Annotated in this window: 104 protein-coding genes, 1 other RNA gene, 1 pseudogene and 1 riboswitch (2 of these 107 only partly in view); of the genes and pseudogenes, 64 read left to right on the top strand and 42 right to left on the bottom strand. The window is 65.5% G+C overall.

Annotated elements, in window-relative coordinates; genetic code table 11:
* Positions 1-959, bottom strand: the 5' portion of a protein-coding gene (locus tag U1E26_03920) for a hypothetical protein (protein MDZ4168788.1). The gene continues 154 nt to the left of window position 1, outside the view; only the first 959 of its 1,113 coding nucleotides appear in the window; it begins with the start codon at positions 957-959; its stop codon lies off the left edge, out of view.
* A gap of 117 nt (positions 960-1,076) precedes the next feature.
* On the opposite strand from U1E26_03920, the gene U1E26_03915 reads away from it, so the two are divergent.
* The 4 genes from U1E26_03915 (at position 1,077) to purL (ending at position 8,488) form a co-directional block, all read left to right on the top strand.
* Entirely contained in the window at positions 1,077-1,388 is a 312-nt protein-coding gene (locus U1E26_03915; protein MDZ4168787.1) for a ribbon-helix-helix domain-containing protein, read from the top strand.
* Positions 1,385-1,789 carry a type II toxin-antitoxin system VapC family toxin gene (locus U1E26_03910; GenBank protein MDZ4168786.1) on the top strand — a complete coding sequence of 135 codons (405 nt, stop codon included), beginning with the start codon at positions 1,385-1,387 and terminating at the stop codon, positions 1,787-1,789. The genes U1E26_03915 and U1E26_03910 overlap by 4 nt, the downstream gene beginning before the upstream one ends.
* Positions 1,790-2,013: 224 nt before the next feature.
* Entirely contained in the window at positions 2,014-6,096 is a 4,083-nt protein-coding gene (locus U1E26_03905; protein MDZ4168785.1) for a right-handed parallel beta-helix repeat-containing protein, read from the top strand.
* Positions 6,097-6,208: 112 nt separating this feature from the next.
* Entirely contained in the window at positions 6,209-8,488 is a 2,280-nt protein-coding gene (gene purL, locus U1E26_03900; GenBank protein ID MDZ4168784.1) for a phosphoribosylformylglycinamidine synthase subunit PurL, read from the top strand.
* 25 nt (positions 8,489-8,513) lie between these two features.
* Here the strand turns inward: purL and U1E26_03895 are convergent, their stop codons facing one another.
* Positions 8,514-8,936: a type II toxin-antitoxin system VapC family toxin gene (locus tag U1E26_03895; protein MDZ4168783.1), complete on the bottom strand. Its 423-nt coding sequence runs from the start codon at positions 8,934-8,936 to the stop codon at positions 8,514-8,516.
* Positions 8,926-9,207, bottom strand: a complete 282-nt coding sequence (locus U1E26_03890; GenBank protein ID MDZ4168782.1) for a ribbon-helix-helix protein, CopG family — start codon at positions 9,205-9,207, stop codon at positions 8,926-8,928. Before U1E26_03890 ends, U1E26_03895 begins: the two co-directional genes overlap by 11 nt.
* A gap of 172 nt (positions 9,208-9,379) precedes the next feature.
* On the opposite strand from U1E26_03890, the gene U1E26_03885 reads away from it, so the two are divergent.
* From U1E26_03885 to U1E26_03875, 3 genes are read left to right on the top strand one after another with little or no spacing between them, the layout of a single operon-like run.
* Complete coding sequence (locus tag U1E26_03885) at positions 9,380-10,819, top strand: hypothetical protein (protein ID MDZ4168781.1); 1,440 nt, start codon at positions 9,380-9,382, stop codon at positions 10,817-10,819.
* Between the two features lie 35 nt (positions 10,820-10,854).
* A complete protein-coding gene (locus U1E26_03880) occupies positions 10,855-11,166 on the top strand; it encodes a CopG family transcriptional regulator (protein ID MDZ4168780.1) in 312 nt (103 codons plus the stop codon).
* The gene (locus tag U1E26_03875; GenBank protein MDZ4168779.1) at positions 11,150-11,563 is read left to right on the top strand and encodes a PIN domain-containing protein; all 414 of its coding nucleotides are present in this window, start codon (positions 11,150-11,152) and stop codon (positions 11,561-11,563) included. The genes U1E26_03880 and U1E26_03875 overlap by 17 nt, the downstream gene beginning before the upstream one ends.
* A 73-nt stretch (positions 11,564-11,636) precedes the next feature.
* Here the strand turns inward: U1E26_03875 and U1E26_03870 are convergent, their stop codons facing one another.
* Positions 11,637-13,613, bottom strand: a complete 1,977-nt coding sequence (locus U1E26_03870) for a hypothetical protein (protein MDZ4168778.1) — start codon at positions 13,611-13,613, stop codon at positions 11,637-11,639.
* 107 nt (positions 13,614-13,720) lie between these two features.
* Entirely contained in the window at positions 13,721-14,176 is a 456-nt protein-coding gene (locus tag U1E26_03865; GenBank protein MDZ4168777.1) for a hypothetical protein, read from the bottom strand.
* Positions 14,177-14,288: 112 nt separating this feature from the next.
* On the opposite strand from U1E26_03865, the gene U1E26_03860 reads away from it, so the two are divergent.
* From U1E26_03860 to U1E26_03850, 3 genes are read left to right on the top strand one after another with little or no spacing between them, the layout of a single operon-like run.
* Complete coding sequence (locus U1E26_03860; protein ID MDZ4168776.1) at positions 14,289-14,654, top strand: PadR family transcriptional regulator; 366 nt, start codon at positions 14,289-14,291, stop codon at positions 14,652-14,654.
* Positions 14,626-15,567, top strand: coding sequence for a sensor domain-containing protein (locus U1E26_03855; protein ID MDZ4168775.1), 942 nt, complete (start codon positions 14,626-14,628; stop codon positions 15,565-15,567). Before U1E26_03860 ends, U1E26_03855 begins: the two co-directional genes overlap by 29 nt.
* On the top strand, positions 15,564-16,379 hold the full coding sequence (locus U1E26_03850; protein ID MDZ4168774.1) for a toast rack family protein: 816 nt from the start codon (positions 15,564-15,566) through the stop codon (positions 16,377-16,379). The genes U1E26_03855 and U1E26_03850 overlap by 4 nt, the downstream gene beginning before the upstream one ends.
* Before the next feature lie 86 nt (positions 16,380-16,465).
* Here U1E26_03850 and U1E26_03845 read toward each other — a convergent pair whose 3' ends face one another.
* The 5 genes from U1E26_03845 to U1E26_03825 form a co-directional block, all read right to left on the bottom strand.
* Positions 16,466-17,551 carry a hypothetical protein gene (locus U1E26_03845; protein MDZ4168773.1) on the bottom strand — a complete coding sequence of 362 codons (1,086 nt, stop codon included), beginning with the start codon at positions 17,549-17,551 and terminating at the stop codon, positions 16,466-16,468.
* 112 nt (positions 17,552-17,663) lie between these two features.
* The gene (locus U1E26_03840) at positions 17,664-19,037 is read right to left on the bottom strand and encodes a carboxypeptidase regulatory-like domain-containing protein (protein MDZ4168772.1); all 1,374 of its coding nucleotides are present in this window, start codon (positions 19,035-19,037) and stop codon (positions 17,664-17,666) included.
* Positions 19,038-19,096: 59 nt separating this feature from the next.
* Entirely contained in the window at positions 19,097-20,116 is a 1,020-nt protein-coding gene (locus U1E26_03835) for a carboxypeptidase-like regulatory domain-containing protein (protein ID MDZ4168771.1), read from the bottom strand.
* 63 nt (positions 20,117-20,179) lie between these two features.
* Complete coding sequence (locus U1E26_03830) at positions 20,180-20,602, bottom strand: TipAS antibiotic-recognition domain-containing protein (protein ID MDZ4168770.1); 423 nt, start codon at positions 20,600-20,602, stop codon at positions 20,180-20,182.
* Between the two features lie 23 nt (positions 20,603-20,625).
* Positions 20,626-20,835 carry a MerR family transcriptional regulator gene (locus U1E26_03825; GenBank protein MDZ4168769.1) on the bottom strand — a complete coding sequence of 70 codons (210 nt, stop codon included), beginning with the start codon at positions 20,833-20,835 and terminating at the stop codon, positions 20,626-20,628.
* Positions 20,836-21,007: 172 nt separating this feature from the next.
* Here U1E26_03825 and ppk1 point away from each other — a divergent pair, with 172 nt between their 5' ends.
* The 3 genes from ppk1 to U1E26_03810 are packed head-to-tail and all read left to right on the top strand — an operon-like array spanning position 21,008 to position 24,241.
* Positions 21,008-23,146 carry a polyphosphate kinase 1 gene (ppk1, locus tag U1E26_03820; GenBank protein ID MDZ4168768.1) on the top strand — a complete coding sequence of 713 codons (2,139 nt, stop codon included), beginning with the start codon at positions 21,008-21,010 and terminating at the stop codon, positions 23,144-23,146.
* A 46-nt stretch (positions 23,147-23,192) separates the two neighbouring features.
* Positions 23,193-23,435 (top strand): hypothetical protein, encoded by a 243-nt coding sequence (locus U1E26_03815; protein MDZ4168767.1) that lies wholly within the window; start codon positions 23,193-23,195, stop codon positions 23,433-23,435.
* A complete protein-coding gene (locus tag U1E26_03810; GenBank protein ID MDZ4168766.1) occupies positions 23,432-24,241 on the top strand; it encodes a hypothetical protein in 810 nt (269 codons plus the stop codon). The genes U1E26_03815 and U1E26_03810 overlap by 4 nt, the downstream gene beginning before the upstream one ends.
* 4 nt (positions 24,242-24,245) lie before the next feature.
* Here the strand turns inward: U1E26_03810 and U1E26_03805 are convergent, their stop codons facing one another.
* Positions 24,246-24,476: a hypothetical protein gene (locus tag U1E26_03805; GenBank protein MDZ4168765.1), complete on the bottom strand. Its 231-nt coding sequence runs from the start codon at positions 24,474-24,476 to the stop codon at positions 24,246-24,248.
* 121 nt (positions 24,477-24,597) lie between these two features.
* Here U1E26_03805 and U1E26_03800 point away from each other — a divergent pair, with 121 nt between their 5' ends.
* The 5 genes from U1E26_03800 (at position 24,598) to U1E26_03780 (ending at position 29,349) form a co-directional block, all read left to right on the top strand.
* On the top strand, positions 24,598-25,008 hold the full coding sequence (locus U1E26_03800; GenBank protein MDZ4168764.1) for a hypothetical protein: 411 nt from the start codon (positions 24,598-24,600) through the stop codon (positions 25,006-25,008).
* Positions 25,009-25,168: 160 nt separating this feature from the next.
* Positions 25,169-25,537, top strand: coding sequence for a DUF1622 domain-containing protein (locus U1E26_03795; GenBank protein ID MDZ4168763.1), 369 nt, complete (start codon positions 25,169-25,171; stop codon positions 25,535-25,537).
* The gene (locus U1E26_03790) at positions 25,534-26,007 is read left to right on the top strand and encodes a hypothetical protein (GenBank protein ID MDZ4168762.1); all 474 of its coding nucleotides are present in this window, start codon (positions 25,534-25,536) and stop codon (positions 26,005-26,007) included. Before U1E26_03795 ends, U1E26_03790 begins: the two co-directional genes overlap by 4 nt.
* Positions 26,008-26,073: 66 nt before the next feature.
* A complete protein-coding gene (locus U1E26_03785) occupies positions 26,074-27,174 on the top strand; it encodes a hypothetical protein (protein MDZ4168761.1) in 1,101 nt (366 codons plus the stop codon).
* Entirely contained in the window at positions 27,175-29,349 is a 2,175-nt protein-coding gene (locus U1E26_03780) for a S8 family peptidase (protein MDZ4168760.1), read from the top strand. It begins immediately after the preceding gene.
* A 13-nt stretch (positions 29,350-29,362) separates the two neighbouring features.
* Here the strand turns inward: U1E26_03780 and U1E26_03775 are convergent, their stop codons facing one another.
* Positions 29,363-30,580 (bottom strand): DEAD/DEAH box helicase, encoded by a 1,218-nt coding sequence (locus U1E26_03775; GenBank protein ID MDZ4168759.1) that lies wholly within the window; start codon positions 30,578-30,580, stop codon positions 29,363-29,365.
* Between the two features lie 44 nt (positions 30,581-30,624).
* On the opposite strand from U1E26_03775, the gene cls reads away from it, so the two are divergent.
* The gene (gene cls, locus U1E26_03770; protein ID MDZ4168758.1) at positions 30,625-32,073 is read left to right on the top strand and encodes a cardiolipin synthase; all 1,449 of its coding nucleotides are present in this window, start codon (positions 30,625-30,627) and stop codon (positions 32,071-32,073) included.
* A 46-nt stretch (positions 32,074-32,119) separates the two neighbouring features.
* Here cls and U1E26_03765 read toward each other — a convergent pair whose 3' ends face one another.
* Positions 32,120-33,037, bottom strand: a complete 918-nt coding sequence (locus tag U1E26_03765; GenBank protein ID MDZ4168757.1) for a TIGR01777 family oxidoreductase — start codon at positions 33,035-33,037, stop codon at positions 32,120-32,122.
* Positions 33,034-33,930 carry a nitroreductase family protein gene (locus U1E26_03760; GenBank protein ID MDZ4168756.1) on the bottom strand — a complete coding sequence of 299 codons (897 nt, stop codon included), beginning with the start codon at positions 33,928-33,930 and terminating at the stop codon, positions 33,034-33,036. Before U1E26_03760 ends, U1E26_03765 begins: the two co-directional genes overlap by 4 nt.
* Here U1E26_03760 and U1E26_03755 point away from each other — a divergent pair.
* The 25 genes from U1E26_03755 (at position 33,908) to U1E26_03635 (ending at position 59,964) form a co-directional block, all read left to right on the top strand.
* Positions 33,908-34,582 (top strand): DedA family protein, encoded by a 675-nt coding sequence (locus U1E26_03755; protein ID MDZ4168755.1) that lies wholly within the window; start codon positions 33,908-33,910, stop codon positions 34,580-34,582. The two genes, U1E26_03760 and U1E26_03755, sit on opposite strands and share 23 nt — an antisense overlap.
* A gap of 59 nt (positions 34,583-34,641) precedes the next feature.
* The gene (locus tag U1E26_03750) at positions 34,642-35,508 is read left to right on the top strand and encodes a 4Fe-4S binding protein (protein MDZ4168754.1); all 867 of its coding nucleotides are present in this window, start codon (positions 34,642-34,644) and stop codon (positions 35,506-35,508) included.
* 76 nt (positions 35,509-35,584) lie between these two features.
* Positions 35,585-35,680: signal recognition particle sRNA small type (gene ffs / locus U1E26_03745), an RNA gene on the top strand.
* 63 nt (positions 35,681-35,743) lie between these two features.
* Positions 35,744-37,699 carry a DNA polymerase III subunit gamma/tau gene (gene dnaX / locus U1E26_03740; GenBank protein MDZ4168753.1) on the top strand — a complete coding sequence of 652 codons (1,956 nt, stop codon included), beginning with the start codon at positions 35,744-35,746 and terminating at the stop codon, positions 37,697-37,699.
* Positions 37,699-38,007 (top strand): YbaB/EbfC family nucleoid-associated protein, encoded by a 309-nt coding sequence (locus U1E26_03735; GenBank protein MDZ4168752.1) that lies wholly within the window; start codon positions 37,699-37,701, stop codon positions 38,005-38,007. Before dnaX ends, U1E26_03735 begins: the two co-directional genes overlap by 1 nt.
* Position 38,008: 1 nt before the next feature.
* On the top strand, positions 38,009-38,605 hold the full coding sequence (recR, locus tag U1E26_03730; GenBank protein MDZ4168751.1) for a recombination mediator RecR: 597 nt from the start codon (positions 38,009-38,011) through the stop codon (positions 38,603-38,605).
* Between the two features lie 204 nt (positions 38,606-38,809).
* Positions 38,810-39,385 (top strand): 2-oxoacid:acceptor oxidoreductase family protein, encoded by a 576-nt coding sequence (locus U1E26_03725; protein ID MDZ4168750.1) that lies wholly within the window; start codon positions 38,810-38,812, stop codon positions 39,383-39,385.
* Positions 39,382-39,720 carry a 4Fe-4S dicluster-binding protein gene (locus U1E26_03720; protein ID MDZ4168749.1) on the top strand — a complete coding sequence of 113 codons (339 nt, stop codon included), beginning with the start codon at positions 39,382-39,384 and terminating at the stop codon, positions 39,718-39,720. Before U1E26_03725 ends, U1E26_03720 begins: the two co-directional genes overlap by 4 nt.
* A 2-nt stretch (positions 39,721-39,722) precedes the next feature.
* Positions 39,723-40,910 carry a transketolase C-terminal domain-containing protein gene (locus U1E26_03715; GenBank protein MDZ4168748.1) on the top strand — a complete coding sequence of 396 codons (1,188 nt, stop codon included), beginning with the start codon at positions 39,723-39,725 and terminating at the stop codon, positions 40,908-40,910.
* A 12-nt stretch (positions 40,911-40,922) separates the two neighbouring features.
* Complete coding sequence (locus U1E26_03710; GenBank protein ID MDZ4168747.1) at positions 40,923-41,858, top strand: thiamine pyrophosphate-dependent enzyme; 936 nt, start codon at positions 40,923-40,925, stop codon at positions 41,856-41,858.
* A 215-nt stretch (positions 41,859-42,073) separates the two neighbouring features.
* Positions 42,074-44,635 (top strand): HD domain-containing protein, encoded by a 2,562-nt coding sequence (locus tag U1E26_03705; protein MDZ4168746.1) that lies wholly within the window; start codon positions 42,074-42,076, stop codon positions 44,633-44,635.
* 121 nt (positions 44,636-44,756) lie between these two features.
* Positions 44,757-46,022: an aspartate kinase gene (locus U1E26_03700; protein MDZ4168745.1), complete on the top strand. Its 1,266-nt coding sequence runs from the start codon at positions 44,757-44,759 to the stop codon at positions 46,020-46,022.
* A complete protein-coding gene (locus tag U1E26_03695; GenBank protein ID MDZ4168744.1) occupies positions 46,019-47,044 on the top strand; it encodes an aspartate-semialdehyde dehydrogenase in 1,026 nt (341 codons plus the stop codon). Before U1E26_03700 ends, U1E26_03695 begins: the two co-directional genes overlap by 4 nt.
* A 31-nt stretch (positions 47,045-47,075) precedes the next feature.
* Positions 47,076-47,762, top strand: a complete 687-nt coding sequence (locus U1E26_03690; GenBank protein ID MDZ4168743.1) for a response regulator transcription factor — start codon at positions 47,076-47,078, stop codon at positions 47,760-47,762.
* Entirely contained in the window at positions 47,763-49,247 is a 1,485-nt protein-coding gene (locus U1E26_03685) for a HAMP domain-containing sensor histidine kinase (GenBank protein MDZ4168742.1), read from the top strand.
* 111 nt (positions 49,248-49,358) lie between these two features.
* On the top strand, positions 49,359-51,440 hold the full coding sequence (locus U1E26_03680) for an HD domain-containing protein (GenBank protein MDZ4168741.1): 2,082 nt from the start codon (positions 49,359-49,361) through the stop codon (positions 51,438-51,440).
* 90 nt (positions 51,441-51,530) lie between these two features.
* A complete protein-coding gene (locus U1E26_03675; protein ID MDZ4168740.1) occupies positions 51,531-52,094 on the top strand; it encodes a QueT transporter family protein in 564 nt (187 codons plus the stop codon).
* A gap of 15 nt (positions 52,095-52,109) precedes the next feature.
* Positions 52,110-53,900 (top strand): diguanylate cyclase, encoded by a 1,791-nt coding sequence (locus U1E26_03670; GenBank protein ID MDZ4168739.1) that lies wholly within the window; start codon positions 52,110-52,112, stop codon positions 53,898-53,900.
* A gap of 39 nt (positions 53,901-53,939) precedes the next feature.
* Positions 53,940-54,959, top strand: a complete 1,020-nt coding sequence (gene amrS / locus U1E26_03665) for an AmmeMemoRadiSam system radical SAM enzyme (GenBank protein MDZ4168738.1) — start codon at positions 53,940-53,942, stop codon at positions 54,957-54,959.
* Positions 54,960-55,001: 42 nt separating this feature from the next.
* Complete coding sequence (locus U1E26_03660) at positions 55,002-55,688, top strand: DsbA family protein (protein ID MDZ4168737.1); 687 nt, start codon at positions 55,002-55,004, stop codon at positions 55,686-55,688.
* 57 nt (positions 55,689-55,745) lie between these two features.
* The gene (locus U1E26_03655; GenBank protein MDZ4168736.1) at positions 55,746-57,005 is read left to right on the top strand and encodes a hypothetical protein; all 1,260 of its coding nucleotides are present in this window, start codon (positions 55,746-55,748) and stop codon (positions 57,003-57,005) included.
* 5 nt (positions 57,006-57,010) lie between these two features.
* Positions 57,011-57,790 carry a sulfite exporter TauE/SafE family protein gene (locus tag U1E26_03650; GenBank protein ID MDZ4168735.1) on the top strand — a complete coding sequence of 260 codons (780 nt, stop codon included), beginning with the start codon at positions 57,011-57,013 and terminating at the stop codon, positions 57,788-57,790.
* 5 nt (positions 57,791-57,795) lie between these two features.
* Positions 57,796-58,605, top strand: a complete 810-nt coding sequence (locus tag U1E26_03645; protein ID MDZ4168734.1) for a GNAT family N-acetyltransferase — start codon at positions 57,796-57,798, stop codon at positions 58,603-58,605.
* Positions 58,606-58,760: 155 nt separating this feature from the next.
* Entirely contained in the window at positions 58,761-59,471 is a 711-nt protein-coding gene (locus U1E26_03640; GenBank protein ID MDZ4168733.1) for a LytTR family DNA-binding domain-containing protein, read from the top strand.
* A gap of 1 nt (position 59,472) precedes the next feature.
* Complete coding sequence (locus U1E26_03635; protein MDZ4168732.1) at positions 59,473-59,964, top strand: metallophosphoesterase family protein; 492 nt, start codon at positions 59,473-59,475, stop codon at positions 59,962-59,964.
* Here the strand turns inward: U1E26_03635 and U1E26_03630 are convergent.
* Both U1E26_03630 and U1E26_03625 read right to left on the bottom strand, forming a co-directional pair.
* Positions 59,939-61,570 (bottom strand): hypothetical protein, encoded by a 1,632-nt coding sequence (locus tag U1E26_03630; protein MDZ4168731.1) that lies wholly within the window; start codon positions 61,568-61,570, stop codon positions 59,939-59,941. The two genes, U1E26_03635 and U1E26_03630, sit on opposite strands and share 26 nt — an antisense overlap.
* A 46-nt stretch (positions 61,571-61,616) precedes the next feature.
* Positions 61,617-62,606 carry an EamA family transporter gene (locus tag U1E26_03625; GenBank protein MDZ4168730.1) on the bottom strand — a complete coding sequence of 330 codons (990 nt, stop codon included), beginning with the start codon at positions 62,604-62,606 and terminating at the stop codon, positions 61,617-61,619.
* Positions 62,607-62,972: 366 nt separating this feature from the next.
* Here U1E26_03625 and U1E26_03620 point away from each other — a divergent pair.
* Positions 62,973-63,569 (top strand): annotated as a pseudogene (locus U1E26_03620) (peptide-methionine (S)-S-oxide reductase).
* Positions 63,570-63,575: 6 nt separating this feature from the next.
* Here U1E26_03620 and U1E26_03615 read toward each other — a convergent pair.
* Positions 63,576-64,208 (bottom strand): GyrI-like domain-containing protein, encoded by a 633-nt coding sequence (locus U1E26_03615; protein ID MDZ4168729.1) that lies wholly within the window; start codon positions 64,206-64,208, stop codon positions 63,576-63,578.
* Between the two features lie 390 nt (positions 64,209-64,598).
* Between U1E26_03615 and U1E26_03610 the strand changes: the two genes are divergently transcribed.
* A complete protein-coding gene (locus U1E26_03610) occupies positions 64,599-65,075 on the top strand; it encodes a thermonuclease family protein (protein MDZ4168728.1) in 477 nt (158 codons plus the stop codon).
* On the opposite strand, the gene U1E26_03605 is transcribed toward U1E26_03610, so the two are convergent.
* The 19 genes from U1E26_03605 to U1E26_03515 form a co-directional block, all read right to left on the bottom strand.
* Positions 65,072-65,734 (bottom strand): hypothetical protein, encoded by a 663-nt coding sequence (locus U1E26_03605; protein MDZ4168727.1) that lies wholly within the window; start codon positions 65,732-65,734, stop codon positions 65,072-65,074. The genes U1E26_03610 and U1E26_03605 overlap by 4 nt on opposite strands.
* 47 nt (positions 65,735-65,781) lie before the next feature.
* Positions 65,782-66,831 carry an alpha/beta hydrolase gene (locus tag U1E26_03600; GenBank protein ID MDZ4168726.1) on the bottom strand — a complete coding sequence of 350 codons (1,050 nt, stop codon included), beginning with the start codon at positions 66,829-66,831 and terminating at the stop codon, positions 65,782-65,784.
* Complete coding sequence (locus U1E26_03595; GenBank protein ID MDZ4168725.1) at positions 66,831-67,190, bottom strand: DUF1801 domain-containing protein; 360 nt, start codon at positions 67,188-67,190, stop codon at positions 66,831-66,833. The genes U1E26_03600 and U1E26_03595 overlap by 1 nt, the downstream gene beginning before the upstream one ends.
* A gap of 75 nt (positions 67,191-67,265) precedes the next feature.
* Positions 67,266-67,949: a GAP family protein gene (locus tag U1E26_03590; protein ID MDZ4168724.1), complete on the bottom strand. Its 684-nt coding sequence runs from the start codon at positions 67,947-67,949 to the stop codon at positions 67,266-67,268.
* 109 nt (positions 67,950-68,058) lie between these two features.
* Complete coding sequence (locus U1E26_03585) at positions 68,059-68,391, bottom strand: hypothetical protein (protein MDZ4168723.1); 333 nt, start codon at positions 68,389-68,391, stop codon at positions 68,059-68,061.
* A gap of 253 nt (positions 68,392-68,644) precedes the next feature.
* On the bottom strand, positions 68,645-69,256 hold the full coding sequence (locus tag U1E26_03580) for a DUF3267 domain-containing protein (protein ID MDZ4168722.1): 612 nt from the start codon (positions 69,254-69,256) through the stop codon (positions 68,645-68,647).
* Positions 69,257-69,446: 190 nt separating this feature from the next.
* Positions 69,447-70,457, bottom strand: a complete 1,011-nt coding sequence (hypE, locus tag U1E26_03575; GenBank protein MDZ4168721.1) for a hydrogenase expression/formation protein HypE — start codon at positions 70,455-70,457, stop codon at positions 69,447-69,449.
* Positions 70,458-70,493: 36 nt separating this feature from the next.
* Positions 70,494-71,600 carry a hydrogenase formation protein HypD gene (hypD, locus tag U1E26_03570; GenBank protein MDZ4168720.1) on the bottom strand — a complete coding sequence of 369 codons (1,107 nt, stop codon included), beginning with the start codon at positions 71,598-71,600 and terminating at the stop codon, positions 70,494-70,496.
* A 6-nt stretch (positions 71,601-71,606) separates the two neighbouring features.
* Positions 71,607-71,858 (bottom strand): HypC/HybG/HupF family hydrogenase formation chaperone, encoded by a 252-nt coding sequence (locus tag U1E26_03565; GenBank protein MDZ4168719.1) that lies wholly within the window; start codon positions 71,856-71,858, stop codon positions 71,607-71,609.
* A 40-nt stretch (positions 71,859-71,898) separates the two neighbouring features.
* Positions 71,899-74,247 (bottom strand): carbamoyltransferase HypF, encoded by a 2,349-nt coding sequence (gene hypF / locus U1E26_03560; GenBank protein MDZ4168718.1) that lies wholly within the window; start codon positions 74,245-74,247, stop codon positions 71,899-71,901.
* A complete protein-coding gene (locus U1E26_03555; protein ID MDZ4168717.1) occupies positions 74,244-74,888 on the bottom strand; it encodes a hypothetical protein in 645 nt (214 codons plus the stop codon). The genes hypF and U1E26_03555 overlap by 4 nt, the downstream gene beginning before the upstream one ends.
* 39 nt (positions 74,889-74,927) lie before the next feature.
* The gene (locus tag U1E26_03550) at positions 74,928-76,883 is read right to left on the bottom strand and encodes an aldehyde ferredoxin oxidoreductase family protein (protein ID MDZ4168716.1); all 1,956 of its coding nucleotides are present in this window, start codon (positions 76,881-76,883) and stop codon (positions 74,928-74,930) included.
* On the bottom strand, positions 76,880-78,061 hold the full coding sequence (locus tag U1E26_03545) for an iron-containing alcohol dehydrogenase (GenBank protein MDZ4168715.1): 1,182 nt from the start codon (positions 78,059-78,061) through the stop codon (positions 76,880-76,882). The genes U1E26_03550 and U1E26_03545 overlap by 4 nt, the downstream gene beginning before the upstream one ends.
* Positions 78,058-78,723, bottom strand: a complete 666-nt coding sequence (locus U1E26_03540) for a hypothetical protein (GenBank protein MDZ4168714.1) — start codon at positions 78,721-78,723, stop codon at positions 78,058-78,060. The genes U1E26_03545 and U1E26_03540 overlap by 4 nt, the downstream gene beginning before the upstream one ends.
* An 81-nt stretch (positions 78,724-78,804) precedes the next feature.
* Positions 78,805-79,056: a hypothetical protein gene (locus tag U1E26_03535; GenBank protein MDZ4168713.1), complete on the bottom strand. Its 252-nt coding sequence runs from the start codon at positions 79,054-79,056 to the stop codon at positions 78,805-78,807.
* A gap of 7 nt (positions 79,057-79,063) precedes the next feature.
* Positions 79,064-79,384, bottom strand: a complete 321-nt coding sequence (trxA, locus tag U1E26_03530) for a thioredoxin (protein ID MDZ4168712.1) — start codon at positions 79,382-79,384, stop codon at positions 79,064-79,066.
* 25 nt (positions 79,385-79,409) lie between these two features.
* Positions 79,410-80,357 (bottom strand): thioredoxin-disulfide reductase, encoded by a 948-nt coding sequence (trxB, locus tag U1E26_03525; GenBank protein ID MDZ4168711.1) that lies wholly within the window; start codon positions 80,355-80,357, stop codon positions 79,410-79,412.
* Positions 80,354-81,487: a PIN domain-containing protein gene (locus U1E26_03520; protein ID MDZ4168710.1), complete on the bottom strand. Its 1,134-nt coding sequence runs from the start codon at positions 81,485-81,487 to the stop codon at positions 80,354-80,356. The genes trxB and U1E26_03520 overlap by 4 nt, the downstream gene beginning before the upstream one ends.
* A gap of 94 nt (positions 81,488-81,581) precedes the next feature.
* Positions 81,582-83,531 (bottom strand): DUF6049 family protein, encoded by a 1,950-nt coding sequence (locus U1E26_03515; GenBank protein ID MDZ4168709.1) that lies wholly within the window; start codon positions 83,529-83,531, stop codon positions 81,582-81,584.
* Positions 83,532-83,724: 193 nt separating this feature from the next.
* On the opposite strand from U1E26_03515, the gene lon reads away from it, so the two are divergent.
* From lon to U1E26_03500, 3 genes are read left to right on the top strand one after another with little or no spacing between them, the layout of a single operon-like run.
* The gene (gene lon / locus U1E26_03510) at positions 83,725-86,127 is read left to right on the top strand and encodes an endopeptidase La (protein ID MDZ4168708.1); all 2,403 of its coding nucleotides are present in this window, start codon (positions 83,725-83,727) and stop codon (positions 86,125-86,127) included.
* Between the two features lie 36 nt (positions 86,128-86,163).
* Positions 86,164-87,105 (top strand): NAD-dependent epimerase/dehydratase family protein, encoded by a 942-nt coding sequence (locus tag U1E26_03505; GenBank protein MDZ4168707.1) that lies wholly within the window; start codon positions 86,164-86,166, stop codon positions 87,103-87,105.
* Positions 87,078-87,659 carry a uracil-DNA glycosylase family protein gene (locus U1E26_03500; protein ID MDZ4168706.1) on the top strand — a complete coding sequence of 194 codons (582 nt, stop codon included), beginning with the start codon at positions 87,078-87,080 and terminating at the stop codon, positions 87,657-87,659. The genes U1E26_03505 and U1E26_03500 overlap by 28 nt, the downstream gene beginning before the upstream one ends.
* 78 nt (positions 87,660-87,737) lie before the next feature.
* On the opposite strand, the gene U1E26_03495 is transcribed toward U1E26_03500, so the two are convergent.
* A complete protein-coding gene (locus U1E26_03495; GenBank protein MDZ4168705.1) occupies positions 87,738-87,926 on the bottom strand; it encodes a 4Fe-4S binding protein in 189 nt (62 codons plus the stop codon).
* 318 nt (positions 87,927-88,244) lie between these two features.
* Between U1E26_03495 and dnaK the strand changes: the two genes are divergently transcribed.
* The 12 genes from dnaK to U1E26_03435 all read left to right on the top strand — a co-directional run bounded on the left by dnaK (position 88,245) and on the right by U1E26_03435 (position 103,898).
* Positions 88,245-90,152, top strand: a complete 1,908-nt coding sequence (gene dnaK, locus U1E26_03490; protein ID MDZ4168704.1) for a molecular chaperone DnaK — start codon at positions 88,245-88,247, stop codon at positions 90,150-90,152.
* Between the two features lie 2 nt (positions 90,153-90,154).
* Positions 90,155-90,721: a nucleotide exchange factor GrpE gene (locus U1E26_03485; protein ID MDZ4168703.1), complete on the top strand. Its 567-nt coding sequence runs from the start codon at positions 90,155-90,157 to the stop codon at positions 90,719-90,721.
* 6 nt (positions 90,722-90,727) lie between these two features.
* Entirely contained in the window at positions 90,728-91,819 is a 1,092-nt protein-coding gene (dnaJ, locus tag U1E26_03480) for a molecular chaperone DnaJ (protein MDZ4168702.1), read from the top strand.
* Between the two features lie 48 nt (positions 91,820-91,867).
* Positions 91,868-92,266, top strand: coding sequence for a MerR family transcriptional regulator (locus U1E26_03475; protein MDZ4168701.1), 399 nt, complete (start codon positions 91,868-91,870; stop codon positions 92,264-92,266).
* A gap of 1 nt (position 92,267) precedes the next feature.
* On the top strand, positions 92,268-92,417 hold the full coding sequence (locus U1E26_03470; GenBank protein MDZ4168700.1) for a hypothetical protein: 150 nt from the start codon (positions 92,268-92,270) through the stop codon (positions 92,415-92,417).
* Between the two features lie 176 nt (positions 92,418-92,593).
* Positions 92,594-93,973 (top strand): sugar transferase, encoded by a 1,380-nt coding sequence (locus U1E26_03465; GenBank protein ID MDZ4168699.1) that lies wholly within the window; start codon positions 92,594-92,596, stop codon positions 93,971-93,973.
* A 1-nt stretch (position 93,974) separates the two neighbouring features.
* On the top strand, positions 93,975-96,824 hold the full coding sequence (locus U1E26_03460; protein ID MDZ4168698.1) for a VanW family protein: 2,850 nt from the start codon (positions 93,975-93,977) through the stop codon (positions 96,822-96,824).
* A 25-nt stretch (positions 96,825-96,849) separates the two neighbouring features.
* Positions 96,850-97,614 carry a Wzz/FepE/Etk N-terminal domain-containing protein gene (locus U1E26_03455; protein MDZ4168697.1) on the top strand — a complete coding sequence of 255 codons (765 nt, stop codon included), beginning with the start codon at positions 96,850-96,852 and terminating at the stop codon, positions 97,612-97,614.
* A 1-nt stretch (position 97,615) separates the two neighbouring features.
* A complete protein-coding gene (locus tag U1E26_03450) occupies positions 97,616-99,034 on the top strand; it encodes an O-antigen ligase family protein (GenBank protein MDZ4168696.1) in 1,419 nt (472 codons plus the stop codon).
* Entirely contained in the window at positions 99,031-100,161 is a 1,131-nt protein-coding gene (locus U1E26_03445; GenBank protein MDZ4168695.1) for a glycosyltransferase family 4 protein, read from the top strand. The genes U1E26_03450 and U1E26_03445 overlap by 4 nt, the downstream gene beginning before the upstream one ends.
* Positions 100,158-101,726, top strand: a complete 1,569-nt coding sequence (murJ, locus tag U1E26_03440; GenBank protein ID MDZ4168694.1) for a murein biosynthesis integral membrane protein MurJ — start codon at positions 100,158-100,160, stop codon at positions 101,724-101,726. The genes U1E26_03445 and murJ overlap by 4 nt, the downstream gene beginning before the upstream one ends.
* Before the next feature lie 89 nt (positions 101,727-101,815).
* Positions 101,816-101,899: riboswitch (cyclic di-GMP riboswitch) on the top strand.
* 73 nt (positions 101,900-101,972) lie between these two features.
* Entirely contained in the window at positions 101,973-103,898 is a 1,926-nt protein-coding gene (locus U1E26_03435) for a cellulase family glycosylhydrolase (GenBank protein MDZ4168693.1), read from the top strand.
* 26 nt (positions 103,899-103,924) lie between these two features.
* Here the strand turns inward: U1E26_03435 and U1E26_03430 are convergent, their stop codons facing one another.
* Together U1E26_03430 and U1E26_03425 are read right to left on the bottom strand one after the other, a co-directional pair.
* Positions 103,925-105,283, bottom strand: coding sequence for a hypothetical protein (locus U1E26_03430; GenBank protein MDZ4168692.1), 1,359 nt, complete (start codon positions 105,281-105,283; stop codon positions 103,925-103,927).
* The gene (locus tag U1E26_03425) at positions 105,280-106,644 is read right to left on the bottom strand and encodes a glycosyltransferase (GenBank protein ID MDZ4168691.1); all 1,365 of its coding nucleotides are present in this window, start codon (positions 106,642-106,644) and stop codon (positions 105,280-105,282) included. Before U1E26_03425 ends, U1E26_03430 begins: the two co-directional genes overlap by 4 nt.
* Before the next feature lie 57 nt (positions 106,645-106,701).
* Here U1E26_03425 and U1E26_03420 point away from each other — a divergent pair, with 57 nt between their 5' ends.
* On the top strand, positions 106,702-107,442 hold the full coding sequence (locus U1E26_03420) for a polysaccharide deacetylase family protein (GenBank protein MDZ4168690.1): 741 nt from the start codon (positions 106,702-106,704) through the stop codon (positions 107,440-107,442).
* On the opposite strand, the gene U1E26_03415 is transcribed toward U1E26_03420, so the two are convergent.
* Entirely contained in the window at positions 107,420-108,784 is a 1,365-nt protein-coding gene (locus U1E26_03415; protein MDZ4168689.1) for a hypothetical protein, read from the bottom strand. The genes U1E26_03420 and U1E26_03415 overlap by 23 nt on opposite strands.
* The gene (locus tag U1E26_03410; protein ID MDZ4168688.1) at positions 108,781-110,133 is read right to left on the bottom strand and encodes a hypothetical protein; all 1,353 of its coding nucleotides are present in this window, start codon (positions 110,131-110,133) and stop codon (positions 108,781-108,783) included. The genes U1E26_03415 and U1E26_03410 overlap by 4 nt, the downstream gene beginning before the upstream one ends.
* A 188-nt stretch (positions 110,134-110,321) precedes the next feature.
* On the opposite strand from U1E26_03410, the gene clpB reads away from it, so the two are divergent.
* The gene (gene clpB / locus U1E26_03405; GenBank protein MDZ4168687.1) at positions 110,322-112,904 is read left to right on the top strand and encodes an ATP-dependent chaperone ClpB; all 2,583 of its coding nucleotides are present in this window, start codon (positions 110,322-110,324) and stop codon (positions 112,902-112,904) included.
* Between the two features lie 390 nt (positions 112,905-113,294).
* On the opposite strand, the gene U1E26_03400 is transcribed toward clpB, so the two are convergent.
* Positions 113,295-113,909 (bottom strand): hypothetical protein, encoded by a 615-nt coding sequence (locus tag U1E26_03400; GenBank protein MDZ4168686.1) that lies wholly within the window; start codon positions 113,907-113,909, stop codon positions 113,295-113,297.
* A gap of 136 nt (positions 113,910-114,045) precedes the next feature.
* On the opposite strand from U1E26_03400, the gene U1E26_03395 reads away from it, so the two are divergent.
* Positions 114,046-115,343, top strand: partial view of a carboxypeptidase regulatory-like domain-containing protein gene (locus tag U1E26_03395; protein MDZ4168685.1) — the 5' portion only. 76 nt of this gene lie beyond the right edge of the window; 1,298 of the gene's 1,374 nt are visible here — the first part of the coding sequence; it begins with the start codon at positions 114,046-114,048; its stop codon lies off the right edge, out of view.

Here is a 115,343-nt window from a genome sequence, read left to right as displayed (position 1 = left end):
CCTGCCGGGGCAACAAGGCAGGCGGTTCCGCTCGCCTCCCACGTGGCATCGGGGAGAGCCAGAAGGCGATCGCGCTCGGCGGGATCGACGGTGTAGCGCCATGCGCCGGTCGAACGGTCATGAAGTCGCATCAGCGGCAGCCGGTTCGCGGAGGCCGAGCGGGTGAGTGCGAAGGCGACGCCGTCGTAGCGCCAGCGCAGGGGGTCGCGCGTGGTGAGAGCGAAGCGTTCGGTGGTGCTCCACGTGTAGAAGAACGCGCCCGACTCGACGTCGACCAGGCGGTGCACCGCGCGCGTCGGTGGCGTGCGGCGTGGATCGCCGAAGTAGCGGACGTACACGTCCCAGAACAGGCGCTGGGGGTAGAACGGCGTGTAGGTGTACAGCGCGTACGTGCACGCGTTGCGAGGCGTTATCGTCGCGAGCCGGCCGCCACCGGCACCGCGCACGGTGACTTCCTTCTTCAGCCCCGGACGCCAGGCGAAGTCGGTCTCGTAGGTCGACAGCTTCCGCGTGCCGTGCCACACCTGATTGCCGAAGCCCGGGAAGCGCTCGGTGCTGCCCGGGAAGATGCCGCACCCCATCGCCTCGTTGAGCCGCTTCGACCCCGGCGAGCGCATCGCGAGCAGACTCTGCTCCTTCTGGAGCGTGGCGAGGATGACCTTCGGGTTGAGGTCCCACGCCTGAGCCGCCTCGTAGATGATGCGCGAGGCGCGTTTGCGGACGCCCTGATGGTCGGCGGCGACGTAGGTGTCGAGCACCCCCGGCTGCCTTGCGAGGAAGCGCTGGATCTGCGCCTCGGACATCGAGTCGACATCGCGCCACACCTCGTAGCTGATGATGTCGAGCGGGTTGAACCGGGGGGCCGCGTTGGCGGTCGCGGGTGTCGCGAGTGCGCCGGCCACGAGCGCCACCGCGAGGGTGATTCGTGCAAGGCGATGGATGAGCGGTGAGGAGGACATGCCCGCATCATACTCTCGTCAGATGCCGTCAGCGTTTGACGGCGCGAGGGTGCGGGAATCATACTGATAGTATGAACCTGAGTATGAACCGTTCTGCCGTGCGAACGAGGAGGCGTCGTGACCGCCCGTGTGACCATATCGCTGCCCGACGAGTTGCTGGCGCGTCTCGACGCTGAGGCCGATGCTGCCGGCGTGCCCCGCAGCGAACTCGTGCAGGAGTCGCTCGCGACGTACCTGGGCAAGACCGCAGACGAGCGTGAGCGCGATGCGCGCAGGGCCCGGGGACTCGCCGCGCTCGAAAGCATGCGGACGTTCCACCTGCGCTATCCGATCAACGACGACCGCCCGAGCCTCGAGATTCTCAGGGAGATCAGAGAGACGGACGACTCCGCCCCGCTCAGGTACGCGCACGACGGGGAGCGGGAGTGAGTTCGCGGGAAGCCTTCGCACTCGATGCGTCCATCGGGGTGAAGTGGTTCATGGACGAACCCGGCTCGGACGCCTCGCGTGTCCTGTATCGCAGGGCAATGGACGGAGAGATTCTGCTCGTTGCGCCGACGCATTTCGTGCACGAGGTGCTGTCCGTCGTGCGGCGCGAATTCACCCATCGGGCGATTCCCGAGGCGTGGGAGGATATGAAAGCGTCGGGCATCACGATCGTTCCGCTCGAAGACCAAGTCATCGCCGAGGCCGCCACCCAGTGCGCCGCCCTGGGCTGCTCGTTCTACGACGCGCTCGCGCCGGCGTGCGCGAGTCTGCTCGGTGCGACGCTCGTGAGCGCGGACGCCTGTGCACACGGTGCGTATCCCGGCGCGCTGATCATCACGTGACACACGCCGCTCGCCCACGTGTTCGCGTGGCATGGGCGCATTCCTACAAGTCAACCTCGCCTTTCGACAGGGGTCGCCGTCGCAGCCCAGGGAGGCGGGCGTCTGTGCCGTCTCGGCGTCCGCTCGTGCGCTCGCGTTGGGTTATGCTGGCTGCGCGGCGATGTCGCACCGCATCAGCATCAGGTGCCGGATGGCATGCAACCATGGTTTCGGAGGGGAATCCCATGCGCCGCTTCGTGCTCGTAGCGCTCGTTCTGTTCGCATCCGTACTCGCGTTCCCGTTGACCGCGCAGGCGGCACCTGTCTTTGTGTCGCAGTTCGGGAGCGACACGCTTGGGGACGGCTCGCCGCTCATGCCGTTCGCCACCGTCCAGCACGCTATCGATTCCGCGGCGGCAGGCGATGACGTCAACGTGGGGCCGGGGACCTTCTGCGGAAACATCACGATGAAGGACGGTGTGTCGATCCACGGCGCCGGCGCCGCGTCGACGACGCTCAAGGGCACCGGCACAGGCTCGGTCGTGACGGTGAGCAGCACCGGCACCGGTGAGAGCATCGACGGATTCACGATCACAGGCGGTTCCGCCACCTACGGCGGCGGCATCTACTGTCGCTCCTCCTCGCCAGCGATCACGAACAACACCATCTCCGGCAACTCCGCCACCAACGGCGGCGGCGGCATCTACTGCTTCGACTCCTCGCCGACGATCTCTGAGAACAACATCTCCGGCAACTCCACCGACTACGGCGGCGGCATTTACTGTCTCTCCTCCTCGCCAGCGATCACGAACAACACCATCTCCGGCAACTCCGCCTCCGGCTTCGCCTTCGGCGACGGCGGCGGCGGCGGCGGCATTTACTGTCTCTCCTCCTCGCCAGCGATCACGAACAACACCATCTCCGGCAACTCCGTCTCCGGCATCCCCGCCAACGGCGGCGGCATTTACTGTCTCTCCTCCTCGCCGGCGATCACGAACAACATCATCACCCGCAACTCCGCCAACTTCGGCGGCGGCATCTCCTGCGACCCCGGCTCGCCGGCGATCACGAACAACATCATCACCAGCAACTCCGCCAGCTACGGCGGCGGCATCTACTGTCTCTCCTCCTCGCCGGCGATCACAAACAACACCATGTCCGGCAACTCCGCCACACAATACGGCGCCGGCATCTGGTGCGGCGGCCTCCTCTCCTCGCCAGCGATCACGAACAACACCATCTCCGGCAACTCCGCCTTCAACTCCAAGAACTTCCGCTTCGGCGCAGGCGGCGGCATCTACTGCTGCGAATCCTCCTCGCCGGCGATCACGAACAACACCATCACCGACAACTTCAGCGCCACCTACGGCGGCGGCATCTACTCCTCCTACTCCTCGCCAGCGATCACGAACAACACCATCTCCGGCAACTCCGCCCCCGGCTACTCCGGCGGCAACGGCGGCGGCGGCGGCATTTTCATCTTTGGCGACGGGTCCGCTCCGACCATCACGAACAGCACCATCACGGGCAACTCCGCGACCACCGGCGGCGGCATCTACTGCGCCCTTTCCGTGCCGGCCATCACGAACAGCATCGTGTGGGGCAACGGAGACGACCTCCTCGGCTGTTCGGCGACCTACTCGGACATCGAGGACGGGGACGCGGGTACCGGCAACATCTCGGTCGCACCGAGCTTCGTCGCGACCTCGGCGGGCGACTTCCGACTGAAGGCCGGCTCTCCGTGCATTGATGTGGCGACCTCCACGGCCGCGCCGGCAGCAGACAAGCTCGGCGTCTGGCGGCCACGGGGAGCGGGCTTTGACATGGGAGCCCACGAGTACGTGGACTTGGCCGGTCCGGTCGCGCCGGTGGACCCGACGCTGACGAGTTTGACCCACACGCAGGGCGTCTGGTCCAAGAGCGCCACGGTCACGGTGGACATCAGCAGTGCGACGGGCACCGTCGCGCCCGTCGCCGGCTTCGCGATCTCGGTCTCGACCGGCACGACCGGGTACCCGCTGCCCATCGTCACGCATTCGGCCGGCACCTCGGCGTTCACGTTTGCCGCCACTCCGGGTGTGCCGCTCTACGTCAACGTCGCTACAGCCGATGCGGTCGGCTTGTGGTCTGCCGGCACCCACTTCGGGCCGATCCTCGTCGACACCGGTCTGCCGGCTGTCTCAGACGACGCTCCGGGCGGCTGGCGTGCGCATGACGTCACGGTGACGGTGGAGGCGACCGACGCGCTCTCCGGCGTCGCGGGTACCGACGTCCTCGTCACCGGCGGGGGCACACCCACCGTGACGCATCCTTCTGCCGGCATCGCGACCGTCGCACTCACCGACGAGGGCACCACCACCATCGAGTACTCGGCCGCTGATGTGGCCGGCAACCGCTGCGCGACCGAGACCGCGACCGTGCGGCTCGACAAGAGCGCGCCGGGGCTCGCGATCACCGCCTCGCCCTCCTCGGTCTCGATCGAGGCATCGGATGCGGTATCCGGTGTCGGTCCGGTCTTCTACACCGTCGACGGAGGCGCGCCCCAGCTCTATACCGGCGGCTCGTTCTCGCCAGGCGCTTCAGGCGATCACCTCATCATGGCGTGGTGCAGCGACCTGGCCGGTAACCCGACTGCCAAGTCCGCCTTCGTGACCGTGGACACCGATGCCCCCACCGTCTCAGACGACGCGCCGGGCGGCTGGCAGACGGGCGACGTCACCGTGACCATCACCGCCTCTGATGCGCGCAGTGGCATCGCGAGCATCGACTGGGCCCTCTCAGGTGCGAGCGCAGGTGCGGGTTCCTCGGCGAGCAGCCCCGCGAAGGTCGCGATCAGCGCCGAGGGCACCACCACCATCGAGTACTCGGCCATCGACGTCGCCGGCAACCGCTGCGCGACCGAGACCGCTGTAGTGCGCATCGACAAGAGCGCGCCACACACGACAGCCGCACACGTTCCCGGCGCCCCCGGCGCCCCGGTCCTCGTGACCCTCACACCTTCCGACACGCGCTCTGGTGTCGCGAGCACGTGGTTCCGCATCGGGACCGGCCCCGCCTCGATCTACGGCGGCCCGTTCGCCGTGAGCACCGTGGGCACCACGACCGTGAGCTTCTGGTCGGTCGACACGGCCGGCAACACCGAGGATCCGCACTCCACCACCGTCCACATCGCCGCCCCGGTCGTCCCCGACACCACCGCACCGAGCGTCTCAGACGACGCCCCGGGCGTGTGGCGGGCGGCGCCTGTGACGGTGCGCCTGCGCGCCACGGACGACGGTTCGGGCATCGCCCGCATCGAGTGGCTGGTCACCGGGCCGTCCGGGCCCCCGCTCGCCGGGCAGTCCGCGGGATCGGCGAGTACCGTGATCATCTCCGAGCAGGGCACCTCGACGCTCGCCTACAGTGCGATTGACGGTGCGGGCAACCGCTGTGCGACCGAGACCGCCATCGTGCGCATCGACCTGACAGCGCCGACCCTCACCATCGCCGACTCGAGCACGGTGAGCTACCTGGCGCGCCTGCGCCTTTGGGGAGCCGACACCCTCTCGGGCGTCTCGGCGGTCGGGTGGCGCATCGGCCAAGAGCCCACAGCCACGCTGCCGGTGTCAGAGGCGCTCGTGGCCTACGAGGTTCCCGGCCCGCACACCATCACCGCGTGGGCGATCGACGTGGCCGGTAACCGGAGCGCCTCGGTGGTCCACACCTTCACCGTCACCGGCCCGGCCTGGATCGAGATGCTCACGACATCACGCGTACTGCCGGCCTGGGGTGATCCGTTCGTGCTCGAAGGCCGCCTGAGCGCCGAGGCGGGCCCGATAGCGGGCGCACGCGTCGTGGCGCAGTCCTCCTCTGACGGCGTGGGTTTCTCTGATTGCTCGGCTCCGGTCGCGACCGCGGCTGACGGAGGGTTCAGTATCACCGTAGTTCCGGGTGTTCGCGCCATCTATCGCGTGCGTTCGCTGCCCGGCGAAGGGGTGCCGGGCGTCGTGGGCCCGGGCGCATGGGTGTTGCCGCGCGCGTTCGTGGGCACCCCGGTCGCGCCGCCCAAGGCCAAGGTGGGCAAGCCGATCACGGTGAGCGGCACGCTCAAGCCGCGTCACGCGGTCGGCTCCAAGCCCGTGCGCGTCTACCTGTGGCGCTTGGAGAAGGGCCGCTGGAAGGCTTATGGCTACAAGAACGCTACCTGTGCGAACCATGCCACCTACTCGAGGTACCGCGTTTCGCTGCGGCTCACCAAGGCCGGCCGCTGGCGCATGCGCGCTTACCACGCCGATTCAGGACACGCCGCGAGCTGGTCGAAGAACTACGACTACCTGCAGGTGAAGTAGCGGGATACCGGCGCGCTCATCATCCAGTGACGCCCGTCGCTCGCGCCAGGTATTCGCTTACAATGGGCGCGTTCGTTCACGCTCTCCTCACCGTTCGAAAGGGGTCACCGCTGTGACCGTCGTCGCCGATCTCTCGCCCGAACTCGCGCCGAAGCTCGCCGTGGAGCTGGGTCTCAAGCCCTCTGAGTACGACCACGTCGTCGAGATTCTGGGCCGCACACCGACGATCACCGAGCTCTACATGTACTCGCTCATGTGGAGCGAGCACTGCAGCTACAAGCACTCGCGCAAGGCGCTTCGCATGTTCCCGACCGAGGGTCCGCACGTCTTGCAGGGCCCCGGCGAGAACGCCGGCGTCATCGGCGTCGGCGACGGCTGGGCGGTCGCGTTCAAGATGGAGAGCCACAACCACCCGAGCGCCATCGAGCCGTACCAGGGCGCGGCGACCGGCGTCGGCGGTATCATCCGCGACATCTTCACGATGGGCGCGCGGCCCATCGGCAGCCTCGACTCCTTGCGCTTCGGCACGCTGGACAAGGCGCGCCAGCGCTACCTGTTCGAGGGCGCGGTGGCCGGCATCGGCGGCTACGGCAACTGTTTGGGCGTGCCGACGGTCGGTGGCGAGGTCTACTTCGAGGAGGCCTACGAAGGCAACTGCCTCATCAATGCGATGTCGATCGGCCTCATGCGCGAGGAAGACCTCATGCGCGCGGTGGCCACGGGGCCTGGCAACCTCGTCGTGCTCATCGGGTCGACGACCGGCCGCGATGGCATTGGTGGCGCGAGCGTGCTGGCCAGCCAGGAGTTCGACGAGCGAGCCGAAGACAAGCGCCCGGCAGTCCAGGTGGGCGACCCGTTCGAGGAGAAGCTGCTCATCGAGGCGTGCCTCGAGCTGCTGCGCGCCGGGCTGCTCGTCGCGCTGGGCGACCTCGGCGCGGCCGGGCTCACCTCGAGCGCGAGCGAGATGGCCAGCCGCGGCGGAGTCGGTCTCGACATCGACGTCACAAAGATCCCCGCGCGCGAACTGGAGATGAAGCCGTTCGAGTTCATGGTCTCCGAGTCGCAGGAGCGCATGCTCGCCGTGGTCGAGCCGGAGAAGCTCGACGCTGCGATGGCGGTGTGTGCGAAGTGGGGACTGCGCTCGACCGTCATCGGTACGGTCACCGATACCGGCCGCTTCGTGATCCGCGAGGGGGAGACGATCGTCGGCGACATGCCGGCCGCCACGCTCGCCCACGACGCGCCGATCTACGACCCGGCGATGTCGAGACCCGCGTACCTCGACGAGGTGCAGGCGTTCGACCCCCATACGCTCACGCATCCGGAGACCGAAGAGGCGCTCGCAGAGACGCTGCTCGGGCTGCTCGCCAGTCCCAACATCTGCTCCCGGCACTGGATTTGGGAGCAGTACGACCACCAGGTCATGACGAACACCGTCGTGCTGCCCGGTGGCGATGCGGCCGTCATCCGCATCGGCGACACCGGACGGGGCGAGATGACCGACCGCGCCATCGCCGTCTCGAGCGACTGCAACGGCCGCTACTGCTACCTCGATCCGTACACGGGCGCGCAGATCGCGCTGGCCGAGGCCGCGCGCAACGTGACGTGCGCGGGCGGCGAGCCGGCGGCGATCACCGACTGCCTGAACTTCGGCAATCCGGAAAAGCCCGAGGTATTCTACACGTTCCACGAGGCCATCCGCGGCCTGTCCGACGCGTGCAAGGCGTGGACGGTCCCCGTCATCAGCGGCAACGTGAGCTTCTACAACGAGAGCTTCGGCAACCCGATCTACCCGACGCCGACCGTGGGCCTTGTCGGCGTGCTCGACCACGTCGACCAGCACTGCACCATGGACTTCAAGGACGAGGGCGACGTGATCGTGCTCGTGGGCGAGTCCTACGACGAGCTGGGCGGCAGCGAGTACCTGAAGGTCGAGCATGGCCTCGTCACCGGCGCCCCGCCCGCACTCGATCTGGAGCTCGAGGCCGCAGTGCAGGCCGCCGTGCGCGCGGGTATCCGCAACGGGCTCGTGAAGAGCGCGCACGACTGCTCGGAAGGTGGCATAGCCGTCGCGCTCGCCGAGAGCTGCATGGCCGGAGACCTCGGCGCCGACGTCCACCTGCACGACGAGCTGCCGGCCGTCTCTTCGCTGTTCGGCGAGAGCCAGAGCCGCATCATCGTGACGTGTGCCGAGGAAGACGCCGACGCGCTGGTCGAAGCGCTCGTCGCGGCCGACGTGCCCTACAGCGTCATCGGCACCGTGGCCGGCGACCGCCTCGCCATCTGCGAGCGGCTGAGCCTCTCGCTCGACGACCTGCGCGACGCATTCGAGCCCACGCTCGAGGCGCTCGTGCATGGCGAGGTGCAGACCGAGGAGTTGTTCGAGGGGTAGGGGCGCGCGATCTCACGGGTTCCCCTCAGGCCCTGCGCACCCGGACCGCTCCGCTGACTGCTCGCGCGAGCTTGCGGTCCGCCGTAGCGAGCTCGCAGTCGAGCGTCTTCGCGAGACCAGCGTACGCCGAGTCGAGCGCGGAGACCCCGTGGCTTCGCATGAGATCGGCTGCCGTCAGCATCAGTTCGCGCGTCGGCGCGATCAGCACCACACCGACATCGCAGAATGCCTCGATCGCCTCGTCGGCGGAGCCCGCTGTCCGCCCGCCTCGCGTGAGGACACCGAAGACTTCCTGAGCAAGCAACGTGGGTGCAACGAGACGGACTGCACCATCGGCGTGCTCGGTCAGCAACTCGGCCGCCGTGTCGGTGCCGGACTCGCCCGCCGATACGAACCACTTCACGACAACGCTCGCGTCCACCACGAGGGGCCGGGGGCTATCGGGCACGAGTGACCTCGTCCGCCGCACGGGCTTGCGAGAGGAGCTCCACCGGGTCTTGGCCGGCGAGCCCCAGCCTCACCCCAGCCTCATGCATCCGCCGCGCGGCAGACAGCGTCGTGAGCCGACGGCGCTCCGCCGCCCGGTCCTCCCGGGCCTGCACGATGTAGCGAGCCGAGGCTTCCTGGATGAGGCCGCTTCGCGAAAGCCCCAGTTCGCGGGCTTCTGCATCCAGCTCGATCAAGAGCTCCTCGGGCATCGAGATGTTGAGTTTCGTCATGCCGGCGTCCGTTCGATGGTGGAGAACCTCGATAACCACTATCAGTGTATACCCATGAAACGAGGCGGCGAAGTGGCAGGCGCCCCGGGAACTGCCCGTCCCTCACGGGTACACTCTCCTCGTGGCGTCGGCAATTCGCGCCGACGCGCTTTCGCCTTGGGGGGCGGTATCCATGTTGCACAGGTATCTCGGCCGCACACTCGCACTCGCGATGCTCGTCGCACTTGTCGTCTCGCCGACCGTCGCCGGCGCCGTCTCGCCGCCCGGCAAGGGGAAAGAGATCAAGTCCCTGGCCGTCTCGCCTGCGTTCGCCACCGACAAGACGATCTTCGTGGGCGGCCAGTACGACGCCACCTTCTGGAAGAGCACGAACGGTGGCTCATCGTTCTCACTGATCGCCGGCGCTCCGCAGGACATCGAGGACATCGCAGTCTCGCCCGCGTACGCCACTGACCGCACACTGTTCGTTGCGTCGCGGGGCAACCGCTTCGGCGTCGGCGCCGCAATCTACCGCTCGGTTGACGGGGGGGCGACGTGGACGAAGCTCTCCACGGGCCTGCCGTTCGACGGCCAGCCGTACCGCCTGCGGATCTCGCCGGGGTTCGCGGCCGACCGGACCATCGTCGCGATGGTGAACACGAACCTCTACAAGTCAGCCGACGCCGGCGAATCCTGGACGCTCATCACGCCGAGCGGTGCTTACGGCGAGCTGGCGATGGACAACTTCGCGATGTCGCCCGGGTTTGCCACGGACGGCGGACTCGTTGCGGTCGAGGGCTTCCGCGACACTATCCGCGTGTCCACCACCGGCGGGTCAGCGTGGAGTCCAGCCGCCGTGTCCCCCTCGTGGAATCAGGGATTCAACGATGCGTGCTACTCGTCGGACTTCGCCAACGACCACACCGTCTTCGCCACCCACGGCAACGGGCACATCTTCCGTTCCACGGATGGAGGCGCGCAGTTCACGCGGATAGCCGAGGGCTTCGGGGTCATCCCCGCGCGATCGATCGTGACCTCGCCGCGTTTCGCGATCGACAACACCGTACTCGCGGGAGGAGCGCGGTCGGTGAGCGCCGGAATCGATCCGGGGCCGCTGTTCGGCCGTTCGACCGACCGCGGGGTCACCTGGGTGCGCGCTGAGACCGGGCTGACCGGGAGCTGGATCGAGGACATCGACTACTCGCCGAACTTCGCCAACGACAACACCGTGTTCGTGGTGACCGGCGGATCGTACACGGGGGGAGAGGGCGGCGCGTTCGTCTCGCGCAACGGCGGCCTCACGTGGGCGCGTCTCGGAGGCACGATCGCGAAGCTTGGGACGCCGAGTTTGTCTCCGTCGAGTCCTCGCAAGAAGGCGCGGTTCTACGTGTCGGGGACGCTGCCGGCTCATGTGTACTCGACGAGCGTCGCGCTCAAGTTCTACCTGCGCAACTCGAAGGGGAAGTACGTCTACAAGACCGGCACGAACGTCGGTGTGCTCGGCGGCGTCGGGACCTATCGCAAGGCTGTCACGCTGCCCACTGCAGGCAAGTGGTACGTGCGTTCGTACCACGCGGACCTCGGGCACGATCCGAGCTGGAGCTCGATCAGGTACTTCACGGTGCGCAACTGAGAATCAGCACTGAGTGACATATATGGTTGACATATATGTCATCGGGCGCTAAGCTCGTGGGCATGAAGAAGACGATGATGTACCTGCCTGAGGAGCTGCATGCCTTCCTCGCCGAAGAGGCGCAGAGGCGGGGTTCCTCCATGGCCGAGATCGCGCGCGAGGCCATTGCGGAGTACCGCGCGCACACCGAGAAGCCGGCGACGACCAACTACCTCGCGATCGTGGGAGTCATCGAGGATGACGACCCCGCGACCGACCTGTCGATGCGCGTGGATGAGATTCTCGCGGACTACTTCAGGCCAGGCGGCGAATGGGATCAGGAGCACGGTCTTGCTGATTCTGACTGACACGAGCTTCCTGATAGCTGCCGCTCGGCAGAACGAGTCGAACCACTCCCGAGCGCGCGCCGCCCTCGTAGCGCACGCACGTGACGGCCTTGCGGTCCCAGCCGCCATTCTCGCCGAAACGATGGGACTCCTGAAGTCACACTGGGGGCTGCACGTCCAGCGCCACTTCTGGGACTCGCTTGAAGCGTCTGGCATCACGATCCTGGGCACGGACGCCGACCTGATCGCCAACGCTCACGCCATTGACCTCGCCTACGCCGACGCCGGGTTCGGGTTCGCCGACTGCACGCTGCTGGCGACCTGCGAGCGCGAAGGCACCGCGCGGATCATGTCGTTCGACCGGCGGCTTGCGGCCTACAAGCCCACGTTCGCCGGCTCGCTCGAGCTCATCCCCTGACGCGAGGAGGGCGCCCCGATGGTTCGGGACGCCCTCGCAAGACTCTCTGTGTGCGCTGGCTGCGCCTCGTGTGCTACCTCACGCGGAACTGACGCCAGGGAGAGCTTGCCGCCTCGTGGAACTCGTTCGCCGGCACCGTCACACGCACCCGGTACACGCCCGGTTCGGTGATGCGGAGGTTGCTCGCTGTGTAGATCGGGTTGGTGCCGCCGGTGCTGTTGCCTTGGTAGAGGGGGTTGCGCTTGCCGCTTCCCTTGACGGTGCCGTCCCAGCCCTTGCGGGTCAGGCGCTGCAGGGAGACTGTCGCCGTGCCGCTGACAGAGCCGTCGTCGGGCTGCGGGGTCCTGACCTCGCCGCGCACGGTGAACGCCCGCCCGCGCAGTGGTGACGACGGGCTGATGCCTGCGGTCACAACCGGCGTGGGAGCGAACTCGAACAGCACGCTCTCGCCCGAGCCGAACGTGCCATCACCGGGATAGCGGAACTGGAACAGGGTCCGCCGGCCGACTTCATCGAACGTGGCTGAGTAGATCGGGCCAAGGGGGCTGGTCGTAGGAGTCACTGATGTCCGGAAGTGGAAGTCCTGGAACGAGGCCTTGCCTGCACCTCCTCCGCTGGTCGTGCCGGTGGACACGACCGATACCGGCAGCGGCAGGCTGCCTCCTCCGGGCGCTGAAACGGAGAGGGTGACGCCGCGCTTGTTGGCCGTCGGGAGGATACGAGCGCCCGTGAAGACCGGGAGCTGCTCGCCTCGGTGGATGGCGTGCACCCAGCGGGCCCCATCACTCTGCACGGTGTAGATGCCGTGGGAGCGTCGACCTGTCGCCAGTCCGCTGCCGCGCTCCCGCCAGACACTGATCGGGCTCGGGTCCAGCCCGAGAGTAGCCACGGTGGACGAGCTGCGGTCGGTTGCGCGGAAGCCCGTTCTCTCAAGGACGTGGGGAAGGATGAACGTGCGTGACGTGCCTCCAACCGGCTTGAGGGTCGCCTCGCCCGCATCGCGTACCCAGTAGACGAAGTCGTCGTTGAGCACCGGGCTCGGTGCATCGAGCGCCGCTTCGCCTACGCCGATCGCTGAGACCTGTCCCGAGTTCATGTCTACGAGTATCACCGAGCCGCTCGTGCGCGCATCGTCGGCCTCAAGGTAGGCGAGCGTGTCATCGAAGAGCGCCGGCGAGCCGACGACGCGGCCTGAACCCAAGCGGCCGCCAAATCCGCCCTGCTGGCTCAGACCCCAGCTGAAGCTGTACTCGGTCGCGATCTTCGATGCGAGCACGTAGCCAATCGAGCCTCCAGCGTTGTACGCGATCCGGCCGCGGTGCAGAGACAGACCGCTGACAGGCTTGTCTAGGGCGATCTCGCGGGGATGGAACTGGGCGAGTGGCGCGTCAGGTCCGACTGAGTCAGGGGCGAGGGACGAGTAGAAGATCGACGCGTCCACGTCCACGGGCGTCGACGTTGTCACCTGATACAGAATCTCCGGACGCTTGCGAAGCTTGAGAAACGCCACACCATCGCCGTCGGAGTCGGCATCGAGGTGGCCGACAGACCACCCGTCGATGTCCGGCCCGATGCTCGCGGTAAGCGAACGCCCGCCCGTCGTCGAGTCAAACACATGGAGACTCGCCTGCTCCACGAAGCCGGGCTGGTCCAGGTCCGGAACCCCCTCAAGCACGACCAGCTTGTCTACAGTGAAGACGACGTGGGGGATGTGAACGCCCTTGGTGGTGGTCATGACGATGCTGCGCGAGGCCGGATCGCCGTCTCTTTCCCAAACGACCTCCCCGGCCTCGGTCACGTAGGCCAGCACGTTCCCGCCAGGGATGACCTGCCCTGCGGTGCCGATTCCGCCCTGCGCAACGCCAACGGCGACATCGCTCATGCTCTTGTAGTAGTCGTAGCCGCGCTTCCCCGCCCACTGACTGACCAATTGGGTCCGCGTAGACAAATCCTGGTGGACGATCGTTTGTTCGCTGGGTGCGCCAAAGGCCGTAGGAGATACCGCGACGAACATCGCCAGCGCCATGCCCAGAGAAAGCACCTTCTTCATCTCAAACACCTCCGAAAGACGGCGCTCCCCTCACGGATCGCGCACCACATTCTCCGAAGGCTATATACCCTATGGGGTATCAGAATCAGACGTCCGGAAGGCATTCTTCACAACTCGGGGAGTACCCGCGCCCTGATCTCGCCGCTCAGCTCAAGGATGGCGTCACAGATCTCGACGATCTCCTTGTTGCGCGAGCCCTTGCGGCCGAGCCGAGCGAGTCGCTCGCTCATCTCGCAGATGGCCTCGAGATCGTGTTCGTTGTCGCACAGGACGAGTTCACACGCGGGCTCCGGGTTCTGCTCCCACAGGACCACCGTGCGCTTGAGCACTCCGCGTATGGCGTCGTACACCGAGTCCAGACGGCTGTCGTCGACCTTGCCGAACAGCGCCCCGTTGCTCGCCTCGAACAGCATCAGGTCGCTCACATCGGACAGCAACTGGCGGAACAGCGAGAAGAACGTCGCACCAGGCGTGTCGCGGCGGAAGGTCGTCGTCAGCCCGGGGTCTATCTCGCCCGCCACCAGCATCTGCGAGGTGATGCGGTACAGGTTGCGCCTCGGCAAAGAAGCCCTTGACTAGTCGGAACTTAGTAGTAGTATGCATCGTGACTAGTCCGAAGTTCCGAATACCAGCGAGTTGATACAACCGCTGGACGACACGTGAGGGAGGTGGGCAGTGACCGCGGACGAAGCCATGCTTCGAAAGATCCAGAAGGAGCTCAACGCAGGCACCGTCTCACTCGTTCTCCTAGCGATTCTGGACCGCTCTTCTGAGCCGCTGTACGGCTACCAGATCGCGAAGCGCATCGAGTCCGGGTGGGCCGGCGGACTGCCGGTGAAGCAGGGAACGTTGTACCCGGTTCTGCGCATGATGGAGGAGAACGGACTGCTTGAGAGCCGGGTGGAGCCGAGTGTCTCGGGCCCACCGCGGAAGTACTACGCGATCACCGAGCGCGGGAGTGCGGTGCTAGACGACTGGAAGGCGGCGTGGTCACGGACACGTGACTTCGTCGATGCGACGTTGGAGGGTAACGTTGGCTGAGACAATCGAGGGCTATCTGGCCCAACTGAGGGGCGCACTCGCCGGGGCGGATCCCGCGCTTGTGCAAGATGCGCTCTACGATGCGGAGGAGTACCTGCGTTCGGCTGCGGCCGAGGACGGGACGACTCCCGAGTCCATCGCCACGGCGATCGATGCATACGGGACTCCGGAAGAGATCGCCGACGCGTATCGCGAGCGTGAGATCACGGTGGCAGAGGCGCTCCGCAAGCCGGCGCCGCAGCGTCGCTCCACGATACTCGGCCGATTCTTCGGCGTACTGGCCGATCCCGGAGCGTGGGGCGCGCTGTTCTACATGCTTCTGGCGTTGGTGACGGGCATCATGTACTTCACGGTCGTGGTGACGGGGCTGTCGCTCACCTTCGGTCTGTCGGTACTGATCGTTGGCATCCCGTTGGCGCTGCTGTTCATCGCCATCGTCCGGGCGGTTTCACTGGCCGAAGGACGAATGGTCGAGGGGCTGCTCGGTCTGCGCATGCCACGGCGTCCGCGCACCGTCGGTCAGACAGGCAACCTGTGGGAGCGCATCAAGAGCTGGTTCACCGACTACCGCACGTGGACGACGATGCTCTACATGGTGCTGCAGCTCATGTTCGGCATCATCTACTTCACGGTCGTGGTGACGGGGCTGTCGCTTGCGCTGTCGTTCATCGCGCTGCCGTTCGCCCAGTGGATCTTCGATCTGCCGCTGTTCGTGTTCGGCGACTACCACTATCAGATGAACTGGTGGGCCGCGCCCTTCGTGATCCTGATCGGCGTGCTCACGTTCGTGGCCACCATGTGGGTGGCGAAGGGTGTCGGCGTGCTCCACGGCGCCTACGCCAAGGTGATGCTCGTGGGGCGTTTCGACAGCGATGCAGCTGCGGGCGTAGCCGGTCAGGAGGTGCAGTCATGAAGGACCGTTCGATACCGATCATCATCGCGGTGGTACTCATCGGCATGATCGCGTTGGGGACCGGTTTCCGTCGCGTCGAGAACACCGGCGACGAGTGGTACGCGAATCTACACATCGGGGACCGCATCGAGGCCGATGAGCCACAGGCCCCCGAAGAGCCGGACTCGCCGGTCGTCGGTCGCACTGCCACCGAGGTGGTCGAGCTCGGCACCGCGACGCGAGCGGAGGTGCGACTGGCACAGCCCGTGGGTGAGTTGAAGGTTCGCGGTGCGAGCGGGCCGCTCATGGACGCCCAGTTCGACACCAAGCCCAAGCGCTGGACGCCCGAGGTGGACTACCGAGTGGACGGCGAGGTCGGCGAGCTGACCGTCAGGCAGTCCGAGTTCGACCCGTTCGCCGAGGGAGACACGCGCAACAACTGGGACGTCGCTCTCGATACCGGCACGCCGATGGATCTCGTGATCGAGCGTGGCGCGGGCGAGGCAGATCTCCTCATCGGAGACCTCCTGCTGTTGTCGGCACGAATCGTCAACGGCGCGGGTGAGACGACGATCGACCTCACAGGCGGGCGTGAACTGGATGACGACGTCGAGATCGATGTCATCGGCGGCGTCGGGGCGATGCGGTTGGCGCTTCCGAACGGAGTGCCCGTTCGGGTCACAATCGACCAGGGCATCGGAGAGGTGACCGTCGACGGCCTGTCAGAGGATGGCGGCGCCTGGGTCAACGATGCATACGACGACGACCGTCCGGCCTACGAGATTCGGGTGAAGCAGGGTATCGGTGAGGTCTCGATCGAACTGGGCGAGTAGCCGAGACCTGATGCTGAGCGTAACGAGGCCCGACCACATCCACGTGGTCGGGCCTCGGAAACGTTCGGAGCCAGTGCTCTCGACGGCTACCTCTTCGTGATCTTCACCGACGGCGAAGGGACGCCGTAGAACTTGGACGATGAGGTCGGCAAGGCTCGGAAGAAGGTCGTACGGGTGACCAAGATGGACGAGGTGTAGCGGCCGGTGATGCCGGTCTTGAGTTCGCCACCTACGTTCGTCCACGTGCGATTGTTGTACGAGCGCTGAAGCCGGAAGCCGGTGCGAGCCATCGCGCCACTCGTAGAACGACCATCACGAAGAACCGTCGTGAATCGCACCGCACCGCGTCCGCGCACCGTGCGCACCGAGGGCGTCACAGAGGCGGTGATGCGTGCGCGTAGCCAGCCGCCGAGCCCTTCCCACGAGTCGGCGCTTCGGCGTTGGGTGTCCTCGAGGCGAGTCCGGTCGTCGTAGAACTCCGTGACGTAGCCCGACTTGGCGAATCGCAGACTGAATGAGTTCTCATCCCCTCTGGGCACGTAGATCGAGTACTCGCCGAACCGATCCGTGAGCACGGTATCGGTGCGATACGCCCCGGCTCCCGAGAACCAGTACAACGTCACTGCCGCATCCTTCAGAGGGGCGCCGTCCACTGCAGACTGGAGTGTGCCCGAGACGCGCGAGTTCTCAAAGATCGCGATGGGTGCGAGCTCCGTGTCGCCGACGACTCGAACCGATGTGGCCGATTCGACGGTTGAGGCGTAGTTGTTCCAGAAGACCGGGAGGGGATAGCGCCACAGCGGGCTCGACGCGTTCGCCAGTGGCTCGAAACCGACCCGATAGTCGCCTGCGGGGACGTCGTTGAACTGGAACGCACCGCCGGACGGCACTGTCGAGCGGATGCGATTCCACCCGCCCGCACCGTTCGACTGGTGAAGGGCCACCGCGACCTCGTTGAGCGGCCTGATCGGGGGCATGGCGTACACGCTGCCTGAGATCGTGTAGCCGGCTGAGGCACGAACGGGTTCGGCGCTCGCGGTCCCGACGGCTCCTACCAGCGCTCCGAAGCCGAGCGTCAGTGTGAGCAGGATTCGGATCGTGTGGCGCATCGGACCTCCTGTGGGCGTGAACGGCTGGGCGCGCATCAGGGTACTCGTCCAGACCCGTGGCACGCTACTCCTTCCGACGACGCTACTGCGGATGGACCCTTACACAAGACTACAGCGGGCCGACCGGGACACCGTGTCGGCGAACGGCATCTTCACTTCGGACGAGGCTCTCGTCTCAGCGGACTCGCACGCGAACGCGAGATGAGGTCGCCCCGTAGTACGTCGGCGTGGCCGCGGGCACGGCTCGGAAGTAGGTGGTGCGGGAGATTCCGAGGCTCGTCGCGTACGTCCCGGCGCTGCCCGTGCGGCGAACGCCGCCGATCGTCGTCCACCTTCGTCCGTCATACGACCTCTGCAGACGGAACGGCGCGCTGGGCAGAGCGAACGGTGTGCGTCCGGTGATTGACGCGTCACGAATCGTCACGGTGAGGCGCGCACGCCCATTGCGCCGCACACTCGCAACCGACGAACGGATGCTCGTTGAAGCCTTGGTGCGGCCGAGGAAGCGGGCGTCGGCAACCATGTTGCGGGCCGAGGGATCCGCGGTCATCGGCGTAGCTGCTTCCGGTGTGGCCACGTGCGCGTGCCACGCTGAGCGGTAGGTTCCGGTGGGCGCGACGAAGCGCACGCGATACTGCCCATACGGGAGAAAGTCCGGCCACTGAGAGCGGGTTCGAGCCGGCATGATCCAGAACGGCTCCCACTGGGCAGGGTCAGCTGCAGGCAGATCCAAGCGCCGTTCGAGTTCGATGCCATACGGCAGTCCCGCCTCGATCGCCGTCCAGGCAGAGGGCATCCTGGTACCAAAGGGACTGAGCGCCCGGTCCACGCGAAACGTCGCTCCCGGGCTGAGCGACTCGTCGATGACCATGCCGCCTGAGGTCCGGGGCTCGGCTTCGTTGAACCGAGCCTTGTTCGGGTAGTACTCCATAGCCCACCCGTTGCCCGCGAACTCGATCAGTATCGTGCCGGTGTCCGGCACGCTGATGGCGTAGCGCCCTTGCGCGTCGGTCGTCGTGCTCGCCGTCTCGACCGTCAGGTCCGTCGCGTCCTCGTACCAGTAGACGCGCACGGTCACGCCTTCAATGGGCAGGCCGCTCTGCTCAGAAGTCAGCGTTCCCGTGAGCTGGGGGTTGACCCTGAGGCGGAGATTGACAGCCTCGCCATCGACGAGGTCGATATCTGTGGCGTATTCGAGGGAGTACGCATCCTCCCAGAACATCGGCGAATACTTCCATTGTTCCGAGGCGGGTGCGTCAGGATGGGGCCTGATGCCGACCCGGTAGGTCCCCGTGGGTACTTCGCCAAAGTCGAAGGTGCCGCCCATGGGTTCGACGAAGGTCACGACGGCCCAGTCGGTGGCGCTGGCCGGATTGTAGCGGTAGAGCACGACCTGAACGTCATCGATCGGGTTGTCGCTTGCGTCCCACACTCCACCGAGCAGCGGGGCGGTGGTGGCGTTCGCAGGCTCTGTCGCACAGAGCCCGGCGCCGATGATCACCCCTGTTGCCACAGCGAGGGCCAGTAGTACGTTGAGTGTGCGGCGCATCGTTCCTCCCCGTTCGCGGTGGATAGGCAGCCGGCCACGAGCGACTCGGGCCGCTCTCTCTACAGCTTGCTCACCTTCACCGAAGACGAGGTCACGCCGAGGTACTTCGACGAAGACAACGGCACGCAGCGGAAGTACGTCGTGCGGGTCACCGTCGTGGACGCGACATGCCGTCCGGTGCTACCGGTCTTCAGCACGCCTCCGATGTTGCTCCACGTGCGGTTGTTGTACGAGCGCTGGAGACGGAACTGCGCGTTGGGCTTCGGCGCACCGGTGGGACCGTCACGCAAGGTCGTCGTGACTCGCACCGTGCCGCGTCCGCGCACCGTGCGCACCGAGGGTGCGACAGCGCCCGTGATGCGCGCGCGCAACCAACCGCCCAGTCCTTCCCATGTGTCGGCGCTTCGTCGTTCGGTATCTTCGAGGCGGGTCCGGTCGTCGTAGAACTCCGTGACGTAGCCCGGCTTGGCGAACCGCAGGCTGAACGAGTTCGCATCACCCCTCGGTACGTAGATGGAGTACTCGCCGAACCGATCCGTGAGCACGGTGTCGGTGCGAGGCGCTTCAGCGCCCGCGAACCAGTACAGTGTCACGGCCGCACCAGACAGGGGAGCGCCGTTCACCTCTGACCGGAGCGTGCCCGAGACGCGCGAGTTCTCGAAGGCCGCCACGGACGAGAGCTGCACATCGCCGACGACACGGAGTGTCGTGGCCGATTCGACCGTCGAGGCGTAGTTGCTCCAGAAGAGTGGCAGGGGATAGCGCCACAGCGGGCTGGATGCGTTTGCGGGCCGTTCGACCCCGACCCGATACTCGCCCGCTGGGACGTCGTTGAACTGGTACTCGCCGTTGAGCGGCACCGTCCAGTTCACGCGACTCCACCCTCCCGCGCCGTTCGACTGGTAGAGGGCCACCTCGACCTCGTCGAGCGGCCTGACCGGGGGCACGGCATACACACTGCCGGAGATCGTGTAGCCGGCCGAGGCACGGACGGGTTCGGCGCTCGCCGTCCCGACGCTGCCTACCATCGCCCCGCAGGCGAAAGCTAGAGATAGCAGGATGCGGATCGTGTGACGCATCGGACCTCCTGGCAGTTGCAGTTGCGGCGGGCCTGAAGCCACTCGCCTCTTGTGCGTCGCATTCTACTCCTCGCCGCGTACCGCGTTGGCAAGAATCGCATCGTGGAACCAGACCGCGAGTCCCTGCCGGTGGTCTTCGTAGTGCGCCGTAAGGCGTGCGTCGGCGATGTACATCTCTGCCAGGCCGCAGTGCATCTCACGCGAACACGGGTAGAACCACGCGTCGATCTGCAGTCGGGCGGCCTCGGCGGCGTCCATCGCCTCGGGCGAGTCGGGCGAAGCGCCGGCGTCGAACAGCTCGATCATCCTCGCCATCTGATGCTCGCCCTCGGCCTTGAAGCGTGCCCAGTCATCCTTGGTGTAGCGCCCGGTGCGGCGCGCGGACTCGCGATACGCGTCCGTGTCGCCCCAGCGCTCTCTGGTCTCGTCCTCGTACTCGGACGGGTCGAAGTCGCCGAACACCTCGAACATCTCTTCATTCGTCATGCGGATACCTCCTTCGTTTGCTGCTATCGATCGGTCGATGAGTGCGAGCAGCGCCTCCAGCCGAAGTGCCTGCTCGGCGATGAGGTCCCGTTGCCGGAGCAGTGCAACGTATACAGCCGATAGCCCGCATCGCTGCGCGCCGAAGGCTTGAGCAGTCCAATCTCGTCGTAGTGGTGGAGCGTCCTCACGCTGACGTGCGCGAGCCTGGCCACCTGTCCTACCGTGTGCGTCATGTCGCACTCACCTCCGGTGCATCAGCCTAGACCCTCACGTTACGTGAGAGTCAACACGTTGAGCGTGGTTCTTGCGGGCGCACTCGTGTCAGGTATGTGAAATCGTGCCTGAGCTGCCGAAAGTGAGTACCATGCGAGGGGCCTGTTCGGTTGCCGGACCTGCGGGGAGCCAATGAAGATAGACAGCCCTGAGAGCGGCCTGCCTGAGCCTGAGGCGGTTCGACTTGATGACCCGTCACTGTTCCTGAATCGCGAGTTGTCGCTGCTCGCCTTCCAAGAGCGCGTACTCGAGGAAGCCGAGGACGAGCGCAACCCCTTGCTGGAGAGGGTCAAGTTCCTCGCGATCATGTCGAGCAACCTCGGCGAGTTCTACATGGTGCGCATCGGGGGGCTGAAGCAGCAGGTCAAGGCGGGCGTAGGCGGTACTTCGGCTGACGGCATGACTCCGGCCGAACAACTGGCGGCGTCACGTGAGCGCGCGGTAGAGCTCATGCGGCGGGGGCGTGTGCTGTACCGCTCACTGCGGACTGAGCTCGCTGCACAGAACATCCACGTCGTCGGCTACCGCGACCTAGACGCGGTTCAGCGAGGTGCTGCCGACGAGTACTTTCGCGACACCGCGTTCCCCACGCTCACGCCGCTTGCGTTCGATCCCGGCCGACCGTTCCCGCACATCTCGAACATGTCTCTGAACCTGGCCATCGTCGTGCGTTCACCCGAGGGTGAAGAACGCTTTGCGCGCCTCAAGCTTCCCAGGTCCTTGCCTCGACTTGTGCCCATGCCGGGCCGGCAGGGCGGCCGCCCCGGGCGGGCTCACGGACACTGGTTCATCTGGATCGACGATCTCGTCTGCACACATCTGGCTTCGCTCTTCCCGGGCTACGAAGTCGTTGAAGCGCACGCGTTTCGAATCACGCGTGACGCCGAGATCGAGATCCAGGAGATTGAGGCGGACGATCTGCTCGAGAGTATCGAAGAAGGCATTCGGAAACGACGTTTCGGTAGCGTAGTCCGAGTGACCGTCGACGAGGACATGCCTGAGCCCGTCCGCCAGATTCTGTCCGAGAACCTCGAACTCGAACCGGATGAGATGGTGGTCGTCGACCCGCCGCTCGGATTCTCAGACCTCTTCGCGCTCTACCGTGTCGATCGGCCTGATCTCAAGGAGAAGCCCTTCGTGCCCGCCCTTCCGCCAGGGTGCGACGAGGCCGCGACCACCGACTGGTTCGAAGCGATCCGCGAGCACGACATAATGCTCCATCGACCGTTTGAATCGTTCGAGCCTGTCGTGGCCTTGCTGCGCCAGGCCGCCAACGACCCCGATGTTCTGGCCATAAAGATGACGCTGTATCGGGTGGGGCGCGACGCGCCGGTCGTGCAGGCGCTTCTCGAGGCGGCCGAGAACGGCAAGGAGGTCGCAGCGCTCGTCGAACTCAAGGCGCGCTTCGATGAGGAGAGCAACATCGGATGGGCGAGAATGCTCGAGGCTGCGGGCGTGCACGTCGTGTACGGGCTCCTCGGACTCAAGACGCACAGCAAGGTCACGCTCATCGTGCGCAAAGAGGGGCGGCGGATCAGGCGCTACGTGCACGTGGGAACCGGCAACTACAACGCGGTCACCTCTTCGCAATACACGGATCTGGACCTGCTCACCTGCCGCGAGGATGTCGGGCACGACGCTACTCAGCTCTTCAATTCGCTCACCGGGTGGGCCGCCGATACACAGTTCGAGCGGTTCCTCGTTGCGCCGAACACACTGCGTAGCGGAATGGAGAGCAGGATCCGTCGCGAGATGGCCAACGCCGCTGCGGGGAAGCCGGCGCACATCATCTTCAAGATGAACTCGCTCGTTGACCGGCGCATGGTTCCGCTGCTCTACGAGGCCTCTCAGGCGGGTGTCAGAATCGACCTGCTCGTGCGGGGGGTGTGCACCCTCAAGCCCGGGGTCGAGGGTGTCTCGGAGAACATCACGGTCACGAGCCTCGTCAGCCGATTCCTCGAGCACACTAGGATCTACTGGTTCCGCAACAACGGCAGACCGGAGGTGCTCATCGGGAGCGGGGACCTCATGACTCGCAACATGGACCGTCGGGTCGAGGTGCTGGCACCGATCATCGACCGCGCGCTCGTTCGCCGGCTGAAGTCGATTCTTGACGTCTATCTGGCCGACAACGCTCACACGAGGGAGCTGGCTGCCGACGGTACCTACGCACTCCGTCAGCCGAACGATGGCGAGGCGCCCGTTGACGCGCAGGTCGCCTTCCTGTCGGTTGCCGAGCGCAGGTTAGCGGATGGTGCTGCGAGGCGGTAGACTAGCGGCGGGTGATCAGGGTGAATCCAGGTTCCGGGGGGGACAGATGGGAATTGCTGATGAGGTCCGGGCCGCGCTTGAGCCCCACGTTGGGTGCACGGTCGCGGACACATGCGTGCGCGCAACCGCGCTCAAACTGGGCAAGACCTCTGACGATCTGTGCGCGCAGGATCTACCCGAACTCGAGGTGAACATCCGCCGACTTCTGGAACCGGTGGCCCCATTGGCCGCCATCGAAGACGCGATCGGGGCGCTCAGAAGCAGCCGCTGGGATGGCGGTGTGAGATGAGCCAACGGATCATCTCCCGAAGCACGTGGGTGCTGTTCGGGTCGACCATCGCGTTCATCGCGCTGGCAGCGATCTTGGTGACGCTGAAGGTGGGTGGAGAGGCCGGGATCGTCGCAGTCAGCGACATCCATGAGACGCTCGTGGTGGGGTTGGCTGCTGCCGTCATTCTACGCGCGGCCGTGCGTCTCGGCCCGCTGGGAAGCGTGGGTAAGCCGTGGTTGCTCATCGGCCTTGGCACGTTCAGCTATTTCGTCGGAGACTTCATCTGGACCGTCATCGAAGTCGGAATGCAGCAAGAAGTTCCCTATCCCGGCTGGCCGGATGTGTTCTACCTGCTTGAGTATCCGTTTGTGGCGTGGGGTCTTCTGACCGCCGGCCTGGCATTCCGCGGCCTCGTGCCCCTGCGGCGCCCGGCCACCATCGCGATCGTTACCGGCGGGGGGCTCGCAGCGATCGTGTACTTCGCCCTGCTCAAGCCGTTCGTCCTGAACGAGCCGGGCGTGTCCACCGCAGAGATGCTGTTCTCTTCGCTCTATCCGCTGGGCGACGTGCTGCTCATGATCGCGCCTGCGGTCTTCGTACTTTCGGTGATGGCCTCGCTTGGGGGAGGTCGACTGGTCTGGCCCTGGAGGGCGGTCGCTGCTGGCACGGTCGTCATCGCGATCACGGACGTCGCATACTCGTGGCTGTCGACGTACGACCTGTACTCCTCGGGTTCGGTCATCGACTACGGCTGGGGCATCGGGCACGCCCTGCTGATGCTCGGAGCACTCATCGCGAGCGACTTGGCGACTGAGCGCAGCTAGGTGCTCAGCGCTCGCTTCGGAGCCCTCCGACGCAGCGCGGCGAGGCGCAACTCGAGCACGAGCGCGCGCAGGTTTCGAGCCACTGGCCGCACGTGCGGCACTGGGCCTGTCCGCCGGAGATCGGCTGGCCGCACCCCGGACACTGATCGGGCTTCTCGCCCCACGTGTCCTCCCGAAGGATGTCGGCACCGGGTACGCGATGGTGCTCAGGAGTGAGTGGGTCGTCGTCGGGCATGCGCAGCTCCGAATCTCGGTGACTGCACACAGCATAGCGCCCGCATCCACGTGGGTGAGTCGTGCGGTTTGGGGCGGGGGATGAACTTCAGTGGAGGACTCAACCTTTGGAGGTGATCGTGATGGTCTCGCGTGAGGACATCATGACAGCACGAGATGATCTGTTCGCCCGACGCGAGGCGCTCCTTGCCCGCGCCAATGAGATTCGCGAGGAGTTCGGCGATCGAGTGGACGGAGACGCCGTGACCATGGCGGCCGGATTGACCCTTGTGAGCGGGGGGGTGGCGTGGGGCATGACTCAGGTGATTCGAGGACACAAGGGACTGACCTCACTGCTGGCGCCTCTTGCGCTTGTCGCCCTCGGGCTTGTCATCGTGAGCCGGAGCGCAGTGCACCAGAGGGGTTCACGCATCTTGGCCGCCGAGGGCCGGATGCGCGACGAACTGGCCGCACTGGACCCGCTCGCGAGGATTCAGGTCCTGAAGGATATGGCCGGCGAGCAGATGACCTTCGTCCGCCACGCGCAGAACTGAGCGAAGCCTCGTTCCGAGGAGTTGGACGACCGAGAGGTTGCTCCTGTGCCGGCTGCTGCCGTCACGTGCTCGGGCGGTAAGCGCTCCAGACGGTCCTGTCAGTTGCCTTCGATGAGCCCACTGCGGGGCTTGACGGCCTTGTGGGGGTAGACTGGTGCGCATGCATGATCAAGTACAGGCAGTGATGTCGCAGGTATCCGTCTTGTTTGAGGTCACGGGAGTGCTCGTGATCCTCGCGGGCTTCTTCTACGCACTCGTGCGAGCGTACCGTGTCCGCGGATCGGCGATCACGCCCTACGAAGCATTCCGCGCTACCTTCGGGCGCAGCGTGCTCCTGGGGCTGGAGATTCTCGTCGCTGCCGACCTGATTCGCACGATCGCCGTGGAGCCCACACTTGAGAACCTGGCCGTCCTCGGTGCGCTCGTCATCATTCGGACCTTCCTCTCGTGGTCGCTTGAGGTCGAGATCGAGGGCCGTTGGCCGTGGCAACGTGCGGCAGCGGAGCGTAGGTGCGAGGAGAAACCATGAGGCTTCTGAGGTACGCAGCCGTCGCGGCTCTGGCGCTGCTGTGCGCGGTTGGCGTCGCATGTGTCCCTGAGAACCCGGTTCCGGCGGGCTCGTCCGCACCGTTGGCAATCGAGCCGATGACGCCGTCTGCGAAGCGCGCGACGATAGCGACGAGCTTCCCGGCCGAGGTGCCCGTTCCCGTGGGAGACTTCACGCGCGCACAAGCACAGGGAGACGACGCGTGGGATTACGTCGTGGAAGTGCCTAACGGGTTCGAGGATCTTGTCCAGTGGTACCGCGCTGCCTACCTAGGGCGGCAATGGGAGCAGGTAGGCGAAGAAGCCCAGGATTCTACGGGCCGCAAGACCGTCCTGATGTTCCGTAAGGGAAACGCCGAATCGAGCGTCACAGTGACTGAGGGCGAATCCGGAGGACCGGTTTCTGCTTCAGTGACGCTTGGTATTGGCGCGCCGGTGCTGCTGACCCAGTAGCGTTGGCAAGGGGCGACTCGAATGTCGCTCGTGCGATCGGTCCCCGTTGAGGAAGGCTGCGTTTTGATGAGGCGAAGAGGCGTTTTCACAAGCCGCGTTGTCGTGCTTGCTATCGTGTTCATCGTGTTGAGCGTCGGCGCGGCGTTCGCGCGCGCGGCTGACGATGACATCCCCGGAGTCGCGCTACAGGGCTCGGGGGGGACGGTGCGTGACTCCCTCACCGAGACCACCGCGGTCGGCCCGGGCAATGTGCCACTGTGGGACATCGACGACGTGTACCAGTTCCGGCTGGCCTACAACGAGCGTTTTGAGGCGACGATGACGCCGCCCCCCGATGCGGATTTCGATCTGTATCTCATCGCGCCCGGCACCCGCCGTCTGTCCGTCGCGTTCACCAGGCCGTTCACACCGATCCTGCGCGCTTCCGAGGGGGCGACCGGGGCGGTTGAGCGCATCTCCTACGTCTCCGATCGATCGTCGACGGCCACGTTCTACGTACACGTTGCGCAGCAGTTCGATGGATCCGGTCCCTACACGTTGGTGTGGCGCCGGACTCAGCTGCCGACGCCCGACATCATGTCCACGGCTCCGGTGATCGTCCGGTTCGGCGGCAGCGCGTCAGCCACCGGCACCGCCCTTGTCGCCGGTCGTCCGATGGTCGGGTTCGCGGTCCAGATCAGGCAGCGACCGTACGGCTCCACCACATGGACCAGGGTCGCCTCGACCAAGACCGCCGCCGACGGCTCATTCACGTTGCAGGCCAAGCCGGCTAAGCGGACCGACTACCGCATTCAGAGCACATGGAGCGTGACGCAGGACGGCAGTGCGGTCGGTTACGGAATCGGCCCCGTCATGACCGTGTGGCCGCGCGCATACCTGCCCGCGCCGAAGGCGCCGTCGCGTGCGACGTTCGGAAAGGCATTCACGGTGAGCGGTGCGCTCAAGCCCGCACACAGCCGGGGCTCCGGGCATGTCCGTGTGCTCGTCGCTCGCAAGTCTGGTTCCGGGTGGCGCGTCTATCGCGCTGTGCCGGCACGGCACTCGTCGACGGGGTGGAGTGCTTCACTGAAACTCCCTAAGGGGACGTTCCAACTGCGGGCGTCCGTGCCGACCGACACGCTTCATGCCGCGACCGTTTCGTCTCCGCGCACGGTGACGGTGAAGTAGGTGTTCACTCGCCCGACATCCGAGTTCCTCCGACTTATCCTCGCAGTGTCGCTGGCGTTCGGGCTCGCCGTGCCCACCGCGGGAGCCAAGGTCGCCTCTTCGACTCGCATCGCCGAGAAGGCGTGGACCGGCTCGGTCGTTGTGGGCGTGGCCGCAGGAACCATTGAGGCCGTGGAGAATCGGGTCGTGAGGGCCGGCGGCACGGTGATCCGGCGCAGCGGGCCCGGAGCCTTCCTCGTTGCGGATGCTCCTGAGGGCGAGGACCCCGCCGCATTCGCGGCTTCCGTCTCACGCTTGCCCGGAGTCGAGTACGCCGAGCCGGAGAGCAGGGTGACAGCGGCGTTCGTGCCTGACGACCCTGACTTCGGCCTTCAATGGAACCTTGAGCGCATCGGCGCACCCGATGCGTGGGATATCACCCAGGGTTCCCGCGAGGTGAGGATAGCGGTGGTGGACTCCGGCGTGGACCTGGATCACCCCGACCTCGAGGGACGAATCGATACGTCGCGTGGTTACGATTTCATCGGCCGCGACGCGGTCGCCGATGACGGCTTCGGCCACGGCACGCATGTGGCGGGGGTGTTGGCGGCGGCGACGGACAACGGAAGTCACGTGGCGGGCATCGCCGGCGAGTGCGTGCTGATTCCCGTCCGGGTGCTGGACAGATGGGGCAACGGAGAAACCTCCACCATGGCGGAGGGCATTCGCTACGCCGCCGATCAAGGTGCCGATGTCATCAACGTGAGCGCCGGCGGACCCGACGATGCGCGCGTGCTGAGCGACGCCGTCGACTACGCGGTCTCCAAGGGTTGTGTCGTAGTGGCGGCTGCGGGCAACCGCGGCATCGCGGGGCTCGACTATCCAGCTGCGTATCCGGATGTCGTGTCCGTGGGCGCAGTCGACGAGACGGATGCGTCCGCTTCGTTCTCCCGATTCGGCGATCGGCTCGACATGGTTGCGCCGGGGGTAGCGGTTCACTCGCTACGACCGATCACTGGTGCAGCCGATTCGGGAACGGGCGTCATGAGCGGAACCTCCATGGCCACGCCCCACGTGGCCGGGGTGGCCGCATTGCTGCGATCCGCCAATCCTACCTGGACCGCCGGAATGGTGATCCGACGTCTCATGGACACCGCAGAGGATCTGGGGCCCATGGGCAAGGATCCCCGATTCGGGTTTGGTCTCGTGCGTGCCGACCGCGCGCTCGGAGAGGACCCCGAAGCGCCCTCTGACGACGAGTTCCCGGGAATCCCCCTCACCACCGCCACACACGACGGCGTCGTGGACGAGGTGACCGACCCGGTTGACGTGCTGTCCATTGCGCTTGCTGCAGGACAGGAGATCCGGCTGTGGTTCAAGGGCTCCGAAACAGCCACGATATCGTTGACCCTCTATGACCCCTCAGGCGAGAGCACCGCGCTCGCTGCACCGCTCGTCTCGGTCCTTTCCACGGGCACATCGGTTCGGCTGGACTATGCCGTCCCGGATGAGGCCGAAGGCGTCTACCGAATCGTGGTCAGTGCTGAGGAGGGCGGCGGCGCGTACTCGCTCGCATGGGAGAAGGGACGCCCGACCAACGTTGCCGTGTCCGCTCCGAAGACATGCGCGTGGGGCGGGTCGGTATTCCTGTCAGGTTCGGTGAAAGAGGCCGATGGCCAACCCGTTACCCGGGCCGGATTCATCGTGGACAGACGCCCTGCGGGATCATCCGGATGGACTCTGGGCATCGCATCAGGCTCCCTGAATGCCTTCGGGGGATTCCGGGTGTCGGTGAAACCCGCTCGCCAGACGCGATACCGCGTGCGGTTCGAGGGCGCCCCGGGGCGTTTTGAATCGGTGAGCAGGACCGTCGAAGTGACCCCGCGCGCTCAGCTGAGTCCTCCGGTGCCGGTGGGGTCGGTTCGCAGGGGCGTCGCGTTCACGGTGGCGGGCACGCTCAAGCCGACGTACGACGCCGACGGCGTCGTACGCGTGGTGCTAGCGGAGCTCCAGGGCGCACGGTACGTGTCGCGGCGCACCGTGCGCGCGGAAGCCAGCCAGCGTGACGGAGCGACCCGCTACACGGCTCGACTCACCGTGCCAGGATCCGGAAAGTGGCGCATCACCGCGAGCGTGCCCGCCAGCACCCGCCACGCCGCCACGACGTCGCGCGCGGTCTACCTGACCGTACCGTAGGACCTGTGAGGCTCTACCGGCGGCCGATCCTGCTCGAGCGGGCCTTCGCGCCGAAGGCGGCACGCGTCGGCTTCTTCGCAGGGCGCCCCTCGAACGGGATGATGCGCCCTTCGCGGTACGGAAAACCCTCCACGTCTTTCGACGGCAGGATCTTGCCGAGCATGTACTCGATCTCGCGCAGCTGCGTGATCTCGTCGGGGCCCACAAGCGTGAGCGCGTATCCACTCGCTCCCGCGCGGCCGGTTCGGCCGATGCGATGGACGTAGTCCTCGGGGTTCTCCGGCACGTCATAGTTGACGACGTGGTCTATCTCCGAGACGTCGATGCCCCGGGCGATTATGTCGGTGGCCACGAGCACGTCCACCTTGCCCTCCGAGAATCGGGCGAGCGCAGAGTCGCGCTGCTGCTGCGTGCGATCCGCGTGCATGACCGCCACATTCAGGCCCAGGCGGTCCAGAATCGTGCGAACGAGGTCCGCGCGTGCCTTCGTCTTGGTGAACACCAAGACGCGGTCCGCGCCGCGCGACTCGATGAGCGCGGCAAGGAGCTCGGGTTTTTGTGACTGCTCTACGGGCATGATCGCCTGCTCGATGCCTTCGGCGGTGGTGCCCTTGCGCGCGATCTCGATGAACGCCGGCTCGTGGAGCATACGGCCCACGATCTGGGTTATCTCCGGCGAGATGGTCGCCGAGAACAGCAGGTTCTGTCGCTTGGCCGGCAGGAAGCTCAGGATGCGTCTCACGCTCGGCCAGAAGCCCATGTCGAGCATGCGGTCGGCTTCATCCAGCACGAGGATCTCGACCTTGGAAAGATCGACGTCTCCGCGATCGACCAGGTCGATGAGGCGCCCGGGTGTGGCAACCAACACGTCGGCGCCGTCTTTGACCCGCTTGAGCTGCGGGCCGTAGCCCACACCGCCGACGATGGCGGCGATGCGCTGCCCCGTGTGCTCGGATACCGCCGCCGCGACGCCATCGATCTGCGCCGCGAGTTCGCGGGTGGGAGTCACGACGAGCGCGAGGGGTGCGCCCCGCCCGACGCCGATGCACTGGAGCAGCGGCAGGGTGAAGGCGGCCGTCTTGCCGGTGCCGGTTTGCGCCGCGCCAACGACGTCCCGGCCCGCTAGGACCAGGGGGATGGCTTGTTCTTGAATTGGGGTTGGCTCTACGTAGCCGAGCGCGGCCACCGCCGCGAGTATCTCGTCTGATAGACCGAGTTCTTCAAACGTCATAGCGCAAGTATACGCTCCTCGCGCCCGAGGTGCTCAGCGAGTCCGTGGGCGGGTACGATGAACTCGTGTCCTACGACTTGATCCTCCTCGCCATAGCCGTGTACGCGGTTGCAGTCATCGTGACCCTCATCTACGAGGAGCGCGATCCTTCGACGACGCTCGCCTGGATCCTCGTGCTGCTGCTCGTGCCGGTACTCGGCGTGGGACTCTATCTGCTGTTCGGTCGTGACCTTCGGCGCTCCGGAGCCCGCGACCGACGTCGCCAAGAGGCCACGGCTCTTGCGGCCGAGGCGCTGAGGGAAGTGCGTGGGTGCTATCGGTTCGCGGACACTGAGACGGCGGCGGACCCGCTCTTCGCGGGCGTCTCCCGGGCGATCGAGCGCTTCAACGGTACGACGGCGTTGCCCTGCGTGGATCTGCAGATCTTCTCGACGGGTGACGAGAAGTTCGCGCGGCTGCTCGAGGACATCGAGGGTGCGAAACGCTTCGTCCATCTGCAGTACTTCATCTGGGAGTCGGATGACCTGACCCAGCAGGTGTGCGACCTCCTCGCTCGCAAGGTCCATGAGGGTGTTGAAGTGCGGGTGCTGTACGACTGGATCGGCTCGGCGCCCTATGGCAAGAAGCAGCTGAAGGCCTTGCGTGCAGCGGGCGCACAGGTGCGGCCCGATCGAGCCGATTGGCGCAAGCTCAACTTCCGTAACCACCGCAAGACGGTGGTCATCGACGGGCGCATCGCCTACACGGGCGGCATGAACATGGGTCGCGAGTACGCCGATGGCGGGCGTCGTTTCGACGTGTGGCGTGACACGCATGTGCGCTTCGAGGGCCCGCTCGTGCATGACGTGCACGCGCTGTACTGCTCAAGGTGGTATCGGGTGACCGGCGAGAGCTTGTTCGACGCGGAGCGGTTCCCTGAGCCCGAGCCACTTCCTGAGAGCGGTTGGGTTTGGGCGCAACTCGCCTTTTCGGGACCTGAATCCCAGTGGCAGGCGCTCAGACACGTACTGCTGTTCGCCATCTCTCATGCGAACGCGTCGGTGCGGGTACAGTCGCCGTACTACGTGCCGGATCAGACGATCGCCGATGCCCTCGCGGCTTCGGCATTCGCGGGCATCGACGTGAAGCTCATGATGGCGGGCGTGCACGACAAGCGACTGCCGTGGTGGGCGGCGTTCAGCTACCTCGACGAACTCGTGGCCGCCGGTGCGACGGTGCTTCAGTACGAGGCCGGCTTCCTGCACGCCAAGGCGGTCACCGTCGACGGAAGACTCGCGTCCATCGGCACGACGAACTTCGACTATCGCAGCTTCGCACTGCACGATGAGCTGCAGTTGTTCTTCTACGACGCGGCGATCGCTCGTAGACAGGAGGCGCTGTTTGATGCGGATTCGCTGTGCTGCAGGGAGCTCACGGGCGAGGTGCTCGCCCGGATAGGGCCGCTTGCACGGTTCCGCAACGCGGTCGCGCGGCTGTTCTCGCGAGCGCTGTGAGGCGGGCTGTCTTGGGGGGCGTCGCTGCCCGGTCAGACCGCCACGACTAGTCGAGCAGGTCGTGCAGGGCGACATCAAGCGCAGGAAACGCGAACTGGAAGCCGGCTTTGACCAGTCTGGACGCGGATGCTCGCTGGCTCATGAGCGTGTAAGGAGCGACTTCGCCCAAGACGACACGCAGCGCGACGCCGGGAACCGGAAGCCACGACGGTCGTCCGACGACGTGTCCCAGCGCGGCGGTGAGCTCCTTCATGCGCACGGCGTTCGGGGCGCAGGCGTTCACTGGGCCGCTCAACGTCGGCGACTCGATGGCGTGCCGGTACACAGCTGCGATATCCCTCTGGTGAATCCACGGCGTCCACTGTTTGCCGGAGCCGACCGGACCCCCGACGAACAGGCGCATCGGCAGCAGGAGCTTCGGCAGTAGACCTTCGGCTCCCAGCACCAGGCCGGTGCGCACGATGACGACTCTGCAGCCGCTCGCCTCAGCGGGGCATGCCGCGTTCTCCCAGTCGACGGCCAGGTCGGCGAGCCAATCCCCGCCGATACGGGACTCCTCGGTCAGAACCTCTTCGCCACCGTCACCGTAGACACCGATGCCCGATGCGTTCACCAGAACGGTTGGTCCCCGGTCCCGAGCGCGGGCGGCGGCAATCGCACCGACAAGCGCCTGCGTGGTGTCGATGCGGCTTGACCGGAGTTGTGCCTTCACGCGAGGGCTCCATCGGCTGGCGATGGGGTACCCGGACAGGTTGACGATCGCGTCAGCATCCGCCACCTCGCGCTGCCAGGCACCGTCGGCACCGGGCCTGAAAGCGACCTCCGAGACACCGGACGGCAGCAGGCGACGGCCAGGCGAGTGAGAGAGCCACGCGACATCGGCGCCCGACTCCAGAAGCTGATCGGTGAGCAACCGCCCGATGAAGCCGTTTCCGCCGGCGATCGCCACGCGCACGGGACTCACTCGCTGTCCGCGGTGGATTGCGCTGTTTCGACCACGGGGGTGAAGCGTGCGAGGTCGCGTCCTTCACGGGCCTCGACCCATCGACCCTGAACGCCATGGGCGTGGGCTGCCACCTCCGCGTGCAGCATCGCGATGCCGCAGTCCAACTCCTTGCGCACCACCGGAATCTGCCGGTTCGAGTCCATCGACAGGACAAGCGATCCATCCTCGAGGCGGAACCGCCACGGCTGGCGATTCATCGCCGACGGTGCGACCCGTGCAGCTTCGATCGCGCCGAGCGCCCACTGCGGCCATTCGAGGCTGGCGTCCTTGGCGATGGTGCGGAGTGGCTTGCGCTGTTTAGAGCGGGCCAGGGCGCTCATGGTGCGCTCGGTGGACGACCGCTTCACGGCGGTATGCCCGACGGGCGAGACTGCGGCGATGCGTTCTTCGGGCGCGAGCTCGACCAGTTGTGACGCGGCCCCCCGGTCAAAGAAGCCGGCGACCCAGCAGGTATCGAGTCCCTGAGCAGTGGCCTCCAACACGACGGCTTCGCCGGTGTAGCCGAGGTGCAGGGCCGACGCCGGCGAGCTTTCGTTCGCGATGAACGCCAGCACGTGAGGAGCCCCGACCACCTTGCCGTACGAGCCGACGGCACCGGTGAAGATGTCGACCGACGGCGTGCGCACGAGAACCGCCCGTGCGTCGGGGTACGGGCGGAACCCCTGGCACACACGGTCGAGCGCGGCAAGGGCCTCGTCTGAAGCCGACTCCTCGTCGTAGCGACGTCGCGAGTGACGGTTCAGTAGCGCTTGAGACCACGCTATGCTCCGTTCCGACAGCATGGAGTATGCTCTCTCGCGACCGCTCGAGCCCTCGTCCCGGAGACCCATGGATATCATCTCGTTCTTCACTGACCTCTTCTTCAATCTCGACGCCGTCCTTGCTCAGTGGGCGGCGGTGTACGGTATCTGGATCTACGCGATTCTGTTCGTCATCGTCTTTATGGAGACCGGTGTCGTCATCATGCCGTTTCTGCCCGGCGATTCGCTGCTATTTGCCGGAGGGGCGATTGCCGCTGTCGGGGGGCTCAACGTCTGGGTGATCGTCGGGGTCCTCTTCGTGGCGGCCGTGCTGGGTGATGCGGTGAACTACTCTATCGGGCGTAAGTGGGGCCGGGCGATTCTCAACTCGGGCAAGTTCTCTCGGGTGATCACGCCCGAGCACGTCGCGGAGACCGAAACGTTCTTCTGCCGTCATGGCGGCAAGACCATCTCGCTCGCCCGCTTCTTTCCCTTCATCCGGACCTTCGCCCCGTTCATCGCGGGTATCGGCCACATGGACTACGGTCGCTTCGCACTGTACAACGTCACAGGCGCCGTCGCTTGGATCGTGCTGTTTGTGGGAGCGGGGTACTTCTTTGGCAACATCCCTGCCGTTGCGGAGAACCTTGAGTACCTCGTCATCGGGATCATCCTTGTCAGCGTCTCGCCGGGCATCGTTCACGCCATCCAGCGCCGCTTGGGGCGCAAGCTCACACCTGCGACTGAGAACTGCGCCAAGTGACACCGACACGGGCCACCGGCCGAGGTGATCGGGGCTTCCGGGTAGCCCGGTGGGCACTGGTGCTCACGGTTCTCGCGACGAGCACGGTGATCGGTCTGCTCCATCAGAAGGCTCGGCACCTTGGGGTCGTCGGCGTTGATGCGCTGTGCCCGTTCGGCGGAATCGAGTCGCTGTGGGCGCTGCTGTCGGCGGGAGTATTCATCAAGCGCATCGCGTGGGGAAGCGTCGTGCTCCTTGGCGGCGCTGTGGCGCTCAACCTGGCGGTTGGTCGCGCCTTCTGCGGACAGTTCTGTCCGCTGGGCACGCTTCAAGAGATCTTCGGGTCGTTGCGAGGGCGCATCGGCGTGCGGCGGCGAGAGGTCCCAGCGGGTCTCGACATCCCGGCCCGGATGCTCAAGTACGCGGTGTTCGGGATCTTCACCTGGCTGTCCTGGCTCTTCGGCACGCTGGTGATTCGGCCGTATGACCCCTGGGCCGCCTACCACCACCTGACATCCCCGGAGCTCTTCACCGAGTTCGGCATCGGGGCGGCGGTTCTCGGCGTATCGCTCGCCGGTTCGTTCGTCTACGACCGCTTCTTCTGCAAGTACCTGTGCCCGATGGGCGCGTTCCTCGCACTGTTCAGTCGCCTGAGCTGGTTTCGCGTCACCCGGGTCTCGGGGGCCTGCGTTGACTGCGGAGCGTGCGACAAGGTGTGTCCGGTGAACATCGAGGTCTCGGGTGTCGAGTCGGTGGTGAGCGATAGCGAATGTATCGCGTGCGCGCTCTGCGTCGACGCGTGCCCGAAGGCAGAAGCGCTCGAGATTCGTGGCCGGCGCGGCGGGGCGCTCTCACCGCTGGCGCTGGTGGGCTTGACGGCCGCGGTGATGCTGGGAATCGTCGCGGTGACCACGGCGCTCGGGCTGATGGGATTCACCACGAAGTAGGGTCGTGAAGTAGGGCGCCAATGAGCATGTCGCTCGGCGGCGCGCACGGTATACTGTGCGTCCGCGAGGAGCGCGTCGCGCGGGCTCGGACGGCGACATGTCCCGAACCTGGTCAGGGCCGGAAGGCAGCAGCCATAAGGGGCCTCTGGCGAGCGTCCGGGTCCGCAGGGCGCGCTTCTGTGATTCACGCGAGGTCCCGTCAGAGTGCGGCGGTATACTCGCAAGGTAGATCAGCATGTTCAAGACGCAAGGGGCAACGAGGCCGATGGCGCACCAGTCGCTCTATCGCAAGTACCGTCCGGCCACGTTTGACGAGGTGGTCGGGCAGCAGCCCATAGAGCGCACACTGCGCAATGCGGTCGCCGAGGGCAAGGTCGCCCACGCGTACCTGTTCACCGGGCCGCGCGGAACGGGCAAGACGACCACGGCGCGGCTTCTTGCCAAGGCCCTTCTGTGCGAGCGAGCGCCCGCCGCGGAGCCCGACGGCACCTGCGAGGAGTGTCGCGCGGTCGCCGAAGGCAACCACCCGGATGTCTTCGAGCTTGACGCTGCATCGCATACCCAGGTCGATATCGTGCGCGATCAGATCATCAATCGCGTGCAGTACGCGCCCACCCGCGGCGCGTACAAGATCTACATCATCGACGAGGTGCACATGCTGTCGCCGTCGTCGTTCAACGCGCTGCTCAAGACGCTCGAGGAGCCGCCGTCCCACGTCGTGTTCGTCATGTGCACGACCCATCCGCACAAGGTCCCGGACACGATTCACTCGCGCTGCCAACGCTTCGACTTCCATCGCATCAGCGTCGAAGACGTCGCAGATCACCTGCGGTTCATCGCCGAATCCGAGGGGTTCAAGGTCGACCGGGGCGCCTTCACCCTCATAGCGCGTCATGCCGATGGCGGCATGCGCGACGCAATCACGGCCCTCGAACAACTGGCGGCCTACACGGGTGGCGAGATCACCGTCGACGATGTCGAGGGGATGCTGTGCGAGGTCGATTCTTCGCAGCTGTTCACGCTCGCCGGCCTGATGGCGCGTCAGGATGTCGCCGGTTGCTTCGTCTGGGTCGCCGACATCGTCGAGACCGGTGCCGATGTGGCCGAGCTCGTGCGGGAGCTCACCGGCCACGTCCGTGACCTGTACGTCGCTACGGTGATCGGTGACGTGAGCGGTATCGTCGACCGCCCGGCTGATGAGATGGCTCTCCTCATCGCACAGGCCGCTGAGTTCGGCGGCCCCTCGCGGATCGAGCACGTGCTCGACGTGCTGGTGGACCTTGCGGCGGAGCTGCGCTGGTCGAGCGATCCGCGCCTCTCCCTCGAGATCGCGCTTACGCGCATGGCGCGCCCGCAGGGCGAGACGACCCTTCCGGCGCTCGCCGCCCGAGTGGAGACCGTCGAGCGCGCGTTGCGCTCCGGGGCGGGGCCCCTGCCCGCCGCGGTGCCCGCGGTGTCCGTGGGGGCCTCCGAGTCCACGGTGGACGCGGCATCGGAGAAGATGCCCGCGTCCGAACCGGCGCCGGAACCGGTCGCCGTGAAGGCCGCCGAGCAGGTCGCACCATCGGTCGCCCCGGCAGCCGAATCGGCCGGAGCCGATGCCGTCGTGGCGTCGCCCGGTGAGGCTGCCGTGCACCCGGTAGGCGAGGCCGGCACCATCGACAGGGCCTCTGCCAAGCGCGCTTGGAAGGCGACGCTCGTCGAGGTCAAGAAGCTGCGACCCGCTCGTGCTCACACGTTCGCGATGGTCGAGATCGATGTCGATGCGGACGAACGGACGCTCGTGCTCGAGTTCCCCAAGGACCAGCAGTTCTCGCTGCAGTTGGCTGAAGAGCCTGAGACGCGCATCCTGCTGAGAGACGCTCTTGCGGTGGTCTTCGGCGTGGCGCCGCCCTTCCGCTACCAGCTGGGACGTGGACCAGTACGTCCGGTCTTGGAGCCGGAAGCGCCGCCGCGCGTGGCTGAGGCAACGCCTGAGGCCGAGCCGGCCGTGACAACAGCCGAGCCTGTTGCGGCCGCTGTCGAGCCTGCGGTAGCGGCACCGCAGGATGCCGTCGCGGCCGAGAGCGCCGAGCCGGCGTCCTCCGATGGTTCTGCGGAGCCGGCATCAGACTTGGAGCATGTTCTGTTCAATCAGCTTGGGGCGCAGATGGTGAGCGAGCACCCGGCAAACGAACGAAAGGAAGACTAGTGAACTTCGGAAAGATGATGAAGCAGGTACAGCAGGCTCAGGCCAAGATGGCCGTCGTGCAGGAGGAGCTCAAGGAAGAGCGGGTCGAGGCGTCGGCGGGCGGCGGTATGGTTCGCGTTGTCATGACCGGCGATCTGAGGATCGAGTCGGTGCACATCAATCCGGAGGCCGTCGACCCCGATGACGTCGAGCTGCTGCAGGACATGGTTGCTGCCGCGGCCAACGAGGCACTGCGTTCGGCGCAGGAGCTGGCAAACACCAAGATGGCCGCGATCACCGGGGGCATGAACGTCCCGGGGCTCATGTAGCGTGCGCTATCCGACTCCCATCCAGCGCCTGCTGGAGGAACTCGAGAGGCTTCCCGGCGTGGGGCCGAAGAGCGCTCAGCGCATCGCGTACTGGCTGCTGACCGTGGAGACGAGCGATGCCGACCGACTCGCCTCCGCTATCAGCGAGGTGAAGCGAAGCATCCACTTCTGCCCGCGCTGCTTCAACTTCGCCGAGGACGAGCTGTGCGGCGTGTGTTCCGATCCTCAGCGGGATGAGTCGATGATCTGCGTCGTCGAAGAGCCGCGCGACCTCGCAGCGGTCGAGCGCACGCACGAGTACCGCGGTCTCTACCATGTGCTCCACGGCGCCGTGTCCCCCATCGACGGAATCGGACCTGACCAGTTGCGGATGCGAGAGCTCATCGAGCGCCTCGGCTCCGCCGATGTGACCGAGATCGTCGTTGCCACGAACCCCAACGTCGAGGGAGAGACGACCGCCCTGTATCTGGCGCGGCTCATCAAGCCTCTCGGCATACGTGTGACGCGGATAGCCAGTGGACTTCCCGTCGGAGGCGACATCGAGTTCGCCGACGAGGTGACGCTGGGCCGCGCGCTGGAAGCCCGTCGCGAGATGTAGCGGTCCGCAGACTGCGCTCGCTGGCGCCCTCGGACCCGGCCCTGCGTGATTCCAGTTTCTGTCTACCGTTCACCGATGCCATCGCACCGCTGACCGCCTTGATGACGCCGTACGCCGCCGTGTGCCCATGCCGCCCCTATCCTGTACTGACCTCGTCGCGACCCCGTGACGGGGTCGACGATTCAAGTGAAGGAAGGGGGCGCCATGCCGAAGCTGACTGAGATCCGTTGGCACGCGCGCGCCGGCCAGGGAGCCGTCACGGCTGCCAAGGTCGTCGCCGAGACCGCGTTGTCGGCGAATCTGTACATGCAGGCGATGCCCGAGTACGGTCCGGAGCGCATGGGTGCGCCGATCAAGGCGTTCACCCGAATCTGCGACGAGCCCATCGAGATTCACAACAATATCGAGTTTCCCGACATCGTCATCGTCTTGGACGAGACACTCCTCGATGTGGTCGACGTGACCGAGGGGTTGAAGCAGGACGGCGCACTCATCATCAACACGTGCTCGCCTGCTGCTGCGGTCAAGAAGGCCCTCGGAATGCCTGACACCCAGAAGGTTGCGTGCGTGGACGCGAGCGGTATCGCCCTCGACACCATCAAGCGTGACATCCCCAATACGCCCATCGTCGGCGCGATGATCGCGGTGACGGGTGCGGTCGACCTCGACTCGTTCAAGGGGCTGCTCGCCACCAACCTCGGCAAGAAGTTCGGCCAGGAGATGATCGACGCGAACTTCGCGGCGGTCGACCGTGCACATGAGGAGGTGACCGTGGCATGAAGTGGGATATCTCACGCGTCAATGAGTGGAAGTCCGAGGAGTTCCCTCCCGGGGCCGTCATTCCTGAGGGCGGTAACTCGCACGACTACAACGTGGGCGGGTGGCGCTCGGAGCGCCCGGTACGCGACGACAAGGCCTGCACGCAGTGCCTGCTGTGTTGGATCTTCTGCCCGGACACCGCGGTCGTACTGGACGGCGAGAAGGTCGTCGACTTCGATCTTGAGCACTGCAAGGGTTGCGGGATCTGCGCCAACGAGTGCCCCACGAACCCGAAGTTCGGCAGAAAGGCCATTGAGATGATTCCTGAGGGCTGCGAACTGCCGGGGGTGAAGTAGAGATGGCTGAGCAGACTACCGTTGCTACCACGGGAAACGTTCTCGTGGCCGAGGCTATGCGTCAGTGCAAGCCAGACGTCATGGCCGCCTACCCCATCACTCCGCAGACGACCATCGTCGAGGAGTTCGCCAAGTTCGCAGCCAATGGCAAGACCCACGCCGAGTACGTCACCGTCGAGTCCGAGCACTCCGCGATGAGCGCGTGCGTGGGCGCTTCGGCCGCCGGCGCTCGCGTCATGACCGCCACCTGCTCCCAGGGCCTCGCCCTGATGTGGGAGGAGCTCTACATCGCTTCCGGCCTGCGGCTACCGATCGTTATGGCCAACGCGAACCGTGCGCTGGCCGCCCCGATCAACATCCACTGCGACCACTCGGATGCGATGGGTGCCCGTGACGCTGGTTGGGTCATGCTCTTCGCCGAGACCGCGCAGGAGGCTTACGACAATACGATCATGAGCGTGCGCATAGCCGAGCATGCGGACGTCATGCTTCCGGTTATGACGTGCCTCGACGGCTTCATCACGACCCATTCGATCGATCGCGCCGAGATGCTGGATGACGCGAGCGTCACTGAGTTCGTCGGCGAGTACACCCCGCGCTACGCGCTGCTCGACACCGACAAGCCTGTCAGCCACGGCAACTTCTCGGGGTTGGGGGGTGCCTACTTCGAGTTCAAGAAGCAGCAGCGCACCGCGATGGATGCGGCACTCTCCGTCGTGAAGAGCGTGGGCGCTGAGTTCTCGGCCTTGGCGGGCCGTCCCTTCGACGTCGTCGAGGGTTGGGGCATGGATGACGCTGACGTCGCGATCGTCGTCATCGGCTCCACGGCAGGCAACGCCCGACATGTGGCGCGCGACCTGCGCGCGAAGGGCGTCAAAGCAGGGGTCCTCAAGATCCGCTGCTTCCGACCGTTCCCGTCGGCGGAGATTCGCGAAGCGCTCAAGGGCGTGAAGGCGGTTGCGGTTCTGGATCGCTCGGAGAGCTTCGGCGCGGAGGGCGGGCCGGTCTTCCTCGAGGTCAAGAGCGCGCTCTACGACCTCGATGCCCGTGTGCCGCTTGTCAACTACATCTACGGTCTCGGGGGCGCCGATGTGCGTCTCGAACTCATTGAGAGCGTTTACGCCGACCTGTCCGACATCGTCTCAGGTACCGCGGCACCGTCCGCCATGCAGTACCTGGGCACCCGATAGGAGGGAGGCGAGATGGCAACACTGAAGGAACTCACCGCCAATCCCGATCGCCTCGCTGGAGGCCACCGCCTCTGCGGAGGCTGTGGCGCCTCGATCGCTGTACGTCAGATCATGCTCGCGGCCGGCGATGTGCCGATGGTCGCAGGCTGTGCCACGGGGTGCCTCGAGGTCTCGACCACGATCTACCCCTACTCGTCGTGGCGGGTGCCGTTCATCCACAATGCGTTCGAGAACTCCGCCGCGACCATCTCGGGCGTCGAAGCTGCCTTCAAGGGCCTGCAACGCGCAGGGAAGATCCCCGCGGACAAGAAGATGAAGTTCATCGCCTTCGGCGGCGACGGCGGGACCTACGACATCGGGCTGCAGTCACTTTCGGGTGCTATGGAGCGCGGGCACGACATGGTGTACGTGTGCTACGACAACGGTGCCTACATGAACACCGGCATCCAGCGCTCCAGCGCTACCCCGCTCGGAGCATGGGCGACGACGGCTGAGGTGGGCAAGGCACAGCAGGGCAAGATCCAGCGTCGCAAGGATCTCACCTCGATCATCGCCGACCATGGTATCCCCTACGCCGCACAGGCTTCGGTCAGCCATTGGAAGGATCTCACGGCGAAGGCCGAGAAGGCGTTCGCGTGCGATGGTGCTGCGTTCATCAATGTGCTTTCGCCGTGTCCGCGCGGATGGCGTACTGCGTCCGGCAAGTCGATCGAACTCGCGAGGGCCGGCGTGCAGACGGGTTTCTGGCCGCTCTTCGAGGTCGAGGACGGCGTGTGGCGACAGACGGTCAAGACACCGACCCTGAAGCCGATTGAGGAGTTCTTGAAGCCGCAGGGCCGCTTCAAGCACCTGTTCGCACCCGGTAATGAGGCGCTGCTCGCTGCAGTCCAGCAGGGAGTGGACGAGTACTATGCGTACATCCAGAAGCGCTGTGCCTGCGAGGGCTGAGTGAATCGTCCGGCCTGAGTGAGATCGTTCATCGGAGTGAACATCGACGGACCCCGGGGCGGCCCGGGGTCCGTTTGTGCGCTATTGTTATGCTGGCAGTGTCGATTAGGCACCACTCGTGCTGCTGCGCAGGCCTAGCACATCAACTACACGACGTATCACTGTCCATTCGGAAGAAGGGGCTATCCGCAGCCATTCAAGCTGCGGGCGGATCGATGAAGCGACGCTCACTGTTCGGTGCGCACCTCTACAATCAGATCGTCTATCCGCTGCTTGCGGCTTCCGTGATCGTCGGAATCGTCGCCACGGTCGTAGCGGTCTACTTCCTCGAGGACCTGACCGACCGATGGGTGAGCGAGGTTGTGACCGCCGGAGTGGAGAGCTTCGCGGAGGGGTACCACAATCACGCCGAGCAGTTGATGCGCGAGACACGACTCGCCGCCGACGACAGGGACCTCGCTTGTGCGGCAGCCGCTGGCGACACTACCGTGACCGCCGGACTTCTGGCCGATCAGGCTGCCGTGCTGGGCGTCGACGGCATCGTGTTGATGGACGCGACCGGGACGCCGGTTGCTTCGACCGGTCGTCTCGGATTGGGCCCCTCTCCCGACGCCAGAGCCACGATCAAGAGCGCGGGTGGGAGCTCACGGAGCCGAGTCGCCGTGTGGGATGTCGGTCAGGAGCACGCGATCGCCGCGCTCCAGCCTGTCAAAGTGAAGGGTCGCATCCACACCCTCGCGGTGATCGAAGCCGTCGATGACCGCTTTATGCGCAGATTGGGAATCACGGACGGGACTGCGTACGGCGTCTACTCGGCGGGCGGCCACAATCTGTCCGCTGCGGTCGGCAACGGCTATGACAAGGTCACGAGCGCCCGCATCCTGGCCGCCATGAGGCGGCCAGCGCCGGAGGTCTTGGGCCTGATCGACGAAACCACGCCCTACGAATCGGCCGAAGGCTCGATTCGCATCGATGGCGAAAGCTATGGAATCGCCGCCACCCAGGTGAACCTTCCGGGCGTCGTGGAAGCTGGCTCCCAGTTCTACGTGGTTGGGTTGCGAGACCGGGGGCTATCCGACGAGACAGGACGAACCACCCGAAACCTGATTGCGATGTGGTCGGTTGTAGCGGTTGCGGCGCTCGTGGGCCTTGGAGGATGGATCGCGCGCCGCGTCGCGGATCCGCTCGTCGAGCTCTCGGATGGTGCGCGGCGCATCGCCGATGGCGACTTCTCCACCAAGGTCGATGTCGCGGGGACCAATGAAGTGGCCGAGCTGGCTGGCAGCTTCAACGACATGACGGACTCGCTCAGGGAACGCTCAGAGTCCCTGACCAAGAAGGTACTTGAGCTGGCAACCCTCTACGAGATGTCTCGAGCGCTTGGCTCCACGCTCGAGATGGACGAGCTTCTCGGTTCGGTGCTGGAGTCGGCGCTCCGAATCTTCGATCTGGATCTTGGATACGTCACACTGCGCGACAAGGAGACGAACCTGTTGTCGGTGAGGGCGGTTCGCGGTGCGGAGGCTGCTGCAGACGGCGCGCTGCGCTCATCGATGTCAGAGTGGGTTGTTCGTGAGGGCCGACCGCTCATCTTCAATCCTGATTCTGGGGACGAAGGTCAGGTAGACGCGGTAACCGGGGCCAAGGCGGCGCTCTGCGTGCCGCTCGTCTCAGCTGAGGGCACGATCGGTTCAGCGGCAATCGGATCGAGCCGCGCGGACTACCGGTTCTCGAGCGATGACGTTCGCCTTCTGTCCACCATCGCGAATCACGTGACCATCGCCATTGGGAATATCGAGCTGTTTTCGAGCCTTCAAGAGGCCTACCTGGCCACGGTGCGTTCACTGGCGGCCGCAGTCGACGCGAAGGACACCTACACGCGGGACCACTCTGACCGCGTCGCGACCTACGCCACGCACATCGCCGAGCATATGGGTCTGAGCCACGATCAGCGCATCGCTTTGGAGATGGCGGCCTACCTCCACGACATCGGCAAGATCGGTGTGCGCGAGGAGATACTGCTCAAGCCCGGACTGCTGGACGACGACGAGATGTGTGAGATGCGCCATCATCCGCTTATCGGCGCGAACATTCTCAAGCCGGTCGCGTTCCCCTGGGCGATCACGCCCGTGGTTCGACACCACCACGAAGCCTTCGACGGCACCGGCTACCCGGCCGGACTTCGGGGCGAGGAGATCCCGCTTCTTGCGCGTATCCTCACCGTAGCCGACAGCTTCGAGGCGATGACCGCTGACCGTCCGTACCGTGCGGGCCGATCCGTCCCCGCGGCGACCGAGGAGCTACGACGTTGCTCGGGCAGCCAGTTCGATCCCAGGATCGTGCTCGCGTTCGAACAGGTCCTCCAGGAAATCGAAGGAACCGAGGACGCACCGCCGATCGCGTCTGACGAGGAGATCGCTCCTGAGGAGGCTCGGGCTATCTTCGCTGCCCTTCTCGACGGAGTGCTGGTCAGTTTCAGGCGGCTGGGAGGTCCGCGGCTGGCGTCCAACGTCGAGCGCGAGGCCGACGCCTACTTCGAATCGGCCGGGATGCCGTTCAGAGTGCTCCGGGGGCGGGTCTCGTTCACCGTCAGTGAAGTCGGCTCACTTGACGAGGAGCTTCCGGTGATGCGCTTGGCGCTGAAGCACACGAATGCGGCGATGAGTCGGGTTTCGGGCAGCACGCTGGTCGAGCATTTCTATGAGGAGGCCTTCGACGGCTTGTCGGTTCGCATGAGGCACTTGGCGGAGGCGCTCAGGCTCCTCGATGACGCCTGATAGAACCGCCGCAGACGTGCTGGCGCCACGAACAGAGACACACTAGACTGGGGAGAAACCTTAACGTCAGGTTCTGCGTTGCTGAAGCTGGCGTTGATCGCGTCTTTCCAGGGGGCGGGTCTTGGCTCTTGTAGTCACGAAATTTGGGGGCACCTCCGTCGGTACGACCGAGCGCATCCGCGCGGTCGCCCAGCGCTTGATCGCGCGCAGGCGGAGCGGGGACAGTGTCGTCGCTGTCGTCTCCGCGATGGGGCAGGTGACTGACGAACTGGTCGCGCTCGCATCTGAGGTGTGCTCGGAGCCGCCGGAGCGCGAGATGGACATGCTGCTGTCCACCGGCGAGCAGGTCTCGATCGCGCTGCTGGCTATGGCGATTCATGCCGGCGGCGAGAACGCCATCTCGTTCACGGGCTCGCAGGTTGGCATCGTCACTGATGCCGTGCACAGCAAGGCCAAGATCACCGAGGTGCGCGCTGACAGGGTCAGACAGGCTCTGGACGAGGGCTACATCGTCATCGTCGCGGGATTCCAAGGCACGACGGCGGATGGGCAGATCACCACGCTTGGGCGCGGCGGATCGGACACGACGGCCGTTGCGGTGGCTGCTGGAGTGGGCGCTGACGTCTGCGAGATATATACCGATGTCGACGGGGTGTTCACGGCGGATCCCCGCATCGTGCCGTCTGCGCGCAAGATAGATGTCATCAGCTACGAGGAGATGCTCGAGATGGCCGCGAGCGGAGCAGGCGTCCTGCAGATGCGCTCGGTCGAGTTCGGCCGCAACCACGGCGTGGTCATCCACTGCCGATCCAGCTTCACCGATGAACCCGGCACCATCGTCAAGGAGGCTGACGAGACCATGGAACAAGCGATCATCTCGGGTGTCACGCACGACACCTCGGAGGCCAAGCTGACGATTCGCGATGTCCCGGACCATCCCGGTGTGGCCGCGAGCGTGTTCGGCAAGCTCGCAGAGGCCAACGTCAATGTCGACATGATCATCCAGAACGTATCCGAGGACGGCACAACCGACATCTCCTTCACCGCTCCGAAAGACGATCTGGCCAAAGCGAAGCGCGCTCTGGCGGAGCTTGTCGCAGAGCTCGGGGCTCGCACGTGGCTCGTTGATGAGGGAATCGCGAAGGTCTCGCTCGTGGGTGCGGGTATGCGGACGCACCCAGGCATCTCAGCCAAGATGTTCGCAACGCTCGCCGATGCCGGAGTGAACATCGACCTCATCTCGACCTCTCCGATACGCATCAGCTGCGTGATCGGGGCGGATCAGGTCGCGACCGCCGTGAACGCGTTGCACACGGCCTTTGGGCTTGCTCAAGACGAGATCACCGCCGAGGTCTCTGTGGCGTGCGGGGGGGAACGAGCGACATGACGTGGACAAAGCCGATGCCACCCTCGCCGGTGGTGGCTGTGGCCGGCGTGACAGGCGCTGTGGGCCGCGAGATGCTCAAGGTGCTTGACCAGCGCGCATTCCCGTCGTCGCGGGTCGTGGCCCTTGCCTCGGCGCGCTCAGCGGGCAAGAAGATTCCGTTTCGCGGCGGCGAACTCATCGTCGAAGAGCTGACGCCCTCGAGTTTCGAGGGCGTCGACATCGCGCTTTTCAGTGCCGGAGCATCGGTGAGCAAGGAGTTTCGTGCGGCCGTCATCGGTGCCGGTGCAGTGATGATCGACAACTCGTCGGCGTTTCGGATGGACGACGACGTCCCGCTCGTGGTGCCCGAGGTGAATCCCGGCGACGTAGGGGGGCACAGGGGAGTCATCGCCAATCCCAACTGCTCCACCATCCAGATGGTGGTGGCGCTCAAGCCGCTTCACGACATCGCTGTGATCAAGCGCGTCGTGGTGGCGACGTATCAGGCGGCCTCGGGCGCTGGTCAGGCCGCCATGGATGAGCTCTACAGCCAAAGCGGGGACTTCCTGCGCGGCCAGGAGATTCACGTTCGCGAGTTCGCGCACCGTATCGCTTTCAACTGCATCCCTCAGATCGATGTGTTCCTCGATGACGGGTCCACCAAGGAAGAGTGGAAGATGGTCGCCGAGACCAAGAAGATCATGGGTGCACCTGAGATCGAGGTGAGCGCCACCTGCGTGCGTGTGCCGGTGCTCCGGTGCCATTCGGAAGCCGTTAACGTCGAGTTCTCCTCGGCCATTTCACTAGAGCAAGCCCGCGCGGCACTGTCGGCGGCACCGGGAATCACGGTGCTGGATGACCCCGCCGCCAAGGAGTATCCGATGCCGGCGATGCTCGAAGGTACTGACGACACCTATGTCGGTCGACTGAGGGTCGATTCGACTGTTGAGCACGGCCTGAGCATGTGGGTGGTCGCTGACCAGCTCAGGAAGGGGGCTGCGCTCAATGCGGTGCAGATCGCGGAGACGCTTCTGAGCTCCTAAGAGCAGGCATGGACAAGGGCAGGAGGCACAGATGGACGAGACCGGATCAAAAGTGCTCGTGGTTGAAGATGATGCGACCATCGCGCGTTTCGTAGAGCTCGAACTGCTGCACGCCGGGTTTCAGGTGATGAAGGTGGGAGAGGGGAACGCAGCGATTCTGGCGGTCGAGGAGTTCGAGCCCGACGTCATCGTGCTTGACCTGATGCTGCCGGGAATCGATGGGCTTCAGATCGCTCGAACTCTGAGGGCTGATGGCGTCGCGACCCCGATACTCATGCTGACCGCACGCTCAGAGACCCAAGACGTCGTCACCGGCTTCGATGCCGGTGCTGATGATTACCTGCGCAAGCCCTTCGAGATTCCCGAGTTGCTCTCGAGGATTCGCGCTTTGCTCAAGCGCGTCGACTCGGACAAGTCCGGGCCCCAGTATCGCTCCGGCAACATCGAGATCGACCCGTCATCTCGGACGGTGCTCGTCGCGGGCGAAGTCGTGAAGTTCACGGCGAAAGAGTACGACCTGCTGGAGTTCTTCGTCACCAACGCGGGCAGGGTTATCAGCCGCGATGAGATTCTCGAGCGCGTGTGGGCAGGGCAGCACTCCACCGACAGCAACGTCATCGAGGTCTTCGTGTGTCACCTGCGCAACAAGATCGGCGATGTGGACAACCAGGTCATCCGGACCATCAGGGGCGTGGGCTACTTCTTCGCGAGGACGTAGATGCGACCCTGGTCACTCAGGGGCTGGCTTCTGTTCGTCTCGGTGTTGTTTGCCGTCCTCGTGGTCGGGGGCGTAGCTCTGACGACGTACGTGATCGTCTCGGATGGCATGCAGTCTGTCGCGGTTGAGACGACCGAGAACGTCGCATCGACTGCTAAGGCGATCGCTCAAGACATCGCCACTGCTGCCGAGACGGACCCGCAGGTGCTCATGTTGGACCCGGACCAGCGTGCGCTCGAGGTGCGCGCACTCATGTCCTCGCGCCTGCCGGAGCGCTTGGCCGCCGCCGGCCTTGCGGGTGCGCGATTCGCGCTGTTCACCGATGACGACAAGCTGCTGTGGGCTTCGACGCCAGAAGCGATCGAGCCCGCGGGCTCGATCGCTCGCGAAGCGGCTATTCTGAGCGGGCTGCCGCGGCGTTCCACAAGCGAACAGGGCGACTTCCTAAGTGGGCTGATCAACAGGGCCGGCCTTGGCGTCACGGTCGTACACGTGCCCATCGAGGTGTCTGATGATCGCGTGGGGGTGCTGGACGTCTCGTACGATCCCGTCATCGAAGAGCGGGTGATCGACCGGATCCGGCTGCCGATGATGGTGCTTGCCCTCTCGGCGATGTTGGTGATGGCGTTTCTCATGCAGACGTCGATGACATGGGTTCTCAATCTGGTCGACGAACTCCGCCGCGCTGCCGATTCGATCGATGCGGGAAGGCTCGATGAGCGGCTACCGGAGCTTGGGGACAATGAGATCGGCGCGCTTGCGCGCTCGATCAACCAGCTGATCGAGCGGCTCGGAAGACGCGCTGAGGCTCAATCGCGGTTCGTGGCCGACGCATCGCACGAGCTTGCCACGCCGGTCGCAGGTATCCGCGGCTACACGAGCATCCTTCGTGCCTGGGGTGCTGATGACCCCAAGGTGCAAGAGGAGTCCATCGATGCGATCGACCGCGAGTCTCGGCGGATGGCCCGACTGACCAGCGACCTGCTGAATCTGCTTCATGCCGACCAGGGTCTGCGTCTGAATACACAGAAGCTCGATCTGAACGCTGTTGCCAGAGACCGGATCGCTGCCACCGCCAGCCGGTTCCTCGATCGGGGTATCGAGTTCGAGGGACCCCTTGAAGAGTCGTTGCTCATGGTGGGCGACCCCGGTCGCATCGAGGACGTGCTGACTATCCTGCTCGACAACGCGGCCAAGTACACGTCTGCGGGCGGCCGCATCGCTCTTATGACCTCACGTCGTCGTGACATGGTGACCATTGTCGTGAGCGACACCGGCAAGGGAATCCCGGCGGAGGACCTGCCGCGTCTGTTCGACCGCTTCTTTCGCAGTGATTCGGCCAGAGCCGCAGGAGAAGGCGGGTTCGGACTGGGGCTTGCGATTGCCAAGAGCCTGCTGGACAACATGAACGGGACGATCGCGGTCGAGAGCGAAATCGGAGTAGGTACCACGTTCCTGATCACGTTGCCCCGCGGTCGAATCTGACCGCGGTCCGCGCGCAAGGAGAAGCGGACGTTGCCCCTCAAGTCGGACTCGGTCTAAGCCGACACTAAGAGCAGTGTTCTGTCCGTGCACGAACGGAAGGGTTGCGCGCGCGTGTCCATCGCAGACAGAAGGATCGTCGCTACGGCATTCGATTCCCCGGACTGGAAGGCATCTGCGGACGCCCTGTTCCAGGCCACGGGAGCGACCGTGTCGGTGATGGACTTCGAGGCATGTGCCCCGCTGTCCGGGGCGGGCCGCTGCAGCTACTGCCTGCTCGCCGCTGACGGGTCGGTCATGACCCCGGCTTCATGTTTTGATGTCTGCCCATCCTCGGACGCCGGTCCCGGTCGCATCGTCTGCCGTGCCGGACTGCCCGTGCTGTACGCGCCACTCGAGCGTGCGGGGACGACGGTGGGACACGTTGCCCTTGCGGGTTTCGTGACCTCGACACGCGAACGGCGCGGTCGGTATGAGTCGCTGCTCGGTCGCGGTTCGAGTGAGGATACGGCGCGGCGCGCCATGAAGTCCCTTCCGGTCTTGGCGCGCCATCAGGCCGAGTCCTTCCTCCTGTTGGCGGTTGCGAGTGCCAAGACCGTGCTCGAGGCCGCCGTCGAGCATGCGGCGGCGACCGAGCGGATCGAGGAGCTTCGGCTCTTCGTTTCAGCGGGTCACCACGTGGTGTCCCACGCTCACTTGGACTCAGGTGCCCTGGGCGAGATCACCGAAGAGGCGGTCGCGCTCGTCGGTGGCGACGCTGGTGCCATTCTGCGACCTCGCGGAGTTGCGCTTGAGGTCATAGCCCGCACGCCCGGATGGCGGGGTGGGTTGGGGGCGACCGTGCCGAGGGCATCCACGGCCTCGGGACGAGCGGCCGAGACGCGGCGCACCGTGGTTGCACCGGGCAACGGCGGTTCCGCAACGCTGGCGATGCCACTCGCCCTTTCTGAGACAGTACTCGGAGTTCTTGAGGTCAGGCTGCCGGCCTCAGCGTATCCCGTCTCTCAGGACCGCATCGCCCGCCTCTCACGCTTCGGACAGTTCATCTCGATCGCTATCGAGCGGGAGGACGAACGGGTCGCCGTCGAGCGAGCCATGGCGGGGTACACACAGCTCAACGGGCTGGCTGCCGCCTTGGGCGGTCAGACCGACATCGCTTCTGTGGCGCAGCTGCTCTTGGGCGTCGTGGAGAAGTCGTTCACGTACGATCTGGCCGGCCTTGTGCTCACCGGATGGGGCGAGGACCGTCTTGAGGTCGCCGTAGGCGGCATGGTGCCCACGGTCGCCCTGGGCGAGGTGCTCTCTCAGGTCTGCGGTCGCCAGATCGAGTCGGAACCGTTCGCGACCGAGCGCTTCGTCACCGTGCACGGTGAGCTCACAGACGGCGAGGACGATGCGGACTGGGCTCTGGCTGTGGCCTCGCTTCGTCACGGGGATCTGGACGTCGGGTATCTCTTCATCGCCCGGATGGACGGGGAGCGCTACGGTGCTCAGGATAACGCGCTGCTCGAGGGTATCGCCGCGCACGGCGGGCCGGCGTTTGGCCGGTCGGCTTTGTTCTCGCGTATCCGCGACGACTACGCCAAGACGATAGCGGCGCTCTCGGTCACCCTTGACCTGGGTGAACACGCCGTGAGCGGTCACTCGGGTCGGGTCATGCAGTACGCGATGGAGATCGGAATCGAGCTTGGGCTTGGACACGAGGCCGTCGAACAGCTGCGATTCGCCGGCCTGCTGCACGATGTGGGCAAGAGCGGTGTGCCCGAGGAGATTCTGCTCAAGCCGAGTCGACTCACCACAGACGAGTTCGAACTTGCGAAGAAGCACGCCGAGATGGGCGCTTCGATCATCGACCAGATCGAGTTCCTCAAATCGCTCGCGCCGATCATCCTTCACCACCACGAGCGGTGGGACGGCAAGGGCTATCCTCAGGGCATCAAGGGCGACGGCATTCCACTGCTTGCGCGCGTTCTGGCCGTCGCTGATGCGTTCGACGCGATGACGAGTGTGCGCACGTACGCGTCCAAACTCACCCTGAAACAGGCGAAGGAGGAGCTGGAAGCGGGGACGGGCACGCAGTTCGATCCGCGTGTCGTCGCGGCCTTCTTCGATGTTTTGGACCGCATGGCCCTGGCAGGTGGCACCGGACTACTGGCCTACAGCGAGGTGTTCGGGAGCCCTGAGCTGCCCGCATAGCGTAGCCTCGTGGCGCACTGCTACAATCCCGTGCACTTGATCGGCGGCCGACAGGGTCTCCGATGAGCGTGCAGGAAGGTCCGAATCTCCTTGACCCGCACCCGCTACGTCGCCCAAGCCGGGGTGATCGCCGCCGTACACGTGACGCTGTCGTTCATCACCATGCAGACGCTGACCGTGTTCTCCTGGGGACCGATCCAGTTCAGGCTCAGCGAGGCTTTCACCGTGATCGCGTGTTTCACGCCCGCCGCGATTCCGGGTCTGACGCTGGGCACCGCCATGGCCAACCTCACGAATCTTACGGTGCTCGGACCGCTGGCACTGCTCGACGTGGTCTTCGGTTCATGCGCCACGGCGATCGGGGCCATGTGGACATGGCGTTTTCGCCAGAAGCGAGCCCTCGCGCTGGCCGGTCCGGTGGTGGCGAACGCCCTGATCGTGCCCGCCTACCTTCCGTGGCTGCTGAAGGGACTGGGTCTGTATCAGATCCCTGCGCTAGGCATCAACCTTGAACAGTCGTGGCTGGGGATGTATCTGTTCGGTGTCGTGGCAGTAGGCGTCGGTGAGGCGTTCGTGGTATACGGTTTGGGGTGGCCGCTTCTTGCCGCGCTGGATCGGCTTGGCCTTCGCGAGGTGCTCAAGCGCGAAGCGTGACCGGGGGAGTAGCGCGTGGTTCACAACCAGCAGGGGACGAATGGGCGGGGTTTCGGCGCGGTGCAGCCGCTGATCATCCACGTCCCGGATCGGTGCAGCGAGTGCTGGGGATGCGCGCGCCACTGCCCTGCACGCGCGATTCGCGTGATAGACGGCCGCACCGAGATCATCGAGGAGCGATGCGTGAAGTGCGGAGCGTGCGTCACCGAATGCGGCAACGGTGCACGCATCATCCGAGACGATCTTGGCCTGGTCCGTGAGCTCCTTGAGGGCGAGACTCCCGTTGTCATGCTTCTGGCCAGCGAGTACATCGCGGCGCTGCATCCGCTCGAGCCCACGCAGGTAGAGGTTTCGCTGTGCGCGCTCGGCTTCGAGCACATCGAGACCACCGTGGTCGGCGAGGAGATCGTCGCCGCGGCGTACGAACAGGTGCACGCTACCGATGCGGTCCATCCTCCTCGGCTGCGTTCGACGTGTCCGGTGGCGGTGGACTGGGTTCGTTTCTTCCACCCTGCGCTCACCGGGGCTCTCGTTCCCTTGGTGCCACCCTACATCGCCCAGTCGCGCGTGATCCGCGACAAGCATCACACAGAGGTGGCCATCGTCTACGCGTCTCCCTGTTGGGCCCGAAAGGACGAAGCGCTTGCAGCTGAATACGTCGACGTTGTGATCGGCTTCGATGAGCTGAGAAAGCTCGTGGCGGAAGGGGCGCACGCCATCAACGACGGCTGCGAGCCCGGGCCGCTTGCGCATCGCAAGGAGCTCTCGGCAACCGACGGGTTCCCGCGCCGCACTCTTCAGAAGAGCAACCTCACGGACCGCGGCGTAGCTGTGGTGCGCGGGCTGAGGGACATAGACCGATTCCTGACGGCAATCAGCCGCGGTGAGGTCTTCCCCGAGGTGGTGGACATGCTGAGCTGCGAGAGCTGCATCGACGGACCGTGTGTCAATGCCGGGGTATCCGTGTTTGCCAAGCGCAACATCGATCTCGCGGAGCGAGAGCGTATGTTGCCTCCGCGGGACGTCTTGAGACTCGACCGCCCGACGGTGGACCTGCGTCGCTCCTTCTCGCCGGATCCTGCGATGAGGGTCGAGCCGAGCGACGCCGAGATCGATCAGGCCCTGGCCGCAGGTGAGTTCTTCACCCGCAACGACGCACTAGACTGCGGCGCCTGCGGCTACGACACCTGTATCGAACACGCAGCCTCCGTCTGCCTCGGCAACTCGTCGTGGGACGCGTGCTTCCCGCTGGCGCGCAGGCGGCTCACGCGCGAGCGCGAGCGTCTCGAGTCCGAGGCGGTCACAGACGACCTCACCGGCCTGTTCAATCGGCGAGCTTTCAACCTGCGCCTTGAGGAAGAAGTCGGTCGCTCCAGGCGATACGGGAACGACCTCGCATTGATCATGCTCGATCTCGACGGCTTCAAGGGCGTGAATGACACGCAAGGTCACGCGGCCGGCGACACGCTGCTGCGTTCGGTCGGGGTGCTGCTGAAGTCGGAGTTGCGCGCTACGGACATCGCCTTCCGTTACGGGGGCGACGAGTTCGCGCTGGTGTTGGCTGCCACCACCGAGTCTGACGCATGGGTCGTGGCGGAGAAGCTACGGACGCTTCTGGGCTCGATGGTCTCGCACACGGAACACGGTATGCGGGTGAGTGCCACAGCATCTCTGGGCGTGGCGGCGTTCGGGCCGTCGATCACGGATCCCCAAGGGTTGCTCTCGGCAGCTGACGCCGCGCTGTATCGCGCGAAACGTCGCGGTCGCAACCGCGTCGAACTGGCGAGTCGGGTACAGACCCACTAGCGAACGGCGCGCGGCCTTCGCGTGTGAAGGGAGGCGACCGTGGGTCACGAAGCTCTTCTGTGGAGGGCGGAGGGTGACCGCGTCCGTTGTCTCCTGTGCCCCAACGCATGCCTCATCGCCGAGGGCGCTTCGGGCGTGTGTGGTGCACGTGGCGTGGTCGCAGGTCGCCTCGAGGCGCTGACGTACGGTCTGGTCAGCTCGATTGCGGCCGATCCCATCGAGAAGAAGCCGGTGTTCCATTTTCACCCGGGCAGCCGGGTGCTGTCAGTGGGTGGCGTTGGCTGCTCGATGCGATGCGGGCACTGTCAGAACTGGCAGATCTCACGGCCCAGAGGCGACGACGGCACCGTGCCGCTATCCTCGCTGGATCCCGAGCGGATACCTGAACTCGCTCGTGCGCAGAGTTGTTCGGGGGTTGCCTGGACCTACAACGAGCCGACGATATGGCCCGAGTTCGTGCTCGACGGTGCACGTGCGGCGAAAGCGGCGGGTCTCTACACGGTCATGGTCACGAACGGCTACGTGACGGCGGAGGGCTTGGATCTGTTCGCCGGACACGTCGATGTCTGGCGCACCGACGTGAAGGGGTACTACGACCAGACCTACCAAGCGCTCTGTCATGTGGGCCATGGTTCGGCCGTTAGAGCCGCAGCCGAGCGCGCTTCTGCCGTGCATGGCATGCACGTGGAGTGCGTCACCAACGTCGTTCCCGGAATCAACGACTCCGATGACGAACTCCGTGCCGTGGCCGCTTGGATCGCCTCCGCTCTCGGTGTCGACACGCCGTGGCACGTGACTCGGTTCGTGCCGTACCTGGAGTTCGCGCATCTGCCGCCGACCCCCGTCGCAGATCTTGAGCGAGCGCGGCGGATCGGTCGCGAGGAGGGACTGTCTTTTGTCTACCTCGGTAACGTGGACGTGGTCGGAGGGGCGGATACGCTCTGCCCCGTCTGCCAGGCCGTGGCCGTGCACCGATCGGGGTTCGCGTGCGATGCATCAGGTCTCGATAGCCGTGGTCGGTGCGTCGCATGCCGGCATGAGTTGCGCATCGTGCGCTGAGCGGGGGTTGGGTACGTACTTCTCGTTGACTGAAGGAGGACGATGTCTGACACCCCGGACCGTGAGCATGACCACAATGACGAGAGCCGTGAGTCGGTGACGCCGCGGGTTCTGGTGTTCTTCGACTACGCCTGTCCGTTCTGCTACCTGGACTGGCCACGCTTCAAGCGTATGCGCAGCGAGCACGCAGTCGAACTGTTCTTGGTGCCGTTCGAGCTGCGACCTACGCTCGACGCGCGGGGAGTATCGATGGAGGCGTTTGGCGGCGGGCATTCGGAGCGCGTCGAGGAACACATGCAGCTCATGGCCCGCGAAGGCGATCTGCTCCTTGCGTCGCCCGGGTTCATGCCCAACACCCACCTCGCGCTCTCATTGGGTGAGTTCGCACGCGACGGGGGGCCACAAGTTCATGAGCTCGTTCACGAGGCGCTGTTCGCTGCCTACAACGGTCACGCTGCCGATATTGGGGAGATGGATGTTCTCGTGCGCATCGCACAAGAGTGCGGACTCAGCGCCGAGGAGGCGCGGGGAGCGCTCGATGCGGGGACGTACGACGAGCGCCTCCATCAGTTCCGTCACATGGCCTTGTCGTTTGGTATCGAAGCAACGCCCGCGGCTCTGATCTGCAATGAGCTTCTCATCGGCAGTCGACCGTACCGTGTGCTGGAGGAGTCGCTTCGCCATTGTCTGGTCGATGAGCGCACCATCACGGCGCAAGCGGCTCCGTAGCGGTATCATGGTGCGCGCTGCTACACGATCTGCACCCGACTCAGGAGCCGCCGCACCGTGGACCCCGTTGTAGTGATACCGACCTTCTGGACCCGCCGGACCGGCGGACGAGGCCGCGTCGGCGTTGACGAGAACGCGGCCATCTACGACCACCCGACGCCGCTCGACGACATCGAGCCGCCGCTCAGGGCATGCCTCCAGTCCCTGCGCAATGTGCGTGGGCTGGGCCGCGTGGTTGTCATCGTCGCCGTCACCGAGGAAGCCATCGCCCACCAGGCGGAGGACCGCGTGCGGGATATCATCGATGAGTTCTCCGACATCGATGCGTTCGTCTTCGGCCCGGCGGAGATGGGGTCGCTGCACCGCCGACTCGAGCAGCTCGAGTTCGCCGATCTCATCGAGGGCATAACGCTCACCGGTTACGGAGCGGTTCGCAACGTGGGCCTGATAGCGGCAGCGGTGCTTGGGCATGACTCCGTGGTGTTCGTCGACGACGACGAGATGGTCGAGTCGGCGGCGTTTCTCGAGACGGCGCTGTACGGTCTGGGCGCTCACCTGCAGGACGGCACGCCGCTGCTGGCCAAGAGTGGCTACTACGTGGACTCCCAGGGGCGCTGGCAGAAACACAGCGAGCCTCACTGGTCAGATGCCTTCTGGCGTCAGCAGGACGCATTCAACAAGGCCTTGGACGTGGTGATGAAGCCACCGAGGATTCAGCGTGCGAAGGTCGCGTTCGGCGGAATCCTCGCTTTGCACCGCGACATGTTCTCTGCGGTGAGTTTCGACCCGTGGGTGACACGCGGCGAGGATGTCGACTACGTCATCAACGCGCGCATGCACGGCGGAGACGTCTTCATCGACGACGAATGGTGCGTGCTGCACCTTCCGCCGACTGCCGTGAGCGAGGCGATGCGGTTCAGGCAGGACGTCTATCGCTTCGTGTACGAGCACCGCAAGATCGAGTTCGCCAAGTCTCAGGTGGACTTGCGTCAGGTGACGCCGAAGTCGATGGCGCCCTACCCGGGCGAGTTCATCGACTCGTCGGTCGGATGGCGCGCGTTCATGACGGGCATGCTGCGCGCGATCGCCCGGCCCGAGAAGGCCCTGTACTTCCGCTACGGGCTCCACGCCGTGCGCGAAGCCGGCGCCTACGCTCGCGAGAACTGCCAGAACTACTTCGAGTTCCAGCGACGCTGGCCACTGCTCATGGAGCGCATCTGGGGCGATGTGGCGCTCGAGACCCTGTTCACCGGTGAACGTCAGATCGACCGCACCGCGCTCACCGGGCGTTTTCCGGTCGTACCGCCCTCCAGGTGAGCTCGATGGCCGGCGCGTTCGTTGCGGTGGGCATCGGGTTCGTCTCAGGGGTCTTGTCCGGCATGTTCGGCATCGGCGGGGGCATCATCACGACGCCCGCGATTCGGTTCTTCACCGATGCCTCCGCCCTGGTGGCGGTCGGAACGCCGCTGCCGGTCATTCTGCCCAGCGCGATCACCGGGGCGGCTTCCTACGCGCGGCGGGGGCTCGCTGATGTGCGTGCCGGAGTGGTCGTTGGCCTCGCGGGCTCTTTGACCGCCGTCGCGGGAGCGTGGGCGACCCGGCTCGTCGGTGGTTCGGTGGTGCTCGTCGGCACGGCTCTTCTGATCGTCTGGGCGGCAGCGGACATGACGATCCAGATCTACCGGCCCCCACGTGAGGATGCCGATGCGCACAACGTCCCGAACACCGGCGGGCGCGCCCTCAAGCTCGCGGCGATCGGGGTGCTCACCGGCGCCTACTCGGGCTTCTTCGGTTTGGGCGGCGGATTCGTGCTCGTTCCCCTTCTGACGAGATGGCTCAGGTACCCCATCAAAGTGGCGATCGGGACATCACTGGTCGCCGTCGCACTCCTGGCGGTGCCGGGAACCATCACGCACGCGCTGCTGGGGAACATCGATTGGGCGATAGCGGCCGGCCTTACGGTCGGCGTGATACCCGGCGCACTGGTCGGCGCGCGGATCAGTGCGGGCGCCGCCGATCGTCGACTACGCATCGGATTCGCCTTGTTGCTGCTGACCATGGCCCTGTGGCTGGGCGCAAGTGAAGTGGGCGCGTTGCTGTGACGACGATGACCCGGGAGGCACGCTCCGAGGAGCTCGCGAGCCTGTGGCCAGCGGTCCGGTCGGCGCACCTCATGGGGACGCAACGGGAGTTCGCCGCGTTCCACGAGGCAGGTGCGTGGCGCGTGCGCGTCTCAGACCGAGGCGATGTCATCGTCCTCGAGGCGTGGCGCGACCGAGGGGATGTACTGGCGATACGGGCGCTGTGTGCCCCCGCCGCTCGGATCGCCGGTCTTGTGGATCAGGCCGCGACGATCGCAGCGTCGCGTGGATACCGTCGAGTCATGTCGCCGCTCATACAGGAGGGCGCAGCCGCTCCCTACCGTCGGTGCGGGATGGGCGACCTTGAGGGCCTGGTGGCGTTCACCGTTGCCGCTGGTGGCGTTGCGCGCGGTCGGACGCCCCGGGCACACCCACCGGAGGCGGCCACGCCCACCGACGTCGAGGCGCTTGAACGCATCGACGTCGAGTGCTTCGGTGCGTTCTGGCGACACGGCCCCGAGGAGTTCGGGCGAATGCTCGCCACCGACCACGTGCGTGTGGTGCGAGATGACGCAGGGGTGGCGGTCGGCTACGCGGCGTCGACGCTCCTCGGCTCGACCGTGTCGGTGAGCAAGCTCGCGGTCATCCCTGGTGCCCGGCGCAGAGGCGTTGCGACCGCGCTCCTGTGCGATGCGGACCGGTGGGCGCTCAGGTGCGGGGCGCTCGGGATATCGCTCTGTACGCAGGAGAGCAACTACGCTGGGCGAACTGCGTACGAGGCAGCCGGATTCCGCACAGACGCCCATCGCTACCTGCTGCTCGTGCGCGATGTCTGAGCGTGAACACGGTGGTCTCGTCGTGAAGCGCCGTCAGCCGACCCTTCCGGGCCTGCCTGACGCAGGTGTGCCGGGCGCGGAATTGCGGATACACTATGCTTCAAGCTGCTCGTCGATGATCTGCGGGGCGGTTTCGTTGCTCGGAGGAGGTGCGGATGCTCAAGGCACTTGTGGTCGATGATGAGGCGCCCGCCCGCTCGGAGCTGCGGTTCTTGCTGGGCGAAGCGGGTGGTGTCGAGGTGGTCGGCGAGGCTGGCAACGCGATGGAAGCGCTGCAGCTTATCAAGGCCATCCCCTACGACGTGATCTTCCTCGATGTCCAGATGCCTGGTCTGAGCGGCGTGCAGTTGGCAGAGACGCTGTCGGCGCATCCACGACCGCCGGCCATTGTGTTCGTCACTGCGCACTCAGAACACGCCGTGAAGGCCTTCGAGGTCAAGGCGACAGACTACCTCGTCAAGCCGGTGGAACTGGAGCGGCTGAAGCAGGCGATCACGCGCCTGACGCCGGTGTCGGAGCAGGCGCTGGCTCGCGTGGATCGCGTCCTTGTGGAGAAGGCCGGGAAGAAACTGCTCATCTCGGTGGAAGACATTCTCTTCATCATGGCGAAGGACGACTACAGCTACCTGCACACGGCCAACGAGCGCTACCTGTCCACGATGTCACTCGCGAGCCTGGAGTCCAAACTCGAGCCAGCCGGCTTCTTCCGAATCCACCGGCGCTACCTCGTGAACCTGTCGTGCGTGAAGGAAGTCGTGCCGATGTACGGCGGCACGCTCCTGCTCACGCTCACCGGCGAGGGCGGGGCTCAGATCCCGGTGTCGCGTCGCCGCGTTCCCGCGCTGAAGAAGGCGCTGGGGATGTAGGTTGGCCGACGAGGTAGCCGCCACACCCTGTCTCGTGGGTCTGCTCTCGGATACGCACGGAGTGCTCGACGAGCGCGTCGCGGTGGCATTCGAGGGGGTCGAGGCCATCATCCACGCCGGTGACGTGTGCGCTCCCCACGTGCTTCGGGATCTGGAGTCCCTCGCGCCGGTGACCGCGGTGGCCGGCAACTGCGATCACGCGGCGACTCCCGGCATGGACCTCGACTACGTCGCCCGCACACGCATCGGCGGCGTCCGATTCCTCGTGATCCACGATTTCTCGGACCTAGGACCGATTCCTGAGGATGTCGATGTCGTGGTCTGCGGCCACTCGCACGTTCCTCGATGCGAATGGCACGGGTGCGTGCTGGTGGTGAATCCCGGGTCGTCCTCACAGCGCAGGCGTCAACCGAGTCGCACGGTCGGGGTGCTTGAGGTGAGAGACAGGGCGGTCGGGGAGTTCAGACTCATTCCCCTTGATGAGATCTGCTAGCGCGCTCAAGCAGTTCCGCGAGGGCACGAACCGTTGTCGGGTCGGCGTCCGGAAGATCGATGCGCAGGGCTCGCCGCCCGTGTGCGGCGAGCGTGGCCAGATCGCCTTCGGCCTGTGCTCGATGCAGCTCTCCCAGAGTGAAGGGCCATCCGGGGATCTCTGCATCGCGCGTGTCACGCGAGGTCACGACGATGAAGACACCCGTGTTCGGTCCGCCTTTGTGCAGCTGTCCGGTGGAGTGCAGGTAGCGCGGGCCAAGCCCGAAGGCGGTGCCGACGTTGCGCGCGATTCCGATGCTGTCGGTAGCCGAGAGCAGAGGCTCCAGAGCCGTCTGGTCGTCGGGCAGGAACGCCAGCACACACAGATAGTCGCCCGGGTGCAGTGAGTCGAGCGCCTGCGATACGGCGCCGATGACTGAGATGTGATCCGCCTGCGGCGGGGCCTCGAGCCTGCTCGCGAACGTCAGCTCGAATCCGCGCTCGCCCCCCTGTGAGGCCGGCGCTTGGAGCGAGCCATCAAGCATCGCGTTTGTCGCAGCCTTGGCCTCTGCCACATTGGGCTGGTCGAAGGCGTTCACCCGCAAGGCGCAGCCGACAAGTGCCACCGAGTACTCCCACAGCACGAACCAGCCACCCAGCTCGTGCGGGTCAGCGAGTTCGAAGGCCAGAAGCGGGAGGTCGCCGTCTGGCAGGCACACCGTGGGATCGGAGGCGTTGATCGCGATGAGCGTCTCGTCTGCGCGCGCGGACCGAAGTGTCGACGTCTGATGGACTACCAGCGGCACGACTCCACGCCCATGCTTGCCCAGCGACTCCGCGACGAGCTGCTCCACCCACAGCCCGAACACCCGGAACTCCTCAGGGGCAAGGATCGTGAGCTTGTCTCGTCCCGCAGCATGTCCGCTGGCCATGAGATGCGCGAGCTGGGGGGGCTCTCCGTCTTGCAGGCCCTCCTCCATCGCGTGCGCGAAGGAGATCAGTCGTCGCACGTCCACACCGATGAGCGCCGCCGGCACGAGCCCGAAGACCGTCAGGGCCGAGTAGCGTCCGCCGACGTTGGGCGGGGCGAGCACGCACGCACGCATCCCGTCATCGGCCGCAAGGCGCTCAAGAGAAGACCCCGGGTCCGTGATCGCTATGAAGCGCCTGCCAGCAGCCTCGCGCCCCAGTGCGCCGTCTGCGTGTGATCGGAATATCGTGTAGAGGGCGTTGGGCTCTACCGTGCCCCCTGATTTGCTCGCCAGTATGAAGAGCGTCGTCGCAGGATCCACCGCCTCGAGCGTGGCAGCTATCGTGACAGGGGAGGTCGTGTCCAGGACGTGCATCCGGGTGCCGTCTCCCGGCAGCAAGCGGCTGAGCACGAGGGTGGCGAGCGATGACCCGCCCATGCCCAGCAGTACAACGTCGGTCAGAGGCTCGGCCTTCACATCGGCGACCAGCGCCTCGACCAAGGGCAGCGTCTGGGACGCCTGCGCGGCCAGGTCGGTCCAGCCCATGTACGCGGTGGCTTCCGCGGCCACGGCGGGGTCGTCACTGAACAGCGAACCGTCACGGGCCGCGAGGCGCGCCAGCACGCCTTCCGGGAAATCGAATCTCGGCAGTTCCATGGCCGCACCTTCCGTCGGTGTACATCGGTTCCTTCTTGATTGTTCCCTACGGTGGTTCCGGGGACCGCGAATCGGCATCATCGAGGCACACGTCGGTTCCGGCGGCTTCAAGGGGGACGGTCTCGATCCCCTCGCGGGCCTCAAGGCGGGCGACGACGACTCCGCCGCCGATCACCAGTGCACCGCCGACGAGCGTGGTCCACGTCAGCGCTTCGCTCAGGAACAGCGACGCGAACACCACCGCGCTCACCGGCTCGACGTAGGTCAGAATCGCCGCATGGTCGGTGCGCACCCGGCGCAAGCCTCCCAGGAAGAGGAAGCCGGCAAACGCTGTGTGGATGATGCCCAAAGAGACGAGAGCGGCGTAAGCCACGGGCGTGCTCGGAGCGTCCCCCCGCAGGTAGGCCGCGATCACAAACGGCAGGAGCACGAGCGATGCGGTCGCGTACTCCATGAACATGAGCGCCCCGCTCGAGATGCCACGCAGGATCTTCTTCGAGCGCAGAAGCAGCGTGGCGTACGTGAAGGCCGAGGCGAACGCCAGAAGGGCGCCGATGGCCTCCTCGTCGGTGCCCACCTGCAGGCCGTGGGGGGCCAGGATCACGACGATGCCCACCATGGCGAGCGAGAGGGGGGCGATCACGCGTCGATCGAACGGTTCGCCTGTCACGTAGGGGGCGAGGGCCGCCACGATGACCGGGCCGGTATAGCCGAGCAGCTCTGCCGTGGCCACGGTCGTCATGTCGATGGCGGTCAGAAAGAGAAACCAGTTGAGGGTCAGGATCAGGCCCTGTCCCACCACCTGCAGCACCTTTGAGCGTGACAGCCCTCGAAGCTCGCGCCAGCCGCCGGTGGCCACCAAGCCCAGCGCGATGACGACCCAGGCGAAGAAGACCCGGAAGAACACCTTGACGACCGACGCGCCGTCCGCACTGCGCATGATCAGCGGTATCGTGCCCCAGATGAGTCCGGCGGCCGCTATGCGCGCCAGGGCGACGAGGCGCTGGCGAGGGGCGGCGGCTGCGTCAGGAGTCATGCGGAGAGTCTAGCTGAAGCGGGACGCGGCAACAGTGAGAATCGTGGCCACAGGGGACTCGTTGTGTCTCCCTGAACGGGGGCACATGTCGGACTGCGGTCCGTTTGCTATCGCAGGCACGTGAATTGCACTTCAGGGTGACACGCACCCTACTCGCGAAGGTGTCCCGTGCCTCGCTCAGTGCACGTCCGCCGGATTCTCGTCGCCGCAGCCGCCCTCGCACTAACGGGGGTCGCACTCGCGGGATGTGACGCCGCGACGCAGCCCGCATCGGCTCCTGTGCGCACCGCTTCCGCACCAATCGACAAGGAGGTTCCGGCAATGCTTTCGACCGCTACGTTCGGTTTGGGTTGATTCTGGGGCGTCGAAGCCCGGTTCGGGCTTGTCGAAGGCGTGTGGAGGACCCGCGTCGGCTACGCAGGCAGCGACTCTCAGAACCCGACGTACAAGGATATGAGAGGCCACACCGAGTGCGTGCAGGTGGACTACGACCCGACCGTCGTCAGCTATGCGGAGCTCGTGGACCTCGTGCTAGGCGAGTACAACGCGGCATCGAGCCCCACAAGCGGCCAGTACGCCCATGTCGTGCTGGCGAGCGACGCCGAAGAGCTCGAGATCGCCCGCGAGAGGGCCCGCGCCATGTCTGAGAAGCGCGGCAGGCCCGTTGTCACGCGAATCGACCGGCTTGACCGCTTCTGGCCAGCCGAGGACTACCACCAGAAGTGGTACTTGCGGCGTGACGGAGCGATTACGGCCGAATTCAGAGCGATGCTCGGCGATGACGAAGAGGCGCTGCGTGAGAGCACCTCGGCGATGAAGGTCAACGGGTACCTTGCAGGAAGCGGGACACAAGCGCAGCTTGCTCGTGAGATCGATCAGCTCGGCCTGAGCGATGATGCCCGTGCCCGGCTCAAGTCGCGTGTGCGCGACACGGCGGCTGATACGTGGTGCCCGGTGCCGTAAGTGCCTCTACGCCGCATCCCGCGGGACTGATCGCATGGGTTGGCGAATCACCGTCTGCCACTTCGCCGGGTCTGCTTTGCGGATGTCGCTCAGGTAGATCTCGTGGTGTTTGCCGAAGCGCGTCCGGCCGGAGGCAGAGATGAAGTCGTGTACGCGCTCAATGGTCGGGCCCTCCGCCGAGAACGGCCCGACGTGCATGGTCTGTGCAGCTAGTCCCTCTTCGAACGTGGCGAAGCGCATGAGCGGAAGAGCTGGCGGATTCTTCTTCTTGGAGACGTCGGCGAGCACCGTTTCGACGAGTTCGGTGGTCACAGGGTCCGGCTGCATGATCATCGCCGTCCATTGCCACGCCGATCGGTCGCCGGAAACGAAGGCCGACATGTCGTCGGCCCACCATAGCGCCTCCAGCGGCATGACTCCGTAGTCGATTGCGCTGGGGCCCTTCTTGATGGCGAACTTGAGCGCGTACGCCACGGCGTACAGTGCCTCCACGGCGTTCGAATAGGACTCCGACGTCGTGGGGTCGCCCTGACCCTCGATCATGAGGAAGCTCATCTCAGGTACGTTGACCTCGACCACTTCGCGGGGCGAGGGCTTGTAGAGATGAGCGAGCTGCTTCTTGTAGTCGAGCTTGGGCATGGCTTCTCCGGAAGGGGGCGGGGCGGTTTCGCCTCCGCCTTTCCTAGATACCCAACGACCAGGACACGCCAGGGCGTCTGCGAAGGTCGCGTTCAGCTAGAATCTCCACAGGGCATAGACGCAGGCAATACGGGGAAGTCGAGGTCCAGTTTGCCCGATCGAAACGCACGGCAGACCGAGACCCAGCTCAGGGCCGGGCGCCGGCCCTCGCCACTCTTCCTCCTAGCCGTCGCGCTGGTTGCGCTTTCCCTGGGCGGTTGCTCCGTCGACGGCGCTCGAGTGCTGCCGGAGTCAGCGCAGTCCGCTGTCCCAGAGTCACCGGCTCCGGCGTCCGCGCCCAGCGCCCCTGCCACACAGACAGGGGAGGATGCGTCGGAACCAGACTCCGGTGTGGATACAGCCGAGTCCGCCGCTGTTCCGCTGACGCGTGCCACCGTCGTGCGCGTGGTCGACGGTGACACGGCCGTCTTCAAGCTCAAGAACGGCAGAACGGAGAAGACACGCTTCATCGGCATCGACACTCCGGAGTCGACCAACAGCATCGAGGAGTACGGCCAGGAGGCCACGGCTTTCACCAAGCAGTCACTCCCGAAGGGACGCACGGTCTACCTCGAACTGGGTGTGGACAAGCGCGATAGATACGATCGACTGCTGGCCTACGTCTGGCTGAGCCCACCCCGCGACGACAGCAAGTCCGAGGTGCGCCAGAAGATGTTCAACGCCGAACTGGCGTTGGCTGGCTATGCTCAGCAGATGACGGTACCGCCCAACTCCAAGTACGCGAGCTACTTTCGCGAGTTCGTCGCCGAGGCCAGGGACGACAACAGGGGGCTTTGGGCCATCGATCCCGCCGCGAAGGACCGCTAGACCTTGCGTCGTTGGAGGAACGCCAGCGTGGCGACGAGTGACACCGACATGATGACCTCGCCGGAGTTGACGAGCAGGAACGCCGAGCTGTCAGAACGAAGGAACTGGGAAAGCGGGACCGGCAGCGCGCCCAGAAGCATCCATGGCCAGCGGGTGTGCCACAAGACGAGGGCTCCGCAGATCAGGACGACGACGAGCATGGTCAGGGACGGTGGCGGAGGGGTGAAAAGCCGGCCTACGTTGGTGTAGTAGACCGCATCACCCTCGGTCACCAGCTCCCCTTTGAAGAACACGACCTCATTGAGCAGCCCAACGGCCACCATCGCACCGTACAGAACGTACGAACCGATGACGACCGTTCGGGCACGCTTCGCGAACGCGCCCGCGCGCACGGCGAACGAGACTGCGGCGACGATCCACAGGGGGGTGAGTAGCGCGTGGCCCGCGAACCGGGGGAAGGTCAGCGCCTGCAGCATCGGCCCGGGGCCGATGAATCCGCCGAGTGCGATGATGAGGTTGTCGTACCACACCGCCGCGATGGGGAGCAGCAATGCGAGGGCCCCGACGGTGCGATCCTTGCGCCAGAGCACGAACGCCCAGACGGCGACCACAGCCTGCGCGATGGCATACACGATATAGGCGAACTCGGTCGATCCCACCGGACTCCTCCCACCTTCGCTGTCGTCATCGCGCCCCAGAAGGGGTTCTAGTCGGCACGGCCGTCGAGGAAGGCAGTGACCGCGGCAAGAAACGCGGCCGGCTGCTCCTCGTGAGGGATGTGGCCGCTCTGCTCGACAATCACGAGCTCCGCCCCATCGACAAGCGCCGCTGCGCGCTCGGTGTCTTCAGGCGGAACGATGCGGTCATCGTCGCCCGTGATGAACAGCGCAGGCACGTTGATGCCGCGAACGACATCAGGCACGTTCGTGGGCCGAGGTGCGATCGTCAACAGCCAAAGTGCGCTGTCCCAGTCTCTCACTCGCAGGGGCTTGCGGTATTCGGTGAGGGTCTCGCTCGTTATCTTCGAAGGATCGTGCCACGCGGAGCGTATGAAGTCCGTGCCTGCCTGCCCGCCGAGATTGCGGGCGAAGAGCGGACCGAGTCGCATGAACTGAGGAGTGCGAAACAGCGGCGTGAGGAACGCGGGCGGTCCGCCGGCGAAGATAGCGGGGTCTTCGAGAACGACGGCCTCGACACGATCGGGGTAGCGCTGTACGACCAGTGCTGCCACGGTGCCCCCTGCCGAGTGGCCGACGAGAACAGCGCGACGTATGCCGAGCTCGTCCATCATCTTGACGGTGAGATCAGCCTGCGTTTCGGGCGCATACGGGTTGGGCCCGGTCCAGTCCAGTGGCCGCTCGGACAGTCCGAACGCGGGTCGATCGAACGCAATCACCGGCATCCGAGCGGAGAGGGGCTCGGCGACCTCTCCCCACGAGTACGTGGAAGCGCCAAAGCCGTGCAGGAGGACAGCCGCGGTTTCGACGCCTTCGGTTGCGGGCGAGGAGGGTAGCCCCCAGGCCTTGTAGTGCACGTCGAGCCCGTCGATCTTGACGAAGCGCGAATCGCTGTCAGCGAGAGACCTCGCAGTGACGGTGTCCTCCAGGGGCGGCACCGGCCACAACAGCGGCAGCACGAGCAACGCGACCAGCACGCACGCCGCGACCAGTGCGATCCGTCTTGTGCGTGAAGTGCCTGACACCGCCCGCGCCTCTTTGGTTCTGAGGCGGGGGTCGAAGAGCGACCGGATCTCCATCACGGTGCCAGCATCAGATCGTGGGCTTGCATGACGTACTCTCGCACGTGCTTGGAATCGGTATCGCTGACCTCGCGAAGCTTGATGTGGCGCCGCAGCTTCCCGCTTCCTTCGAGGACGTCGAACCGGTCTTGCAGTTCGAACCCTCTGCTGAACTCAAGTGACACGTGTCCCCCGTATGCGAATACCCCACAGAACTGCACGGGGGCGGCGAACATGAGACCGCCGTACATCACGCTCTCTGATGCATCCGGCGCCGTGGCCAGCACGATCCCTCTCACCCGCTGCACCAGCTCGTGGAACTCGGGGTTGGCATCACCAAGGTCGCTGAGGTGCTGCTGGACACTCGTGTTGCTCACAGTCCGTTCCTCCCGCTGTGCCTGACGTCATCGGGGATGACGCGACCCGGTTCAGGGAACCTGACCCGATATAGCTCAGGCAAGTTGTAGCAGACCGGCGATGGCCGAGTATAGGAGCAGCGCGCCCAGAACCGCGAGAACTGCGGCGGTAACCATCGAACCGTTGTCTCCCAGCCAGAGTCTGGCAGCGGCGAGTGACTCCGCCGAGCGGTGGGGCGCAATCACGGAGAACGCGACCGGCAGCGTGACACTCAAGCTCGCAAGTACGAGGAACAGCATCAGCGTGATCCACTCCACCGCCACACCAGACGATGCCCCCAGAATCGTCAAGACACCCGCGACGACAAACGCCAGGGTCTTGGGGTTGAGGAACGCGTACGCAGCGGCCACCACGAAGGCGCGAGGAGGTGAGAGGCCGGTCAACGAGCCCATCCAGCTCGGCGTTTCGTCAGCACCAGAGGCCCTGGATTGCTTGCGCCACTTGGCTAGTGCCCAGATGACGAGCACCGCGCCTAGCACTAGCTTCGCAATCAGCGCCAGCGTGGAAGGCTCGCCCAGCAGCTCGCCCGCATCACCGACGAGCATGACCACCGAGCCGATTGCGAGCAGGCCGGCCAGCCAGCCGCCTGCGAATGCCATCGCCTTTGGGCGCGAGGAAGACGCCAAGACGATTGCTGCGATGATGGCCGGCGGATTGAAGGCGACGCCGGCTGCAGCCAAGAGAAGCTCGATGATGAGAGGTCCGGTCAGTGGTGCCACCCGCCCATTTTCTCGATGCATCCAACGCAGGTGCGCTTCATCTGCGAGCGCGTGCTCTCATTATGCGTCAATCGGCCGCGCGTCGAGCCGAAGTGCGGGTCGGGTGCGCTCAGACGCCATACCAGACCGCATATCCACGCTTGCGCAGGCTCTGAGCGCGCTTCGCTTCGGCGTGTTCGGCAAGCTCGCGGGTTTCGAAGCCTTGCAGGTTTCGATAGAGCCGCGGCATCAACTGAATCGCGTACTCATGTGCATAGCGGTTGGATTTGTAGCCGTCGAGATGCTGTTGGAAGCGTGCCTCCGGCGTGAGATAGGTCGAGCCAACGTAGACGCACGGCTTTCCGGCCTTCAGGTACAGATTGGCTTCGACGAACTTGGTGTGTTGAAGCACGTCGCGGCTCAACTCGATCACGTAGACGTTGTATGTCCGCTTCCGCTTCACCTTTGAGTCCTCTACCTGACGATGCCCGCTCGATTGCTTCGTTAGCCATCATGCCAGCGGCTGGCGAAATTTCGAAGGATGAGCCCTGCGAATGTCGCTCAGACAGATCTCATGGTGCATGCCGCCACGCCGCGCGATTGCCAGGGGACCCTTTTTGGCTGCGAACTTGAGGGCGTACGCAGAAGAGAAGACGCGTCACGCCCGGTCCGGACCCGAGTCCACATCACGCGGAGTTGTCGGGTTGACGCCCGGGCTAGACCGCCCGCCACCACGTTGAGAACCCCTGGTTGCGGATCACTGCATCCCGAGGCACCTGCCTGAACAGGAGCAGCAGCATGATCAGGTCCGCTCCCGAACCGATGACATTGACCATGCTCAGCAAAGCAAGCCACCAGGCTGCCGATGGCACGACGAGTGCCGCAACCAGCGGCAGAACGGACAGCGCGACCAGCGGCATGGCACCACTGAGGAGCTGAGCCTTGAGTGGGAGTGCGCCGATGTAGGCCACATAGGGCGCGAAGTGTCTGGGCCAGAAGCCCAGGACCAGGTTCTCCGAGTGACCTGCGACGGCCAACGGAAGCGCATGCAGCATCTCATGGATAAGGATGCCTCCGACAAGGATTGCGAGGACGCCGACGATCTGCAGGAGCGAAATCGTGAACTCGAACGTCGCCCCATCGCTGAACGCGGCCGGAACAGGCAGAATCAAGGACCAAAGCCACGCAAGCGGCAGGGCCAGCACCATGCCGAGTGGGATGGCCGATACCATCAGCACTCCGGGTCGCGGTTCTTGCAGACGGTTCCAGCCCTCAGCGCCGGGGTCGAACGCCTCGTCCAGTGGTACGGGCCCGAGCTGGAACTTCACGTGCCCCCCAATCCTGCATCTGTCGGTCTGGCCGGCGCTTCTGTACGCCACGGCGATGAGCGCTCTTGAAGCCAGGAAGTCGCCCATCTACCCGACCGGACCGCGCCGCACCACAAGCTCCACAAGGGTCACGAACACGCGGGCGAAGAGGAGCATCTTCGTTCGCGCGCGTCGGCGGGTGGCCGGCGCGTCAGCAGATGCGCGGCAGCTGCTCGCCGACGAGCATGTCCATGATGCGCGTCGCACCGAAGGCGGTCTTGACGTAGACGCGTCCGGCGTGTCCCTCGGCGACCTCGCCGATGATCGCGGCCTGCTCGCCGTAGGGTGCGGCCTGCATCGCCGCGAGGGCCGCGTCGGCCTCGTCGGCGGGAACGACCGCAACCATCTTGCCCTCGTTGGCCACCTGGAAGACGTCGTAGCCCAGCATCTCGGAGGCTCCGCGCACCTGGGGGTTCACCGGCACGAGCGTCTCGTCGACGGTGATCTGGACGCCTGATGCGCCGGCAAGCTCGTTGAGCGTCGAGGCCAGGCCACCGCGCGTCGGGTCGCGGAAGCAGCGCACATGCGGAGCCGCCGCGAGCGTCGCGGCGATCAGCGCGTTCAGCGGGGCGGCGTCGGTCTCTATATCGGTGGAGAACTCAAGCCCCTCGCGGGTCGAAACGATCGCGATACCGTGGTCGCCCAGCGTGCCGGAGACGAGAACCTTATCGCCCGGCTTGCAGTACGAGCCGGACAGGTCCACGCCTTCGTCGAGCGCTCCGACGCCTGCGGTGTTGATGAAGCAGCCGTCACCCTTGCCCTTCTCGACGACCTTGGTGTCACCGGTGACGATGTGCACGCCTGCCTCGCGCGCGGCATCACGCATCGAGACGAGGATGCGCCGCAGGTCTGCGACCGGGAACCCCTCCTCAAGCACGAAGCCCACTGAGAGATAGAGCGGCGTGGCCCCGCTCGTCGCGACGTCGTTCACCGTGCCACACACGGCGAGCCGACCGATGTCGCCACCGGGGAAGAACAGCGGGTGTACGACGTAGGTGTCGGTGGAGAAGGCCAGCCGCGAGCCGGAGAAGGGGAGAGATGCGGCATCGTCGAGGCGCTTCAAGGCATCCTCGCCGAACTCGGCGACGAACACGTCGTCGATGAGTTCGCGCATCATGGTTCCGCCAGAGCCGTGCGCGAGCAAGATGCGGTCCGAGCGCATGGTGGGCCTTTCGCGAAGGGGTCGTGGGTCGGGCGGCTACCCGTCCGAGGCGTCCGATTTGCCGTAGTCGGTGAAACGATAGTACGCCGCGCACGAGCCCTCAGACGAGACCATACACGGTCCGATCGGGTGCTCCGGAGTGCAGCCACGCGCGAACAGCTTGCAGTTGAAGGGGAGGATCACCCCGCGCAGGACCTCGCCGCACTGACAGCCTTTGATCTCCTTGGGCTCGGGAAGCTCCACCGGCAACTTCTTGGCCGCATCGAAGGCCGCATACGCCTCGCGAATGCCCATGCCGGTACCGGGAATCACGCCGATGCCGCGCCAGTCGGCGTCTACCGGCTCGAAGACCCGCTCGACCAGCTCCCGGGCGGTCGGGTTGCCCTCGGGCATGACGCCGCGGTGGTAGGCGATCTCGATCTCGGAGCGGCCCTCTTCGAGCTGCTTCAAGATCATGTACACGCCCTGCAGCACGTCGACCGGCTCGAAGCCGGTGATGACGCCGGGTACCTTGTACTGCTCGGCGAGGAACTCGTAGGGCTGGCTGCCGATGATCGTCGAGACGTGCCCCGGCAGGATGAACGCGTCGATCTGCACCTCGGGGTCGTTGACAAGCGCCTCGAGCGCGATCGGCACCGTCTTATGCGCGCAGAACACGCTGAAGTTCGTGAGTCCCTGCTCTTGCGCGCGCAGGATGGCGGCGGCGATGAGCGGGGCGGTCGTCTCGAAGCCCACCGCGATGAAGATCACCTCGCGATCGGGCTCCTTCTCGGCGAGCGTCAAGGCATCGAGCGGCGAGTAGACGATACGCACATCGCGCCCCTCGGCCTTCTCGCGCGAGAGAGAACTGTAGCTTCCAGGTACCTTCATCATGTCCCCGAACGTGGTGACGATGACGTCAGGGCGCTGGGAGAGCGCCACGGCGGTGTCGATGTCGCGGTTCGCGGTCACACACACGGGACAGCCGGGGCCGGACAGCAGGGTGACCCGCTCGGGCATGATGGCGCGCAGCCCGTTCTTGGCTATCGACACGGTGTGGGTGCCGCAGACCTCCATGATCTTCACGGGACCGGTGTCAGTCGCGCTGATGGCGTCGATCAGGCCCCGGGCGATCGTGGGGTCGCGGAAACCGGAGAGGTCCATGCGCCGTTACGCCCCTTCGGCGAGCAAGGGCTCCTGGTCTTCGAAGAACGGGAGCGTCTTGAGAAGCTCGAGCGTCTCTTTCGCGTACTCCTCCTCAACGACCTGGAGCGCGAAGCCCGCGTGGACAAGCACCCAGTCTTCGACTTCGGCCTCGGGCACGAGGTCGAGAGAGACCACACGCGTCACGCCGACGATGTCGACGGTCGCCATGCGATGCTCAGCGATAGATGCGATACGAGCGGGAATTGCTAGACACATACGCTTCGAGCTCCTTCGGTATGCCGGTACCGTACCGGGCTCATTCGCTCCGGCGCCGCGCCCACGCGACGACGGCCTGTCCAAACGATACTGCTGCATCATTCGTTGGTAACTTGACATGCGTCAAGGGGACGAGTCCCGCGGCTTGAACCTTACGCACCGACTCTCCCAGCACGATGCGGTTCATGAAGACGCCCCCGCCGAATGCAACGTGTCGGGCGGGAGCATTGCGAGCAAAATCCGCGCCGAGCCGGACTATACAACGCACCACCGCACGATGGAAACGTGCTGAGATGACCCCAGCGCCGTCAGCGGCGGCAACGTCTCGGAGAACGGCATCCAGCACGGGCACCGGATCGATGATGAGCGGCTCCCCGGGTCCGCCAGGCTCGATCAGACCGAACTCGTAGGCGCCGGTCTCGTCCGGATCGGCACATGCCTCGAGGCGGATGGCCGCCTCGCCCTCGTAGCGCGCATCATCGGCGACACCCGTGAGTGCCGCGACGGTGTCGAAGAGCCGCCCCATCGAGCTTGTCAGCGGGCAGTTGATGTTGCCGTCGATCATCGCGATGAGCGTGCGCTCTTCGCCGTCGGCGAGCCGCGAGCGCAGCGGCGCGGCGCCCGGGTGCTCGAGCAGGCCCAGGGCGTGCAGCGTGCCGACGGCCATGCGGGCCGGTCGGCGGATGGCGGCGGCACCCCCGGGCATCGGCACGTAGCGCAGGTGGGCAAGGCGCTCGTAGCCTTCCCAGTCAGCGAGCAGCACCTCGCCGCCCCAGATGCGTCCGTCCTCGCCGTATCCGGTGCCGTCGAACGCGAATCCGACGACGGGTTCGCTGATCCCATGCTCTGCGCTCACCGAGACGACGTGCGCGTGGTGGTGCTGTACCGCAACCTTCGGCAACGGCGAGGCCAGCGCCCACTTCGTGGAGAGGTACTCCGGGTGGAGGTCGTGTGCGATGACGTGCGGTTCCACGCGGAAGAGGTGTTCGTAGAGCGCCATCGTGTGTTCGAGGCTCTGAAGTGTTTCGGCGTTCTCGAGGTCGCCGATATGCTGGCTGACGAACGCATAGTCGTCCTTGAGCAGCGTGAACGTGTTCTTCTGCTCGGGGCCGATGGCCAGGATGTGCGTATCGGTCTTGAACGGCAGCTTTATCGGGTGGGGTGCGTACCCGCGTGCGCGGCGCACCGGCTCGATGAGTCCGTTCACCACGCGGACGACGCTGTCGTCGTAGCGCGAGTGGATCTCGCGGTCGTGGAGCAGGAACGCATCAGCGACGGATGCGAGGCGCTCGAGCGCCTCGGAGTTGTCAGTGGCGATGGGTTCATCTGAGAGGTTGCCGGAGGTCATCACAAGGGGTCCGCCGACCCGCGCCAGGAGCAGATGGTGCAGTGGCGTGTAGGGGAGCATCACGCCGATCTCGGTCAGGCCATCGGCAACGCCGAGCGCCAGCGACGTATCCTCGACGCGACGCCGCACCAGCACGATCGGCTGCACCGTGCCGGTTAGCAGCGAGGCCTCGGTCTCATCGATGCGGCACATCTGCTGCGCAGCAGCGAGATTGGGAACCATGACGGCGAGCGGCTTGCCCCAGCGGTGCTTGCGTTCCCGCAGCCGTCCGACGGCATCGGAATCGCGCGCATCGCACGCGAGGTGGAATCCCCCGAGCCCCTTGATCGCGACGATCTGTCCGCCTTGCAGTCTTCGAACGACCTCGCCGAGGATCTCTTCGCTCCGCGTGGCCTCAGTGGCGCGGTCGCGATGGGGCCGCGGCGCGACCTCGACGCTCGGCGCCCATAGCCAACCATCCGGAGAGGCAGGTGCGTTCAGGTAGAGGCGCGGGCCGCAGACGAAGCAGGCGTTCGGCTGCGCATGGAAGCGGCGGTTCGCAGGGTCGGCGTACTCCGCTTCGCACTCCGGGCACATCGGGAAGTCGCGCATCGTGGTCATCGGCCGGTCGTAGGGCACGTCGTCGATGATGGTGAAGCGGGGCCCGCAGTTCGTGCAGTTGGTGAACGGGTAGCCGTGGCGTCGGTCGTCCGGGTTCGTCAGATCCGCCAGACACTCGGGGCAGGTTGCGATGTCGGGCGACACGAGCGTCATCGCGCCCGCCTCGGCGTATGACTCGCGGATCTCAAACGTCGTGAACCCCTCTGGCTCCACCGCTTCAGTCACGATCGACTCGATGGCAGACATCGCCGGCGCCGCGGCGCGCAGCGTCTCGGGGAATGCAGCGACCAACGCGGCCTCGCCCTCGACGACGCAGTGGACACCGTCAGAGGCGTTGAGCACCCAGCCGGTCAGGCCCTGCGACACGGCCAGGTTGAACACGAAGGGGCGAAAGCCCACGCCCTGCACGATGCCGGTGACGTGCAGCTGGAGCGCCGTCACGCGTCGAGCGCCCGCTTCTTGTGGGTCTCGGCCACGAACCGGTTGTTCATGAGCACGAACAGCTGATAGGCCTGATCCAGCAGCATCATTGCATCGAGCGCGGCCCGTGCATCTAGTGTCTCGCGCGGGTTGTCGAACGATTCGCCGTGGATGAATGCGTTTCGCATGCTGCGCATCTGCCGCCATCGAATGGGGAAGTCGCGGTAGCCGAGTTCGGCCGCCATCTCCTCGAACTTCTCGCCAGCCAATGTGGGGAAGAGTTTGCCCAAGCGCATCCCTACCGAACGTTCGGTGTCCAGCACGAGCGCCACCACTTTCGGTTCGGCCCCACGTGCCGTCATCATCCGGGCGAGGATGTCCTCGAAGACGGTTTCGAGGAACGTCGAGACGAGGATGACGACGACCTCGTGCTCTCCGTCGCGGTGGTAGCCACGGATGCGCTGGTCGAAGCGGCGCAGGCGGTCGGCGGGAATCCTGCGTCGCGAAGCTCCTGTGGACTGGCAGTTCGGGCACGGCACCTGGCCGTTCTCGAAGCCGTTCTCAGGCGAAAGGAACAGGCAGGTCGGGCACTCGTGAAAGACCGGAGGCCGATCGCGAGGAGGACCGTTGTGCTGGCTCTTCTTGTCGTTGTTATTCGACATGGAAGGAATGATACCGCTCGCGAGGGTTTCGGTGCGCGCTCAGTCGTGCGCGCGCGCATCCTTGAGTCCAAGGCGCCTGAGCAGCGAGGCCTTCGGGCGGCCGGCCGCATCCCACCCGCGGTGGCGATAGTAGGCGCGGGTGAGGTCGGCGATGGGCACCGGCCGTCCCGGGTTGCCCGGCTCAAGGTTCTCGGTCAAACTCCGCCCGGGCAGGGTGTCGTCAGCCGCGGTGACGCCGAAACGAAGCGCCAACTCCCGCTCCAGCGCGAAGCCACGGCGACCGACCTGCCAGAAGCCGCCGAAGCCCCAGCGCTCACCTGTGGCCAGCTCGATGGCCCGGATGTGCGGGATGAGCGGCATCGGGATGGCAAGCATCCCGCTCGGAAGGGCCCGCAGGAGTGCGAGTGGCCCCGAGGCTATCGACAACGCAGCCGTCACTGCGTGACCCAGTGGTTTGCGCTTGTGCCGCACGACCGGACCCGGCAGGACGGCGTAGGTGGTGAACAGACACGTTCCCGTAGCCGAGACAGCCTCCATGAGGTCCTGAAACATCGCAGTCAGTGCCGGCTTGCCCCTGGTCGAGGTGCGCTTCATGTCCAGCCCGAGTCCTTCGAGCGCGACCATGTAGCCGCCGTTGAGGTGGCAGCCTCCGCGGTTCGAAGTCGCATAGCCCAGCGCGTGTCCGAAGGCGCCTCGCGGCTCGTACGCGGCCAGCTCGAGGCCTTTGACGTGCATCGCATAGTCCGAGGCCTTGTAGCGTGCCCCGAGCGCGCGGGAGCCGTCGGCCAGCTCAGCGCCGAATCTCCGGCGGTACGCGATATCTGACAGCAGGTCGAGCAGCCCGTCAGTGCTTCCGAAGCGCACCGGGAAGTCGGCGACACCCTGCTCGGCCAGTTCCATAGCTAGCGAGAGCGTGACGCCGGTCGTCATCGTGTCCATGCCGAGATCGTCGAGGAGCACGTTGGCTCGGCAGATGAAGTCGAGGTCGGGATTCTCCAGGTTGGAGCCCATGAGCACGAGCGTCTCGAGTTCCGGACCCTTGACCGAGCGGCCATCCACCTCCACGACCCGCGCGCATCGGATGGGACAGCTCATGCAGCCACTCGTGCGTGTCAGCCGGGTGTCGGCCATGCGCTGACCGGACAGTTCGGACGCACCGTCGAAGCGTCCGCGTCGATAGTTGGATGTGGCGACGATGCCCAGCTCCTGCATCTCGGGCAGCAGACCACCCGTCCCGTAGGCGGGCAGCAGCTTGCCGGTCAGAGGATGGGCCTTGAGCGTCGATGTCCACGCCTTGATGTGGGTCGAGAAGCGCTGCGGATCCGCGAGAGGCACGTGCTGGCTGCCGTGAGCAGCGAGCCCCTTGAGGTTCTTGGCTCCCAACACCGCACCCAGGCCGGCGCGCCCCGCCGCCCTCTCTCCGGAAAGCAGCGCCGCGTACCGGACGGCGTTCTCTCCCGCCGGGCCGATGACGAGTGTCCCGCAGCGTGTCGGCGTGGAGGACGAGGCACCGTCGGTTGGCGTGCTGGTACTGACGGCGGCCGCGAGGGCGCTCTGGGTCGCCGAGGTGGTCAGGCCCCATACGCTCGCGGCCGGATGGAACTCCACACCCTCTTCACGCACCTCGAGCCAGACGGGCTCGCTGGCGGCACCGGTGATGACGAGTGCGTCGACGCCTGCCTTCTTGAGATAGACGCCGAACGGTCCACCGCAGTTGCTCGAGGCGACGATCCCGGTCAATGGCGAGAGCGAACTCACATTGAACCGCGACGTGGAGGGAGCGCCACTTCCGGTCAAGGGCCCGGTGCTGATGACGACCACGTTGGCGGGGCCCAGGGGGTCGCACCCCGGCTCGAGCAGGTCGTAGAGGATCTTGGCGGCCATGACCTTCCCGCCTACGAACGCACGCCTCTCATCCGTGGACCAGGGGTACTCGCGTACCGAGCTGCTGGTCAGGTCGATGTGCAGGACATGTCCGGCCCATCCGCCGCTCATAGCGCGGCCTCAAGGATTCCGAGAATCTGATTGAGATCGGCGTCACGAGGCGTGGTCGACATCGATCCGTCGTCGAGCGCCGCCTGCGCGATAGCCGGCAGCATCTTTACTGTGATGCCCACTTCGCTCAAGCGTGTGGGCATGCCCGCACCGCGCGCGTCGCTCAACAGGCGTCGTACGGCGGCGATGGATGCACTCGGGCGGGCTTCGGTCGGCGTTCTCGCGTACTCGTCCGGCCCCGCCAGATGAAGCAACAGCTCCCCGTACCGCTCCGAAGTCACGGGAAGGTTGAACTCCATGCACCACGGCAAGAGGATGCCCATCGCCTCGCCGTGAGGGGCTCCGGCATGTCCTCCGCACGCGTGACCTATGGCGTGGACGATGCCGACCATGGCGTTGCTGAACGATGCACCCGCCAGCGCAGCCGCCGTCGCCAGTGCGTGGCGATGCGAGGCGTCCCTGCCGTTTGAGAGAGCGAGTGGCAGGTGGTCGCGAATCAACTCGACGGCGGCGCGCGCGTAGGCGTCGGAGAGCGGGTTAGCCTGCCGGCTCGTGAATGCTTCGACGGCGTGGCAGAGCGCGTCCATCGCCGTGGAGGCGGTCAGCCGGGGAGGGAGTCCGACGGTCATGCGCGGATCCAGCACGGCCACATCGGGAACCAGTTGCGGGGAGACGAACGCCATCTTCACGTCACGCACCGCATCCTTGATGACCGCGACGCCCGTGACCTCTGAGCCGGTCCCGGCGGTGGTGGGGACCGCCACGAGAGGCACCATGGCGCGGGCGTTCACGATGCCGGCTCCCCGTCGGTCCATGAGATCATCACCGCCGATCGTGAGGACGAGACTCGCCCCCTTGGCAGTGTCGAGAACCGATCCGCCACCCACTGCCACGATGCCATCGCAGCCGGACTCACGATAGGCGCGAGCCAGGTCGTTTACGACCGACACCGAAGAGTCGACGGGCACCTCGGCGAACACGGCCACGGCAGGGGTGCCCCCGTCGGCGAGTGCGACTGACACGATGTCGGCAAGGCCAAGCTCCCTCAACTGGCGATTCGTCACGAGGATCGGCCGGCGCACTTCCATCACGCCGAGCTCGTAGGGGATCTGCTCGATCGCATGCTCACCGGCGAGCAGCTTGGCTCGGTTGGAGAACTCGAAGTAGGCGGGAATCATGTGCCGGCCTCCTGTCGGGGCGCCGTGAGTTCGGCGGATCCGTCTTCCGATGGCCCGCGCGCTACGTCGGGGGTCGCGATCGGTGCAGTGCGACGCAGGAGACCGGCGTACGCCCGCACGTGACCGAAGGGCTCCCGGGTGGCAGGCCGCGGTAGGATCCTTCGAGTCATGAGATTCGGGTAGAGGTAGCCCTCCACGATGTGGAGGCAGCGCACGAGCGACATGGCCAGCCCGATATCGCCTGCGACGGTCGCTCGGTTCTCGGCGAAGCCCTGGAGGATCGGCTTCACCCCAAGCAGGACGGGCACGGCGGCGTCGGCGCTCTTGAAGCTCACGAGCAGGGTCGGCACATGAGCGCGACCTGACCCCAGCGCGGTGAGCCGCTTGCCGGTCAGGCGCAGACTCGTGCGTGGGCTGCCGGGCAGGATAGCCAAGGTCACCGTCGTGTCGTCGGGCCACGATGAGACTTCGGCGCGGACGCGCGGATCGATGCGTGCGCAGGCGACAAGACCTCGCCCCATCACCGCGAACACGAGGCCTGCGACAGCACGCTTGGCGCGTTTGGCCGTGATCATCACCGCTGGTGCCATCGCTGCCCCTCCGACGCGCGAATCGAGCCGTGACCAGTGTAGCGCTGCGCGCAGGGCTTCAGCGCGCACCATGCAAACGAGCCCCCTCGGTGACTGAGGGGGCTCGCGGTGTTCACCTGCGCGAAGGCCTCATGGGCCAGCGCGTCGCATTCGCTAGACGAGCTCCACGCTGGCGCCGGAGTCGCCTGCCGTGCCGTCGAGCTCGTTGGCTGCGTGGTCGAGCTTCGCACGAGCCTCGCCGAGCAGTACCGAAGCCTGCGCGACGCTCACGCTCGGACGACTGAGATCGGCCTGATCTGCAAGGTGGTGGATCTGCTCCAGCCACTGCTGAGCCATGGCCAGCGCGTCATCGGCTTGGCCGATCATCAGCTTCATCTGGTCGGGGTTGACGCCCTTCTGGCACATCAGCACATCACAGCCAAGCGGAGAGGTCGTCGAGAAGCTTCTTCTTCGGCATCGCTCCGACGAGCTTCTTCACTACCTCGCCATCCTTGAAGACGAGGAGCGTCGGAATCGACAGCACGTCGTACTTCGTGGCGGTGGTCGGGTTCTCGTCAACATTCAGCTTGCCGATGGTGATGCTGTCATGCTCGGCCGCGAGCTCCTTGAGTACCGGCTCCATCATGCGGCACGGGCCGCACCACGGTGCCCAGAAATCGAGCAAGAAGGCCTTGCCGCTTGCTCCGACGGTTTCGTCGAAGTTCGCATCGGTCACCTGTACCAGGTCCGCCATGTGAAACCCCTCTTTCTGCCGGTTATCAGATACTGCACACGGTCGCGCTGTCGATATAGCGTAGTGCCTCGAACGCCGCTGAGGCACCCTTCGCCGCCGCGGTTATCACCTGCTTGAGTTCCGAGTCGGTCACATCGCCCGCTGCGAACAGGCCAGGAACCGACGTTCGACCGTCGTGGTCGATAAGGATGTACCCGCTATCGGCCAAGTCGCACAGGTCTCGTGCGAGCTCGTTCATAGGGTGTACTCCTACGAAGATGAACACGCCGTCCACCGGCAACACCATTTCGGGTTCACCGGCGGTGGATGCGAGCCGCACTCCGGCGACCTTTCCGTTCTCGCCCAGTATCTCGGTGACGGTGCGGCTCCAGTGCATCTCGATCTTGTCGTTGTTGAAGCAGCGCTCCTGGAGACACTTGGTGGCGCGCAGCTCGTCGCGCCGGTGGATCACATGAACGCGTGAGGCGAACCTCGTGAGGAACATCGCTTCTTCGACCGCCGCGTCTCCGCCGCCGACGACGCACACGACCTTCTCCTTGTAGAGCGCGCCATCGCACGTGGCGCACCACGACACGCCGCGCCCGGTGTATTCGGCCTCGCCCAGCACACCGAGTTTGCGCGGGATGGCGCCGGTGGCCAGGATCACCGAGGTCGCCACGAACTGCTCGTCCTCGCACGTGAGCTGAAACGTCCCGTCATCGAGCTGCTCGATGCGGTCGACGGGCGAAAACGTCCTCAGGATTGCACCGTGCTCCTCGGCTTGCTTGGTCATGAGATCGCCGAGCTCAGCACCCGACAGCCCCTGGGGGAACCCGGGATAGTTCTCGACCCAGTCGGTGGTGATGATCTGTCCGCCAGGGATACCGCGCTCGAAGACGACCGTCTTGGCCCGCCCGCGAGCGGCGTACAGGGCTGCGGCAAGCCCGCCGGGCCCTGCGCCGATGATCGCGATGTCGATTCTCTCGTTGCTCACTGCGTTGCTCCTTGCGTCTGCTCTGCCGATGCGTCTTGGCTGGCTTTGATCTGGGCGATGAGGGCTTCGGCTTGCTTCTGTATCGCGTGCAAGTCCGGATCCGCCTTCGTCAGCTCGACGACCTTCTCGAACTGCGTGAGCGCGCCCTCGAGGTCGTTGCGGCCGTTCAGTAGCACTATTCCGAGATTGTAGTTGCCGTTGACGTGGTCCGGCTGTGCCTCCAGAACCTTGCCGATCTCCTGGATCGCCCGGTCTGTCTGGCCGGCGTAGAACAACAGGGTCGCCAGATCGGCTCGCGCATCCAGATTGTCCGCGGACAGGGTCAGGTAGCGCTGGTAGTACCTCAATCCGGGCTGCGACCATCGGATCTGCGAGGCCGGATCCTCTTGTATGCGGGCTTGCTCGGTGAGCCCGAAGTAGAAGTTCGCCATCCGCAGCAATGCCTCCGCGTCATCCGGGTTGTTCTCGAGCGTCACCAAGGCGTCCAGCGCCTGCTGCTGGCTGGGGCTCAGCAACTGCTCGAACTCGGTCGGAAGGCTTGCGGTACCTGCTGAGGGAGGCCGAGTCGACCACACGATGACGATGATCGCGGCGAACACGCCGAGCGCGATGGCCAGGATGCCCAACGGGACCTTGTAGCGCTGGAACGGACGGATGATGTAGCGGCGAGCGAAGCCGCCCTCATCCCCGTCGCCGTAGCGCATGACCGTCATGCCAAGCGTCTGAGCCTTGAGGAGCATATTCAAGTCGTTCGTCACCAAAGTGACTTCGCATTCAGGGCCCTCGGTCTGACAGGTCTGCATGGCGGTGGCGAGAATCTTGTCGTCGGCCTGTCGTGTGCTCAGGCCCTCAGGTAGGGGCCGATCGGTATCGAGCTGGGCCACCCGGAGGGTGCCGCCGTCGGGGAGTGATACCCCCTCGATCAAGGAGCCGTCCTCGCCAAGCTCAAAGAGCAGGCGGGTGACCTCCCGTCCACGGAAGCGAAGGTCAGGATCGACGCGCGCGGTCTTGATCTTGTCCAGCTCGCCCAGGACCGTCTCGGGGATGACGACCTCAGCCCGCGGGAACGACAGTACGGCGTTGGGATCTGCGAGCAGGACGTTCGTGTCGAGGATGACGACCTTCCTCATCTGATGACCTTTCGACGTGTGGTTCAGCGTGAACGCGAACAACGCTCGTTCGCGTGAATCGATGCGGGCACCCCTCCGGCCACCATCATCCCGTCTAGTGTACGCCGTCGGCGTCATCGGCATCGACGTCGGCGATTCGCACACGTCGGACGATGTAAGCCAGCATCATGCCGAGAATCACCAGCACCCCCCCAACCACGGCGATGCGATCCAGGTACGAGGCCCTGACGGTGACTTCCGCGCTATCGAGCACCAGCTGACCTGCAAGGATGTCGACTGCGAGCCGCCCGGAGACTGAATGGCTGAGGTCTATGGGGATTTCGAGGAACGACTCACCCGGCTCAAGCGCCAAGGTGGTGACCTGCGAGTCGAGCACGTGCGCGCCGCCACTGGCCCGGGCGCGGACCGTGACCGCCAGAGTGCGATCGCCGGCGTTGCGGACCGTGATCGGCACGTCGCCTTGTGCCCCGGCGAGGGTGATCGGCTCAAGCGCGAGGTTCACGCCGCCGAGTGCCGCGTCGGCGAGGCGCTCGGCGGTCGCAGCGAACGCACGTCCGCGGTCGGCGGCTGCCCATCGTCCATCGGGACCGGCCCACGCAGAGCACTGTGCGATGAACGAGTCTCGCTGAGCGGTGACAGCGTCAGGCGCCCCCTCGCCCGCCGCGGAAGAGAGCGCATTGGCCGACTTCCGGGCGGCGGCCACGACCCCCCAGTAGTCGGCAGGCGCCCCATCGGAGCTCCGGGCCGCGAGCAGCTTGACCGTGCGCTTGGTCGGGCGCACGGCATCCCGAGCGGTGCGGAATCCCGCCCAAGGGGCAAGCTCCATCGATCTGACGAAACCACTGAGGGCAGCGACCTCCGCATCGCCGGGCCCCAGCTCGATCACGGCGGTGAGCGGTCCGAAGGCGTCATCGTCGATGGCGCGAGCGAACGCGGCGCTCACGGCCGCAGACGTGTCCTCTGATGTGATAGCGCTCGAGAGTCGGGAGTCTGCCACGAGGACGGTAAGTCCCCCGGGCTGGGTCTGATACGAGGTGGGCTGTGCCGTGGACTCGCCCGTTCGGGTGCAGTCTGCCTCCACAACGGCGTAGCGCACACCCGCTTGCGCGAGGCGGGTGATCGCACTTGACGGGATGCACCCGTTCGCGGGGACCGTTCCCGTCGAGGGTGTGGTCTCGAGCGCAGCGAACGTCGCCGACAGGCCCTGCTCATACTGGGGGAACACGTCGGCTCCGAGGCCTGCAGCCTCGAGGTCCGAAAGCGCCGGGTCCGAGTAGCCAAGCGATGTCAGTTCGAGCCGCCCGGTACCCAGGGCGCCGCGCAGTGTTTCGAGGGCGTTCGCGTACTCCTTGCTCACGGGCGAGTCCGCGGGAATCGTTTCGACGCCCTCAGGCCCGATGAACTCGTAGCCATCGGTGATGCGGCTCCACTCCTCAAGCAGTAGCGGCGAGATGGCGAGCGTCACCCGCGCCGTGGGCTCGCTGAGTACCCATTCCGCCAGCCCCTGGGCGTCGTCGCGTGATCGCGTGAAGCGCGCCGGGTCAGCGACGAATCGCCCCTCCGGGTCGGCCAGCGGTTGGCCGGAGATGCGAGTGACGAGGGCGATCGTCAGGCGGGGCTTCGCTTCGTCGTAGACCCGCAGTCCGGTCTTCAGCGAGGCGGTGCGCTGGGCGCCGTCACCACTTACGACTACTTCCGCCTCCACAGGGTAGACGCCGGGCAGAAGGTCGAGGTCGTCGGTGGTGCGTTCGAAGAAGGTCTCAACCGACCCCGGCGAAGTGACCTCGAGCGAGCGCGTGCGCTGAAAGATCAGTCGACCGGTCGGTCGCTGGACACGAAAGCGAACCCACACCCGTGTCGCGTCGCGCGGCACACGAGTCCGCACGAGGTAGCCGAAGGTCCCGCCTGCGGCGATGGAGGGGTGCGTCGTCTCCAAGGATGCGACCGCGCCCGGGAGCTTTGAAGTCACCGTCTCCACGCGCAGCGCTGCCGCCCGGCTGCTTCGCTTGGTATCCGGCTGGGCGACGCCGGGTACCGCAGGCACCGCAAGCCCCACGACCAAGGTCAGTGCCAGGACGCGTGGCAGTGCGCGCCTGAGCGCAGTATGTGGTTCCTGTCTGATGAAGGCTCCCCGCTCCGATCACACGCAGCAGGCGCGCTTACGGGTACGTGTACCATAGGTGCGATACGGGCAAGTAGGATTATCGCACGCCCACCAGAGAGGACTTCGATTCCGCATGTCTCAGCGCGAGAACTCCACAGTCGTGCCGGAGCTGCTTCCGCTCATCCCGCTGCGCGACGTCATCCTGTTTCCGAACCTGGTCGTCCCGCTCTTCGTCGGCCGAGAGCGCTCGATTCGCGCGCTCGAGGAGGCGATGCGCCAAGAGCACGTGGTGGCGCTTGCCACCCAGCGTCACGCAGAGGTGGGGGATCCGGAGCCCGGAGATATCTTCGAGATTGGCTGCATCGCCACCGTGATGCAGGAGCTCAAGCTGCCCGACGGCACGGCCAAGGCGCTCGTCGAAGGCAGTTCGCGCTTCAGAATCCTCGAGTACGTGCAGACCGATCCGTACTTCATCGTTCGAGTCGAGCACATCGAGGAGCCGCTGGGCGTCGATCTCGAGACCGAAGCGCTCATGCGTACCCTGATATCGGACTTCGAGAAAGCGGCGGAGCTCGGCAAGCCGATTCCGCAGGAGGTGCTCGTCGCGGCCTCGGCGATCGAGGAGCCGGGTCGGCTCGGCGACTTCGTCGCGTTCCATCTCAATCTGAAGGTGGAGGAGAAGCAGGAGATTCTCGAGGCCATCGGGTCGGCTGAACGCCTTGAGCGTGTCGCGCGGTTCTTGCGAAAAGAGCTCGAGATACTCGAACTTGGCAGCAAGATCCAGAATCGCGTCAAGGACCAGATGAGCCAGTCGCAGCGAGAGTACTTCCTGCGCGAACAACTCAAAGCGATTCAACAAGAACTCGGCACGTTCGATGAGACGCAGGCCGAGATCGACGAGTACACCAACAAGATCCGTGAAGCGAGCATGCCTGAAGCGGTCGAAGAGAGGGCGCTCAAGGAGCTGGGTCGGCTGGAGAAGATGCCGTCCGCTTCCGCTGAGACCGGTGTCATCCGGACCTACCTGGACTGGCTGATCGGGATGCCGTGGAACGATGAGTCCGAGGAGAAGCTGGACCTCGTTGAGGCCCAGGGGATCCTCGACACGGACCACTACGGCCTCGAGAAGGTCAAGGAGCGTGTGCTCGAGTATCTTGCTGTCCACAAGCTCACCGACAGGATGCGTGGTCCGATCCTGTGCTTCGTCGGACCTCCCGGCGTGGGCAAGACGTCCATCGGTAGGTCGATAGCGCACTCTCTCAACCGGGAGTTCATTCGGATCTCGCTCGGAGGGGTCCGAGACGAGGCGGAGATCCGCGGTCACCGGCGCACCTACGTAGGGGCTATGCCGGGCCGTATCGTGCAGCAGATCAGCCAAGCGAAGACCCGCAACCCGGTCTTCATGATGGACGAGATCGACAAAGTGGGCATGGATTTTCGGGGAGATCCGACGTCTGCGCTGCTCGAAGTCCTCGACCCGGAGCAGAACTACGCGTTTCAGGACCACTACCTCGAGGTGCCCTTCGATCTCTCTGACGTCATGTTCATCACCACCGCCAACCTGCTCGACCCGATTCCGGCGCCGTTGCGCGACCGCATGGAGGTCATCCACTTCCCGGGCTACACCGAAGACGAGAAGCTCCATATCGCACGCCGGTACCTGGTGCCCAAGCAGCTGACAGAGCACGGACTGACTCCGGGCCGCCTCGATGTGACCGATGCCGCGATCAGCGAGATCATTCGCAGGCACACCCGAGAGGCGGGTGTTCGCAACCTCGAGCGGACCATCGCGGCGGTCTGTAGACAGGTGGCCCGCAAAGTGGTCGAGGGCAAGCGCGGCAAGACCACCGTCAGTCCGCGAACGCTGCACAAGTACCTCGGCCCCCCACGGTTCTCGTTCGGCCTGGCCGAAGAGAAGGACGAGATCGGCGTGGCCACTGGCCTCGTCTGGACGGAGGTCGGGGGCGACGTCATCTTCATCGAAGCCACAACGATGCCCGGGAAGGGCGCCGTCATCTTGACGGGCCAGCTCGGTGACGTCATGCGCGAGTCCGCGACGGCCGCACTCACCTACATACGCACACGCGCCAAGAGTCTGGGTGTCGAGGTCGACTTCGCTGACACCAGCGACCTGCACATCCACGTACCCGCCGCCGCCATACCCAAGGACGGCCCGAGCGCGGGCATTACCATGGCCACGGCGCTCGCCTCGGCACTGGTCGGCTGTCCCGTCAGGCGGGATCTGGCCATGACCGGCGAGATCACGTTGCGGGGGCACGTGCTGCCCATCGGCGGTCTCAAGGAGAAGCTGCTTGCCGCGCATCGGGCCGGCATCACGACGGTGCTCATACCGAAAGACAACACGCGTGACCTTGAGCTCCTGCCGCCCCACGTGCTCGAGGATATGGCGGTCGTCCCGGTGGAGACGATGGACGAGGTTCTCGCACTCGCGCTGGTCAAGGGCTGTGGTCCGGGCAAGTCTCGTGGCACCGGAGTGAGCAAGAAGACGTCGCGAGCGAAGCCCGCGTCAGGTTAGCGTCGGCACGTACGTGTGCTCACGAGGAGGTAGTGGGTGAAGGTTCTTGTCACCGGCGGAGCCGGTTTCATCGGCAGCAACACGGTGTTCGCGCTGCTCGCCGCCGGACACGATGTGCTGGTCATCGACGATCTATCGACCGGCCACATGGGCAATCTCGACCCCCGGGCCAGCTTTCGCAAGCTCGACATCCTCGACGACGAGACTCGTGTGGTCATCGCGGAGTTCGCTCCCGAAGGCGTCGTACACCTTGCGGCCCAAGCGAGTGTGAGTGTCTCCGTGGCCCAGCCCGAACGTGACCGGGCGGTCAACGCCGAGGGTACCCGGAGGATCGCAGTCGCGGCGCGCGATGCGGGTGCTCGCGTGATGGTGTCGGCGTCAACAGCTGCAGTCTACGGCGAGCCGGAGATGGTCCCGCTCATTGAGACGGCGCGCAAGGCCCCGATGAGTCCCTACGGGTCATCGAAGCTCGAGGCCGAGGGGCTCATGGCCACCGAGCTGCGGGGGAGCGGCACAGACTTCGCCAGTTTCCGTTTTGCCAATGTCTATGGACCGCGCCAAGACGCGGCGGGCGAGGGCGGGGTCGTGGCGATATTCTGCGACCGCATGCACCGCAGCGAGCGCCCCGTACTGTTCGGAGACGGGTCGCAGACGCGGGACTTCGTGTTCGTGGGCGACGTCGTGGCTGCGATCATCGCGGCGCTCAGCGCAGCAGCTCCCCTGGCCGCTGAAGGGCCGGACGGGCCCGCGTACAACGTGGGGACCGGCGAGCGGACGAGCGTGAATCAGCTTCTCATGTCGATGCGCGTGGCCGCCGGGTACTTCGGGCCGTCGGATACCGCTTCTTCCCGCGAAGGGGACATCCTCCATAGTGCACTCTCCCCATCCAAGGCGCAGGCCGCGCTGGGCTGGCGCGCGGGCGTCGAGCTGGAAACGGGACTGGCGATGACATGGCGATGGTTCGCGGCTCAGGGGTGAGCGAGAGCTTCGAAGAGCGGAGTGTGCGGCTTCGGGCGTCGTACGAGGCCAAGGCTCGCGCTGAGCTAGCCGCGGCTGACGCCCTTGCGCCCGGAGCGGACACCGTGCGCTGGAGCGGGGACCCACTCGCGTCCGTGGTGGTCGTCAAGGGCTCGCCCGGGCCCGCCGAAGCGTGCGGCGGCCCTGCGTTGAGTGGTGCCGACGGCGAGGCGCTTCACAAGGCTCTGGAGGCGCTCGGATGGGATCCGCCGCTGGCGTTCATGACACTGTCGTCACCGATATCCGGACTTGACGACGGTGCGCGCGCAGCGCGACTCCGTCTGCAGGTCGAAGCGATCGACCCGCGCGTGGTGATCGCCCTTGACGCGGTTGCGGCGGACGACCTTGCACGCGCGTTTGAGATTCCCTCACTGAAGGCGGGCTCGCCGGTGGTGTCGGACGGAAGGCGCATCGTCGTCCTGAGCGGGTTTGAGGCCTCGCTCGGTGACGAGCGGCTCAAACGCACGGTGTGGCGAGAGCTGAAAGCCGCAGCGCCGGATGGCCCGGTATTCTGATGCATCGGCCCCGAAAGGGCCCGTGAAGATGAGAAGGGCGCCCACTGGCGCCCTCAGACTCACGTGATCGCTGCGGACCTAGTCCTGCTCGATCTCGGTGATCGCGCCCATCGGGCAGACCTCCATGCAGGCTTCGCAGCCGTTGCAGTTCTCGTCGTGAACCGGCTCGGCCGCATCCCCGACGATCTCGAGCACATTGCTCGGACACTCGTCCACGCAGATACCGCAGGCCGAACAGTCATCCTCGTTGATGATGGGTCGGGGCATGCTCACTCCTTAGTGCGATGGCGCGGTCGGCGCTCTCTGGCCGCCCGTGTTTCGTGCGTACCTTACCCACCTCCCGTGCACGTGTAAAGGGGTGAGTCTCGCGAAACACAGGACCGGTTCGGGAAGAGCGGAAGGGCACGGTGCGACGGTGGTTTGGCGTAGGGGTTCGCCGGGTAGAATATGGGTCGCACTGGCACATTACTTGACAATGGGACGCTTAGATATTATCTTCGGTCGGCGGTCGGGATGAACGGGCCGCACAAAACGTCGTAGGCGCGGGGCATGGTGCCTCGCGATGTGAAAGGGGAGCGAGACAAGATGGGCAAGGTCATAGGTATCGATCTGGGCACCACGAACTCGGCAATGGCGGTCCTTGAGGGCGGCGAGCCGAGCATCATCGTCAACCAAGAGGGCGACCGCACGACTCCTTCAGTGGTCGCGTTCCGCAAGGATGGCGAGCGCATCGTGGGCAAGGCCGCCAAGAACCAGGCGGTCACCAATCCGGACAACACGATCACATCGATCAAGCGATTCGTCGGACGGAAGTTCGCCGAGACCGTGAGCGAGCGCAAGACGATCTCCTACAGCGTGGTCAAGGGCAAGGACGGTCGCAGCAGCGTCGAGATCGAGGGCAAGGACTACACGCCCGAGGAGATCTCGGCGATGGTGCTGCAGAAGCTCAAGGCCGATGCCGAGAAGTACCTGGGTGAGACCGTGACGCAGGCCGTCATCACCGTGCCGGCCTACTTCAACGACATGCAGCGGCAGGCCACGAAGGACGCCGGCAAGATCGCGGGCCTGGAAGTGCTGCGTATCATCAACGAGCCGACCGCAGCTGCGCTCGCCTACGGCCTGGACAAGGGTCACGAGAATCAGACGGTCCTCGTCTTCGACCTCGGCGGCGGCACCTTCGACGTGTCGGTACTCGACATCGGCGAGGGTGTGTTCGAGGTCAAATCCACTAACGGCGACAACCACCTCGGCGGCGATGACTGGGACCACATGGTCATCGACTGGCTCGCCGACAAGTTCCTCGGCGACACCGGCATCGATCTGCGCGCCGACAAGATGGCGTTGCAGCGTCTCAAGGAGTCCGCGGAGCGCGCCAAGATGGAGCTCTCGTCGGCACAGACCACTCAGATCAACCTCCCGTTCATCACCGCCGACGCATCGGGTCCCAAGCACCTGGACTACTCGCTCACACGTGCTGAGTTCGAGAAGATCACGAGCGAGCTGCTCGATCGCACCAAGAAGCCGGTTGAGTCCGCGATGAAGGACGCCGGTGTCAAGGTGGGCGACATCGATGAGGTCATCCTCGTCGGCGGCTCGACCCGCATGCCCGCGGTCCAGGAGATCGTCAAGAAGATCACCGGCAAGGACCCGCACATGGGCGTGAATCCGGACGAGGTCGTCGCAGTTGGAGCGGCGATCCAGGGCGGGGTTCTCGCGGGCGACGTCAAAGACATTCTGCTCCTCGACGTGACACCGCTTTCGCTGGGTGTCGAGACGCTCGGTGGGGTCATGACCAAGCTCATCGACCGCAACACCACGATCCCGACTCGCAAGAGCGAGGTCTTCACGACCGCGGCAGACAGTCAGACCTCTGTCGAGGTTCACGTGCTGCAGGGCGAGCGCGAGATGGCATCGGCGAACAAGACCCTCGGCCGATTCCACCTCAACAACCTCCCGCCGGCGCCCCGCGGCGTGCCGCAGATCGAAGTGGCCTTCGATATCGACGCCAACGGCATCGTGAACGTGTCGGCCAAGGACATGGGCACCGGCCAGGAGACCAAGATCACGATCACCGGCTCGACGGCGCTCTCTGACGAAGAGGTCGACACGATGGTCAAGGACGCTGAGGCCCACGCGGACGAGGACCGCAAGATCAAGGAGCAGGCCGAGGTCCGCAACACGGCCGACAGCCTCGTCTACGCCACTGAGAAGTCCCTGAAGGACCTGGGTGACAAAGTCCCCGCGGAGACAAGGACCGCATGCGAAGAGGCGATGGCCGACGTGAGAAAGGCGCTTGAGGGCGACGATGTCGATGCCATCAAGTCCGCGACCGAGACGCTTCAGGAGGCCAGCTACAAGCTCGCCGAGATCGTCTACCAGGACGTCCAGTCCTCATCGGGCGCCGATGACGGCGCGGACGCTGCACCGGCAGAACCTGCTGATGACAACGTCGTCGACGCCGACTACGAGGTAGTCGAAGACGAGGAAGCGTAGTCATGGCCGACGACGAAAGAGCTCTCGACTCTGCGGTTCCGGATGAGTTCGATCCGGAACTTGCAGATGACCTCGGGGCCGAGCTCGAGTTCCGCGGCGACGTCATGGAGGACGAGATCGAGAGCGCGCGCGCCGAGGCTGCCGATTGGCGGGACAAGGCGACGCGCGCTCAGGCCGACTTCGAGAACACCCGGAAACGACTCGAGACTCGGCACCAAGACGCCCTGCTCAGAGCAGGGGAGCGCATAGTGGAGGCACTTTTCCCCGTTCTTGACGACCTGGATCGCGCCATCGATCACGCCGTCGGCGACGGCAGCGATATCACCGAGGGGCTCGACGCAGTACGCCGCAAGCTCCTCGACGTGCTCGTCCGGGAGGGTTGTACGCCGATCGATCCCTTCGGGCAGCCGTTCGACCCCAACCGGCACCAGGCCGTTCAGATGCAAGAGTCCCTCGAGGTCGCAGACCACACCGTGGTCGATGTGTTCCAGAAGGGCTATGAGATGCACGGGCGTGTGCTGCGTCCGGCGATGGTCGTGGTGTCTACCGGAGGCCCGGCGGGAGAGTAGGCGACTATGGCGCCGAGCAGCAACTACTACGACGTTCTGGGCGTGAGGAAGGACGCCTCGTCCGACGACATCAAGAAGGCGTTTCGCCGCCTCGCCCGTAAGCACCACCCCGACACCGGTGGCGACGAAGAGAAGTTCAAAGAGATCAACCAGGCTTATGAGGTCCTCGCTGACGGCGAGAAGCGCAAGCAATACGACCAGTACGGTCAGTACTTCAGCGGACAGGTGCCACCCGGCGCGGGCCGGCCGCAGGGGGGCAGGGTGCGTGTCGACAACGTCGACCTCGGCGACCTGGGAGACCTGTTCGGTAGCGTATTTGGCGGGGCGGCCGGTCGAACACGTGGTCCCCAGCCAAAGCGGGGGCACGACATCCAGATGGAACTCGGCCTGACATTCGAGCAGGCGTACGAAGGTAGTTCGGTCAGAGTCGAGGTCGAACGCACAGAGCCTTGCGATGCATGTGCGGGCAGCGGGGCCAAACCCGGGACCTCGCCGGTCTCGTGTGCGCCATGCGGCGGACGCGGTGCCGTGAGCGATGGTCAGGGCATGTTCGCGTTCTCGCGGACGTGTCCGACATGCGGTGGCAGTGGCACCGTCATCGAGGAGAAGTGCTCGAAGTGCCGTGGCGCCGGCAGGGTGAGGCGTCGGCGCCCCCTCACCGTCAACGTGCCCGCGGGTGCGACCGACGGGGGAAGACTCCGGTTCAAGGGCAAGGGTGAACCGGGCGAGGGCGGCGGCCCGGCTGGTGACCTGTACGTGGTAACACGAATCTCGCCGCACCCCTACTTCAGCCGCGATGGGGCCGATGTGGTGCTCGAGTTGCCGATCTCCGTGGCGGAGGCGGCCCTCGGCGCGGAGGTCCGGATCCCCACTCCGGACGGCGGGCGCGCGAAGCTGAAGATTCCCTTCGGCACACAGCACGGCAGGGTGTTCAAGATGAGCGGGAAGGGCGCTCCCCGACTCAAAGGCACCGGTCAGGGCGACCTGCTCGTCAAGGCGAAGGTGGTAGTGCCGCTAAGCCTGTCGGAGCGGCAGAAGGACCTGCTCGGGGAGTTCGTCGCGGAAGGTCACGAGGATATCAGAGCACACATCGGATGATTCCTGGGCAGACGCGCGCGTCTGGCATGCGAGGAAGGTCTCACGCACATGGCACGGACAGGCAGGGAGCGACCCCTCTACATGATCAGCGTGGCCGCGGACCTCGCGGGCGTGCACCCTCAGACGCTGCGAATCTATGAGCGCAAACAGCTCATCCAACCCCAGCGCTCGGGTGGCAACACCCGGCTGTACTCGGACGCCGATATCGAGCGGTTGCGGCTTATTCAGGAGTTGACGCAGGTCGAAGGCATCAATCTCGCCGGAGTCACCCGCATCATGGGGTTGCAGTGCGAGATTGACGCGCTCCGGGCCGAGCTGGCCTCTGCGCATGCCCACATCCGGCGCCTCGAACGCGAGCGCCTTCAGGCCGAACGTGCGCGCCACGTGCGTACCGCGCTCGTTCGCGTGCACAGAGGACCGGTTGCCCGCAGAGAGGGCGGTGAGTGACATGGCTGACATCCCGAAGCCGCAGTTGGACGAGCGTGACGGAGCAGCCGGGTCCACCTCGACCGTGCAACGCACAGGCGACCGTCGGAGCGGCTTCGTTCGCTGGCTCGAAGGCGTCAACAGTGGCGAGCGCTTCGGAGGGCACGGTTGACAGGCGGTCGCCTGGGTGTGGACACGCCTGATCAAGGGTCGGCCGGCGCCGGCTTGAAGCGTGAAGCGGTAGCGCCCTCGTGAAGGGCGTGCACTGTGTCTATAGAAGCGTTGCGTATATAATCATCTGTTACGACAACGGTGAGGGAGGTCAGGGGCTTGTCGGGTCAAGTTGCGATGAATAGTGATAAGCCTCGCGGCGCATGGAAGCCGAATAGGCGCTGGCCTGCGCTGCTCGGTACCATCGACTTCGGGATGGTGGCTCTGGCTGTCCTGGTGAATCAGGGCGCCCCCCGAGAACTGCTCATCGCGTTTGCGGTGGCGGTCCCGCTGGTGGCGCTGATGACGGGAATCTACTCGACCCGACTGCACTTCGACGCCCTTGCGCGCGCTCCGCACATGGTCGGAGTGGTGACGGCGGCATTGATGCTGCTTGTGACCCTCGACTTCCTAGGGGTCGAGCTCGGGGCAACGCCGCAAGACGTGCTGGGTTTGTGGCTCGCGGGAGCCGTCCTGGTGCCACTCGGCAGGTTGTTGGCTGCCCCGGTATACAACGCGTTGTTCCGAAAGGGCGACACGCGTCGGGCGATCATCATCGGCAGCGGTTTTGCTGCGGTGCTTGTCGCGGAGAAGATCGAGACACATCCGGAGCTTGGACTCGTGACCGCGGGTTTCGTCGATGATGGGCCGCGCACCTCGGTGCGCGGACGCAGCGAGCCATTGGTTGGCGATGTCTGCCAGATACACGACATCATCGATTCCACGGGCGCCGAGGTCGCCATATTCGCCTACACGCACAACCCGACCGAGGAGATGCTCATCGCGCTCTACCAGATGCCACCGAAGGTCGAAGTACTCATGATGCCGCGATTCTTCCAGTTCGTGAGCGCTGGGATGAAGGTCGAGGACCTCGCGGGGTTGCCCCTGCTGCGCCTTCATCGCCATGAGCTGACTGCGCCCGAGCGTTTCGTGAAGCGCGCGGAGGACCTGATCATCGGGGGTCTCGCCGCGCTACTGTTGCTGCCGCTCCTGCCTTTGATCGCGCTGGCGATCAAGCTCGATTCCCCTGGACCCGTCTTCTTCAAGCATGAGCGCATCGGTCTGCGCGGTAAGCCGTTCTACATGTACAAGTTCCGGTCGATGTCCGACGGTGCGGACAAGGACAACGAAGCGCTGGAGCAGTTGGGCGAGGACGACGCGCGTGGCCTGAAGAACAAGGCCGACTCGCGAATAACCAAGGTCGGTGCGTTTCTTCGCAAGTCCTCCATCGACGAGTTGCCCCAGGTGATCAACGTCCTCAAGGGCGAGATGAGCCTGGTCGGTCCTCGCCCTGCGGTGGCGGCCGAGGTCGCAGTCTACGACGAGTGGCAGAAGAAGCGCCTCTCAGTCGCCCCCGGCATCACCGGCATCTGGCAAGTCAACGGTCGTTCCGACGTGCCGTTCGACGAGCGAATCTGGCTTGACTTCATGTACATCGACTCGTGGTCCGTGTGGCTGGACCTGAGTGTGATGCTCAAGACGATCCCCGCCGTTCTTACAGCGAAGGGTGCTTACTGACATGACACGCGGCGTGCGCGAGGGGGCCGAAGAGACCTTGTCGCCACGTGTGCTGTTGGTGTCTCAGCCGACCACTGCGGGGACGGCACGCCACGTCGCCGACCTGGCGGCCGGCCTGATTGCGAGGGGCACTGACGTCACCGTCGCGTGCCCGACGAGCGGCATGTTGCCTGAACGGGCTCGTCACGACGGGGCGTCGGTCGTTGAGCTTGCGATGAAGCGCGAGATCAGCCCGCTGAGCGATGCGCGCGCGTTCTTCCGGCTGATGCGCCTGTGCCGTCAGCTCAGGCCGGACGTGATCCACCTTCACAGTTCGAAGGCAGGTTTCCTCGGACGCCTGGCGGGCCGGATGGCCGGCGTACCGGTTGTCGTCTTCACGCCGCACTGCTGGTCGTTCCAGTCGGCAAGCGGGCGAAAGCGGCGCATCTACCTGGCGCTGGAGCGGTTCGCATCGCGCTTCTGTGATGTGACCGTGACCGTATCGGAGCAGGAGCGCCGCGAGGCCGTCGAAGAGGGCGTGCTGTCCTTCGACAAGGTCCGCGTCATCCACAACGGCGTCGGGCCGCGTGACTTCCAGGCCGCGCGCTCAGCGGTGCGCGACATCCCGTTCGTCTCGGTGGGACGGCTCGACGAGCAGAAGGGCTACACGTATCTGCTCCAGGCGCTCGCGGGCCTTGAACCCGGTGCGCAGGGCATCAGCGCGACCCTCATAGGTGACGGCGCTCTGCGTGCGGATCTCGAGCGCGAGGCCGCGGAGCTCGGTGTCACTGAGCGCGTGCGCTTCGAGGGCGAACACGACGACGTAGGCGAGTACCTGAGGCGCTCACGGGCATTCGTGCTGAGCTCCCTATGGGAAGGGCTGCCCTACACGATCATCGAAGCGATGGCTGCCGGCCTGCCCGTGATCTGCACCGACGTCGGCGGATGCAGCGAACTCGTTGTGGATGGTCAGACGGGATTCGTCGTGCCGCCGCGCGACCCCGCCGCGCTTGCCCAAGCGATGCAGCGCCTGCTGCACGACGACCTGTTGCGGATCGCGATGGGTACAGCAGGGTATGAGCGCGCCCGTTCTTTGTTCCGCGTCGAAACGTGCGTCGAGCGCAACGCCGAGCTGTACGCTGAGTACCTGGAGAGCGCTGCTGTCACGGCCGCTGTCAGAGGTCGGCGCGCGTTGTTCTCGCCTGCTTGGACGGCCATTCTTCTCACGGGCGCCCTGGCGTTGGTCGGAGTCCTTGCCGTGTCTGAAGTCGCGCTGGGCGACCGCATCGCAGACGGAGTGCGGGTTGCCCGTGTCGACGTGGGGGGGATGACGCGCGACGAGGCGGTCGCCACGTTGGCCGCCGTCGGCGACGCGCCGGTGACCGTCGAGATCGTCGAGGAATCCACCGCAATCGAGATCGTGCCCGCCGACCTCCGGCTCGAGGCCGGCCAGGCGGCCGAGGCAGCCTACCTTGTCGGGCGGGTGGGGGCCGTGCCCCGGCGGGTGAGCGAGCGCGTCGACGCAGCGCGCGGTCGGCTTGTCCTGCCTGTCGAGGCGGAGCAGACCTCTGCCGTCGCCACGGTGGTGGCCCAGGCGCGGACGGAGCTGGAACGGACCCCGGTCGACGCCCGCTTCGAGATCTCTGATGGCGAGCTCGTGGTCGTCCCTGACGCACCGGGTGTGCGCGTCGACGAGCCCGCGTTCCGGCGCGCGCTTGGCGCCGCCGTGCTCGCCCGCACGCAGGCAGAACGCACCGTGCGGGTTCCGGTCACCCAGGTTCCGGCCGCGGTGACAGCGACGGCGGCCCATGAGGTGTTCGCCCCTGTCAAAGAGTGGACGGCACGCGACGTGACAGGCAAGACCCCCGGCAAGGACCTGGCGTTTCCGCGCGAGCGCGTGGCCGAGCTCGTGACTGTCGTCGAAGGGAAACCCGCGATCTCCGAGGCGTCGCTTGCTTCCTTCGCGAACTCATCCCACGTCGCCGAGCAGGCGCCCGTAGACGCGCGCTTCACGGTCTCAGGGAACCGGGTGAGCATCGTTGAAGGCAAGCCGGGTACGACTCTCGACACCTCAGCCAGCGTCCAGGCTCTCGAGAAGGCTCTCGATGCCGGCGAGGGGTCGTTTGACCTTGCGCTCGCGAAACGCCAACCCAACGTCACCGCTGACGACCTGAGGCGCACCGGTATCGACCGCGAGATCGCTTCGTTCACCACACGCTTCCGCCAGGGCCAGGACGGCCGTGATGTGAACATCAGCCTCACGGCCGACCATATTCGTGGAGAGGTGCTGGGAATCGGAGAGACGTTCTCGCTCAACGAGATCACGGGCCCGCGCAACAAGGCGACGGGCTACCAGGAATCACTCATATTCTCCAACGGGAAGGTCGTGCCAGGCGTCGGTGGAGGCGTGTGCCAGGTTTCGTCGACGGCGTACCAGGCGGCGTTGCATGCGGGCCTCAGGATCGTCGATCGGCAGAGCCACTCAATGGCCGTCACCTATCTCGGCCCCGGCCTGGACGCGACCGCGTACTACCCGATCGTGGACCTGCAGTTTCAAAACTCACGGAGTTCGCCGGTCCTCGTGTGGGCCGATGTCAAAGGCGATGAGCTGACGGTGAGCGTCTATGGAAGTGGCGAGAAGCCCGACGTGAGCATCGAGACCGAGGTGAAACGCACGATCCCGTTCGAGGTTCGCGAGGTGCTTGACAAGACGCTCGCACCGGGGAGCCGCGTCGTCGAGACGGTGGGCCTGCCGGGATATGTAGTAGCGTCGTATCGCAACTTCTTTGAAGATGGACGCATGGTGCGGCGCGAAGCGCTGGGAATCGACGAGTACCAGCCGCGGCACCAGTACGTGCGAGTCGGGTACTGACGAGGGCGACGGAAGGTAACGGCACATGGAGACGTGGGATTGGGTACCGTTCCTCAAGCGGCGCAAGGTGTCGATTGCGGTCGTCACCGTTCTGACAGTGGCGGTCACTATGGCGGTGACGTTCATCGTTCCGCCCACCTATCAGTCGATAGCGATTCTCATGGTGCAGCCGCTCACTGATGGCCAGCCGCTGGCCAATCCGACGGCGGTACAGCTGGTGGCACGCAACATGGGCGAACTCGTGAAGAACCCTGCAGTGGAGAAGGCGGCGGCCAAGGCGCTCGGGCGCGCGGGACTCCAAGGCGAGCCGGAGTATCGCGTGACCGAGGGTACCGGTCTTGTGCAGGTCATCGTCGTGGGTACGAGCCCAGAGCAGTCCGCGAAGGAGGCCAACGCGCTCGCGGCGGCCTTCATCATGGAGAAAGGCCGGATGCTCGAGAAGATGACGGTTTCGAGCAACGCGATGATCGAGCAGCAGCTGGCGTCGCTCCGTCAGCAGATCGCCGACACCGAAGTGAAGCTGAACGAAGCTCGGCAGGTGACTGATGGTGAGGGCGAGGTAGACGCGATCCAGGAGTCGCTCGACTCACTGAAGACCGCGTACGAGGGTGTGCTCTTCGAATCGCAGCAGCTTCCCAAGGCGCGTGCGACTCTCTCCACCTCGATTCAGCAGATCGTCGAGGCGGTCCCCGAGCCTGAGCAAGTGAGCCCACGTCCGGCGCTCAACCTCGGACTCGCTATCGTCGGCGGCATGCTGCTCGGTATCGCCTACGCCCGGGCCACGGACTGAGATGGACGCGGCGATCGCTTCGCCGGCCCCGCTGACGCGCTTAGAGCGCGCTGGCCGTCAGTTTGTGTGGCTCTGCCTGATCGGAGGCGTCGGTGTGGCGCTTGCCGTGCTCCCGACGGTGCAGGCGTTCGCCTTGCTGGCGGGTCTCGCCGCGCTCCTGCTCATGACCCTGAGTCCTTTGGGGGCCCTGTCCCTCGTGTTGCTTGCGATACCGCTCGAGTTCGCCGTCCTCGACATCGGGGCCGTGGGTCTCACGGTCATCCAGATCGTGATGATCCTGCTCGCCGGGTTCATGGTCGCCGAAATGCTCGCAACAGGGCACCTCAGAGTGGCGAAGACCCCACTTGATGTACCCATCTTCGCGTGGACTGCGGTGCTGTTCCTTGGCGCGGTGCAGGCGGTAGACCCCGCGGCGACCATCAAGAAGGCCGGGTTCACCGTGGTCTTGGCGCTGCTGTTCTATCTCGTCGTCGACAAGGTACGCCGCCTCAAGACGGTCACGTGGCTCATGGCGTCGCTTGTGGCGGCATGCGCCGCAGTGGGGGCCTACGGGATCTGGGTGTCGTACCTGTTCATCGAGGAGGGCGTCGTGACCGGCAACGCGCTCGTTGTCGGCTCGGAGGGCCTCACGGTGCCACGGGCATCGTCCACGGTGGGCGACCCAACGCTCCTCGGGGGTCTCATGGTCATCTCCATCCCCATTGCGGTGGCGTTGTTCATCCGAACGCGGGGGTGGAAGCGCCTGCTGTCTGCTGCCGCCACCATCACGCTCTTCATCGCGCTCGGATTCACCTTCACCCGCGGGGCTTGGATGGGGGCCGCTGCCGGGCTTGCCTTCCTGGCTATTGAGAGGCGCTCGCGTGCCATTCTCATCGCGATGGTTCTTGCCGTGGTGCTGCTCTCGCCACCTGCCGTCTGGGATCGCGCCGCATCGAGCCAGAACCTGGGCCGCAAGGAGATATCGCACCGATTCGACTACTGGCGAGGAGCCGTGTTCATCGCCGACCGGCACCCGCTGCTGGGCTCGGGCATCAACAACTTCGAGTACGAGTATGCGCGCCTGCCCCTGCCCGAGACCGCGCAGCGCAATGCCATCCACTCGCACAACGTGATACTGATGTTGCTCTCCGAAACCGGGATCCTTGGGCTGCTCGCATTCGGTTCGTTCATCGTCATCGTGCTGGTGCTGCTGTTACGTAAGGCGTTGCACGACACGTGTAGCGACCGAAGACTGTGGCGAATCGCGATCGCCGCCGCCATCATCGGGAGCGGCGTGCACCAGATGTCCGACACGTTCCTGCTCGAGCCGACGATGAACGCGATCGTGTGGATCTTCGCCGGACTCGCGGTCGTTCTCGACGCGGGACTTATCGACGACGGCACGGAGTGCGAGACCCTCACGCAGGGCACGAGGACATGAGGCGACTCGCGCAGGTCGTCTTCAACGCTGAGGGCACGGTAGGCGGCGAGCAGAAGCATGTGTTGCACCTTATCGACGGGCTTGACCGCACGCGCTTCGAAGTCGAGGTGATCACGTGGGACATCCCTGCGTTCGCCGATGAGCTCAAGGCGCGGGGCGTGCCGCACACGTCGGTGACCGCAGAGCGGATACTGGACCGCGCCTTGCTGCGCCGACTCGAGCTGCTCATTGGCGAGGGCCACTATGACATCGTCCACGCTCACGGTCACCGGGCCGGGCTTCTCGGACGTCTCGCAGCGGTCCGGGCCGGGTCCGATCACGTGGTGTGGACGTGTCATCTCGCCGAGAACAAGTCCGAGCGCCATCCGATCGTGGCGTGGGGGTACCGGCGGGCACTCGGCTGGCTGGACGCGCGAACGGACGTCACCGTTGCCGTGTCGCCGTACCTGCGCGAGTGGCTGATCGAGCACGGCACCGACTCTGCGCGCTGCGTTGTGATCCCGAACGGTGTGGATACGACCGTGTTTCATCCGGGCGAATCGGACCCGGGACTTCTGGCCGAACTCGGTCTTGAACCGGGATCTCCGGTCGTGGGCTGCGTTGCGCGTCTGACCGAGCAGAAGGGCGTTGAGACGTTCCTCGAGGCCGCGGCCCAGATAGGTGCGCGGGCGCCCGGCGTGCAGTTCGTGCTCGTCGGCGGAGGCCCCCTTGACGCGGAGCTCAGGCGACTCGCTGAGGATCTCGGTGTGAACGTCGTCTTTGCCGGCGAACGGGGCGACATCCCGCAGCTTCTGCGGGTTTTTGACGTTGCGGTCGTGCCGTCCCGCTGGGAGGGCGCGTTCTGCTTCACCGTGCTCGAGGCGATGGCATCAGGCGTTCCTGTCGTATGCTCCGACATACGATTGTTCTCCGACGTGGTGGAGCCGGGGGTTCAGGCGATGCTGTTCGGTGTCGGGGACGCCGAAGCGCTGACCCGTTCGGTCATGGCGTTGATCGATGCGCCAGACGTGGCACGGGCCATCGGGCAGGCCGGCAGGCAGCTCGTCGCCGATGAGTACACCGTGGACCGGCTCCGCGAGCGTGTAAGCGCACTGTACGAGGGACTGGTCGGAGGGGAAGGGACCTGAGCGAATCGAGCACCACGCGCGCTGGCGTCGTCGTGTCGGTGATCTTCACCACGTCGGCGGTGCTGGGCTTCGTGCGTGAGATCGTGATGGCGGCCTACTTCGGCGCTTCGGCCGAGATGGACGCGCTGCTCGTCGCGCTCATCATCCCGAACTTCTTTTTGCACATGCTCGGCGAGGCCTCGATGGGGGCCGCCGTCGTGCCGATCTTCATCGCCTTCGTCATGCCGCTGGCGTCCAAGGAGCAGCGGCGGATCGTGGGATCGGCCTTCACGCTCATCGCGCTCGTGCTCACGGCCGTCGCGGCGGCCGGAGTCATCTTCGCCCCGCAGTTGGCAAGCGTGCTGGCACCGGGCTTCTCCGGCGATCAGCTGCAGCTGACCGCCGGTCTCATTCGGTTGCTTACTCCGACCATTCTCGTCCTGGGCTTCTCCAACTTCGCCGTGGGTATTCTGCACTCGCTCAAGCACTTCGGCCCTGCGTCGGCGACGGGGGTCGTGTTCAACCTCGCCGTCGTGCTCGTGACGATCCCACTCGCAAACTCCGTCGGGATTCTCGCTCCCGCCATCGGCGTGTTCGTCGGATGCGTGCTGCAGTTCGTGATCTTGCTGCCGACTCTGATCGGAACCGGGCTGTTCCCCTCAGTAGGCGTGAGCTTCCGTGACGACGCCCTGGTTCGGATGTGGGGCCTGTTCTGGCCGCTCTTCGTCGGAGGTTTGATCGTCACGGCTCTCGACACCGTCGACAAGATCGTCGGGTCATACCTGCCCGAGGGCAGCATCTCCGCGCTCGCGTATGCGACCAAGATCGCCGGTGGCCCGTCACGCATCTTCGCTATGGCGATCTCGGTCGTGCTGTTTCCCGCGATGGCCAAGAGCGCGGCCGAGAAATCGCAGTCGCGCGGCGACGTCATCGTGAAAGGGGTGAACCTCGCGGCATTCCTGACTCTCCCGTGGACGGCGCTTCTGATCGCGCTGTCCACGCCGGTGGTCTATCTGGTGCTGCAGCGGGGCGCCTTCGACGCGGCGGCCACGACCCTTGTCGCGATTCCGCTCATGGTCTACTGCCTTGGTGACTTCGCCGATGGCATCTCCACCATGGTCAACAATGCCTACTACGCACACCACGACTCCAAGCGTCCTACCTATATCTATGTGACGACCAATGTCATCCGTGCCGTGGCGGTCCTGAGTCTCGTTCCGCTTGTGGGGTACATCGGAATCGCGCTGGCGCAGGTGATCGCAGTCGATCTGGCAATCATGTGGCTGCTGTTCGGGCTGCGCCGACATGTTCCCAACCTCGACCTGAAGGGGCTCGCCGCCGGCTTCGGCAAGATCACGATTGCGGCCGTGGCCTGTGGCGTTGCGGCTTGGGCGATATTCGATGCGCTGTCTGCTTTCGCAGAAGGGAGTCAGGTCCGCACCGTGGTCGCACTCGGCACCGCAACCATCCCGGCACTTGCCGTGTACTTCGTTGCGGCATCACTTCTGAGGTGCCGCGAGGCGGCCGAAGTGAAGCTCAGATTCGTCGAACTCGCCAGTCGGCGTCTGCGGCCGAGAAAACTGTGAGCCGAATCACAGAATATGCTCAAGTCGGGCCTTAAGTTGCCCGATACTCTGTGTGCAAGGTCACAACAGGGTTTGACATCAGGATAGTTAGCACGAAAAGGCAAACCGCTCGTGAGGGCGGGACGCAAAGCCAACGGGACTTGCGCTTCACGCAAGTCGGCCGGGTTGCCGAAGCTGGACACTCTTTGAGAGGGGACCGCGGAGCAACTCGACCGCAGGTCCCTTCTACATTGGGAGCCCAGCATCATGCATCGCCACCTACAAGCCATAGCTCGCACGTTCACCCCGGCCCTCGTGGCCGCTCTTCTCGTTTCCGCCATTCAGGTCGCGCCGGCCGCGGCGGCCCCTGCAGAGCCGCGGAGCATCTCGCCGTTCGGCATGTGCTCTCATCTGCTGTGGGGCTACAGCAACACCGAAATCAACAGGGAACTCGACCTGATGAAGGCCGCGGGCACCGCATGGGTTCGCCCCGACGTGTCGTGGCGTGACTTCGAGACCGCTGACGATACCTACAACACGACGCTGGTCGGCAAGCTCGACTACATCGTCGCCGGTGCAGCCGCGCGTGGCATGAACGTTCTGCCGGTTGTCATGGAGATCCCGGATTGGGCCAACGGCGGCAAGGGCATGTGGGTCCCGCCGATCAACGACGCGAAGTTCGGCGAGTTCATGACCTACATGGCGCGCCGCTACGCCGGCAAAATCACCTATTGGGAACTGGGCAACGAGGTCAACGAGTCGGCGTTCTGGGCGGTACCCCGCGCGGAGTCGCCCGCTCGCTACACCCGTTGGCTGCAGGCCGGCTATGCGGGCACCAAGGCCGGCAACCCGAACGCCCTCGTCATCTCCGCTGGCCTGGCCGGCAGTGACTACAACTACCTTCAGGAGATGTACGACGCCGGCGCGCAGGGCTCGTTCGATCTGCTGGGCGTGCACCCTTACACCCGCGGTCGCAGCCCGTACGCGACCGACGCCATCACCCCGTCCTCCACGTTCGACGGCATGAAGATCATGAAGTCGGTCATGGAGCGCAACGGCGACGCGACCAAGAAGATCTGGGTCACCGAGATCGGTTGGCAGACCTCGAACACCGGCGTGAGCGAGGCCGTGCAGGCCCAGTACACTTACGAGGGCTTCAAGCGGCTCTACGAGGAGTTCCCGTACGTCGAGGCCATGTTCACCTACGGACTCCGCGACAACGGCACCGACCGCAGCGTGGGCTACTACCACTACGGACTCATGACGCGCGACTACACTGCCAAGTCCGCGCTGGCATCCTTCCGCCGGGCCTACGATGAGTTCGGTACGCTCGTCGTGACGCCGCCTGCACCTGAGCCCACCCCGGCTCCGGCCCCCGCACCTGAGCCCGCCCCGGCCCCCGCGCCCGCCCCCGCCCCTGCACCTGAGCCCACCCCGGCTCCGGCCCCCGTCCCTGCACCCGCACCCGCCCCCGCACCTGCACCTGCACCCGCACCTGCACCTGCACCCGCACCTGCACCCGCACCTGCACCCGCACCCGCACCCGCACCTGCACCCGCACCTGCACCCGCACCTGCACCCGCACCTGCACCCGCACCCGCCCCGGTCATGACGGTCAAGCTCGCGACCTCGGCCAAGACGATCTACATCGGCCAGAGTGCCACCCTGATCGCCAGCGTCGACCCGGTCGCCGCGACCGCCCTGCACATCCAGTCCCGCCGCCCTGGCGCCAGCGAGTGGACGACCGCGACCGAGATCGCTACCGATGAGACCGGCCGCGTGATCTGGGCGATTCAGCCTCGCGTGACGACCGAGTTCCGCGCGGTCACCGCTGATGGGCTCAGCGTCTCGAGCGTCGTCAAGGTCAGCGTTCGTGCCCGGGCCAGCGTCAAGACCTCAGCGAAGACGGTGCGCCGCTCCTCATCGGTCACGATCAGTGGCATGATCGTCACGGCCTCGAGCGGCACCATGAGCGCCTCGTCGGCGCAGGCCTCCGGCACCCGCGTTGTGCTGCAGCGCAAGAGCGGCTCGAAGTGGGTCAACGTCCGGACGATCACCACCAAGAGCGCCGGTAGCTTCTACACGAACGTGCGCATGACCTCCCGCGGCACGGCACAGTACCGCGTCGTCGTTCTGGGCTGTGCCGAGAACCTCGGTGCCGCCAGCAACACTGTGGCGGTACGCGTTCGCTAGATCAGCGACCGGCCTATCGAGTTGAATCAGGAGCGCCCCTGCGGGGGCGCTTCCTCGTCCAAGCGCACCACCCCGGGCAGTTTGCCCGAAGAAAGGAGCGGTATCGCGTCGACGAGCACCGGGGTGAGAACAACTGAAGCGCCCGTGAGCTGAGCGAACCGATCTTGAAGGTCCGCGAGCTCGGCCTGTGTCCGCTCCCCATATCGTTGGTTGGGAACAATGAGCAGAGTCAGTGAGTCGCGCGAAGTCTGCTGGATCTGGAACCGCGCGATTCCGTACGTCGGCCTCACCAAGCGTTCAAGCAGGATACCGGACACCTCAGCGCCCCCCGAGAAGACGAGCACATCGTCGATATGCCCGGTCACCTGGCCCATCAGCGGGAAGGGTCGCCCGCACGGGCACGAGCCGCTCACGGGATCGCCTTGGTCGCCGGTTCTGAACCGCAGGAGTGGTTGCGCCGACTGCATCAGGGGAGTTGCGATGATCTCGTGGGTTTCAATGCCTCCGGGCTTCGTCACCGGCACGAACTCGACGTAGTTGATGTCGGAGTTGATGTGCATGGAGCCGTGTTCGCATTCCGATGCGATGGCGAGGATTTCCGTGGACCCGTACTGGTTGAATACGGGAGCGCCGAACGCCTCCTGGATTGTCGCGCGCATCTCGTCGGTGAGAGTTTCGGATGTGGTCATCACCCGGCGCACGCTGTCGAAGCGGACGCCACGGTCAAGTGCATGCCCGGCGAGCGCCGCGATCGACGTCGCATAGCCGTAGACGAAGCGCGGCTGTCTCCGCAGCATCCCGTTCGTCCACTGCTCAAGCGCTTTCGGCGAGCGCACGGTGATTCCGACGACCCACTTGCGTTCGAGGGCGAGCCGCACGCGGCGTTCGAGGGTCGGAATCGCGGGCCGAGTGAACCACGCTTGGCGCTCGCCCCTCACGAAGCCCGTCCAGTCCAGATTACGTTGGAACGTGCTCCAGCCCAGGTTGGAGTAGGAGCTGCTCTGATGTACCTGAGCTGCTACGCCGGTCGAACCTCCCGTGTAGACCACCTTCAGGTCGGTAGGGTCTTGATCGTCGGCTATGAGCTCGCGCCCATGCTCGACGATCGTGCTCCGGCCGACCGTAGGGAGGTTCGCGTAGTCCGCGCGCGATCGGATGTCCGAAGGATGAATGCCCAGCGCATCGAAGGACGCACGGTAGTACGGGACGTGTTCGTACGAATGGGCGATGAGGGTGGTGAGACGCTGCCACTGAAGCTGAGCGACCTCATCTGCCGTCAGTGCTTCGACCGTCTGGAGCTCGGCGACCATGCGGTCGAACGGCTTGCCGGCCACCCGCAGCGCGACCGGAAGCAGGAGTGCGGAGACATGTTCGTCGAGTCTCATGACGGTCTGTCGGCGTCCGGATCGTCTTTAAGGATCGTCGCGAGTGTCGCCGTTAGACGGTCGAGTGCCCGGTCTCTGTTGAACTCGGCCACCACGTTCGGTGCGGGCGCGGGGAGCCGTCCATCTCTCCACATGTTGTACTGCTCTGAGAGTGCGTTCGCCATGCCCTCTCTATCCCCGGGACGGCAAACGAGCCCCGCACCACTGCGCCGCACGACATCGGTGGCGACCCCCTCGGGCGCCTCGGCGATCACGGCGGCCCCCGAGGCGAGGTACTCCGGCAGCTTGCCTGTCAGGATGTCGGCGCTCTCAGGCTCGGGGCCCAAGACGAACAGCAGGACGTCAGCTTGGCGCATCCGCCGGACCGCCTGGCCATGAGGCACGAGGCCGGTGCGCTCGACGCGTTCCGACAAGCCGCGTGCTGTGAGTGCCGCCTCGGTGTCGGGGTCGCGCGGACCCACGAAACTGATGCGAAGGTCGCGCGCCATATCAGGGTCGGCGAGGAGCCGCGCCACGGCGTCAAGGAACGTATCCGGCTTGATCGAGAGTTGGAATGTGCCCACGTACGCGACGCAGAAGCCCTCGTGAAGTGGCATCGGCTCGTCGGGAAAGTCATTCGGGTCGAAGCCGTTCGGGAGCAGGCTCACGCGCGTGGCCGCCGACGGGTTACGGCTCACGAGCGCATCGGCCCACGGCCGAGTGGCCGTGGTGATGGCGGCCGCGTCACGCGCGATCTGCGACTCGAGCCGACGCGCGAGCCACGCGTGCACCGGCGTCACCGGCGGGAAGGCATAGCACCCGACGACCGGGTCCATGAGTACCGCGAGCCACGGCACGCCAGTGCGGCGCGCGAACCGGCGCGCGATGACGTGCGCGGTGTACGGCGGACCGGTCGAGACGACCGCATCAAACGGCTCTTCGCCATGGAGCCTGTGCGCTTCGCGCACGGCGAAGGGGGCCCAGCCGATTTTCTCATCCGGGAAGAACAGAGCACGCAGGAGCTTGACCGCTGGCTGGGGGAGCGAGGTGTAGCTGCGCTCGGGCTCGGGCGGCGGTGCCGTCGGCTTCGGCTGCTGCGCCATGGACTCGCCGGTCCTCTCGCGTGCCAATCCGCGGCGCAGCCCACGCAGCCACTGGAGCGCCCTCGTCGGCTCGAGCGAGTAGGCCGTGTGAGTGGTGACGTTGACGGGAAGCTCGTCAGTGAGGGTCTCGTCGAACAGGAACGTCGGCGGATCCGCCACGGTGAGCGCGTGGACTTCCCAGCCGCGTCGGGCGAGCCCCGCGGCGAGTTTCCCGGCACCTTGTGACTGGACGCGGCTGACGGGTGGAAATCCGTAACTGACGAGCAGTAACCGCTTCATGCGCTCAGTATAGGGCTATGATTCACTGTGATCGTGGAGCGAAGAGAAGGAGGGGGCGTGACGGATCGTCCGCAGCATCCGCCGGTGTTGCTGTACCACAGCATCGCCGAGCTCGCTCCGACACCGGACGCCGGCGCGCGCGCGTTTCGCAGCCAGATCGCGCTCCTGAAGCGCTCCGGCTACCACACCCTGACCCCGGCCGAGTTCCTGACAGGGCTTGATGATGGCGAGTGGCCGCGGCGGAGCATCTTCCTGACGTTTGATGACGGTTACCTCGATTTCCATGACGTCGCGTGGCCGATCCTTCAGGAGTTCGGGATGACGGCGACCGTCTTCCTCGTCCACGACGCGCTCGAAGGCGGCATCGAGGCGTGGCGCGGGCCGACGTACCCGGTCATGCCGCCGGTGTGCGGGTGGGACAAGGTTCTCGCCATGCGCGGTCAGGGCGTGTACTACGGTTCGCACACGTTGTCCCATGTCGAACTGAATCATGCGGAGCCCGCCGAGGTCGTCGAGCAGGTCACCCGTTCCAAGAGTCTGCTTGAGCAGCGTTTGGGTGATGAGGTCGCGCTGTTCTCCTACCCCTACGGCGCAGCTTCATCGGAGGCTCGCGCGGCGGTGGAAGCTGCGGGCTATGAAGCGGCGTTCGGCGTCAGCCCCGCCGCGCCGACACGGTTCGAGCTGTTCCGGCGAATCGTCAAGCCGGCGAAGACACTGACGTCGTTCAGGCTTCGCGTCTCGCGCGCCTACGAACCGCTGCGCTGCGCGCTCCACGTCACGCGCGGTGAGAGGTGCTAGCCGAGTCGGTGAGCGGGATCACGTAGAGGTGCTTGCCGCCTGGGGTGAAGGGGATGTCGTCCACCAGACGTAGGGCGAAGTGCGCCTTGCGGCCGTTGTTGCGTTCGAACTGTGCGTCCAGGTCGGCCAGGGCGTGCCGAACGGAGTCGGCCGCGCCGGGAAGCGTCACGACAAGCAGGTCGAAGGAGTCCGGCTTCACCTGCCGGAACTGGAACCGGACGATTCCCGGCGTGCTTTCGACAAGCTCCTCGAAAGCGAAAGGCGTAACGAAGCTACCGTCCGACAACGTCGCGCAACACGAAGTTCGACCGATCAGGTTGCGCATGCGAGGCAGCGTGCGTCCGCACGGGCACTGTCCGGGCAGCGAGCCGCCGAGGTCCCTCAGGACGTAGCGGAGCAACGGCACGCCGTAGTTCAGCAGTGGTGTGACGATGACGGCACGGGCATCTCCGGTCCATTCGGTCCGCTCGAACTCGACGAGGTTGAGTTCCGCGTTCACGTGCATCGAGCCTGCCTCGCACTCTGATGCGATACTGAGGCATTCCGTCGCGCCGTACTGGTTGAAGACCTTGGCTCCAAATGCCTCCTCGATAAGCTGTCGCTGTTCGTCGACGAGCGTCTCGGAAGAGCTCATGACCGCCCGTATACCTTGAGGCTTCACGTTATGGGCCAGCAGGTGCGCGGCCAGCGGCGCAAGTCGTGAAGACGGTGTGCCGTAGACGAAGCGGGGCTCCCAGTGGGCCAGACGTCGCGCCCAACCATCGAGGGTCTCATCCGAGAAGGTCAGCTCTCGTGCCAGCCACTTGCGCTCCAAGGTGAGTCGCAGCGCGCGCTTCGCGCCGCCCGCCGCGCTGAAGGTGAACCACGCCTGCCTCTCGCCTAGCCGGAAACCCGTCCAGGTCATGTTGCGGATGAGAGCGGACCAGCCGTGCAGGAAGTACTCGGGGTCGTAGCGGTACTTCAGCGGGGAGCCGCTCGAGCCGCTCGTCGTGGCCGCCATGAGCCGTTCGCCGTGGCTGTCGGTGGCGATGAAGGAAGCGAACTCGGCTCTCAAGGTGTCCTTCTCGAGAAGCGGCAGACGCGCGTAGTCTTCCATCGAGCGGATGTCGTCCGGCCGCACGTCGAGATCGTTGAAGAGCGCGCGGTAGTAGGGGACGTTCGCATAGCAGTGGGTGACGAGTGCCCTCAAGCGTGCGAGCTGGAGCTGGTGCAACTGCTCCGGGTCGAAGCGCTCTGATGCGACCAATTCGCTCACGAGCCGCGGATAGGGTCTGCGGCCAAGGTGGTACAGGGCGGGGAGGTAGAGGGCTGCGGCGGCTTCGTCGATGCGGAGTCGTCTCATGGCGCCTGATCCTTCGAACGTCTGTCAAGAGGTACGACGAGCAAGTGCTTTCCTGCCTCGGCTGTCGCGATGTCCTCGACGAAACGCACAGTGAAGTGAGCGGTTCCGCCAGTAGTGCGGGCGAACCGCTCGTCGAGGCTGCTCAGGGCCTCTGCGATCGACTGCGTAGCCTCCGGCAGCGCCGCGACTATCAGGTCGAAGGAGTCAGAGGTCACCTGCCTGAACTGGTACCGGATGATTCCCGGCACACGGGCAACGAGTCCTTCGAAGGCGAAGGGGGTGACGGTCATGCCGTCCGAGAGTGTCACGCTGAAATCCGAACGGCCGATGAGTGAGCGCATGCGGGGCAGGGTCCGCCCGCAAGCGCACTCCCCGGGAAGTGCTTCGCCGAGGTCCCTCAACACGTATCGGAGAAGAGGGACGCCATAGTTGAATAACGGCGTGACCACGATGGCGCGAGCGTCGCCGGTCCAGTCGAGCTGTTCGAACTCGACGATGTTGACCTCTGCGTTCACATGCATCGACCCCGCGCCGCACTCCGCCGCGATGCTGAGGCACTCGGTTGAACCGTACTGGTTGTAGACGCTCGCGCCGAACGCTTCGGCCAGCAACCGCCGCTGGCCTTCCACGAGCATCTCGGAGGACGTCATGACTGAGCGTATGCCCTGCGGTCGGATGTCGTGGCTGAGCATGTGCGCGGCGATCGGAGCCAAGCGGGAGGACGGGGCTCCGTAGACGAACGTCGGACGCCACGTCGCGAGGTGGTGCGCCCAACTCGCGATGGTCTCCTCGGAGAACACCAGCTCCCTCGCCTGCCACTTCCGCTCGAGGGCGAGACGAAAGGCCCGTTTCACACCCCCCGGGGCGCTGTAGGCGAGCCATGCCTGCCGCTCACCGAGGCGGAAACCCGTCCAGCTCATGTTCCGCATGAGGGCGGCCCAGCCATGGAGGAAGTACCGGGGATCGTGGTGGTAGACGAGCGGCGTGCCGGTTGACCCGCTCGTGGCTACTGAGCTGAGCCGCTTGCCATACTGGTTCGTGGCGATGAACGACGCAAGGTTGGCCCTGAGGGTCTCCTTCTCCAGTACCGGCAGGCGAGCGTAGTCATCGAGCGAACGGATGTCGTCAGGGTGCGCCCCGAGCTCGTCGAAGAGCCTGCGGTAGTAGGGGACGTACTCGTAGCAATGGGCGAGGAGTGACTGCAGCCGCTCCATCTGCAGCGCGTTAAGCTGCTCTGAGTCGAGGCGCTCCGTCGCGATCAGGGCACGCATGAGTTCGGGATACGGCCTGCGACCGAGGCGGTAGAGGGTAGGAAGATATAGGGCTGCTGCGGCCTCGTCGGGTCTCATTCAGCCTCCGGTGACTCCGATTGGTCTGCGGCGATAGTACCAAACGCGCTGCGCCACGGCCGTCTGGGGCGCTTGTGCAGAGCTGGTTCGGGCCGAAGACGCCCTTGTTTGCGTGCCCAAGAATGGGGTAATCGAAGGGTGAGATACATGTGCTGGACGCTGATCACGGGGAACAGGAGTGGTCGCAAGTGAGACTCGACAAGTTGACGATCAAGGCGCAAGAGGCGCTCGAGGCCGCAGGTGGCATCGCCAGCGAGCGCTCGGCCGCCCAGGTGGAACCCGAGCATCTGCTCAAGGCCCTGCTCGACCAGGCGGACGGCATCGTCCGGCCGGTGCTGGCCAAGGTAGGTGCAGACGCCGGAGCGCTTGATGCGGCAGCGACGGCCGCGGTCGCGGCCCTGCCGCAGGTGAGCGGAGCCGAGGCGTCCATGCAGGTCTCGCCGAGACTCAATACGGTGCTCTCGGACGCTTTCAAGTCCGCTGAGAAGATGAAGGATGCCTACGTCTCGAGCGAGCATCTGCTGCTGGCTCTTGCCGCAGACAAGGGGGCAGCGGGCAAGGCACTCGAACTTCAGGGGGTCACGGCTGCACGGCTGGCGACAGCGGTCGACGAGCTGCGCGCCGGCTCCAAGGTCACTGACCAGAACCCCGAGGGTCAGATGCAGGCGCTGGAGCGCTACGGGCGCAACCTCACGGAGATGGCTCGGGACGGCAAGCTCGACCCGGTCATCGGTCGAAACGAGGAGATCCGCCGAGCGATTCAAGTGCTGTCGCGCCGTACGAAGAACAACCCGGTGCTTATCGGCGAGCCGGGCACCGGCAAGACCGCGATCGTGGAGGGCCTCGCCCAGCGCATCGTGGCGGGGGACGTGCCCTCGTCGCTGCGTGACCGCGATGTAGTGGCGCTCGACCTGTCCGCGATGGTGGCCGGAGCGAAGTACCGCGGTGAGTTCGAGGATCGCTTGAAGGCCGTGCTGCGCGAGGTCGAGGCGGCCGAGGGTCGCGTCATCCTCTTCATCGACGAGATGCATACCATCGTCGGGGCGGGTGCCGCCGAGGGGGCTATGGACGCTGGCAACATGCTCAAACCGGCGCTTGCGCGCGGCGAACTCCACGCCATCGGCGCTACGACGCTTGACGAGTACCGCAAGCACATCGAGAAGGACGCCGCGCTTGAGCGACGGTTCCAGCCCATCGTGGTGGGCGAGCCGAGCGTCGAGGACACCATTGCGATCCTGCGCGGCCTGAAGGAGAAATACGAGGTCCATCACGGTGTGCGCATCACCGATGGCGCCATCGTCGCGGCGGCCGAGCTGTCCAATCGCTACATCGCCGACCGCTTCCTTCCCGACAAAGCCATCGATCTGATCGACGAGGCCGCAAGCCGCCTTCGCATCGAGATCGACTCTATGCCCACCGAGATCGACCAGATCGAGCGCAAACTCACCCAGATGCAGATCGAAGAGCAGGCGCTGATGAAGGAGGCGGATGCCGCCTCCGCCGAGCGCCTGGAGTCGCTGCGGGCCGACATGGCCGCGGTGACCGAGCAGCTGTCCGGGCTCAAGGCCACCTGGCACTCCGAGAAGGACGTGATCGAGGGCGCCCAGCGGCTGAAGGCCGACCTCGACGAAGCGCGCACCGACGGCGAACGCGCGGAGCGCGAGGGCGACCTGCAGCGCGCAGCCGAAATCCGCTACGGGCGCATCCCGGAGCTCGAGCAGGGCCTAGTGCACGCGCAGGAGCGGCTTGCCGCGCTTCAGGCCGACGGCGCGATGCTCAAGGAGGAGGTCACGGAGGGCGAGATCGCCGAGGTGGTCGGCGCATGGACCGGCATCCCGGTCGCCCGGCTCATGCAAGGCGAGATGGCGAAGCTGGTGACGCTGGAAGAGCACCTTCACGAGCGCGTCATCGGTCAGGACGAAGCGGTGGCGGCAGTCGCGGGGGCGGTCAGACGCTCGCGCGCGGGGTTGTCCGATCCCGACAGGCCCATCGGAAGCTTCCTGTTCCTCGGACCCACCGGCGTGGGCAAGACTGAACTCGCCAAGACGCTCGCGGCCTTCCTGTTCGATGACGATCGCGCGATGGTGCGTATCGACATGTCCGAGTACATGGAGAAGTTCAGCGTCCAGCGGCTCATCGGCGCGCCTCCGGGCTACGTGGGCTACGACGAGGGTGGTCAGCTCACTGAGGCGGTTCGGCGCAGGCCCTACAGCGTGATCCTGCTCGACGAGATCGAGAAGGCGCACCCCGACGTGTTCAACGTGCTGCTGCAGGTGCTCGACGACGGACGCCTGACCGACGGGCAGGGTCGTGTGGTGAGCTTCAAGAACGCGATCGTGGTGATGACGAGCAATGTGGGGTCGCAGCACATCCAGGCGTTCGCCGAGGGCGGGGCTGACGAAGCCACGATGAAGCACATGCTGGAAGAGGCGCTGCGTGCGACCTTCCGACCCGAGTTCCTCAACCGCGTCGATGACACCGTCATCTTCCACGCGCTCACGATGGCCGAGCTCGAGAAGATCGTGACGCTGCAGCTTGTGGGCGTGCGCGCGCGTCTGGCCGAGCGCAAGATCGGCTTGGAGCTCACGCCGGCGGCGGTGGAGCGGCTTGCACTCGACGGCTTCGACCCGGTGTTCGGCGCGCGGCCGCTCAAGCGGCTGATTCAGCGCGAGGTAGTGGACAGGGTCGCGTCCGCCATCATCCGCGGCGAGGTTGGCGAGGGCGACACCGTCACGGTGGGCGTGGACGACAGCGGGTACGTGGTGGGGTAGGTGCTTCATTCGTCGAGCTCGTAGAGTGTGCAAGTGACTCCAAGGCAATTGTGCCGACAGTGTCTGCACAATTGCCCGGTGAGCGTTGCAGTCCGCGGGACCCTCAGTAGACGCTGGGGACCATGCAGTCCTCGGTGATGCGCAGCTGGCTCGAAACGCGGTCGCTCGCGCCTAGGGGTATTCCTTCCGAACGGGACACGACACGAGGATAGCGGCCCACGCGCACTTCACGCACCCATGGGTGTTCGTCTTCAGCGACGAGTACATCTTCGGTGAGGACCTGTTCTTCCCCGACGACATTCCGGGCTGGTGACCAAGCGCGAGAGCAGCCGTGCAATTGTGTCATCACTGATGACACGATCTTGCGGTAAGCATGGCGCGCGGCTGCGGTCAGGAGTCTCCTGCCGAATCAGGCCTTCGCGCTCTAAGTGCTCCAAGTCCACCGAGGTCACCAATCACGGGAATCCGCGCCCCGGCGAGGACGCTCGCGATGAACGCATCACCCGCAGCGAGCCGGTCGGCTACTTCCCGCTCAGTGAACACGGAGGCACTTACCGTTCTCTTGCTCGTGTCTTGCGCCACTCGTAGTGCTGCGTAGACATCGCGCGGTCTCGTCGCGCCAATCACCATGAGGTCCACATCGCTCATCTCGTCATCACGGTTCGCCGCAACTGAGCCGAAGATGAACGCCGCGCTGATGCCTCGGACCTCGCTCAGAGCGTCTCGCAGGGTCGCAGCGATGCCGCGCGTCTTGAGCGCCATCGTGCGGAGCTCCGGGTAGAGGGGGTGCATCGGATTCGCCTGGCACAACCGGCTGGTTCCCACCCGTCGGTCAGTCACGATGCCCAGTTCGACGAGGTTATCGGCCTCGACGCGAGCGGAGTTCGGGCTGACAGACAGCAGTCGTGCAATCTCGCGGATGCCGAAGGCGCACTCCGGCTCAGAGAGCAGGAGACCGATCATGCCCGCCCGCGTACGCGAGCCGAAGAGACGTTCGAGAATCATACGAGAAGCGTACTACCAGATAGGACGGTCGTCCAAGCGAATAGGACACCACCCCACCCCCAACTCGAAGTTGCGGTCCGTCAACGCCGTGCTCGGTCTTGCCCCGCTGCTTGACCCAAGGGTGTACCCTGCGGGTATGAGCCATGCGCGCGCGACAACTCGAAAGGCACTACAGGCGTCGCTTGCGGCGGTGCTGCTCGTCGCCTCTTTGGTGATTGCCCCGGCGCCTGCCGCCGCTGCCGCCAATCCACGCGCCGTCTCGCCGTTCGGCATGGCCGCCCACGTTCTTGGCGACTATCCGGAAGCTGAAGTGGATCGTCAGATCGCGCTGGTTTCCGCCGGCGGGGCATCGTGGATTCGAGTTGATATCCCTTGGCGGTTCTTCGAGCCTAAGGACGGCGTCTACGATCCGCACCCGCAAAGGCAGCTCGACTACATCTGCAAGAGGGCCCAAGCGCACGGGTTGCGCGTGCTCGTGCTCGTGATCGAAACGCCGAACTGGGCCAACGGGGGGCGCGGCCCCTGGGTACCACCAAACGATGACACCAAGTTCGAGGAGTTCATGCGCTTCATCTCCGCGCGCTACGCCGGTCGTATCGATCACTGGGAACTGGGCAACGAGGTGAACGAACGCGGGTTCTGGGACGTGCCGCGCTCGCAATCAGCGGCCCGCTACGTGCGATTCCTGCAGCACGGCTACCGCGGCGTCAAGGCCGGTAACCCCAGCGCGAAGGTCGTCTCAGCCGGGCTGGCGGGGAGTGATGACCCCTACCTCATCGAGATGTATAACGCGGGTGCGAAGGGCTACTTCGATATCCTCGGCGTGCACGCCTACACGAACGGTCGCAGCCCGTATGCGAAGCCGGACCTTTACCGGCCCGGCTCGAGCTTCGACTGGCTTCGCGTCATGAAGACGACGCTGGAGCGCCACGGCGACGGTGACAAGAAGATCTGGATCACCGAGACGGGTTGGCAGACCTCGGTAACTGACGGGAACGTCACCCCGGAGCGGCAGGCGCAGTACACCTACGACGCGTACAAACGGATCTACCAGGACTTCCCGTTCGTCGAGACGCTGTTCGTGTACACGGTACGGGATGGCAGCTTCGATCGTACTGTCCGCACGGACAACTATGGCCTTCTGCGTCGGGACTACTCGCCCAAGCCGGCGTACTCGGCGTTCAAGCGGGCTCAGATCGAGTTCCAGCGCAGGCCCTCGGCGCTGACCGCTCGTAGTTCCGACTACAGTGCGAAGGCACGGTCGTCGGTTGTGGCCAAAGGGGTGCTGTCGAGCTCGGGGCGCCCGGTGCCGGGTGCAACGGTTCGGTTGCAGCGCTACGTCGGCGGCAAGTGGGTCTTCGTTCGCTCGGCGAAGACCGACGCCCGCGGCACCTATGCGGTTCGTGCTTACCTCGCCTCGCGTGGGACCTATCG

The sequence above is a fragment of the Coriobacteriia bacterium genome, assembly GCA_034370385.1.
In the GTDB taxonomy this organism is placed as follows: Bacteria; Actinomycetota; Coriobacteriia; order Anaerosomatales; family PHET01; genus JAXMKZ01.
Note: the sequence above shows the minus strand (reverse complement) of the source record. Positions and strands in the feature narration are given on the sequence as shown.

Bases quoted from the DNA above. Each gene is read 5' to 3' on its own strand.
- U1E26_03905 (MDZ4168785.1), top strand. From the start codon at position 2,014: ATGCGCCGCTTCGTGCTCGTAGCGCTCGTTCTGTTCGCATCCGTACTC.
- U1E26_03890 (MDZ4168782.1), bottom strand. From the start codon at position 9,207: ATGACGAAACTCAACATCTCGATGCCCGAGGAGCTCTTGATCGAGCTG.
- U1E26_03885 (MDZ4168781.1), top strand. From the start codon at position 9,380: ATGTTGCACAGGTATCTCGGCCGCACACTCGCACTCGCGATGCTCGTC.
- U1E26_03880 (MDZ4168780.1), top strand. From the start codon at position 10,855: ATGTCATCGGGCGCTAAGCTCGTGGGCATGAAGAAGACGATGATGTAC.
- U1E26_03870 (MDZ4168778.1), bottom strand. From the start codon at position 13,613: ATGAAGAAGGTGCTTTCTCTGGGCATGGCGCTGGCGATGTTCGTCGCG.
- U1E26_03855 (MDZ4168775.1), top strand. From the start codon at position 14,626: ATGCGACGTTGGAGGGTAACGTTGGCTGAGACAATCGAGGGCTATCTG.
- U1E26_03850 (MDZ4168774.1), top strand. From the start codon at position 15,564: ATGAAGGACCGTTCGATACCGATCATCATCGCGGTGGTACTCATCGGC.
- U1E26_03840 (MDZ4168772.1), bottom strand. From the start codon at position 19,037: ATGCGCCGCACACTCAACGTACTACTGGCCCTCGCTGTGGCAACAGGG.
- U1E26_03835 (MDZ4168771.1), bottom strand. From the start codon at position 20,116: ATGCGTCACACGATCCGCATCCTGCTATCTCTAGCTTTCGCCTGCGGG.
- U1E26_03830 (MDZ4168770.1), bottom strand. From the start codon at position 20,602: ATGACGAATGAAGAGATGTTCGAGGTGTTCGGCGACTTCGACCCGTCC.
- U1E26_03825 (MDZ4168769.1), bottom strand. From the start codon at position 20,835: ATGACGCACACGGTAGGACAGGTGGCCAGGCTCGCGCACGTCAGCGTG.
- ppk1 (MDZ4168768.1), top strand. From the start codon at position 21,008: ATGAAGATAGACAGCCCTGAGAGCGGCCTGCCTGAGCCTGAGGCGGTT.
- U1E26_03815 (MDZ4168767.1), top strand. From the start codon at position 23,193: ATGGGAATTGCTGATGAGGTCCGGGCCGCGCTTGAGCCCCACGTTGGG.
- U1E26_03810 (MDZ4168766.1), top strand. From the start codon at position 23,432: ATGAGCCAACGGATCATCTCCCGAAGCACGTGGGTGCTGTTCGGGTCG.
- U1E26_03805 (MDZ4168765.1), bottom strand. From the start codon at position 24,476: ATGCCCGACGACGACCCACTCACTCCTGAGCACCATCGCGTACCCGGT.
- U1E26_03800 (MDZ4168764.1), top strand. From the start codon at position 24,598: ATGGTCTCGCGTGAGGACATCATGACAGCACGAGATGATCTGTTCGCC.
- U1E26_03795 (MDZ4168763.1), top strand. From the start codon at position 25,169: ATGCATGATCAAGTACAGGCAGTGATGTCGCAGGTATCCGTCTTGTTT.
- U1E26_03790 (MDZ4168762.1), top strand. From the start codon at position 25,534: ATGAGGCTTCTGAGGTACGCAGCCGTCGCGGCTCTGGCGCTGCTGTGC.
- U1E26_03785 (MDZ4168761.1), top strand. From the start codon at position 26,074: ATGAGGCGAAGAGGCGTTTTCACAAGCCGCGTTGTCGTGCTTGCTATC.
- U1E26_03775 (MDZ4168759.1), bottom strand. From the start codon at position 30,580: ATGACGTTTGAAGAACTCGGTCTATCAGACGAGATACTCGCGGCGGTG.
- U1E26_03755 (MDZ4168755.1), top strand. From the start codon at position 33,908: ATGGATATCATCTCGTTCTTCACTGACCTCTTCTTCAATCTCGACGCC.
- dnaX (MDZ4168753.1), top strand. From the start codon at position 35,744: ATGTTCAAGACGCAAGGGGCAACGAGGCCGATGGCGCACCAGTCGCTC.
- U1E26_03725 (MDZ4168750.1), top strand. From the start codon at position 38,810: ATGCCGAAGCTGACTGAGATCCGTTGGCACGCGCGCGCCGGCCAGGGA.
- U1E26_03720 (MDZ4168749.1), top strand. From the start codon at position 39,382: ATGAAGTGGGATATCTCACGCGTCAATGAGTGGAAGTCCGAGGAGTTC.
- U1E26_03715 (MDZ4168748.1), top strand. From the start codon at position 39,723: ATGGCTGAGCAGACTACCGTTGCTACCACGGGAAACGTTCTCGTGGCC.
- U1E26_03710 (MDZ4168747.1), top strand. From the start codon at position 40,923: ATGGCAACACTGAAGGAACTCACCGCCAATCCCGATCGCCTCGCTGGA.
- U1E26_03705 (MDZ4168746.1), top strand. From the start codon at position 42,074: ATGAAGCGACGCTCACTGTTCGGTGCGCACCTCTACAATCAGATCGTC.
- U1E26_03695 (MDZ4168744.1), top strand. From the start codon at position 46,019: ATGACGTGGACAAAGCCGATGCCACCCTCGCCGGTGGTGGCTGTGGCC.
- U1E26_03690 (MDZ4168743.1), top strand. From the start codon at position 47,076: ATGGACGAGACCGGATCAAAAGTGCTCGTGGTTGAAGATGATGCGACC.
- U1E26_03685 (MDZ4168742.1), top strand. From the start codon at position 47,763: ATGCGACCCTGGTCACTCAGGGGCTGGCTTCTGTTCGTCTCGGTGTTG.
- U1E26_03660 (MDZ4168737.1), top strand. From the start codon at position 55,002: ATGTCTGACACCCCGGACCGTGAGCATGACCACAATGACGAGAGCCGT.
- U1E26_03650 (MDZ4168735.1), top strand. From the start codon at position 57,011: ATGGCCGGCGCGTTCGTTGCGGTGGGCATCGGGTTCGTCTCAGGGGTC.
- U1E26_03645 (MDZ4168734.1), top strand. From the start codon at position 57,796: ATGACCCGGGAGGCACGCTCCGAGGAGCTCGCGAGCCTGTGGCCAGCG.
- U1E26_03640 (MDZ4168733.1), top strand. From the start codon at position 58,761: ATGCTCAAGGCACTTGTGGTCGATGATGAGGCGCCCGCCCGCTCGGAG.
- U1E26_03630 (MDZ4168731.1), bottom strand. From the start codon at position 61,570: ATGGAACTGCCGAGATTCGATTTCCCGGAAGGCGTGCTGGCGCGCCTC.
- U1E26_03625 (MDZ4168730.1), bottom strand. From the start codon at position 62,606: ATGACTCCTGACGCAGCCGCCGCCCCTCGCCAGCGCCTCGTCGCCCTG.
- U1E26_03615 (MDZ4168729.1), bottom strand. From the start codon at position 64,208: ATGCCCAAGCTCGACTACAAGAAGCAGCTCGCTCATCTCTACAAGCCC.
- U1E26_03600 (MDZ4168726.1), bottom strand. From the start codon at position 66,831: ATGGAGATCCGGTCGCTCTTCGACCCCCGCCTCAGAACCAAAGAGGCG.
- hypE (MDZ4168721.1), bottom strand. From the start codon at position 70,457: ATGCGCTCGGACCGCATCTTGCTCGCGCACGGCTCTGGCGGAACCATG.
- hypD (MDZ4168720.1), bottom strand. From the start codon at position 71,600: ATGGACCTCTCCGGTTTCCGCGACCCCACGATCGCCCGGGGCCTGATC.
- U1E26_03565 (MDZ4168719.1), bottom strand. From the start codon at position 71,858: ATGTGTCTAGCAATTCCCGCTCGTATCGCATCTATCGCTGAGCATCGC.
- U1E26_03555 (MDZ4168717.1), bottom strand. From the start codon at position 74,888: ATGTCGAATAACAACGACAAGAAGAGCCAGCACAACGGTCCTCCTCGC.
- U1E26_03550 (MDZ4168716.1), bottom strand. From the start codon at position 76,883: ATGAGCGGCGGATGGGCCGGACATGTCCTGCACATCGACCTGACCAGC.
- U1E26_03545 (MDZ4168715.1), bottom strand. From the start codon at position 78,061: ATGATTCCCGCCTACTTCGAGTTCTCCAACCGAGCCAAGCTGCTCGCC.
- U1E26_03540 (MDZ4168714.1), bottom strand. From the start codon at position 78,723: ATGGTGCGCGCTGAAGCCCTGCGCGCAGCGCTACACTGGTCACGGCTC.
- U1E26_03535 (MDZ4168713.1), bottom strand. From the start codon at position 79,056: ATGTGCCAGAAGGGCGTCAACCCCGACCAGATGAAGCTGATGATCGGC.
- trxA (MDZ4168712.1), bottom strand. From the start codon at position 79,384: ATGGCGGACCTGGTACAGGTGACCGATGCGAACTTCGACGAAACCGTC.
- U1E26_03520 (MDZ4168710.1), bottom strand. From the start codon at position 81,487: ATGAGGAAGGTCGTCATCCTCGACACGAACGTCCTGCTCGCAGATCCC.
- lon (MDZ4168708.1), top strand. From the start codon at position 83,725: ATGTCTCAGCGCGAGAACTCCACAGTCGTGCCGGAGCTGCTTCCGCTC.
- U1E26_03500 (MDZ4168706.1), top strand. From the start codon at position 87,078: ATGGCGATGGTTCGCGGCTCAGGGGTGAGCGAGAGCTTCGAAGAGCGG.
- U1E26_03495 (MDZ4168705.1), bottom strand. From the start codon at position 87,926: ATGCCCCGACCCATCATCAACGAGGATGACTGTTCGGCCTGCGGTATC.
- dnaK (MDZ4168704.1), top strand. From the start codon at position 88,245: ATGGGCAAGGTCATAGGTATCGATCTGGGCACCACGAACTCGGCAATG.
- U1E26_03485 (MDZ4168703.1), top strand. From the start codon at position 90,155: ATGGCCGACGACGAAAGAGCTCTCGACTCTGCGGTTCCGGATGAGTTC.
- dnaJ (MDZ4168702.1), top strand. From the start codon at position 90,728: ATGGCGCCGAGCAGCAACTACTACGACGTTCTGGGCGTGAGGAAGGAC.
- U1E26_03475 (MDZ4168701.1), top strand. From the start codon at position 91,868: ATGGCACGGACAGGCAGGGAGCGACCCCTCTACATGATCAGCGTGGCC.
- U1E26_03470 (MDZ4168700.1), top strand. From the start codon at position 92,268: ATGGCTGACATCCCGAAGCCGCAGTTGGACGAGCGTGACGGAGCAGCC.
- U1E26_03465 (MDZ4168699.1), top strand. From the start codon at position 92,594: ATGAATAGTGATAAGCCTCGCGGCGCATGGAAGCCGAATAGGCGCTGG.
- U1E26_03460 (MDZ4168698.1), top strand. From the start codon at position 93,975: ATGACACGCGGCGTGCGCGAGGGGGCCGAAGAGACCTTGTCGCCACGT.
- U1E26_03455 (MDZ4168697.1), top strand. From the start codon at position 96,850: ATGGAGACGTGGGATTGGGTACCGTTCCTCAAGCGGCGCAAGGTGTCG.
- U1E26_03450 (MDZ4168696.1), top strand. From the start codon at position 97,616: ATGGACGCGGCGATCGCTTCGCCGGCCCCGCTGACGCGCTTAGAGCGC.
- U1E26_03445 (MDZ4168695.1), top strand. From the start codon at position 99,031: ATGAGGCGACTCGCGCAGGTCGTCTTCAACGCTGAGGGCACGGTAGGC.
- U1E26_03435 (MDZ4168693.1), top strand. From the start codon at position 101,973: ATGCATCGCCACCTACAAGCCATAGCTCGCACGTTCACCCCGGCCCTC.
- U1E26_03430 (MDZ4168692.1), bottom strand. From the start codon at position 105,283: ATGAGACTCGACGAACATGTCTCCGCACTCCTGCTTCCGGTCGCGCTG.
- U1E26_03425 (MDZ4168691.1), bottom strand. From the start codon at position 106,644: ATGAAGCGGTTACTGCTCGTCAGTTACGGATTTCCACCCGTCAGCCGC.
- U1E26_03415 (MDZ4168689.1), bottom strand. From the start codon at position 108,784: ATGAGACGACTCCGCATCGACGAAGCCGCCGCAGCCCTCTACCTCCCC.
- U1E26_03410 (MDZ4168688.1), bottom strand. From the start codon at position 110,133: ATGAGACCCGACGAGGCCGCAGCAGCCCTATATCTTCCTACCCTCTAC.
- U1E26_03400 (MDZ4168686.1), bottom strand. From the start codon at position 113,909: ATGATTCTCGAACGTCTCTTCGGCTCGCGTACGCGGGCGGGCATGATC.